The sequence below is a fragment of the Klebsiella sp. K-3 genome (assembly GCF_051207495.1).
GTDB lineage: Bacteria > Pseudomonadota > Gammaproteobacteria > Enterobacterales > Enterobacteriaceae > Klebsiella > Klebsiella aerogenes.
Genome location: NZ_JBPNXF010000004.1, coordinates 171,109 through 286,451, shown reverse-complemented (window position 1 = coordinate 286,451; position 115,343 = coordinate 171,109). Strand labels below are relative to the sequence as shown.

At 56.4% G+C, this 115,343-nt stretch carries 103 protein-coding genes, 1 tRNA gene and 2 pseudogenes (2 of these 106 only partly in view); 36 read left to right on the top strand and 70 right to left on the bottom strand.

The window, feature by feature from the left end:
- The 5 genes from ACSEMK_RS08270 to ACSEMK_RS08250 form a co-directional block, all read right to left on the bottom strand.
- On the bottom strand, positions 1–999 hold the 5' portion of the coding sequence (locus tag ACSEMK_RS08270; protein ID WP_087860134.1) for a multidrug ABC transporter permease/ATP-binding protein. It extends 645 nt beyond the left edge of the window; 999 of the gene's 1,644 nt are visible here — the first part of the coding sequence; the start codon lies at positions 997–999; its stop codon lies off the left edge, out of view.
- A gap of 68 nt (positions 1,000–1,067) precedes the next feature.
- The gene (alkB, locus tag ACSEMK_RS08265) at positions 1,068–1,727 is read right to left on the bottom strand and encodes a DNA oxidative demethylase AlkB (RefSeq protein WP_087860133.1); all 660 of its coding nucleotides are present in this window, start codon (positions 1,725–1,727) and stop codon (positions 1,068–1,070) included.
- Positions 1,727–2,797, bottom strand: a complete 1,071-nt coding sequence (ada, locus tag ACSEMK_RS08260; RefSeq protein WP_430914761.1) for a bifunctional DNA-binding transcriptional regulator/O6-methylguanine-DNA methyltransferase Ada — start codon at positions 2,795–2,797, stop codon at positions 1,727–1,729. The genes alkB and ada overlap by 1 nt, the downstream gene beginning before the upstream one ends.
- A gap of 72 nt (positions 2,798–2,869) precedes the next feature.
- A complete protein-coding gene (gene apbE / locus ACSEMK_RS08255; RefSeq protein ID WP_213316954.1) occupies positions 2,870–3,922 on the bottom strand; it encodes an FAD:protein FMN transferase ApbE in 1,053 nt (350 codons plus the stop codon).
- Between the two features lie 103 nt (positions 3,923–4,025).
- Positions 4,026–5,117 carry a porin OmpC gene (locus ACSEMK_RS08250; protein ID WP_337071962.1) on the bottom strand — a complete coding sequence of 364 codons (1,092 nt, stop codon included), beginning with the start codon at positions 5,115–5,117 and terminating at the stop codon, positions 4,026–4,028.
- Between the two features lie 771 nt (positions 5,118–5,888).
- Here ACSEMK_RS08250 and rcsD point away from each other — a divergent pair.
- Both rcsD and rcsB read left to right on the top strand, forming a co-directional pair.
- Positions 5,889–8,549, top strand: a complete 2,661-nt coding sequence (gene rcsD, locus ACSEMK_RS08245) for a phosphotransferase RcsD (protein ID WP_430914760.1) — start codon at positions 5,889–5,891, stop codon at positions 8,547–8,549.
- Between the two features lie 16 nt (positions 8,550–8,565).
- Positions 8,566–9,216, top strand: a complete 651-nt coding sequence (gene rcsB / locus ACSEMK_RS08240) for a response regulator transcription factor RcsB (RefSeq protein WP_015365624.1) — start codon at positions 8,566–8,568, stop codon at positions 9,214–9,216.
- Positions 9,217–9,330: 114 nt separating this feature from the next.
- On the opposite strand, the gene rcsC is transcribed toward rcsB, so the two are convergent.
- Positions 9,331–12,183, bottom strand: a complete 2,853-nt coding sequence (gene rcsC / locus ACSEMK_RS08235; protein ID WP_430914759.1) for a two-component system sensor histidine kinase RcsC — start codon at positions 12,181–12,183, stop codon at positions 9,331–9,333.
- Positions 12,184–12,314: 131 nt separating this feature from the next.
- Positions 12,315–14,948 carry a DNA topoisomerase (ATP-hydrolyzing) subunit A gene (gyrA, locus tag ACSEMK_RS08230; RefSeq protein WP_045391405.1) on the bottom strand — a complete coding sequence of 878 codons (2,634 nt, stop codon included), beginning with the start codon at positions 14,946–14,948 and terminating at the stop codon, positions 12,315–12,317.
- Between the two features lie 146 nt (positions 14,949–15,094).
- Here gyrA and ubiG point away from each other — a divergent pair, with 146 nt between their 5' ends.
- From ubiG to yfaE, 4 genes are all read left to right on the top strand, one after another.
- Positions 15,095–15,823, top strand: a complete 729-nt coding sequence (gene ubiG / locus ACSEMK_RS08225; protein ID WP_045391407.1) for a bifunctional 2-polyprenyl-6-hydroxyphenol methylase/3-demethylubiquinol 3-O-methyltransferase UbiG — start codon at positions 15,095–15,097, stop codon at positions 15,821–15,823.
- Between the two features lie 346 nt (positions 15,824–16,169).
- Complete coding sequence (gene nrdA / locus ACSEMK_RS08220) at positions 16,170–18,455, top strand: class 1a ribonucleoside-diphosphate reductase subunit alpha (protein ID WP_015365619.1); 2,286 nt, start codon at positions 16,170–16,172, stop codon at positions 18,453–18,455.
- 100 nt (positions 18,456–18,555) lie between these two features.
- Positions 18,556–19,686, top strand: a complete 1,131-nt coding sequence (gene nrdB / locus ACSEMK_RS08215) for a class Ia ribonucleoside-diphosphate reductase subunit beta (protein WP_015365618.1) — start codon at positions 18,556–18,558, stop codon at positions 19,684–19,686.
- Positions 19,686–19,940: a class I ribonucleotide reductase maintenance protein YfaE gene (gene yfaE / locus ACSEMK_RS08210; RefSeq protein ID WP_015365617.1), complete on the top strand. Its 255-nt coding sequence runs from the start codon at positions 19,686–19,688 to the stop codon at positions 19,938–19,940. Before nrdB ends, yfaE begins: the two co-directional genes overlap by 1 nt.
- Positions 19,941–20,035: 95 nt before the next feature.
- Here the strand turns inward: yfaE and glpQ are convergent, their stop codons facing one another.
- Both glpQ and glpT read right to left on the bottom strand, forming a co-directional pair.
- On the bottom strand, positions 20,036–21,103 hold the full coding sequence (glpQ, locus tag ACSEMK_RS08205; RefSeq protein WP_430914758.1) for a glycerophosphodiester phosphodiesterase: 1,068 nt from the start codon (positions 21,101–21,103) through the stop codon (positions 20,036–20,038).
- 9 nt (positions 21,104–21,112) lie between these two features.
- On the bottom strand, positions 21,113–22,459 hold the full coding sequence (gene glpT, locus ACSEMK_RS08200) for a glycerol-3-phosphate transporter (protein ID WP_047066187.1): 1,347 nt from the start codon (positions 22,457–22,459) through the stop codon (positions 21,113–21,115).
- A gap of 270 nt (positions 22,460–22,729) precedes the next feature.
- Between glpT and glpA the strand changes: the two genes are divergently transcribed.
- The 3 genes from glpA to glpC are packed head-to-tail and all read left to right on the top strand — an operon-like array spanning position 22,730 to position 26,785.
- Entirely contained in the window at positions 22,730–24,352 is a 1,623-nt protein-coding gene (gene glpA, locus ACSEMK_RS08195) for an anaerobic glycerol-3-phosphate dehydrogenase subunit A (RefSeq protein ID WP_308958263.1), read from the top strand.
- Positions 24,342–25,601, top strand: a complete 1,260-nt coding sequence (glpB, locus tag ACSEMK_RS08190) for a glycerol-3-phosphate dehydrogenase subunit GlpB (protein ID WP_316424271.1) — start codon at positions 24,342–24,344, stop codon at positions 25,599–25,601. Before glpA ends, glpB begins: the two co-directional genes overlap by 11 nt.
- Positions 25,598–26,785: an anaerobic glycerol-3-phosphate dehydrogenase subunit GlpC gene (gene glpC / locus ACSEMK_RS08185; RefSeq protein ID WP_316424272.1), complete on the top strand. Its 1,188-nt coding sequence runs from the start codon at positions 25,598–25,600 to the stop codon at positions 26,783–26,785. The genes glpB and glpC overlap by 4 nt, the downstream gene beginning before the upstream one ends.
- A 1-nt stretch (position 26,786) precedes the next feature.
- Here glpC and ACSEMK_RS08180 read toward each other — a convergent pair whose 3' ends face one another.
- The 3 genes and pseudogenes from ACSEMK_RS08180 to ACSEMK_RS08170 form a co-directional block, all read right to left on the bottom strand.
- Positions 26,787–27,986, bottom strand: a complete 1,200-nt coding sequence (locus tag ACSEMK_RS08180) for a nicotinamide mononucleotide deamidase-related protein YfaY (RefSeq protein WP_316424273.1) — start codon at positions 27,984–27,986, stop codon at positions 26,787–26,789.
- A 94-nt stretch (positions 27,987–28,080) separates the two neighbouring features.
- Positions 28,081–28,623 carry a YfaZ family outer membrane protein gene (locus tag ACSEMK_RS08175; protein WP_087860120.1) on the bottom strand — a complete coding sequence of 181 codons (543 nt, stop codon included), beginning with the start codon at positions 28,621–28,623 and terminating at the stop codon, positions 28,081–28,083.
- 283 nt (positions 28,624–28,906) lie between these two features.
- A pseudogene (locus tag ACSEMK_RS08170) lies at positions 28,907–29,329 on the bottom strand (ISNCY family transposase); the annotation flags it as partial.
- 116 nt (positions 29,330–29,445) lie between these two features.
- On the opposite strand from ACSEMK_RS08170, the gene nudI reads away from it, so the two are divergent.
- Positions 29,446–29,871 carry a nucleoside triphosphatase NudI gene (gene nudI / locus ACSEMK_RS08165; protein WP_087860119.1) on the top strand — a complete coding sequence of 142 codons (426 nt, stop codon included), beginning with the start codon at positions 29,446–29,448 and terminating at the stop codon, positions 29,869–29,871.
- Here nudI and ACSEMK_RS08160 read toward each other — a convergent pair.
- Together ACSEMK_RS08160 and tctD are read right to left on the bottom strand one after the other, a co-directional pair.
- Entirely contained in the window at positions 29,868–31,277 is a 1,410-nt protein-coding gene (locus ACSEMK_RS08160; RefSeq protein WP_271031724.1) for a sensor histidine kinase, read from the bottom strand. The genes nudI and ACSEMK_RS08160 overlap by 4 nt on opposite strands.
- Positions 31,264–31,941: a transcriptional regulator TctD gene (tctD, locus tag ACSEMK_RS08155; RefSeq protein ID WP_430914757.1), complete on the bottom strand. Its 678-nt coding sequence runs from the start codon at positions 31,939–31,941 to the stop codon at positions 31,264–31,266. The genes ACSEMK_RS08160 and tctD overlap by 14 nt, the downstream gene beginning before the upstream one ends.
- A gap of 133 nt (positions 31,942–32,074) precedes the next feature.
- Here tctD and ACSEMK_RS08150 point away from each other — a divergent pair, with 133 nt between their 5' ends.
- The 3 genes from ACSEMK_RS08150 to ACSEMK_RS08140 are packed head-to-tail and all read left to right on the top strand — an operon-like array spanning position 32,075 to position 35,031.
- The gene (locus ACSEMK_RS08150; protein ID WP_087860116.1) at positions 32,075–33,055 is read left to right on the top strand and encodes a Bug family tripartite tricarboxylate transporter substrate binding protein; all 981 of its coding nucleotides are present in this window, start codon (positions 32,075–32,077) and stop codon (positions 33,053–33,055) included.
- A 15-nt stretch (positions 33,056–33,070) separates the two neighbouring features.
- A complete protein-coding gene (locus ACSEMK_RS08145) occupies positions 33,071–33,502 on the top strand; it encodes a tripartite tricarboxylate transporter TctB family protein (RefSeq protein WP_430914756.1) in 432 nt (143 codons plus the stop codon).
- Positions 33,503–33,513: 11 nt separating this feature from the next.
- Complete coding sequence (locus ACSEMK_RS08140; RefSeq protein WP_015365603.1) at positions 33,514–35,031, top strand: tripartite tricarboxylate transporter permease; 1,518 nt, start codon at positions 33,514–33,516, stop codon at positions 35,029–35,031.
- Here the strand turns inward: ACSEMK_RS08140 and menE are convergent.
- From menE to ACSEMK_RS08105, 7 genes are all read right to left on the bottom strand, one after another.
- On the bottom strand, positions 35,028–36,389 hold the full coding sequence (gene menE / locus ACSEMK_RS08135) for an o-succinylbenzoate--CoA ligase (RefSeq protein WP_430914755.1): 1,362 nt from the start codon (positions 36,387–36,389) through the stop codon (positions 35,028–35,030). The genes ACSEMK_RS08140 and menE overlap by 4 nt on opposite strands.
- Complete coding sequence (menC, locus tag ACSEMK_RS08130; RefSeq protein WP_411325961.1) at positions 36,386–37,351, bottom strand: o-succinylbenzoate synthase; 966 nt, start codon at positions 37,349–37,351, stop codon at positions 36,386–36,388. The genes menE and menC overlap by 4 nt, the downstream gene beginning before the upstream one ends.
- Positions 37,351–38,208 (bottom strand): 1,4-dihydroxy-2-naphthoyl-CoA synthase, encoded by an 858-nt coding sequence (gene menB, locus ACSEMK_RS08125; RefSeq protein ID WP_015365600.1) that lies wholly within the window; start codon positions 38,206–38,208, stop codon positions 37,351–37,353. The genes menC and menB overlap by 1 nt, the downstream gene beginning before the upstream one ends.
- Before the next feature lie 14 nt (positions 38,209–38,222).
- Positions 38,223–38,981, bottom strand: coding sequence for a 2-succinyl-6-hydroxy-2,4-cyclohexadiene-1-carboxylate synthase (gene menH, locus ACSEMK_RS08120; protein ID WP_430914754.1), 759 nt, complete (start codon positions 38,979–38,981; stop codon positions 38,223–38,225).
- Complete coding sequence (gene menD, locus ACSEMK_RS08115; protein WP_430914753.1) at positions 38,978–40,648, bottom strand: 2-succinyl-5-enolpyruvyl-6-hydroxy-3-cyclohexene-1-carboxylic-acid synthase; 1,671 nt, start codon at positions 40,646–40,648, stop codon at positions 38,978–38,980. Before menD ends, menH begins: the two co-directional genes overlap by 4 nt.
- A gap of 76 nt (positions 40,649–40,724) precedes the next feature.
- A complete protein-coding gene (menF, locus tag ACSEMK_RS08110) occupies positions 40,725–42,020 on the bottom strand; it encodes an isochorismate synthase MenF (RefSeq protein ID WP_430914752.1) in 1,296 nt (431 codons plus the stop codon).
- A gap of 173 nt (positions 42,021–42,193) precedes the next feature.
- On the bottom strand, positions 42,194–42,655 hold the full coding sequence (locus tag ACSEMK_RS08105; protein ID WP_015365596.1) for a GNAT family N-acetyltransferase: 462 nt from the start codon (positions 42,653–42,655) through the stop codon (positions 42,194–42,196).
- 56 nt (positions 42,656–42,711) lie between these two features.
- Here ACSEMK_RS08105 and rnz point away from each other — a divergent pair, with 56 nt between their 5' ends.
- A complete protein-coding gene (gene rnz, locus ACSEMK_RS08100) occupies positions 42,712–43,632 on the top strand; it encodes a ribonuclease Z (protein ID WP_430914751.1) in 921 nt (306 codons plus the stop codon).
- 57 nt (positions 43,633–43,689) lie between these two features.
- Here rnz and nuoN read toward each other — a convergent pair whose 3' ends face one another.
- The 14 genes from nuoN to ACSEMK_RS08030 form a co-directional block, all read right to left on the bottom strand.
- A complete protein-coding gene (gene nuoN / locus ACSEMK_RS08095) occupies positions 43,690–45,147 on the bottom strand; it encodes an NADH-quinone oxidoreductase subunit NuoN (RefSeq protein WP_015365594.1) in 1,458 nt (485 codons plus the stop codon).
- 6 nt (positions 45,148–45,153) lie between these two features.
- The gene (nuoM, locus tag ACSEMK_RS08090; protein ID WP_015365593.1) at positions 45,154–46,683 is read right to left on the bottom strand and encodes an NADH-quinone oxidoreductase subunit M; all 1,530 of its coding nucleotides are present in this window, start codon (positions 46,681–46,683) and stop codon (positions 45,154–45,156) included.
- A gap of 169 nt (positions 46,684–46,852) precedes the next feature.
- Complete coding sequence (gene nuoL / locus ACSEMK_RS08085; protein ID WP_015706160.1) at positions 46,853–48,694, bottom strand: NADH-quinone oxidoreductase subunit L; 1,842 nt, start codon at positions 48,692–48,694, stop codon at positions 46,853–46,855.
- On the bottom strand, positions 48,691–48,993 hold the full coding sequence (gene nuoK / locus ACSEMK_RS08080; protein WP_004865088.1) for an NADH-quinone oxidoreductase subunit NuoK: 303 nt from the start codon (positions 48,991–48,993) through the stop codon (positions 48,691–48,693). The genes nuoL and nuoK overlap by 4 nt, the downstream gene beginning before the upstream one ends.
- On the bottom strand, positions 48,990–49,544 hold the full coding sequence (nuoJ, locus tag ACSEMK_RS08075; RefSeq protein WP_015365591.1) for an NADH-quinone oxidoreductase subunit J: 555 nt from the start codon (positions 49,542–49,544) through the stop codon (positions 48,990–48,992). Before nuoJ ends, nuoK begins: the two co-directional genes overlap by 4 nt.
- A gap of 11 nt (positions 49,545–49,555) precedes the next feature.
- Positions 49,556–50,098 carry an NADH-quinone oxidoreductase subunit NuoI gene (gene nuoI / locus ACSEMK_RS08070; protein ID WP_015365590.1) on the bottom strand — a complete coding sequence of 181 codons (543 nt, stop codon included), beginning with the start codon at positions 50,096–50,098 and terminating at the stop codon, positions 49,556–49,558.
- Positions 50,099–50,112: 14 nt separating this feature from the next.
- Positions 50,113–51,090, bottom strand: a complete 978-nt coding sequence (nuoH, locus tag ACSEMK_RS08065) for an NADH-quinone oxidoreductase subunit NuoH (RefSeq protein WP_015365589.1) — start codon at positions 51,088–51,090, stop codon at positions 50,113–50,115.
- On the bottom strand, positions 51,087–53,813 hold the full coding sequence (nuoG, locus tag ACSEMK_RS08060) for an NADH-quinone oxidoreductase subunit NuoG (RefSeq protein ID WP_430914750.1): 2,727 nt from the start codon (positions 53,811–53,813) through the stop codon (positions 51,087–51,089). The genes nuoH and nuoG overlap by 4 nt, the downstream gene beginning before the upstream one ends.
- Before the next feature lie 32 nt (positions 53,814–53,845).
- Positions 53,846–55,183 (bottom strand): NADH-quinone oxidoreductase subunit NuoF, encoded by a 1,338-nt coding sequence (gene nuoF / locus ACSEMK_RS08055; protein ID WP_308958774.1) that lies wholly within the window; start codon positions 55,181–55,183, stop codon positions 53,846–53,848.
- On the bottom strand, positions 55,180–55,680 hold the full coding sequence (gene nuoE / locus ACSEMK_RS08050) for an NADH-quinone oxidoreductase subunit NuoE (RefSeq protein WP_015365586.1): 501 nt from the start codon (positions 55,678–55,680) through the stop codon (positions 55,180–55,182). The genes nuoF and nuoE overlap by 4 nt, the downstream gene beginning before the upstream one ends.
- A 2-nt stretch (positions 55,681–55,682) precedes the next feature.
- Positions 55,683–57,491 (bottom strand): NADH-quinone oxidoreductase subunit C/D, encoded by a 1,809-nt coding sequence (nuoC, locus tag ACSEMK_RS08045; protein ID WP_015365585.1) that lies wholly within the window; start codon positions 57,489–57,491, stop codon positions 55,683–55,685.
- A gap of 88 nt (positions 57,492–57,579) precedes the next feature.
- Entirely contained in the window at positions 57,580–58,254 is a 675-nt protein-coding gene (gene nuoB, locus ACSEMK_RS08040; RefSeq protein ID WP_002913178.1) for an NADH-quinone oxidoreductase subunit NuoB, read from the bottom strand.
- Positions 58,255–58,269: 15 nt separating this feature from the next.
- Entirely contained in the window at positions 58,270–58,716 is a 447-nt protein-coding gene (gene nuoA / locus ACSEMK_RS08035; protein WP_002913181.1) for an NADH-quinone oxidoreductase subunit NuoA, read from the bottom strand.
- Between the two features lie 652 nt (positions 58,717–59,368).
- Positions 59,369–60,316, bottom strand: a complete 948-nt coding sequence (locus ACSEMK_RS08030; protein ID WP_435336340.1) for a LysR family transcriptional regulator — start codon at positions 60,314–60,316, stop codon at positions 59,369–59,371.
- Positions 60,317–61,201: 885 nt separating this feature from the next.
- Here ACSEMK_RS08030 and alaA point away from each other — a divergent pair.
- Both alaA and yfbR read left to right on the top strand, forming a co-directional pair.
- The gene (gene alaA / locus ACSEMK_RS08025; protein WP_015365583.1) at positions 61,202–62,419 is read left to right on the top strand and encodes an alanine transaminase AlaA; all 1,218 of its coding nucleotides are present in this window, start codon (positions 61,202–61,204) and stop codon (positions 62,417–62,419) included.
- Between the two features lie 81 nt (positions 62,420–62,500).
- Positions 62,501–63,100: a 5'-deoxynucleotidase gene (yfbR, locus tag ACSEMK_RS08020; RefSeq protein WP_032712094.1), complete on the top strand. Its 600-nt coding sequence runs from the start codon at positions 62,501–62,503 to the stop codon at positions 63,098–63,100.
- A gap of 37 nt (positions 63,101–63,137) precedes the next feature.
- Here yfbR and ACSEMK_RS08015 read toward each other — a convergent pair whose 3' ends face one another.
- From ACSEMK_RS08015 to yfbV, 4 genes are all read right to left on the bottom strand, one after another.
- Positions 63,138–64,970 carry an SLC13 family permease gene (locus tag ACSEMK_RS08015; protein WP_308958772.1) on the bottom strand — a complete coding sequence of 611 codons (1,833 nt, stop codon included), beginning with the start codon at positions 64,968–64,970 and terminating at the stop codon, positions 63,138–63,140.
- Between the two features lie 76 nt (positions 64,971–65,046).
- Complete coding sequence (locus ACSEMK_RS08010) at positions 65,047–65,706, bottom strand: sugar phosphatase (protein ID WP_087860199.1); 660 nt, start codon at positions 65,704–65,706, stop codon at positions 65,047–65,049.
- 11 nt (positions 65,707–65,717) lie between these two features.
- Complete coding sequence (locus tag ACSEMK_RS08005; RefSeq protein WP_015365579.1) at positions 65,718–66,212, bottom strand: YfbU family protein; 495 nt, start codon at positions 66,210–66,212, stop codon at positions 65,718–65,720.
- Between the two features lie 85 nt (positions 66,213–66,297).
- The gene (yfbV, locus tag ACSEMK_RS08000; RefSeq protein WP_015365578.1) at positions 66,298–66,753 is read right to left on the bottom strand and encodes a terminus macrodomain insulation protein YfbV; all 456 of its coding nucleotides are present in this window, start codon (positions 66,751–66,753) and stop codon (positions 66,298–66,300) included.
- Positions 66,754–67,091: 338 nt separating this feature from the next.
- On the opposite strand from yfbV, the gene ackA reads away from it, so the two are divergent.
- Complete coding sequence (gene ackA / locus ACSEMK_RS07995; RefSeq protein ID WP_015365576.1) at positions 67,092–68,294, top strand: acetate kinase; 1,203 nt, start codon at positions 67,092–67,094, stop codon at positions 68,292–68,294.
- 118 nt (positions 68,295–68,412) lie between these two features.
- Positions 68,413–70,560: a phosphate acetyltransferase gene (gene pta / locus ACSEMK_RS07990; RefSeq protein ID WP_015706164.1), complete on the top strand. Its 2,148-nt coding sequence runs from the start codon at positions 68,413–68,415 to the stop codon at positions 70,558–70,560.
- Positions 70,561–70,627: 67 nt separating this feature from the next.
- Here the strand turns inward: pta and yfcD are convergent, their stop codons facing one another.
- From yfcD to yfcF, 3 genes are read right to left on the bottom strand one after another with little or no spacing between them, the layout of a single operon-like run.
- Positions 70,628–71,185: an NUDIX hydrolase YfcD gene (gene yfcD, locus ACSEMK_RS07985; RefSeq protein WP_430914748.1), complete on the bottom strand. Its 558-nt coding sequence runs from the start codon at positions 71,183–71,185 to the stop codon at positions 70,628–70,630.
- A gap of 56 nt (positions 71,186–71,241) precedes the next feature.
- Positions 71,242–71,793, bottom strand: a complete 552-nt coding sequence (gene yfcE, locus ACSEMK_RS07980; protein ID WP_430914747.1) for a phosphodiesterase — start codon at positions 71,791–71,793, stop codon at positions 71,242–71,244.
- Between the two features lie 57 nt (positions 71,794–71,850).
- Positions 71,851–72,495 (bottom strand): glutathione transferase, encoded by a 645-nt coding sequence (yfcF, locus tag ACSEMK_RS07975; RefSeq protein WP_015365572.1) that lies wholly within the window; start codon positions 72,493–72,495, stop codon positions 71,851–71,853.
- 161 nt (positions 72,496–72,656) lie between these two features.
- Between yfcF and yfcG the strand changes: the two genes are divergently transcribed.
- The 6 genes and pseudogenes from yfcG (at position 72,657) to ACSEMK_RS07945 (ending at position 76,277) form a co-directional block, all read left to right on the top strand.
- Positions 72,657–73,286, top strand: a complete 630-nt coding sequence (gene yfcG / locus ACSEMK_RS07970; RefSeq protein WP_430914746.1) for a GSH-dependent disulfide bond oxidoreductase — start codon at positions 72,657–72,659, stop codon at positions 73,284–73,286.
- A gap of 65 nt (positions 73,287–73,351) precedes the next feature.
- Positions 73,352–73,714 carry a dihydroneopterin triphosphate 2'-epimerase gene (gene folX, locus ACSEMK_RS07965; RefSeq protein ID WP_015365570.1) on the top strand — a complete coding sequence of 121 codons (363 nt, stop codon included), beginning with the start codon at positions 73,352–73,354 and terminating at the stop codon, positions 73,712–73,714.
- A gap of 21 nt (positions 73,715–73,735) precedes the next feature.
- Positions 73,736–74,629: a TIGR01777 family oxidoreductase gene (locus ACSEMK_RS07960; RefSeq protein ID WP_213316933.1), complete on the top strand. Its 894-nt coding sequence runs from the start codon at positions 73,736–73,738 to the stop codon at positions 74,627–74,629.
- A 213-nt stretch (positions 74,630–74,842) separates the two neighbouring features.
- Positions 74,843–75,097, top strand: a complete 255-nt coding sequence (locus tag ACSEMK_RS07955) for a hypothetical protein (protein ID WP_430914745.1) — start codon at positions 74,843–74,845, stop codon at positions 75,095–75,097.
- A 3-nt stretch (positions 75,098–75,100) separates the two neighbouring features.
- Positions 75,101–75,655 (top strand): DNA-binding protein, encoded by a 555-nt coding sequence (locus tag ACSEMK_RS07950; RefSeq protein WP_430914744.1) that lies wholly within the window; start codon positions 75,101–75,103, stop codon positions 75,653–75,655.
- Positions 75,656–75,730: 75 nt separating this feature from the next.
- A pseudogene (locus ACSEMK_RS07945) lies at positions 75,731–76,277 on the top strand (GNAT family N-acetyltransferase).
- On the opposite strand, the gene hisP reads toward ACSEMK_RS07945, so the two are convergent.
- The 5 genes from hisP to argT all read right to left on the bottom strand — a co-directional run bounded on the left by hisP (position 76,266) and on the right by argT (position 80,345).
- Entirely contained in the window at positions 76,266–77,039 is a 774-nt protein-coding gene (hisP, locus tag ACSEMK_RS07940; RefSeq protein WP_015365566.1) for a histidine ABC transporter ATP-binding protein HisP, read from the bottom strand. The pseudogene ACSEMK_RS07945 and the gene hisP overlap by 12 nt on opposite strands.
- Positions 77,040–77,046: 7 nt before the next feature.
- Positions 77,047–77,763, bottom strand: a complete 717-nt coding sequence (locus ACSEMK_RS07935; protein WP_015365565.1) for an ABC transporter permease — start codon at positions 77,761–77,763, stop codon at positions 77,047–77,049.
- Complete coding sequence (locus tag ACSEMK_RS07930; RefSeq protein WP_015365564.1) at positions 77,760–78,446, bottom strand: histidine ABC transporter permease HisQ; 687 nt, start codon at positions 78,444–78,446, stop codon at positions 77,760–77,762. The genes ACSEMK_RS07935 and ACSEMK_RS07930 overlap by 4 nt, the downstream gene beginning before the upstream one ends.
- Before the next feature lie 66 nt (positions 78,447–78,512).
- On the bottom strand, positions 78,513–79,295 hold the full coding sequence (gene hisJ, locus ACSEMK_RS07925) for a histidine ABC transporter substrate-binding protein HisJ (RefSeq protein ID WP_015365563.1): 783 nt from the start codon (positions 79,293–79,295) through the stop codon (positions 78,513–78,515).
- A gap of 267 nt (positions 79,296–79,562) precedes the next feature.
- Complete coding sequence (gene argT / locus ACSEMK_RS07920) at positions 79,563–80,345, bottom strand: lysine/arginine/ornithine ABC transporter substrate-binding protein ArgT (protein ID WP_015365561.1); 783 nt, start codon at positions 80,343–80,345, stop codon at positions 79,563–79,565.
- A gap of 49 nt (positions 80,346–80,394) precedes the next feature.
- Here argT and ACSEMK_RS07915 point away from each other — a divergent pair, with 49 nt between their 5' ends.
- Positions 80,395–80,523, top strand: coding sequence for a hypothetical protein (locus ACSEMK_RS07915; RefSeq protein WP_271031737.1), 129 nt, complete (start codon positions 80,395–80,397; stop codon positions 80,521–80,523).
- 110 nt (positions 80,524–80,633) lie between these two features.
- Here ACSEMK_RS07915 and ACSEMK_RS07910 read toward each other — a convergent pair whose 3' ends face one another.
- The 10 genes from ACSEMK_RS07910 to pdxB all read right to left on the bottom strand — a co-directional run bounded on the left by ACSEMK_RS07910 (position 80,634) and on the right by pdxB (position 90,461).
- Positions 80,634–81,206 (bottom strand): UbiX family flavin prenyltransferase, encoded by a 573-nt coding sequence (locus ACSEMK_RS07910; RefSeq protein ID WP_430914743.1) that lies wholly within the window; start codon positions 81,204–81,206, stop codon positions 80,634–80,636.
- Positions 81,207–81,331: 125 nt separating this feature from the next.
- Positions 81,332–82,849: an amidophosphoribosyltransferase gene (purF, locus tag ACSEMK_RS07905; protein ID WP_047043320.1), complete on the bottom strand. Its 1,518-nt coding sequence runs from the start codon at positions 82,847–82,849 to the stop codon at positions 81,332–81,334.
- A gap of 33 nt (positions 82,850–82,882) precedes the next feature.
- The gene (cvpA, locus tag ACSEMK_RS07900) at positions 82,883–83,371 is read right to left on the bottom strand and encodes a colicin V production protein (RefSeq protein ID WP_015706172.1); all 489 of its coding nucleotides are present in this window, start codon (positions 83,369–83,371) and stop codon (positions 82,883–82,885) included.
- 220 nt (positions 83,372–83,591) lie between these two features.
- On the bottom strand, positions 83,592–84,290 hold the full coding sequence (gene dedD, locus ACSEMK_RS07895) for a cell division protein DedD (protein ID WP_271031739.1): 699 nt from the start codon (positions 84,288–84,290) through the stop codon (positions 83,592–83,594).
- Positions 84,280–85,548 (bottom strand): bifunctional tetrahydrofolate synthase/dihydrofolate synthase, encoded by a 1,269-nt coding sequence (folC, locus tag ACSEMK_RS07890; protein WP_213316928.1) that lies wholly within the window; start codon positions 85,546–85,548, stop codon positions 84,280–84,282. The genes dedD and folC overlap by 11 nt, the downstream gene beginning before the upstream one ends.
- A 63-nt stretch (positions 85,549–85,611) precedes the next feature.
- On the bottom strand, positions 85,612–86,526 hold the full coding sequence (accD, locus tag ACSEMK_RS07885; protein ID WP_015365554.1) for an acetyl-CoA carboxylase, carboxyltransferase subunit beta: 915 nt from the start codon (positions 86,524–86,526) through the stop codon (positions 85,612–85,614).
- 199 nt (positions 86,527–86,725) lie between these two features.
- Positions 86,726–87,385 carry a DedA family protein gene (locus tag ACSEMK_RS07880; protein ID WP_087860098.1) on the bottom strand — a complete coding sequence of 220 codons (660 nt, stop codon included), beginning with the start codon at positions 87,383–87,385 and terminating at the stop codon, positions 86,726–86,728.
- A gap of 51 nt (positions 87,386–87,436) precedes the next feature.
- Positions 87,437–88,249 (bottom strand): tRNA pseudouridine(38-40) synthase TruA, encoded by an 813-nt coding sequence (gene truA / locus ACSEMK_RS07875; protein WP_015365552.1) that lies wholly within the window; start codon positions 88,247–88,249, stop codon positions 87,437–87,439.
- Positions 88,249–89,262 (bottom strand): aspartate-semialdehyde dehydrogenase, encoded by a 1,014-nt coding sequence (locus ACSEMK_RS07870; protein WP_045364476.1) that lies wholly within the window; start codon positions 89,260–89,262, stop codon positions 88,249–88,251. The genes truA and ACSEMK_RS07870 overlap by 1 nt, the downstream gene beginning before the upstream one ends.
- A 62-nt stretch (positions 89,263–89,324) precedes the next feature.
- Complete coding sequence (gene pdxB / locus ACSEMK_RS07865; protein ID WP_430914741.1) at positions 89,325–90,461, bottom strand: 4-phosphoerythronate dehydrogenase PdxB; 1,137 nt, start codon at positions 90,459–90,461, stop codon at positions 89,325–89,327.
- Between the two features lie 109 nt (positions 90,462–90,570).
- Between pdxB and flk the strand changes: the two genes are divergently transcribed.
- Positions 90,571–91,554, top strand: coding sequence for a flagella biosynthesis regulator Flk (flk, locus tag ACSEMK_RS07860; RefSeq protein WP_183269105.1), 984 nt, complete (start codon positions 90,571–90,573; stop codon positions 91,552–91,554).
- Between the two features lie 42 nt (positions 91,555–91,596).
- Here the strand turns inward: flk and ACSEMK_RS07855 are convergent, their stop codons facing one another.
- Both ACSEMK_RS07855 and fabB read right to left on the bottom strand, forming a co-directional pair.
- A complete protein-coding gene (locus ACSEMK_RS07855) occupies positions 91,597–92,772 on the bottom strand; it encodes an MFS transporter (RefSeq protein WP_430914740.1) in 1,176 nt (391 codons plus the stop codon).
- Positions 92,773–92,910: 138 nt separating this feature from the next.
- A complete protein-coding gene (gene fabB, locus ACSEMK_RS07850; RefSeq protein WP_015706178.1) occupies positions 92,911–94,131 on the bottom strand; it encodes a beta-ketoacyl-ACP synthase I in 1,221 nt (406 codons plus the stop codon).
- A gap of 158 nt (positions 94,132–94,289) precedes the next feature.
- Here fabB and mnmC point away from each other — a divergent pair, with 158 nt between their 5' ends.
- The gene (gene mnmC, locus ACSEMK_RS07845) at positions 94,290–96,278 is read left to right on the top strand and encodes a bifunctional tRNA (5-methylaminomethyl-2-thiouridine)(34)-methyltransferase MnmD/FAD-dependent 5-carboxymethylaminomethyl-2-thiouridine(34) oxidoreductase MnmC (RefSeq protein ID WP_430914739.1); all 1,989 of its coding nucleotides are present in this window, start codon (positions 94,290–94,292) and stop codon (positions 96,276–96,278) included.
- Positions 96,279–96,662: 384 nt separating this feature from the next.
- Here mnmC and ACSEMK_RS07840 read toward each other — a convergent pair whose 3' ends face one another.
- The 6 genes from ACSEMK_RS07840 to prmB are packed head-to-tail and all read right to left on the bottom strand — an operon-like array spanning position 96,663 to position 101,220.
- Entirely contained in the window at positions 96,663–96,944 is a 282-nt protein-coding gene (locus tag ACSEMK_RS07840) for a YfcL family protein (protein ID WP_045391507.1), read from the bottom strand.
- Between the two features lie 32 nt (positions 96,945–96,976).
- A complete protein-coding gene (locus ACSEMK_RS07835) occupies positions 96,977–97,525 on the bottom strand; it encodes an elongation factor P hydroxylase (protein WP_430914738.1) in 549 nt (182 codons plus the stop codon).
- Positions 97,525–98,334: a sulfite exporter TauE/SafE family protein gene (locus ACSEMK_RS07830; RefSeq protein WP_430914737.1), complete on the bottom strand. Its 810-nt coding sequence runs from the start codon at positions 98,332–98,334 to the stop codon at positions 97,525–97,527. Before ACSEMK_RS07830 ends, ACSEMK_RS07835 begins: the two co-directional genes overlap by 1 nt.
- Positions 98,334–99,158 carry a penicillin-insensitive murein endopeptidase gene (gene mepA / locus ACSEMK_RS07825; RefSeq protein WP_430914736.1) on the bottom strand — a complete coding sequence of 275 codons (825 nt, stop codon included), beginning with the start codon at positions 99,156–99,158 and terminating at the stop codon, positions 98,334–98,336. The genes ACSEMK_RS07830 and mepA overlap by 1 nt, the downstream gene beginning before the upstream one ends.
- A 3-nt stretch (positions 99,159–99,161) precedes the next feature.
- Complete coding sequence (gene aroC / locus ACSEMK_RS07820; protein WP_430914735.1) at positions 99,162–100,247, bottom strand: chorismate synthase; 1,086 nt, start codon at positions 100,245–100,247, stop codon at positions 99,162–99,164.
- 40 nt (positions 100,248–100,287) lie between these two features.
- Positions 100,288–101,220 carry a 50S ribosomal protein L3 N(5)-glutamine methyltransferase gene (prmB, locus tag ACSEMK_RS07815; protein WP_026612250.1) on the bottom strand — a complete coding sequence of 311 codons (933 nt, stop codon included), beginning with the start codon at positions 101,218–101,220 and terminating at the stop codon, positions 100,288–100,290.
- 166 nt (positions 101,221–101,386) lie between these two features.
- On the opposite strand from prmB, the gene smrB reads away from it, so the two are divergent.
- Positions 101,387–101,938, top strand: a complete 552-nt coding sequence (smrB, locus tag ACSEMK_RS07810) for an endonuclease SmrB (protein ID WP_101705203.1) — start codon at positions 101,387–101,389, stop codon at positions 101,936–101,938.
- Between the two features lie 25 nt (positions 101,939–101,963).
- Here smrB and sixA read toward each other — a convergent pair whose 3' ends face one another.
- The 4 genes from sixA to ACSEMK_RS07790 form a co-directional block, all read right to left on the bottom strand.
- Positions 101,964–102,449, bottom strand: coding sequence for a phosphohistidine phosphatase SixA (gene sixA, locus ACSEMK_RS07805; RefSeq protein ID WP_045391518.1), 486 nt, complete (start codon positions 102,447–102,449; stop codon positions 101,964–101,966).
- Positions 102,450–102,659: 210 nt separating this feature from the next.
- Positions 102,660–104,804 (bottom strand): fatty acid oxidation complex subunit alpha FadJ, encoded by a 2,145-nt coding sequence (gene fadJ, locus ACSEMK_RS07800; protein ID WP_430914734.1) that lies wholly within the window; start codon positions 104,802–104,804, stop codon positions 102,660–102,662.
- Positions 104,804–106,114 (bottom strand): acetyl-CoA C-acyltransferase FadI, encoded by a 1,311-nt coding sequence (fadI, locus tag ACSEMK_RS07795; protein ID WP_213316924.1) that lies wholly within the window; start codon positions 106,112–106,114, stop codon positions 104,804–104,806. Before fadI ends, fadJ begins: the two co-directional genes overlap by 1 nt.
- Positions 106,115–106,273: 159 nt before the next feature.
- Positions 106,274–106,558, bottom strand: coding sequence for a YfcZ/YiiS family protein (locus ACSEMK_RS07790; RefSeq protein ID WP_015706185.1), 285 nt, complete (start codon positions 106,556–106,558; stop codon positions 106,274–106,276).
- A gap of 371 nt (positions 106,559–106,929) precedes the next feature.
- Here ACSEMK_RS07790 and fadL point away from each other — a divergent pair, with 371 nt between their 5' ends.
- The gene (gene fadL, locus ACSEMK_RS07785; RefSeq protein ID WP_045376989.1) at positions 106,930–108,252 is read left to right on the top strand and encodes a long-chain fatty acid transporter FadL; all 1,323 of its coding nucleotides are present in this window, start codon (positions 106,930–106,932) and stop codon (positions 108,250–108,252) included.
- 66 nt (positions 108,253–108,318) lie between these two features.
- Here fadL and mlaA read toward each other — a convergent pair whose 3' ends face one another.
- On the bottom strand, positions 108,319–109,080 hold the full coding sequence (gene mlaA, locus ACSEMK_RS07780) for a phospholipid-binding lipoprotein MlaA (protein ID WP_045376992.1): 762 nt from the start codon (positions 109,078–109,080) through the stop codon (positions 108,319–108,321).
- A gap of 247 nt (positions 109,081–109,327) precedes the next feature.
- Between mlaA and ACSEMK_RS07775 the strand changes: the two genes are divergently transcribed.
- The 7 genes from ACSEMK_RS07775 to ACSEMK_RS07745 form a co-directional block, all read left to right on the top strand.
- The gene (locus ACSEMK_RS07775) at positions 109,328–110,239 is read left to right on the top strand and encodes a formate/nitrite transporter family protein (protein ID WP_411325975.1); all 912 of its coding nucleotides are present in this window, start codon (positions 109,328–109,330) and stop codon (positions 110,237–110,239) included.
- A 74-nt stretch (positions 110,240–110,313) separates the two neighbouring features.
- Positions 110,314–110,385, top strand: a tRNA-Arg gene (locus ACSEMK_RS07770).
- Positions 110,386–110,884: 499 nt separating this feature from the next.
- On the top strand, positions 110,885–111,376 hold the full coding sequence (locus tag ACSEMK_RS07765; RefSeq protein WP_087860085.1) for a WbuC family cupin fold metalloprotein: 492 nt from the start codon (positions 110,885–110,887) through the stop codon (positions 111,374–111,376).
- Between the two features lie 376 nt (positions 111,377–111,752).
- Positions 111,753–112,586: a hypothetical protein gene (locus tag ACSEMK_RS07760; protein WP_087860084.1), complete on the top strand. Its 834-nt coding sequence runs from the start codon at positions 111,753–111,755 to the stop codon at positions 112,584–112,586.
- 206 nt (positions 112,587–112,792) lie between these two features.
- Positions 112,793–113,596 carry a MipA/OmpV family protein gene (locus ACSEMK_RS07755; protein ID WP_430914732.1) on the top strand — a complete coding sequence of 268 codons (804 nt, stop codon included), beginning with the start codon at positions 112,793–112,795 and terminating at the stop codon, positions 113,594–113,596.
- Positions 113,597–113,753: 157 nt separating this feature from the next.
- On the top strand, positions 113,754–114,209 hold the full coding sequence (locus ACSEMK_RS07750) for a nucleoside deaminase (RefSeq protein ID WP_430914731.1): 456 nt from the start codon (positions 113,754–113,756) through the stop codon (positions 114,207–114,209).
- On the top strand, positions 114,209–115,343 hold the 5' portion of the coding sequence (locus ACSEMK_RS07745; RefSeq protein ID WP_430914730.1) for a cyanate transporter. It continues 59 nt past the right edge of the window; the window shows 1,135 of its 1,194 coding nt (coding positions 1–1,135); its start codon is at positions 114,209–114,211; its stop codon lies beyond the right edge, outside the window. The genes ACSEMK_RS07750 and ACSEMK_RS07745 overlap by 1 nt, the downstream gene beginning before the upstream one ends.

Below are 115,343 nucleotides of genomic sequence, written 5' to 3'. Positions count from 1 at the left end.
AGGATAATGGAACGACACATCGCGCAGCTCCAGGGTCTGCCAGTGCGGATGCGCCTGCGGCTCGGGGAAACCGGCGCGATAAGGCGCCAGCGCGAACTGATGCAGTTTATTGAATGCCACCTGGGCGCTGAGCAAGGTCGGCAGCGCCCCCACCGCCGACAGCAGCGGCGTACGCAGAAATAGCAGCGTCAGAGAATAGGTCGCCGCCACCGCGGTATTGGCCCACCCGAGGCCATTAGCCATCCAGAACACCAGACCGATGGCGCCAAGCATCATAATATTCGACCAGTTCACCGCGCTCAGGTGGAAGGTATCGGCGCGAATGATGTGGTGGCGATAGTCGCGGGCATCCGGCAGATACAGCTGATTAAAAACATATTCGGCGCGTTCGCGGTTCAGCGTCAGCTCTTTGCGCCCTTCCAGCACCGTCTGGTAATCATGATACAGCTTATCTTCGGTCTCGCGCAGGGTCGCCATATGCTTATAGACGCGCGCCACCAGCACAAAGCCGCCCCAGATAGTGACCGCCATCCAGACCGCGGTCACCAGCATCATTTTTCCAGACAGAAACGCCAGGTAGGCGGCGGACCCGAAGGTCAGGATAATCCCCTGCACCAGCTCAGGCAGGCGCACAAAGGCGATGGTGATGTTACGCACGTCACTGGTTAAGCCCGCCAACAGCGAAGCGCTGCCGATTTTTTCGATCTTTTCGATTTGGGTGTCGAGAATGCGTTTAATAAATTCGCCGCGCAGGCGATAGACGAAGTGGTGGCCAAGCGTGGTTAACGCCAGCTGCGAGCCGAGCGTGACCGCCATCAACAGCAGCAGCAGGCCGAGAAACTCCGGCAGCACGGTGAGCGAGGTATCAACAAGGGAAATCAGACGTAGGTTAATAAAGGCGATAAGCCCGATACCCAGCGCCGCGCTGAGCAAACTCAGCGCCATGACGGCAATGAACGGCCAGCGGTACTGGCGCCAAACAAGAACAAGTAATTCCATAAGCTACGATCCGGACAAGCAAACAGCCAGCAGTTTAAACGGCTTACCGACGACAGCAAGAATAATTCTTATTTTTGTTTTTGCCGGTGACCCGCGAGACGAAACGTGAGGTTGTAACGACAGGCGCCGGTCAGCGGATGCTCCCCCGGTTTAAGCGGCTGGATGCCGTGATAGAAGAGCCGTGATTCGCCGCCCCACACCACCACATCGCCATGCTCCAGCAGCAGCCGGCGCAGCGGATCGTTACGTTTAAGCCCGCCAAATTGAAACACCGCCGGCAGACCCAGCGACACTGAAACGATAGGCGCGCGCAAATCATGCTCATCTTTATCCTGATGCAGCGACAGCTTCGCGCCCGGTTGGTAGCGGTTAATCAGACAGGCATCCGGGGAAAAATGCGCATAACCCGCCTCCTGCGCCGCCTCCGCCGCCAGTTGCTGAAAAACCAATGGCATCGGCGGCCAATGCTCGCCGGTCAACGGATCGCCCGGCGCATAGAGATAGCCGTGCATATCGGTCGTCCAGCCGAGTTGGCCACAGTTGGTCATAGCCACCGACATGGTATAACCACCGGGGGTCACCATCTGGCGGAACGGAGAAGCGCTGGCCACTCCGGCGATGGCCTGCAGCAGCGCCGGCGCGCGCTGCACGGCGAAACGGCGTAATATCATCGCCCCGGGGGCCAGCGGCTCCTGCCAGGGCGGTGTATCGGCAAACAGATCGAGCATTATTTCTCCCGTATTTTTGCTTCGCGCGCCAGCAGCAGCGCTTTGCGTTCGCTTCCCCAACGATAGCCGGAAAGCGCCCCGCCCTCGCGCACCACCCGATGGCAAGGAATAACTATCGCCAGCTTATTGGCAGCGCAGGCCCCGGCAACCGCTCTGACCGCGCGCGGTTGACCAATGCTGTGAGCCACCTCGCGGTAGCTGCGGGTTTCGCCTGCCGGGATCTGGCGCAAGGCTTGCCACACCCGTTGCTGGAAAGCGGTACCGCGAATATCCAGCGGCAAATTCACCGCCTGCTGCGGATTATCCAGATGGGCAACCACCTGCGCCACGCGTTCGGTAAACGTATCATCACCCACCTGTAATTGGGCGCCGGGAAACAAGCTCGCCAGCTGCGCATATAACGCCTTATCGTCATCGCCCAGCAACACGGCGCATACGCCACGTTCGCTGAACGCCACCAGGCACCGGCCAGAGGCGCTATCGCTGCAAACCCAGCTAATCGCCACATCTTCGCCGCCGCGTTTAAACTGGCGGGCGGTCATGCCCAGCGTCTCGTTTGCCTGGCGATAATAGCTGGCCGAATCAGGGAAGCCGGCGGCTAATGCCGCGCTGGTGACATTCTCGCCGTGGCTTAATGCTTCGCGTAGGCGCCGCGCGCGCCAGGCCTGCTGCCAGGCCTTGGGCGTGAGCCCGGTGACGGATTTAAAAATACGATGGAAGTGAAACGGGCTGACCGCCAGCTGCTGCGCCAGCGCCTCAAGGGTGATTGGCGCCTCTTGTTCCAGCAGACGACAGGCGGCGGCCACCTTCTCGACCCGCTGTTGGTCGGGGTCGAGATTATCCGGCCGACACCGTTTACAGGGGCGATATCCGGCGGCCTTTGCGGCTTCGACATCAGCATAAAAGCGGACATTCTCCCGTAGCGCCCGCCGTGAACGGCACGAGGGACGGCAGCAAACGCCGGTGGTCAACACGGCGAAGACAAACTGCCCGTCGGCGCTGGCGTCACGTTCGCAGACCGCCTGCCAGCGGCGGTCATCGTTAGTCATATCGGCAATCATCGGTTTCATAGCGGGCTCCTACTGTAAGTGTATCCCTACTTTGCGCCTTGCTCCGCTCTAAAAAACTGCGCTTCTTGCTTTTTAATTCTGCTCGCCGACCAGGAAGGTGCGGAACTGCGGCGACATCCAGGTCTTAAAGCCGTCGCCCTCTTTCACAATCATATAGACCGCCAGCCCCTGCTCGTGTGCCACCTGTTGCGCTTTTTCCGGCCCTAATACCATCAGCCCGGTATCCCAGCCGTCGGCTTCCAGCGCGGTCGGCGCAATCACCGTCACCGAAACCAGCTTATGGTTGATGGGGTGCCCGGTTTGCGGATCGATAACGTGAGAAATACGTTTGCCGTCCAGCTCGTAGTAGTTGCGATAGCTGCCGGAGGTGCTGATGCCGTGGCCGTTGATATCGACTATCGCCTGGACGGCGTTTTCGCGGTCGGTCGGTTTTTGAATCGCCACTCGCCAGGGTTTATCGTCGCCGTTCATCCCACGGCTGACCAATGCGCCGCCAACCGACACCAGATAACGGGCAATTCCTTCCTGCTCCATCAGCCGCGCCAGATGATCGGCCGCGTAGCCCTCGCCGACGGTGGAAAGATCGACAAATAAATCCGCAATATCTTTTTGCAGATACTGTTGATCGGCGCGGTTAATCACCGTCAGATGCTGCAGCCCGGTACGCGCTTTTGCCGCCGCGATTTGCTGCTCCGTCGGCGTTTTTACCGGCTGCTTATCCGGGCCAAATCCCCATAGATTGACCAGCGGCCCGACGGTAACATCCATCGCTCCGGCGGTTTTTGCGCCAATACGCAGCGACAGAGTGACGATATCCGCCATCGCTTCGTTCACCGGCCACGGTTCGGTCGTGGCGGCATGATTGAAGCGCATCAGCGCGGAGTCGTTTTTCCAGGTCGAAAGCAGCAGATCGTCGCCATCGAGCTGCGTCTGAACTTTATGACGTAAATCTTCGGCTTTCGCCGGATCCAGCCCAACGACGCTAACGCGCCAATAGGTCCCCATCGTTTTGCCATCGAGCACGGTGGCGGCGGATTTTGGCGTGGCCGGGGATGTCGCGGAATCACAGCCGGTAAGCAGAACGCAAAGGCCGAAAAAGGCGGCGCGGAAAAAGGTGGTATCCATGAAAACGGGCTCCTGTTACAAAGGCAGCCAGAGTATACCAGCGAGGTTAAACCGGGCATAAAAAAAGGCGCCCGCAGGCGCCTTTTTCAACACTTCAGCTTGCTTAGAACTGGTAAACCAGGCCCAGAGCCACAACGTTGTCAGTAGAGATGCTTGCATCTTTAGTGAACTGGTTGTCGTCCAGCAGGTTGATTTTGTAATCAACGTAGGTGGACATGTTTTTGTTGAAGTAGTAGGTCGCACCCAGGTCAACATATTTCAGGATGTCCTGGTCGCCGTAACGGCCCATGTCTTTACCTTTAGACTGCAGGTAAGCCACGGACGGACGCAGGCCGAAATCAAACTGGTACTGAGCAACCACTTCGAAGTTCTGCGCTTTGTTAGCAAAACCGATGTCGCCAGTGCGAGTTGCGTTGTAGGTCTGGGTGTACTGAGTCGCCAGGTAGATGTTGTTAGCGTCGTATTTCAGACCACCGGTGTAGGTTTCAGCGTTGTCGCCGCGACCCAGTGCCAGAGTGTTCTGATCATCAGTACGTTTAGAGTGGGAGTACGCGAAACCAGCGCTGATGCCGTCCCAGATATCATAAGTCACGGAGGTGCCGAAGCCATCGCCGTTCTGTTTCTGAGCGCCACGACCGTTGTTGGTCATGTCTTCGCCGCTCACGCTGCCGTTTTTACCCTGGTACTGCAGAGCAAAGTTCAGGCCGTCAACCAGACCGAAGAAGTCAGAGTTACGGTAGGTAGCAACGCCGTTAGCACGGGACTGCAGGAAGTTGTCGGAACCGTAGGTGTCGCCGCCGAATTCCGGCAGAACGTCAGTCCAGGAAGTTACGTCGTAAACAACGCCGTAGTTACGACCGTAGTCGAAAGAACCCGCGTCGCCGAATTTCAGACCAGCGAATGCCAGACGAGTCCAGGACTGCTTGTCAGAACCTTCGGTGTTGTTCGCCTGAACGTTGTATTCCCACTGGCCGTAACCGGTCAGCTGGTCGTTGATCTGGGTTTCGCCTTTCACGCCGATACGCATGTAGGTCTGGTCGCCGTCTACGCTCTTGTCGTCAGAGAAGTAGTGCAGACCATCAATTTTACCGTACAGGTCTAATTTGTTGCCGTCTTTGTTATAAATTTCAGCCGCATTTGCTGCGCCCGCTACCAGCAGTGCTGGTACCAGGAGGGACAGTACTTTAACTTTCATGTTATTAACCCTCTGTTTGTTATATGCCTTTTATTATTGCCACTGCTTACTGATTACCCTTCTAATCAGTCGGCTGTATTCATTGTGCTGCAAAATGCAGAATAATCCAACAAGAATATGATACGAAAACTTCTAAGGTGTTTCAAAATGCGCACAAGATGTTTCAATTTGTAAATTCAAAGGAACTTTTCAGGCACGATAATGGTCGTCAAAATAAGCACCAAAAATCAAAAAAATAATATTTATCTTTAAAATCAAATCATTGAAAGCTGGTAAATGTATAGCACTGAATGGTAAAACAAAATCTTCTCCGAGGACTAAAATAATCCTCGCTATCATCATTAACTTTATTTATTACCGTCATTCAGTTCTGAATGTCTGTTTACCCCTATTTCAACCGGATGCCTCGCATCCGGTTTTTTTTACCCTTCTTTACGTATCTTTAATTAGGCTGTGCTAACGCAGAAAAAAATAACGACTATTAATCAATCAATTCCGAATGAAAGTCAGCCTATTTCGCCAATTTCTTGTTTTTTCGTGCTATTTATCTGCAACAAATGCCGGTTAATTGTACAAGATCAATTCCACTGTACATATTCGTCGTCGCTATGGTTTTGAGACAAATCTCAGCATTAAAAGATCCCTCAGCGTCAATCTGTTGTATGGATTTCCCGTTTTAGCCTTTATACTTCCAGCCAGTATTCGTTGTGCTGCCCGTCACCATGGCGCAACATCTTGTTTACAAACACTACTGAGCAGCTCTGCTACGCGATGACCCAAAAAAAATTCTCCCTGATCCCAGGCAACATCACCCGCTTCTTCATTTTGATGGTTATCGTCTTGCTCGCGACGATGGGCGTGATGATCCAAAGCTCGGTCAATACGTGGCTAAAAGACAGAAGTTACCAGGTGGTTGATATCAGCCACGCATTGCATAAACGCATCGATACCTGGCGTTACGCCACCTGGCAGATTTACGACAATATCGCCGCCACCAGCTCCAGTACCTCAAGCGATGGGCTACAGGAAACCCGACTGAAGCAGGACGTCTACTATCTGGAAAAGCCTCGACGCAAAACCGAAGCGCTGATTTTCGGATCTCATGACAGTTCGACGCTTGAGATGACGCAGAAGATTTCTAACTATCTCGATATTCTATGGGGCGCAGAAACCATCCCCTGGTCGATGTACTACCTCAACGGGCTGGATAACAGCCTGATTCTGGTCTCTACCCTGCCGCTGAAAGATCTGTCTTCGAGTTTTAAAGAATCGACGATAAGCAGCGTCGTGGAATCCCGCCGCGCCGAAATGCTGCTGCAGGCAAATACGCTGGATGAGCGTGAAACCTTTTCTTCGCTGCGCCATTTGACCTGGCAAAATGGCCACTACTTCACTCTGCGTACCACCTTTAACCAACCGGGGCACCTGGCAACGGTGGTGGCTTTCGATTTACCGATTAACGACCTCATCCCGCCAAGCATGTCGCTGGACAGCTTCCGTCTGGAGGCAGATCCGGCGCAGAATGCCGCCAACAGCCCTGATAAAGAAGCCGTTGATAACGTTAGCGTCAGCTTCAATGGCCTACGAATTGAGATAACCACCGCCATTAATACCACCGGCATGCGGCTGGTGTGGGTCGTGCCGTTCAGCACTTTGCTGATGGAATCGCTGCAGAATATTTTACTGCCGCTGCTGCTCACCATTGGTCTGCTGGCATTAACCCTGTTTGGCTTTACTACTTTCCGCAACTATAGCGGTCGCCGTAGCCCCGGCAGCGTTAGCGCGGCACCCACCGCCGCCAACAGCGAACTTCGCGCTCAGCGCGCAATTAATGAAGAGATTGTCTCTTTGCTGCCGCTGGGCCTGTTGGTGCACGATCAGGAAGCCAATCGCACTATTATCAGCAACCCGATCGCCGATCATCTGTTGCCTCATCTGAACCTGCAGAACATCACCAACATGGCCGATCAGCATCAAGGGGTCATTCAGGCGACGATCAATAATGAACTTTATGAAATCCGCCAGTACCGAAGCCAGGTAGCTCCTCGTACGCAGATCCTGATTATTCGCGATCAGGATAGAGAAGTACTGGTGAATAAAAAGCTTAAGCAAGCCCAGCGGCTGTATGAAAAAAATCAGCAGGGGCGCATCGCTTTTATGCAAAATATTGGCGCCGCACTCAAAGACCCCGCGCAGACTCTGGCGCAGGAAGCGGCGGCAATTGGCATTCATGAAAGCCGAAAACTGACGCAGCATGCCGATGAACTGGTTCATCTTATCGATGAGATTCAGTTGGCGAACTTACTGGAAAGCGACGCCTGGAAAACCACTCCCGGTTTGTTCTCTATCCAGGGCTTAATAGATGAAGTGGTTCCTGAAGTTCTGCCGATGATCAAACGCAAAGGACTTCAGCTGTTAATCAATAACGCGCTGCCTGCTAACGAACAGCGCTATGGCGACCGCGATGCGCTGCGTCGTACGCTGTTACTGCTGATCCAATACGCTATTACCACGACGCAAATAGGAAAAGTTACGCTTGAGGTGAGCAAAGATGAATCGGCCGACGATCGTCTGACCTTCCGTATCCTTGATACCGGCAACGGCGTGAGCGCTAATGAAATCGATAATATGCACTTCCCGTTCCTTAACGAGACGCAAGCCGACCAGTACGGCAAGGCTAATGCCCTCACCTTCTGGTTATGCGACCGTTTAACCCGCAAGCTTGGCGGGCAGCTTAATATTAAGGCGCGGGAATCGCTCGGCACCCGCTACTCGCTACACCTTAAAATGGCGGCAAGCGAGGAAGAGAGCGACTCCGGCGAACACCTGCTGGACGATGTGGTCGTGATGATTGACATTACCGCCAATGAAGTACGCCGCATCGTGACGCGCCAGTTAGAGAGCTGGGGCGCAAGTTGCATCACCCCGGACGAAAGACTCGCAAGTCAAGAGTACGATCTCTTTTTCACTGATAATCCGTCTAATCTTACTGCTTCAGGCTTGCTTTTAAGCGATGATGAGGTTGGGATACGCAAAATTGGCCCAGGTCAGTTGAGCGTCAATTTTAATATCAGCACTGCCATGCAGGAAGCTATCCTGCAGCTGATTGAGCAACAGCTGGCGCAAGAAGAGATTCAGCCCTCCTCAACTGGAAATGAAGGAAATGCTGAACTCCATGCCAGCGGTTATTACGCGCTGTTTGCCGACACTGTTCCGGATGATGTTCAGAGATTGTATACTGAATTCACCATCAGCGATTTCGCTGCGCTGGCGCAGACCGCTCACCGCCTCAAAGGGGCGTTTGCGATGCTTAATCTGATACCCGGCAAGCAGTTATGTGAAGCGCTTGAGCATCTGATTCATGAAAGAGATGCCCAAGGTATAGAAAAATACATCAGCGACATTGACGGTTACGTCAAGAGCTTGCTGTAGCAAGGTAGCCTAATACATGAACAATATGAACGTAATTATTGCCGATGACCATCCGATCGTACTGTTCGGCATTCGCAAGTCACTTGAGCAGATCGAGTGGGTGAATGTTGTTGGCGAATTTGAAGATTCCACAGCTCTGATTAACAATCTTCCTAAGCTTGACGCGCACGTCCTGATTACCGACTTGTCGATGCCTGGCGACAAATATGGCGATGGGATCACTCTGATCAAATACATCAAACGCCATTTCCCTGAGCTGTCAATTATCGTTCTGACCATGAACAACAACCCGGCTATTCTCAGCGCAGTGCTGGATCTCGACATTGAAGGGATCGTGCTGAAACAGGGTGCCCCGACCGACCTGCCGAAAGCGCTGGCCGCGCTGCAGAAAGGCAAAAAGTTTACTCCGGAAAGCGTCTCCCGCCTGCTGGAAAAAATCAGCGCCGGCGGTTATGGCGACAAACGCCTGTCGCCAAAAGAGAGTGAAGTTTTGCGTTTGTTCGCTGAAGGCTTCCTGGTCACCGAGATCGCCAAAAAACTGAACCGCAGCATCAAGACCATCAGTAGCCAGAAGAAATCGGCAATGATGAAGCTGGGCGTCGAAAATGATATCGCGCTGCTGAACTATCTCTCTTCCGTCTCTCTCACCTCAACGGATAAAGAGTAATTCACTTTTCCCGGATGGCGGCAAGCCGCCGTTTCCGGGCCATTCTGAAGCTTTATGTCCCCACCCCGGAAAGCATCGCGCTCCGGGGAGATCTCAACGCCATGGAGTGCGACTTCAGCTTGTTGTTCTGGCCTTACGTACCTGTGCGGCATAGGTGGCCAGCGTGTGCTTGAGGATATCCAGCGTCACCGGTTTTGACAGACAACTATCCATTCCCGACTCCAGGCAGCGCTGCTTTTCTTCCGCCAGTGCGTTAGCCGTCACGCCAATCACCGGCAGAGTCATCTCCAGTTGCCGGATCCGCTGCGTCAAACGGTAGCCATCCATATTCGGCATGTTCACATCGCTGAGAACAATATCAATATGTTGTTTACTGAGGACGTTAAGCGCATCGACGCCATCATTGGCCGTCACGCATTGATAACCCAGTGAGCCAAGCTGGTCAGCCAACAGGCGGCGGTTAATCGGATGATCGTCGACCACCAGAATCATCATGTCGTCATTGCTGACCGTTGGCGCGTCGTGGGCCGATAGCGCCGGACCATTCTCTTCCGCCGCCAGCGCCAGATGCAGCAGGCGTCCCAGCAACGGCAGGAGCTCATGCGGCGTGGTTACGCTATGCAACCACTCCCCAGGCGCGCGCTCAACGGGGATGCCGATATGGCGACGGCAGAAGATCACCGCTGCACTTCCCGACCAACGCTCGCTAAGTTCATCATCGGTTAATAAAATATCGTCAGCGGCCGGTGTCTGGCCAGCAAATTGCCGTACCGTCAGGCCATGATATTGCAGCAGCGATTCGATAAACAGCGCCAGTGACGTGTTATGAATCGCCAGCCAGCAGGTGCTGTTGCTGTGCCGATCGGCCAACAGCGCCGGCATCTGCTGCATGCCATATAGCGGAATGCGGATGGTGAAACGGCTGCCCATGCCGGGTTCAGTTTCCACGGCAATGTCGCCATCCATCATGCTGATGAGTTTTTCACAGATAGCCAGCCCCAAGCCGGTGCCCTGGAAATTACGCTGCACCCCGGTACCGACCTGGAAGAACGGGTCGAACAGGCGCACAACTTCTTTCGCCGGGATCCCCTCTCCGGTGTCACGTACGCTAATTTGCAGATAGTCGCCGGTGCGCTGGACGTGCAACACGATACAGCCGGTATCGGTAAATTTAATGGCGTTACTCAGCAGGTTGGAGATGACCTGCTGCAGGCGCATCGGGTCGCCTATCATCGTTTGCGGAACATCCGGCTCGATGAAGCAGTACAGCCCAAGCTGCTTGCGCACCACCAGCGGTAGATAGTTCGCCGAAATATGATTCATAACCTCGCGCGGCGAAAACTCTCGTGGCTCGATTTTGAGCTGCTCAGACTCAATCTTCGAGAAGTCGAGAATATCGCTGATAATCTTCAATAGCAGGCTGGAGGAGTTATTCATCGCCGTCACCAGCCGATCGACCCCTTTCGGCAACGCTTTTGTCTGCAGCAGATCGAGGTTGCCAATAATACCGTACAGCGGCGTACGCAGCTCGTGGCTGACGGTGGCGAGGAACATCGATTTCGACTGGCTGGCCTGCTCCGCCGCCTGGGCCATCTCCTGCAGCGACTCTTCCATTTTCACTCGGGCGGAAACATCCACCAGCACACATATCGCTACGTTTTCATTACGATAGCGCGAGTGCACAAAGCTAATCTGCAGGTTGGTGTTGTTGCTGGTTAACACGTCGACGAAATTGACCTGCTGGCCGCAGATAATCTGCGTGAGCCGCTGGCGGTCTTCGTGAGTCAGCATATTCAGATAGTTATGCGCCAGTTCGTTACTCAGTATGTTAGTGCCGTCCTGAGTACGCAGAATACAGATCCCAACCGGCGCGGAGGCGACGATTTTACGGTTGAACTGCTCATGCTCTTCCAGACGCTGGGCGTCGTTTTCCGCCGGAATAAATATCCGCCGTTCATACATGCGCGCCAGCGCGAACAGGATCGCGCCGGTCAGGATATTCAATACGATAGCGTTGAGGATCAGCATCCTGATACGCTCCAGCACCTGATCGACGGAAACCGAATAGACAATACTCAGCGATGACGGCAGCAGGCTCTTTTTCAGCACCAGTTCGCGGAAACCAGAGCTATAGCCAAACCACATCCGCTCCTGCATCCAGCGGGTTTCCGGTTTAATGCTGTTATCCGGCCCGGCAAGAGAAATGAGCTGCTGGCCGTTATCATCGAGAATCGTCACGCTCATCGGCAGGCTGCCTGGCGTAAAGAAGCTCTCCATGCGGATAGTCTGCTCAACGCCGAGCATCGCCTGCAAGCGGTTGGCCATATAAATAGGCGTCAGCGCATAGAAATAGCCGACGCCCGGACGCACGCCCTGGCTAATCCAGAACAGGTTATTGCCGCGCTCGTTTTGCGGCGCATCGCGATATTGTTCGATACGCTGATGCAGCACCTTCAGCGCCTGATCGCGCTCCAGCGGCATATCGCGCAGGCCAAAATTAGCCATGCAGAGGTTGTCGCTGCCAATTAAAAAAATACGGTTCAGGTCGTAGGCGGCGGAGAAATTATCGCGCCAGTAGCGCATGAACCACGCCAGCGATTGCAGCGAATTACGCCAGGCGCCGCTCATTGCGCTGCAGTCGGAATCCGGATACAGCGGTTCAAAATTTGGGATAGTGATATTACCGCTGTTGGCAAGCGCCGCGCTGCCCTCGCTCCCGGTCGCCGCGCGGTTGCCTGCGACGTACTTCAGCTCTTTAATGACATCCGCAGTCCGCTGGATATAGCGCTGCGCCTGGTCGGCGTTAAGATTCAGCTCCTGACGAATTTCCGATTCCCGTTCATGCAGCGCGTTAACGATATAAAACACGGAGACAAAAGCAATCAGCATCCATAGCAGAACCGCCAGCGCTCTGAACAGATAACGAGAAACCTTTAAGGTCGTATGAAACGAGGCAAGATATTTCAATGGGGTAATGCTCGGTCGTCAGGGGCTCAACAGAATGGGGTTAAAGTAGCGGTAAATGGGCTTTGCCGCAATGTTAATGCAAAAAGGGCCGGGATAATACCCGGCCCTTTCAGAACATTTACCTGCGACGATTACTCTTCGTCTTCGGCGATGTCGTCGTCAGCATCGTTTTCCGGCGCGATATCATCATCGCCCTCCGCTACGCTGCCGTCGATGGCATCCAGTTCTTCGTCGTCAACCGGTTCAGCCACGCGCTGCAGGCCAACAACGTTTTCATCTTCCGCGGTACGGATCAGAATCACGCCCTGAGTATTACGACCCACGATGCTCACTTCAGAAACGCGAGTACGCACCAGGGTGCCCGCATCGGTGATCATCATGATCTGGTCGCAATCATCGACCTGCACGGCGCCGACCACTGAACCGTTACGTTCGGTGACCTTAATAGAGATAACGCCCTGCGTCGCACGTGACTTGGTCGGATACTCTGCTGCCGCAGTACGCTTGCCGTAACCGTTTTGCGTCACGGTCAGGATAGCGCCTTCGCCGCGAGGAATAATCAGCGAGACCACGCTATCTTCGCCCGCCAGCTTGATGCCGCGTACGCCGGTTGCGGTACGACCCATCGCGCGAACGGCGTCTTCTTTAAAGCGCACCACTTTACCGGCGGCGGAGAACAGCATCACTTCGTCCTGACCAGAAGTCAGATCGACGCCGATCAGTTCGTCCCCTTCGTTCAGATTGACGGCGATGATACCGGCAGAACGCGGACGGCTGAACTCGGTCAATGCCGTTTTCTTCACGGTACCGCTGGCGGTCGCCATAAAGACGTTAACGCCCTCTTCGTACTCGCGAACCGGCAGGATAGCGGTGATACGCTCGTCAGCTTCCAACGGCAGCAGGTTGACGATCGGCCGACCACGCGCGCCGCGGCTGGCTTCCGGCAGTTGATAAACCTTCATCCAGTACAAACGACCACGGCTGGAGAAGCAGAGGATCGTGTCATGGGTGTTGGCCACCAGCAGGCGGTCGATAAAGTCTTCTTCTTTAATACGCGCTGCCGATTTGCCTTTACCGCCACGACGCTGCGCTTCGTAGTCGGTTAACGGCTGATACTTCACATAACCCTGGTGCGACAGGGTCACGACAACATCTTCCTGGTTAATCAGGTCTTCGATATTGATATCGGCGCTGTTGGCGGTGATTTCGGTACGACGCGCATCGCCAAACTGTTCTTTAACCAGCTCCAGCTCTTCGCGAATAACTTCCATCAGACGATCGGCGCTACCCAGAATGTGCAGCAGCTCGGCAATCTGATCCAGCAGCTCTTTGTACTCGTCGAGCAGTTTTTCATGCTCCAGACCGGTCAGTTTCTGCAGACGCAGATCCAGAATCGCCTGGGCCTGCTGTTCGGTCAGATAGTACTGGCCGTCACGCACGCCGAACTCTGGCTCCAGCCACTCCGGACGCGCGGCGTTATCGCCGGCGCGCTCCAGCATCGCGGAGACATTGCCCAGATCCCATGAACGCGCGATTAAACCCGCTTTTGCTTCCGCCGGCGTCGGCGCGCGGCGAATCAGTTCAATGATCGGATCGATGTTAGCGAGCGCAATCGCCAGCGCTTCAAGGATATGCGCACGGTCGCGCGCTTTACGCAGTTCGAAAATAGTACGACGAGTGACAACCTCGCGGCGGTGACGAACAAACGCCGCAATGATGTCTTTCAGGTTCATGATCTTCGGCTGACCGTGGTGCAGCGCAACCATGTTGATACCGAAAGAAACCTGCAGTTGGGTCTGGGAGTAGAGGTTGTTAAGAACCACTTCACCCACCGCGTCGCGTTTCACTTCGATAACGATACGCATACCGTCTTTGTCAGATTCGTCGCGCAGCGCGCTGATGCCTTCAACGCGTTTTTCTTTCACCAGCTCGGCGATTTTCTCAATCAGGCGCGCTTTGTTCACCTGATACGGAATTTCATGCACGATAATGGTTTCACGACCGGTTTTCGCGTCAGCTTCGACTTCCGCGCGCGCGCGAATGTAAACTTTACCGCGACCGGTACGATAGGCCTCTTCAATACCGCGACGGCCGTTAATGATAGCGGCGGTCGGGAAGTCCGGGCCCGGAATGTGTTCCATCAGCCCTTCAATGCTGATGTCTTCGTTATCAACGTACGCCAGGCAGCCGTTGATCACTTCCGTCAGGTTATGCGGCGGAATGTTGGTCGCCATACCTACGGCGATACCGGAAGAACCGTTCACCAGCAGGTTAGGGATTTTTGTCGGCATGACGTCAGGGATTTTCTCCGTGCCGTCATAGTTGTCGACGAAATCAACCGTCTCTTTTTCGAGATCGGCCATCAGCTCATGAGCGATCTTCGACATACGGATTTCCGTATAACGCATCGCTGCGGCGGAGTCGCCATCGACAGAACCAAAGTTACCCTGGCCATCGACCAGCATATAACGCAAGGAGAACGGCTGCGCCATACGTACGATGGTGTCATAAACGGCGGTATCACCATGCGGGTGGTATTTACCGATTACGTCGCCAACGACACGGGCTGATTTTTTATAGGCTTTGTTCCAGTCATTGCCCAATACGTTCATGGCGTATAGTACGCGACGGTGTACCGGCTTCAGGCCATCTCGGACATCCGGCAGCGCACGGCCAACAATGACCGACATCGCATAATCCAGATACGAGCTTTTCAGCTCTTCCTCAATGTTGACCGGTGTAATTTCTCTCGCAAGGTCGCTCATCTAACCGCTATCCCTCTACTGTGTCCCGGATTCAAAGGTCGCAAATTATAACACAGCCGTCGTAATAGAGGTAAAGCAATACGGTTTATTCGTGGCAGTCTGCTGATATACTCGCAGGTCAGAACAGAAAAGGAGTAAAAGCGCCCATGAATGCCGAAAAACCGTCGGTGGCCCCCAACGTTGATCACAATGAAATCGCCAAATTTGAAGCCGTCGCCTCGCGCTGGTGGGATTTAGAAGGCGAGTTCAAACCGCTGCATCGCATCAACCCGTTGCGCCTTGGCTATATTGCCGAACGCTCCGGCGGCCTGTTCGGCAAAAAAGTGCTTGATGTCGGCTGCGGCGGCGGCATCCTCGCCGAAAGCATGGCGCGCGAAGGTGCCACGGTCACCGGTCTGGATATGGGCTTCGAGCCGCTGCAGGTCGCAAAACTGCACGCCCTGGAGAGCGGCGTTCAGGTGGAGTATGTGCAGGAGACCGTCGAAGAGCACGCGGCGAAGCACGCCCAACAGTACGACGTCGTCACCTGTATGGAGATGCTCGAGCACGTCCCTGATCCACAGTCGGTCGTGCATGCCTGCGCGCGACTGGTGAAGCCCGGCGGCCAGGTCTTCTTCTCGACCATTAACCGCAACGGCAAAGCCTGGCTGATGGCCGTGGTCGGCGCGGAATACGTGATGAAAATGGTGCCAAAAGGTACGCATGACGTGAAGAAGTTTATCAAGCCGGCGGAGCTCATCGGCTGGATCGATCAGACTTCTCTGAAAGAGCAGCACATCACCGGCCTGCATTACAATCCGCTCACCAATACCTTCAAGCTGGCGCCGGGCGTTGATGTTAACTATATGTTGCATACAACGGCGAAAAAAGCATAACGTCATACGTTTTTATGATGATGATTGCGCGGCATCAAGCTGCGCAATTTTCCCTTCCGACGAAGAAATCAGCACTCGATCAAATTTTGATTTTTTTTTCTGTTTTATTGACTTCTTCTCCAGGCCTTATACGGCGTGGACTTAGCGATTATTACGCCTGCGCAACCTCAAATTAACGTCAAAATCAACCCTTGTACTCAAAAGAATCCTTACTAAAATAACTCACCATATAGCGTTCTTTTTATCGACAACCCCCTACATATAGTATTTATCCACAGAGTTAGTCACAACGACTTGCTGTGGATAAATGGGGGGATATTTTTTCTCACGGACAGGTAAAAACCACATGAATCAGAGTCTGCTGGTGACAAAGCGCGACGGTAGCACCGAGCGTATCAATCTCGACAAAATCCATCGCGTACTAGATTGGGCGGCAGAAGGACTGAATAACGTTTCGATTTCTCAGGTAGAACTGCGTTCACATATTCAGTTCTATGACGGCATCAAAACCGCCGACATCCACGAGACTATTATTAAGGCCGCAGCGGACCTGATCTCCCGCGATGCGCCGGACTACCAGTACCTCGCCGCGCGATTGGCGATTTTCCACCTGCGCAAGAAAGCGTTTGGCCAGTTTGAACCACCAGCGCTGTACACCCATGTGGTAAACATGGTCGAAAAAGGTAAATACGATCATCATCTGCTGGAAGACTACACGGAAGAAGAGTTCCAGCAGATGGACGGTTTTATCGACCACTGGCGCGATATGAACTTCTCCTATGCCGCCGTTAAGCAGCTGGAAGGTAAATACCTGGTGCAGAACCGCGTCAGCGGCGAAATCTATGAAAGCGCCCAGTTCCTCTATATTCTGGTCGCGGCTTGCCTGTTCTCTAACTATCCGCGTGAGACCCGTCTGGACTACATCAAGCGTTTCTATGACGCGGTGTCCACCTTTAAAATTTCGCTGCCGACGCCGATCATGTCCGGCGTGCGTACCCCAACTCGTCAGTTCAGCTCCTGCGTGCTGATTGAGTGCGGCGATAGCCTGGATTCGATCAACGCCACCTCCAGCGCGATTGTGAAATACGTTTCCCAACGCGCCGGTATCGGTATCAACGCCGGCCGCATTCGTGCGCTGGGTAGCCCGATCCGCGGCGGCGAAGCCTTCCACACCGGCTGCATCCCGTTCTATAAGCACTTCCAGACCGCGGTGAAATCCTGCTCGCAGGGCGGCGTTCGCGGCGGCGCGGCCACCCTCTTCTATCCGATGTGGCATCTGGAAGTCGAAAGCCTGCTAGTGTTGAAAAACAACCGCGGCACCGACGCCAACCGCGTTCGCCACATGGACTACGGCGTGCAGATCAACAAGCTGATGTACACCCGCCTGCTGAAAGGCGAGGACATCACCCTGTTCAGCCCATCCGACGTTCCTGGCCTGTACGATGCGTTCTTCGCCGATCAGGATGAGTTCGAACGTCTGTACACGAAATACGAAAAAGACGACAGCATCCGCAAACAGCGTATTAAAGCCGTTGAGCTGTTCTCGCTGATGATGCAGGAACGCGCGTCTACCGGCCGTATCTATATCCAGAACGTTGACCACTGCAACACCCACAGCCCGTTCGACCCGGTTGTCGCGCCGGTGCGCCAGTCTAACCTGTGCCTGGAAATCGCCCTCCCGACCAAACCGCTGGACGATGTGAACGACGAAAATGGCGAAATCGCGCTGTGCACGCTGTCGGCGTTCAACCTTGGCGCCATCGATAGCCTCGACGAGCTGGAAGACCTGGCGGTACTGGCGGTGCGCGCGCTGGATGCCCTGCTGGATTATCAGGATTACCCAATCCCGGCGGCCAAACGCGGCGCGATGGGTCGTCGTACGCTGGGCATCGGCGTTATCAACTTCGCTTACTATCTGGCGAAACATGGCAAGCGCTACTCCGACGGCAGCGCCAACAATCTGACGCACAAAACGTTCGAAGCCATTCAGTACTATCTGCTGAAGGCCTCCAACGAACTGGCTATCGAACAAGGCGCCTGCCCGTGGTTCAATGAAACTACCTACGCGCAGGGTATTCTGCCGATCGATACCTACAAGAAAGACCTGGATGCGATCGTGAGCGAATCTCTGCATTTCGACTGGGAGCAGCTGCGTGAATCCATCAAAACCCACGGTCTGCGTAACTCCACGCTCTCCGCGTTGATGCCGTCTGAGACCTCTTCGCAGATCTCCAACGCCACCAACGGCATCGAACCGCCGCGCGGCCACGTGAGCATCAAAGCGTCGAAAGACGGGATCCTGCGCCAGGTCGTTCCGGATTACGAAAATCTGCAGAACGCCTACGAACTGCTGTGGGAAATGCCGAATAACGACGGTTATCTGCAGCTGGTCGGCATCATGCAGAAGTTCATCGATCAGTCGATTTCCGCCAACACCAACTACGACCCGACGCGTTTCCCTTCCGGAAAAGTGCCGATGCAACAGTTGCTGAAAGACCTGCTTAACGCCTATAAATTCGGCGTGAAAACGCTGTACTATCACAACACCCGTGATGGCGCGGAAGACGCCCAGGATGACCTGGCGCCGTCAATTCAGGACGACGGCTGCGAAAGCGGCGCATGTAAGATCTAAGGTATTTTTGCCGGGTGGCGCGATGCTTACCCGGCCTACGGTTTTGTAGGCCCGGCAAACGCAGTGTTGCCGGGCGATACAATCTCAACAGGACCCACTCATGGCATACACCACTTTTTCACAGACGAAAAACAATCAACTGCTTGAGCCGATGTTTTTTGGCCAGCCGGTTAACGTGGCCCGCTACGATCAGCAAAAATATGACATCTTTGAAAAACTGATTGAAAAGCAGCTCTCCTTCTTCTGGCGCCCGGAAGAAGTCGACGTTTCGCGCGATCGCATCGACTATCAGGCGCTGCCGGAACATGAAAAGCATATTTTTATCAGCAACCTGAAATATCAGACGCTGCTCGACTCCATCCAGGGCCGTAGCCCGAACGTCGCGCTGCTGCCGCTGATTTCCATCCCGGAACTGGAAACCTGGGTGGAAACCTGGGCCTTTTCAGAGACGATCCACTCGCGTTCCTACACCCACATTATCCGCAACATCGTCAACGACCCGGCGACGGTGTTCGACGATATCGTGACCAATGAGCAGATCCAGAAACGCGCGGAAGGCATCTCTCACTATTACGATTCTTTGATCGAAATGACCAGCTACTGGCATCTGCTGGGCGAAGGCACTCACACCGTCAACGGCAAAACTGTGACCGTGAATCTGCGCGAGCTGAAAAAGAAACTGTATCTATGCCTGATGAGCGTCAACGCGCTGGAAGCGATCCGCTTCTACGTCAGTTTCGCCTGCTCCTTCGCCTTTGCCGAACGCAAGCTAATGGAAGGTAACGCCAAAATTATTCGCCTGATCGCCCGCGATGAAGCGCTGCACCTGACCGGCACTCAGCATATGCTGAACCTGCTGCGCTCCGGCAGCGACGATCCGGAAATGGCGGAAATCGCCGAAGAGTGCAAACAAGAGTGCTATGACCTGTTTGTACTGGCGGCGCAGCAGGAAAAAGAGTGGGCGGACTATCTTTTCCGCGACGGCTCGATGATCGGCCTGAACAAAGATATTCTCTGCCAGTACGTCGAGTACATCACCAATATCCGCATGCAGGCGGTGGGCCTCGATCTACCGTTCCAGACCCGCTCCAACCCGATCCCATGGATCAACACCTGGCTGGTTTCCGACAACGTTCAGGTCGCGCCGCAGGAAGTGGAAGTCAGCTCTTATCTCGTCGGCCAGATCGATTCTGAAGTCGATGCCGACGATCTGAGCAACTTCCAGCTGTAATGAAGCGGATTTTCTTGAGGATTTCTGACACTCGCCTTGAGTGTCAGGATGAACATCCTTCCCTGTTGGCCGCTCTTGAATCGCATAACATCGACGTGGAGTATCAGTGCCGCGAAGGCTATTGCGGTTCCTGCCGCACGCGTCTGGTGTCAGGCCAGGTTGACTGGTTGACAGAACCGCTGGCGTTTATCCAGCCGGGAGAAATTTTGCCCTGCTGCTGCCGGGCGAAAGGCGATATTGAGATCGAGATGTAAGTGTTGTCGATGTGTGCGGCCTGATGCCCTCACCTCGGCCCTCTCCCACAGGGAGAGGGTGAAAACATAAAAAAGGGCCTTACGGCCCTTTTGTTTTATTTCGCGTCCAGGAACTGCACTGCTTTATCCGGGAAATCGGTAAACAAGCCGTCGACGCCCGCCTGGTTATACAGCACGTCATAGAGCTGGTTAACGTTAGTGGCGTACTCCGGCAACTGATCCGCGCGCACGGTGTACGGATGCACCTGCAGATGGCTGGCGTGCGCCTCTTTTACCATCGCCGTCAGCTTCACCGTGCCCGGCTTCGAGCCTTCCGCTACCAGCATATGGTAATCCGGGCCGATACCGTCGGCGTACTGCGCAATCTGCGTCATCGCCCCCGGCTTGAACATCCAGTCATAGCTGTAGTTCACCCATTTACCATCGGCCTGTTTCTGCTGCGTTTCATTCCAGTCGGTATAGGCGATGAGCTGCACCAGATTGAGATCCATACCCATCTTCGGCTCCAGCTCATTCTTAATGCGTTTGAGCTCGTTGGCGTCAAAACACTGCAGATAAACCTTATCCTGCTTGCTAGTGTAGCCATATTCCTTCAGCACCTTCAGCGTGCTGGCGGCAATATCTTTGCCTTCCTGATGGTGGAACCACGGCGCTTTGATTTCCGGGTAGATACCGATATTTTTCCCCGTCGAATGATTCAGCCCCTGCACAAACTCAATCTCTTCTTCAAAGGTATGAATGCGGAAATCGGATTTACCCATCGGGAAACGCCCGGGATAGGTCTGCACGTTCTTACCATCTTTCGGCTCAAAACCTTCGGTGAACTTCAGCGACTTAATCTCGGCCAGGGTAAAGTCGATAGCGTAAAAACGGCCATCTTTACGCGCCCGCTGCGGGAAACGCTGCGCAACATCAGTCACCCGATCGAGATAGTGGTCATGCAACACCACCAGCCGATCGTCTTTGGTCATGACCAGGTCTTGCTCAAGGTAATCCGCCCCCTGAGCGTAAGCCATCGCTTTCGCCGGCAGGGTATGTTCCGGCAGATACCCGCTGGCGCCGCGGTGGGCGATGACAATTTTATCAGCGGCTGTCGCGCTGAAGCACAGCGCTGAACTGGCCAAAATCATTCCGCTCATTAGCGCGGTAAGTTTCATTTTCATCGCCGCTCCTTAGGCTTGTTTCAGTTGTTGATGATGACGACGCTCGCCAAGCATGACGATAATGAGCAGCAGAACCGCCAGTACGCTACCGCCAATCATCACCATGAAGCCGCCATCCCAGCCGAAGAAATCAACGGTATAGCCAACAATGGCGCTCGCGGCTACGGAACCGCCGAGATAACCGAACAGACCGGTGAAGCCCGCGGCGGTGCCGGCAGCTTTTTTCGGCGCCAGTTCCAGCGCATGCAGACCGATCAGCATCACCGGGCCGTAAATCAGGAAGCCAATGACGATCATACAGGCCATATCGACGCCCGGATTACCCGGCGGGTTCAGCCAGTAAACGACGGTGGCAATCGTCACCAGGGTCATAAAGAACACGCCGGTTGCGCCGCGGTTGCCTTTAAATACTTTGTCCGACATCCAGCCGCACAACAGGGTGCCCGGAATGCCCGCGTACTCATACAGGAAGTAGGCCCAGGAGGATTTATCCAGCGCGAAGTGTTTGACCTCTTTCAGGTAGGTCGGCGACCAGTCCAGAATGCCGTAGCGCAGCAGGTAAACGAAGACGTTAGCGATAGCGATGTACCACAGCAGTTTGTTCGGCAGAATGTACTGCATAAAGATCTGCTTCGCCGTCAGCTCTTCTTCGTGCTTTTCGCTATAGTCATCCGGATAGTCGTTTTTATACTCTTCAATCGGCGGTAGACCGCAGGACTGCGGGGTATCGCGCATCATCGCGAAGGCAAAAATTGCCAGTAGGATCGCGCCGAAAGCCGGCATATACAGCGCCGCGTGCCAGTCGTTAAACCACGCCATCCCCAGCAGGAACAGCAGCGGCGGAATACCGCCGCCGACGTTATGCGCGCAGTTCCACACTGAGACAATCCCGCCGCGCTCTTTCTGCGACCACCAGTGCACCATGGTACGACCACACGGCGGCCAGCCCATCCCCTGGAACCATCCGCAAAGGAACAGCAATACGAACATGATCATGATGCTGGAAGTCGCCCACGGCACGAAGCCCATCACCAGCATCACCAGCGCCGCCAGAATTAACCCTGCGGGCAGGAAAATGCGCGGATTCGAGCGGTCGGAGACCGATCCCATGATGAATTTCGAAAATCCGTAGGCGATGGAGATACCCGAAAGCGCGAAACCGAGGTCGCCACGAGAGAACCCCTGCTCAATCAGATAAGGCATCGCCAGCGCAAAGTTCTTACGAACCAGATAGTAAGCGGCATAACCGAAGAAGATGCCAATAAAGATCTGCCAACGTAATCGACGATATAAAGGGTCGATTTCCGCCGCCGGCAAACGCGCTTTATGCGCTGCGGGTTTAAAAATACTTAACATATCAGCCTCCGTGGCCATTGCTGTTTCACTGACATCGACGCAAAAAATCTAATTTATTCACGCACTTCTAATTAGGTCGCGATGGTAGGCAAAGCGTAGAACTAATACTGTGAAATATCGCACATTTTGTTACAGATATATGACAAAATTTTCCAATGTGAGCACAAAATCACAGAAAACGCTCGAATTGCGCGCAAATATGCTCGAAATCAAACATTCCACACTATTGGTATGGCTAAATGGTGTAAAACGAAAGTAGAGGACCGGAAGATGGCCGAGACGCAAGAATTTGATGCGCTGATTATTGGCGGCGGCGCCACCGGCGCGGGAATCGCCCGCGACTGCGCCCTGCGCGGGTTACGTGTGGCGTTGATTGAGCGGCACGATATCGCCACCGGCGCCACCGGCCGCAACCATGGTCTGTTGCACAGCGGCGCGCGCTATGCCGTTACCGATAGCGAATCCGCACGCGAATGTATCAGCGAGAATCGCATTTTACGTCGCATCGCCCGCCACTGCATTGAACCCACCAACGGGCTGTTTATCACCCTGCCTGAAGATGACATGGCCTGGCAGCAAACCTTCATCAACGCCTGTCAGCAGGCCGGTATCGATGCTAAACCGCTTACTCCCGCTGAAGCATTACGTCTGGAGCCTGCGGTGAACCCTACGTTGCTTGGCGCCGTACAGGTACCGGATGGCACCGTCGACCCGTTCCGTCTGACGGCCGCCAATATGCTCGACGCCCGCGAACACGGCGCGCAGATCCTCACCGGCTGCGAGGTTACCGGCCTGCTACGTCAGGGCGATCGTGTGTACGGCGTACAGATCTACGATCATCAACGTCGCGAAGCGCGCAGCATGCGCGCACAGGTGGTGGTCAACGCCGCCGGGATTTGGGGCCAACGCATCGCGGAATACGCCGATCTGCGCATCTCCATGTTCCCGGCAAAAGGCTCGCTGCTGATCCTCGACCATCGTATTAATAATCAGGTGATTAACCGCTGCCGCAAGCCGGCGGATGCCGATATTCTGGTGCCCGGCGATACCATCTCGCTGATTGGCACCACCTCGACGCATATTCCTTATGACGAAATTGACGATAACCGGGTGACGACGGAAGAGGTCGATACGCTGCTGCGCGAAGGGGAAAAACTGGCGCCGATCATGGGGCGCACCCGGGTGCTACGCGCTTACTCCGGCGTCCGTCCGCTGGTCGCCAGCGATGACGACCCCAGTGGGCGCAGCGTCAGCCGCGGTATTGTGCTGCTCGACCACGCCGCGCGCGACGGTATGGAAGGCTTTATCACCATCACCGGCGGTAAGTTGATGACCTACCGTCTGATGGCGGAATGGGCCAGCGACGCCGTCTGCCGCAAACTCGGCAATACTGAGCCGTGCCGCACCGCGGAGCGTCCGCTGCCGGGCTCGCAGGAAGCCACAGAAACCACGCTGAAAAAGATTATCTCGCTACCGACGCCGCTGCGCGGGTCGGCGGTCTATCGCCACGGCGACCGCACCCCGGCATGGCTCGGCGACAGCCGCCAGCACCGCAGCCTGGTCTGTGAATGTGAAGCGGTCACCGCCGGGGAAGTGCAGTACGCGGTAGAGAATCTGGCGGTGAAGAATCTGCTCGACCTGCGCCGTCGTACCCGAGTCGGTATGGGCACCTGCCAGGGGGAACTGTGCGCCTGCCGCGCCGCCGGGCTGCTACAGCGCTTCAACGTCGCCACACCGGCGCAGTCGTTAACTCAGCTGTCGGAATTTCTCAATGAACGCTGGAAAGGCGTTCAGCCCATCGCCTGGGGTGACGCGCTGCGCGAAAGTGAATTTACCCGCTGGGTCTACCTCGGCTTATGCGGACTGCAAAAGGAACATCAGGATGAAATTTGATTGCGCCATCGTCGGCGGCGGGCTGGCCGGGCTACTGTGCGGACTGGCGCTGAATCAGTACGGCCTACGCTGCGTGATAATCAGCCGCGGGCAAAGCGCGCTGCACTTTTCCTCTGCTTCATTAGACCTGCTCTCGGCGCTGCCGAACGGCGATACCGTCACTGATATCGCACAAGGTCTTCAGCAACTGGCCGTTCAGCTTCCTGAACACCCCTACTCCCGTCTCGGTGCCGACGCGGTGTTCGAATACGCCAGGCAGGCCGAAGCGCTGCTGGCCGCCTGCGGCGCGAACATGCAAGGCGAAGCGCGCCGACCGCATCTGCGGGTGACGCCGCTGGGAACGTTGCGCCCGGCGTGGCTGTCGCCCGAAGAGGTTCCGCTGGCGCCCATCGCGCAGCAGCGCGTATGCATGGTGGGGATTAGCGGTTTTGCCGATTTTCAACCGCACCTGGCCGCCGCCGCCCTCGGACAGAGCGGAGTGGACGCCTCCGCCGCGGAGATTGATTTACCGCTGCTTGATGTGCTGCGCGATAACCCTACGGAGTTCCGTGCCGCCAACATCGCCCGCGTGCTTGATGATGAAAACCTGTGGCCTGCCCTGCAGTCCGCGCTGCTGCCGCTAGCGCAAGAGTACGAACTGCTGATAATGCCCGCCTGTTTTGGGCTCGCGGATAATCGCCTCTGGCATTGGCTACAGGAACATCTGCCCTGCTCGCTGCGCCTGCTGCCGACGCTGCCGCCTTCGGTGCCGGGGATGCGCCTGCATAGCCAGCTTCAGCGTCAGTTCATCCGCACCGGTGGTACCTGGCTTGCCGGTGACGAAGTGGTGAAAATCAGCCATCAGCAGGGCGCCGTCGAGGCCGTCTGGACGCGAAATCACGGCGATATCGCGCTGCGCCCGCGCTTTACCGTGCTGGCGAGCGGAAGCTTTTTCAGTAACGGACTCGTCGCCACGCGTGATAGCGTGCGCGAACCGATCCTCGGCCTCGATCTGCAGCAAACGCTGGCGCGCGATAGCTGGTATCAGCGTGATTTCTTCGCGTCACAACCGTGGCAGCGCTTTGGTTTGAAGACGGACCCCATGCTACGCCCACACCTGCTCGGCCAGCCGCTGAGTAATCTTTTCGCTATCGGCTCGCTGCTCGGCGGTTTCGATGCCATTCAACTCGGCTGCGGCGGCGGCGTTTGCGCCGTCACCGCGCTGCATGCCGCCAGACAGATCCACACCCTTGCAGGAGGCCGGTCATGAACGATACCCGCTTTGAAAGCTGCATAAAATGCACGGTCTGTACCACCGCCTGCCCGGTGAGCCGGGTAAATCCGCGCTATCCCGGCCCGAAACAGGCGGGGCCGGACGGCGAACGTCTGCGTCTGAAAGATGGCGCGCTGTACGACGATGCGCTGAAATATTGTATTAATTGCAAACGCTGCGAGGTGGCCTGTCCGTCTGATGTGAAAATCGGCGATATTATTCAACGCGCGCGTGCGCAGTACAGCCAACAAAAACCGACTCTGCGCGATGCCATCCTCAGCCATACCGATCTGATGGGCACCCTTTCCACGCCTTTCGCGCCGCTGGTCAACGCCACTACGGGGTTAAAACCGGTGCGCCGCCTGCTCGACACCGCGCTGAAAATCGACCATCGCCGCACGCTGCCGAAATATGGCTTCGGCACCTTCCGCCGCGCTTATCGCCAGCTCGCCGCCAAACAGGCGCAGTACAGCGAGCAGGTGGCTTTCTTCCATGGCTGCTACGTCAACTATAACCACCCGCAATTGGGTAAGGATCTGATTCGCGTCGTCAACGCGCTGGGTACCGGCGTGCAGCTCTTATCGAAAGAAAAATGCTGCGGCGTCCCGCTTATCGCCAACGGCTTTTTTGACAAAGCGCGCAAGCAAGCGCACAGCAACGTCGCCGCCATGCGCGAAAACGCGTTGCCGATCATCGCCACCTCTTCAACCTGTACTTTTACCCTGCGCGATGAATATCCCCATCTCCTGGATATCGATAACAGCGATCTGCGGGATCGGGTGGAGTTAGCGACCCGCTGGATTTGGAAACAGCTCAATGCCGGCAAAACCCTTCCATTGCGCCCGCTGCCGCTGAAGGTGGTCTATCACACCCCATGTCATATGGAAAAAATGGGCTGGTCGCTATACACCCTTGAGCTTTTGCGCCAAATCCCGGGCCTACAGCTGGAAGTACTGGATTCGCAGTGCTGCGGTATCGCCGGCACCTTCGGCTTTAAGTCGGAAAACTATTTGTCGGCGCAGGCCATTGGCGCGCCATTATTTCGCCAGATTGAAGAGAGCGGCGCGGACGTAGTGATTACCGATTGCGAAACCTGCAAATGGCAGATAGAGATGTCCACCAGCAAGCGCTGCGAACATCCCATTACTCTGCTGGCGCAGGCGCTGGGGGCGCCTGCCTGAGTCAGTCGATAAACAGCGTCTCGACGACGTTAATCCAGCCATGCTCGCCGCTGACCGGCTTACCGTTGAGCCAGCGGCGCAGCATATTCAGCGCCATCATGGCGCACACTTCTTGTCGCACCGCCAGCCCATGACGATTCACGCTGAACTTAACCCGCAGCGCGTGCGTACCTTCCGGCGTCGCCAGCACAAAGTTCAGGTAATCGGCCTCCTGACCGCTGACCGACAACGCCAGTCCGGCAAAATGGTTTACGCGCCGCTCGGCGGCCCAGCGCGCCGATTGCGCTAACGTCTCCTCCTGCGCCGGCACCACTTCGCTGGCGAGAAGCGGCGCGTTCGCCCGCCTCAGCTGCAGCGCCAGCAGGCCGCTGGTGAACTGTTCGCTCAAGGTCAGGCTAAGCTGACGCTCCTGCAGGCAGCGCGCGATCTGTGCCGGTAACCCTTCCGTGCCCTCGAAGATAAGGCTCTCTCCGGCTACCTTACGCACTTCTGGCCACAGCGCCAGCATGGCATCGCGCTGCTCGGCAGGACCGGTAAGTTTTAGCTCGATAATCGGCATTGACGAGCGGTAGCCCATCACCACACCAGGGGGGAGCTGCAGGTGATTGAGGCTTTGCGCCAACTCGCTTTCCGAACGTCCGAAGGTGGTTAAACGCAGACAGACAGGCGGCGACGGAAGCGTGAAGCGCGCACGTAAGCGCGGTACGATCTCCTGCTCGACCATAACTTTGAATTCAGACGGTACGCCGGGGGTGAAAAACATCAGGCAGCGGTTGAGCTGTACGGCAAACCCGCAGGCGGTGCCCACCGGATTATTGATCATTTCGGCGCTGGCGGGGATTTCCGCCTGCTTGCGATTGCTTTCCGCCATTGGCCGACCGCGTTCGGCAAAGAATCGCGTCATCGTCTCCAGCCATTCAGCGTTGAGGACCAACCCTTCGCCTTTCGCCGTCGCGGCCGCCAGCGCGCTAAGATCGTCGCTGGTCGGCCCCAGACCGCCATTCACGATCAGCACATCCGCCTGTTCGCTGCGTTCGCGCAGAATAGCCACCAGCGCGTCGAGGTCATCGCCGACGGTATTGCGGCGCGTTAACGGTAAACCCTGATTAAAAAAGTAATCCGCCAGCCAGGCGGCATTGGTATCGACAATCTGCCCATGCAGCACTTCATCGCCGGTGGACAGCATTTCCACTTGTAGCATTATGAACTCCAGCCTGATAAGTCGAATTACTATAGCGCAAAGGCGCGGGCTGGCGACGAAGAAATTTGGCGCGGCGGATGGCCGCGCCGGAGGATTAGAAGCTGGCGCTGGCGCCGATGTACGGACCGTCGGCGATGGTGTTATCACGGTTGCCGTCTTTGCCCGCCAGGTTCAGGTAGCGATAACCTGCCTGGATGCTAAGCGGACGCATGATGGTCCAGCTGGCGCCGACGTTCGCTTCTTCATAGCTCTCGATGCCGCTGGAGAGGGAATCAGGCGAGTAGTAATAGTCGCCGTACAGACGGAAGCTATCGCCAATTTTCCACTGCAGGCCGCCGCCGACCGCGGCCGCGTAACCTTCATCGCCCTGCTTCGGATTGGTGTAGATGCCTTTGCCGCCCACGGTCGCCAGGAATGGTCCCAGCGGAATATTCAGACCCAGACCTAAACCCGCGGCGTCGCCGTCGTTATCGCTATGCAACCAGTTGCCGGAAATAGCAAGGCCGGTGGATTCGGTACCGAAGCCAACGCCGAGGTTGGTATAGTGCTCGCCGGCTTCGCCAGTAACGCTAATAGCATGGGCCGCCGAGGAAACCATCATTACCCCGGCCAGGGCCATAAAAATGCTCTTTTTCATTATTTACTCTATCCAGAAAAGAAGAATCAAAGAAGTCCCGAAAAAACCAGAAAATTCTACTGCGCACCCGTCAGGAATCAATGACCTGGCGAAATGATTTTTCACAAGAGTGTAACCAGTTGCGTCTTTTTACATCAATACCGACGCGCAGTTGCGAAAGAATGCAAATTCTGCCGAATTTAAATTCATCAGAATTATATTGAATTGAGTTGTATTGATTAAATAAATCTATATTAACCTGCGCGATCGCCGTCGCGCAGGCCGTTTGAAGGAAGCAGAAAAATTAATGGGCGAGCAGGGCCAGACGCTCCGGCGCAAGCCCCGTCAGCTTCGCCACCAGCGCCAGGTCAAGCCCGTTTTCCAGCATCGCTTGGGCAATACGTTGCGCAGCCAATTGTTCTCCCTGTTCAAGACCTTGTTGCAGGCCCTGCTCAAGGCCTTGCTGATGGCCTTGCTGATGGCCGCGTTGTTCCAGAAACTGGGCAATGTTCATTAGCGTCTCCTTATGCGGCCGTCTGGGGACATTTTGCGCAAGATTACGTAAAAAGGCGACCGGATCGGCGGCATTTCCTGCCTGCAATAAATAGTGAAGCCGCGTCCTGAGCTGCCTGCGGCTAGTGTATCCCAGCGCCAACAGGCTGGCTAGTTGCTCCTGCAGTTCCATCATATCGCGTTGCCGGATATGCTTTTGCAGCAACTCAAGCATTTCGCTTAACTTAGCACTCTGTAGAGCCAGCGCCGTATTTCCCTTGCGGTTTGCCGAGGCCCCTCGCAAACTGTTTCCTCGATTCCCGGCCCGACTCACTGCGAAGGAGAAAAATCATGCGTCAAAGGACGATTGTTTGCCCGCTAATCCAAAATGATGGCCATTACCTGTTGTGCAAGATGGCTGCCGACCGCGGGGTTTTTCCCGGACAGTGGGCGCTGTCCGGCGGCGGCGTGGAGCCGGGGGAAAGTATTGAAGAGGCGCTGCGACGTGAAGTCCGCGAGGAGCTTGGCGAAAAACTGCAGTTGACCCGTATCACGCCATGGAGCTTCCGCGATGATACCCGTGTGAAAACCTATGCCGATGGTCGCCAGGAAGAGATCTACATGATCTATTTGATTTTCGATTGCATAAGCGCCAACCGCGAGGTCACGATCAACGAGGAATTCGACGATTACGCGTGGGTGAAGGGCGAAGACCTGCGACACTACGATCTTAATGCCGCGACCCGCCTCACCCTCAGCCAGAAAGGGCTGCTTTAAGCCACGGTCAGCAGACGCAGCGTCACCTTTAATCCTCCCAGGCTTTCGCTGCGCGACAGCTGCGGGCGGCTACGATGCAGACGTGCGATATCGTTTACCAGCGCCAGGCCCAGCCCGGCGCCGGGTATGCCGCCACCATTCTCCAGCCGTCGAAACGGCGTCAGCGCCTGGTTAATCAGGTTTTCATCGATACCCGGGCCGCTATCCTCCACGCTCAGCGTGACGGCTTCGCCATCGCGATGCAGACTCAGCGTCACCGTCCCACGTGCCGGAGTGTAGCGAATCGCATTGTCGAGCAGGTTGGCGCACAGTTCCCCCAACAAAACGCCATCACCCAAAACGTTCACCGGCGACTGCTCGCCCTCATAACCCAGATCGATGTTTTTACTGCGCGCCTGGGCAATGCGCGAAAAACAGCTATGGTGCACGACCTCCTGCAGATCGACCGCGGCAAACGCCTGCTCGCCCTGCTCCCGGCGTTTTACCGTCGCCAGTTGCAACAAACGTTCGGTGAGTAAAATCGTATCATCCAGCGTTGCGCGCATGGCCTGCAAACTCTCGCGCCACAGCCGCGGATCGTCGCTGGCCAGCGCCACCGAGGCCTGGGTTTTCAGGACCGCCAGCGGCGTTTTCAACTGATGTGAAGCGTCGGCGCTAAAGCGTTCTTGCCGGGAGATCATCACCCGCAGGCGGTCGATATAGCGGTTAAAAGCCACGATCAGCAGCCGAGTTTCCGACCACGGCAGCAATTCCGGTAGCGGCGTCAGCAGGCCGGGTTCGCGGCGCACCATCAGCGCCGAGAGCTGACGCATTGGCCGCAGAACGCGGCGCAGTAGCCACCCCGCCAGTACCAACGTCAATAGCACTAATAAGCCCTGTGACACCCAGGATGAGAACAGCAGTTGTCCGGCCAGCCAGCGCCGCGACTGCAGCGTTTCGGCAATATAAATCTCCGCCATACCAACGATACCGCCTTCATTGACCGGCTGCAGCAGGCGCGCCACGCGGATTGCCTGACCGCGGTATTCGGTATGATAAAACCATGCCAGCGCCGGATAAAGTTGAGTTCGTGAAGTGGCCGGCGGCATTGCCGGCAGATCGTCAAAGCCGGAAATCACTTTCCCCTGCGGGTCGACCACCTTGTAATACAGCCGGTCGTTCATGTTGAGTTCAAAGCTGTCCAGCACCACCCAGGGCACATTGACCTCCAGATGACCGCCGCGCACTACCAGCCGCTCCGCCACGGTACGCGCCGAGGAGAGCAGCGTACGATCGTAGGCCTGCGTCGCCGCCTGCAGCGCGCTCACGTAGCTATTGAATGCCGATAGCCCCCACAACAGCGCCAGCGGCAGGCCAAGAAACAGCAGCAGTTGGGCATACAGCGATTGCGGTTTACCCCAGCTCATGCGGCTCACACTCCAGCAGATAACCCAGCCCGCGTAGCGTAGTAATACGCACGTTGCTTTGCTGGAGCTTCTTGCGCAGGCGGTGAATATAAAGTTCGATGCTTTCCGGACTGACGTCGTCGCTGAGGCTAAACACCTGTTCAAATAGCTGCTGGCGGGAAACCGGACGGGTACGGCGAAACATCAGCACTTTCAACAGCGCCAGCTCGCGCGGCGTCAGGGACAACATCTCACCACGCAGCAGAAAATAGCCTTCATCGCGATATTCCAGCTCCCCAAGCTGCTGTACCTCATGCACCTGCCCTTCGCTGCGTCGCAGCAACGCCCGCAGACGGGCGTCGAGCTCCTCCAGCTCAAAAGGTTTAGGCAGGTAATCATCGGCACCGACGTTCAGCCCTTTCACCCGGTCCGCTACCGCGCTGCGCGCGGTCAACAGCAGCACCGGCAGCGTTTGCCCGCGCTTACGCAACCGCTGTACCACCTCGAGGCCATCCAGGCCCGGCATACCGATATCCAGCACCGCCAGCGCATATTTTTCGCTTTGCAGCAGGTGATCCGCCGCCCGGCCATCAAAAACGCAATCCACGGCAAAACCGCCCTGCACCAGAGCCTTTTCCAACCAGTGAGCCAGCTCACGATTATCCTCGGCTAATAAGAGACGCATATCACATCCTGTAAGGTTGCTGCCCCATTGAAAGGGAAATGAAAGGTAACTGTTTTAACAATCACGCAACCGAATCGCCACATGTCGGTTCACATAATCAGAAAAACATTCCCTGTCCCTACTGAGGAAGCCTATGAAAACGCCATTTTTCCGCCATCTTAGCGCCATCGCGCTGTGCCTCTGTACAACCACCGCTTTCGCGGCGCAAGCCCCGTCCCGCACCGAATGTATCGCGCCCGCCAAACCTGGCGGCGGCTTTGACCTTACCTGTAAGCTGATTCAGGTAAGCATGATGGAAACCGGCGCGATCGAGAAACCGATGCGCGTTACCTATATGCCCGGCGGCGTCGGCGCGGTGGCCTACAACGCCATCGTCGCCCAGCGTCCGGCGGAAGCCGGAACCGTGGTTGCCTTTTCCGGCGGCTCGCTGCTGAATTTGTCGCAGGGGAAATTCGGTCGCTACGGCGTTGATGACGTGCGATGGCTGGCGAGCGTCGGTACCGACTACGGCATGATTGCCGTGCGCGCCGATTCGCCATGGAAAGACCTGAAGTCATTCATGACCGCGATGGAGAAAAATCCCGCCACTATCGTCATTGGCGCCGGGGCCTCCATCGGCAGCCAGGACTGGATGAAAGCGGCGCTGCTGGCGCAAAAAGCCAACGTTGATCCGCACAAGATGCGCTATGTCGCCTTTGAGGGCGGCGGCGAGCCGGTAACCGCGCTGCTCGGCAACCATGTGCAGGCGGTCTCCGGCGATCTGAGTGAAATGGTGCCGTACCTGCAGGGAAATAAGATCCGCGTCCTGGCGGTCTTCTCCAACGAACGTCTGCCGGGCGCGCTGGCCGATGTCCCTACCGCTAAAGAGCAGGGCTATGACCTGGTGTGGCCGATTATTCGCGGCTTCTTTATGGGCCCGAAGGTAAGCGATGCCGACTATCAGTGGTGGGTTGATGAATTCACTAAACTGCAGCAAACCGATGAGTTCAAAAAGCAACGTGAACTGCGCGGCCTGTTTGAATTCAACATGAACGGTAAGGAGCTCGATACCTATGTAAAACAGCAGGTCAGCGATTATCGCGAACAGGCGAAAGCCTTTGGTCTGGCTAAATAATCCGCGGAGGCGCTAATGAGCGATCGTATCTTTGCCGGAGTCTGGCTGTTGCTATGCATCGGCGGCCTGTTTATCGCCTGGCAGATCCACAGCGAATACTCGTATGAACCCGTCGGCCCGCGCCCTTTCCCATTGGGCATTATCGGCCTGATGCTGCTGTGTTCGGCGCTGATGCTGCTGCGTCGCCCGGACGCCATCGAGTGGCCGGGACGACATGTACTGCAACGTCTGTTAACCATGGTTGTGGTGCTGGTGGTCTATGCCTGGGGATTTGAATGGCTGGGCTTTCCGCTAGCCACTGCGCTACTGACGGCGGTGATTGGCCTGCTGTTCGGCGCCACGCTATCGGCGGCAGGCATTGCCGGCGTGGTGATGGGCGTCTCGTTATGGTACGCCTTCGATACCTTACTTGATGTGACCCTGCCGCTTGGCGTCTGGTTAAATTAACGGAGAAGCTTATGGATACCTGGATCTATCTGTCGCAGGGTTTCGCCGTCGCCATGACGCCGGAAAATCTGCTTATTGCCCTCATCGGCTGCTTTGTCGGAACCATCGTCGGGCTGCTGCCCGGCCTCGGGCCGATTAACGGCGTCGCCATTCTGCTGCCGCTGGCCTTTGCTCTGCACCTGCCCGCGGAATCGGCGCTGATCCTGTTGGCGACGGTCTATATCGGTTGCGAATATGGCGGGCGTATTTCGTCTATCCTGCTGAACGTGCCCGGCGATGCCGCCGCCATCATGACGGCGCTTGATGGCTATCCCATGGCGCAGCAAGGGCGCGGCGGCGTCGCACTATCGATTTCCGCCGTTAGCTCTTTCTTCGGTTCGCTTATCGCGATCGGCGGCATTATTCTGTTCGCGCCGCTTCTCGCCCAGTGGTCACTGGCGTTCGGCCCGGCGGAATATTTCGCGCTGATGGTGTTTGCCATCGCCTGCCTCGGCAGCATGATGGCGCAAAACCCGCTGAAGTCGTTCCTCGCGGCGTTAATCGGTTTGGGCCTGGCGACGGTGGGCGTGGATGCCAACACCGGGGTTTACCGCTTTACCTTCGACAGCGTCCATCTCTCCGATGGCGTTCAGTTTATAGTGGTGGTTATCGGCCTGTTCTCCGTTTCCGAGATCCTGTTGATGCTGGAGAGCACCAGCGGCGGGCAAACGCTGGTGCGTAAAACCGGGCGCATGCTGTTTAACACCAAAGAGGCCGCGCAGTGCGTCGGCGCGACCCTGCGTTCTTCCGTGGTGGGTTTCTTCGTCGGTATTCTGCCCGGCGCCGGGGCGACCATCGCCAGCGCCATTACCTATATGACGGAGAAAAAAATCAGCGGCAACAGCGATAACTTCGGCAAGGGGGATATTCGCGGCGTGGCGGCGCCGGAAGCCGCTAATAACGCCTCCGCCTGCGGTTCATTTATCCCGATGTTGACGCTCGGCGTACCTGGCTCCGGCACCACCGCAGTCATGATGGGCGCATTGACGCTGTATAACATTACGCCCGGCCCGGCGATGTTCACCGAACAGCCGGATATCGTCTGGGGGCTCATCGCCGCGCTGCTTATCGCCAACGTGATGCTGCTTATTATGAACATTCCGCTGATTGGCCTGTTCACCCGCATGCTGACGATCCCGCTATGGTTCCTGGTACCCGCCATCGCCGCCGTTTCCGCTGTTGGCGTCTATGCGGTGCACAGCACCACCTTTGACCTGTTGCTGATGGTTGGTCTCGGCGTGCTCGGCTACATCATGCGTAAAATGCATTTCCCGATGTCGCCGCTGATCCTCGGTTTTGTGCTGGGCGAGATGCTGGAGCAGAACCTGCGCCGCGCGCTGTCAATTAGCAACGGTAATCTGGCTATCCTCTGGGAAAGCGGCGTAACCAAAACATTGCTAATGCTGGCTGTCGCCGTCCTGGTGGTGCCGCCGCTGCTGCGTCTGAGACGTAAACAGCGCCAGCGCCGCGCCGAGGCGAATATCGGCTAAACCGGCGAATTGACCCATTCGCGCAGCGCCCGGCGCGAAATCTTAATCCCGCCGTTCTTTAACGTTTCCGGCAGCCGTAGCCACTGTACCGGCTGCTGGAAACGCGCTAACCGTTCAGCGCTCCATGCCGCCAGCGTGGCCATTTCGCAGCCGTCCTCGCATTCAACCACCGCCACCGGACGTTGGCCGTATTCGACATCATCCTGCGGCACAATAAACACCTGCTGAACCTGCGGATGGGCGAGTATCACGCGCTCAACCTCCTCCGGCTGAATGCCTTCGCCGCCGCTAAAAAAGAGATTATCCAGTCGCCCTATAATCGACAGCCTGGCGTTGCGTAACTCCCCGCGATCGCGCGTCGCAAACCAGCCTTCATCGTTGGTTAATGACAACAGTTGACCATCCCGCCAGTAGCCCGCGGCCATGCTCGCCGCCCGCAGCCAGATCTCGCCGGCGACAATTTTTACCTCCCTTCCCGGCAGCGCTTCGCCCACATCCGCCTCGCCGTCGGCCTCTTTGGCGCAGACCGTGGAGGCGAATTCAGTGAGGCCATAGCCGCAGAAACTGCGTATCCCCTGCGCTCGCGCCCTTTCGGTCAGCTCGACCGGAATCGCCGCACCGCCAAGCAACACCGCCTTGAGTGAAACATCGGCATCGCCATTCAGCAGACGCCATAGCTGAGTCGGTACCAGTGAAGCATGGGTACAGCCCTGTAACGCTTGCTCCAGCGGTTGTTTGTCACGCACCGTCAGCCGCGCGCCCGCCAGCAGCCAGCGCCAGATGATCCCCTGCCCGGAGACATGGAACAACGGCAGCGACAGTAGCCAGTCGTCCTCCCCGGCAAACGGCATCAGCGCCAGCACGCCAGCGGCGCTAGCCAAATGGGCGCTGGCGCTATGGACTGCCGCCTTCGGCAGGCCGGTTGAGCCGGAGGTTAACGTCATCGACACCAACCGTTCGCCATGCCAGCAAACGGCATGGGCGCCTTCTGCCGCCTGCAGAGTTAACGCCGGTAAATTCCCCGGCAGCGTATCACCGTTAAGCACCAGTTGATGCTGTACGGTTAACGCAGGCAGCAGTTCCTGCAGCAATACCGTAGGCAGTTGCGGATTAAGCGGCAGCACCCGCGCCCCACACTGCAGCAACGCCAGCCAGGCGAGTAGCGTCTCCGGCTGGTTGTAGGCCCTAAGCGCCACGCCCTGACCTTCCATGACGCCCTGCGCGGCAAAACCAGACGCCAGCGCGTCAATCCGCGCGCATAGCTCACGCCAGGTCAACGCCTGGTCATTCAGGCGTAGCGCCTGCGACGCGCCGCGTAACTGACACCAGTGGCGCCACGGCCAATCGGAAAACATCACAGCAGTTGCTCCAGCTCATCAGCATGAAAAATTGGCAGCGTACTTTCCGGCCACGCCCGCACCAGCTGCGCGCCCATCAGCGCCAGCGTATCGAGTCCGGGGATAGTCTGCGGGGTCAGCCAGGCGGCGATCCGCGCCAGCTGCGTTAACCCCAGGCTGGACTCGATCGACGAGCTAATCACTGCACTCAGCCCCAGCGCATGCGCCGCGGCGACCTGTTGCTGAACCTTTTGTAAACTGCCGGTCAGCGTCGGTTTGATCACCACCGCGCGCACGCCGGGCTCGGCGACAAAACGGAAATCCGCCTCGCGCAGGCTTTCATCCCAGGCGATAGCGATACCGGTCTGCTGACTGAATTCGCGCGAATCGTCGCGGCTTTTGCACGGTTCTTCGAGAAAGGCAATGCGTTGGCGATACGCCGGATTAACATATTTGGCGAACTGCTGCGCTTTGACCGGCGTCCACGCCCGGTTGGCATCCAGCCGCAGCTGCAGGTCGGGGATCGCTTCCAGCAGCAGATTCACCACCATGCCGTCGCGTACCGCCTCCCACAGCCCTACTTTCACCTTAGCGACTTTCTCGCCGGGCATCGCCGCCAGTTTGGCGAACAGTTCATCCGGGTCGCCGGAACAGAGCGGCGCCGCGCGATAATCCGCCGCCTGTGGTAGCTCGCCGCCAAGCTCCGCCTGCGCGCAACTAATACCAAAAGCGACGGAGGGCTGCATAGGAAGCGGCGCCTCGGCGCCGTCGCGCCAGGCCCGCGCCCACGCCAGCAGCGCCATTTGCGCCTCTTCCAGCGTTTCGTCACTGAATCCCGGCAGGGGAGAAATTTCCCCCCAGCCTTCGCGTTCACCCTCCTGCAGGCGGATGAACAGCCCATCGCGGGTTTTTAACCGCCGTTCGCGCAGAACCACGCCCGCGTCCATCGGTATCTGCCAGCGGTAAACCTGCGAAACGCGCATTATGGATTCCGTTTAAATTTGCTGAAGTCCGGCTGACGTTTCTGGTTGAAGGCGTTACGTCCTTCCTGCCCTTCTTCCGTCATGTAGAACAGCATGGTGGCGTTACCCGCCAGCTCCTGCAGCCCGGCCTGGCCGTCGCAGTCGGCGTTCAGCGCCGCTTTCAGGCAACGCAGCGCCATCGGGCTGTTTTGCAGCATTTCACGACACCAGCGCACGGTCTCTTTTTCCAGATCCGCCAATGGGACCACGGTATTCACCAGCCCCATATCCAGCGCCTGCTGGGCGTCGTACTGACGGCACAGGAACCAGATTTCGCGCGCTTTTTTCTGCCCGACGATACGCGCCATATAGGAAGCGCCCCAGCCGCCATCAAAGGAGCCGACTTTTGGCCCGGTCTGGCCGAAGATGGCATTATCCGCCGCGATGGTCAGGTCGCACATCATGTGCAGTACGTGGCCGCCACCGATAGAGTAACCGGCGACCATCGCCACTACTGGTTTCGGGCAGGTGCGGATCTGGCGCTGGAAGTCGAGTACGTTGAGATGGTGAACCCCGGAGTCGTCCTGATAGCCGCCGTAGTCGCCGCGGACTTTCTGGTCGCCGCCGGCGCAGAAAGCTTTATCGCCTTCACCGGTCAGCACGATAACGCCGATATTGTCGTCGTAGCGGGCATCCGCCAGCGCCTGAATCATCTCTTTGACGGTCAGCGGACGGAAGGCGTTGCGCACCTGCGGACGATTGATGGTGATTTTAGCAATCCCGTCAGTCGATTTTTGATAACGAATATCGGTATAGCCTTCTGAGCAATCGTGCCATTCAACGGGGGCGTAGAGCATTGCTTCATCAAGAGAGATCATAGAATGTCCTTCAGTTAACTTGCCAGAATCTGCGCCAGACAGGCAATCACCGCAGCGGGGTTGTCCCGGTGCGCGTTGTGTCCGGCATGGTGAATGATATGGGTATCGGCGGCGAGCGCTTGCGCGATAGCGCGAAACTTCGCGTCGTGTTCGCCGCACAGGTAGTGAAAAGGAAAATCGCGAGCCTGCAGAGACGCGCGCAAATCGGCCTGCTCCGCAAGGGAGGTTGCCTCCAGCATCGCCGCCAGCGTAGCGCCATTATTGCGGCGACGTAGGGCGACCAATGACTCACGCTGCGCCGCATCCAGCGAAGCGAAGACCGGCTGCTGATACCAGTCGGCGAAGACCTGCGCTAACGGCTCGCGGCGAAAACGTTCCGCCCAGGCGCTATCATTGCCGCGCCGCGCCTGCCGCGACGCTTCGTCCTGCAGGCCCGGATGTCCGCCCTCGACGATCAGGCCGCGCAGGCCCGCGCGCGGCTGGCAGGCGAAGTTCATCGCCACCCGGCCGCCCAGGGAGTAGCCAACCAACCAGTAATCCAGGATGTTGTAACTATTTAGCGTAGCCTGCAGTAATTCGCTGACCCCGGTAAAGCCATCGACCGCGATATCCGCCGAGCCACCGTGCCCCGGCAGATCGAGATACAGCCGCGGCCAAGCCGGAAACGCTTCACCAACCGTACGCCACTCGTCGCGGTCTCCGGAAAAGCCGTGCAGGAATACCAGCCAGGGATAACCCGGCTGGCCGCTTTCAACCGTCGCGTTGAGCGTCACAGGCGGCTTACCTGCGCCAGCAGTTGCTGGAGAGTCTGCGTACCGTCGGTCTCGTTAACCGCCAGCTCAATTACCGTCGCCCCGGCGCGGCGCCACGCGCCTGCCAGCGCCTCATCCAGCGACTGCCAGTCATCAGGGCGGTGATAAGCCAGACCAAACATCGCCGCCGCGTGGCTGAAATCAACGTCCTGCGGCATTAAATAGAACTGGCGGCGCTCGTCCTGCGGCGTCGGCAGCATAGAGAAAATCTGCCCGCCGTTATTATTGACCACGATCAGCACCAGCGGCGCCGACGCCTGGCGCAGCAGGGCCAGCGAGTTGAGATCGTATAACGCCGAAAGATCGCCGACGATCGCAAGCGTAGGCCGGGCGCTCGCGCGCTGCACGCCGGCGGCGGTCGCCAGTAGGCCATCGATGCCGCTGGCGCCGCGATTACTATAGACCGGATAACCCGCCGGCAGTTGCCCCAGCGCGTCTATCAGGCGTACCACTAAACTGTTGCCAACAAACAGCTGTCCCTGATCCGGCAAATAGCGCCGAATGCGCTGCGCCAGCTGCGCTTCGCCAAAAGGCTCGTTGCTGGCGACCGCGGCCTGCCACGCCTGCCCGGCAAGCTGCGGGATCACCGTCGCCCACGGCTGGCGTTTCTCCGCCGGATGCAGTTCGAGCCAGCGCTCAACGCTTGAGAGCAGACGGCGACCGCGGTGCTGCGCCGGGTCGAGACGACCGCGCAGATTATCCACCAGCCAGTATTCATCCGGCTCGCAGGTCGCCTGCCACTGAAGCACGCGTTTGCCGGTCAGGCTGCTACCGAGTTGCACGACGATTTGCGCCTGCGCCAGTTCGCTGACCGCTTTACCGTTGCCAAGCCACAGGTCGGCGCACGGTAACGGCTGCCCGGTCTGCGACAGGACATCGCCAATCATCGGCCAGCCGAGGGTCTGCGCCCATTCAGCCACTTTTTTACCTTCCGCGGCGCTCATCCTGCCCGCGACCACTACGCCGCGTTTTTGCCGCCAGAAGAACCAGTCGCGCTGTTTCTCACTCTCCATCTGCAGCGCCTGACGTAGCCAGGGTTTATCGCTCTGCCACCAGTTGCCGAGCTGCTGTTGCCACTCCAGCCCGGTATCGTCCATATCGCCATATAGCGGCTCCGCGAACGGGCAGTTGATATGCACCCCACCGGCATGCAGCTCGCCCAGCGCCTGATCGATAGTCGAGACTAGCCAGCGGGCGGAAATATCCTGCGAAGGTCGCGGTAAAGAAACGGTCTGCGCAGGATGAGAAGCAAACATTCCCGGTTGGCGGATGGCCTGATTGGCGCCGCAGTCGATAAGCTCCGGCGGGCGGTCGGCGGTCAGCAGGATCAGTTTTTCACCCGTCAGGCCCGCTTCAATCAGCGCCGGATAGAGATTCGCGGTTGCGGTTCCGGAGGTCACAATCACCGCCACCGGCTGGCGGCTAGCCTTCGCCAGTCCCAGCGCCAGGTGGCCAAGGCCACGTTCGTCAAAATGAGTGTGATGAATAAAAGCGCGGTTTTCCGCCGCCGCCAGGGTTAAGGGCGTCGAGCGCGAGCCTGGGGCAATGCAAATGTGCTGCACGCCGTGGCGGGTTAAAGCTTCAAGGATCACCGCCGCCCAGCGTCGGTTAAATGCGCTTACTGACATGAAATTGTCCGGTATCAAATATTGATGCTAAGTATAGATAAGGCAGAGTTGCGCCGTTTTGATATACGTCGTCTCTCTACGTTTCTGAAAGTAATAACGTTCGTAATCCCGCCGCTTTATTTTCTATTTCTTGCCACTCCTGCTGCGGGTCAGATCCGCTGACAATACCGGCCCCGGCATACAGCCGCAGGGTGTCGTTCTCGACTTTTGCCGAGCGCAGCGCCACGCAAAACTCGCTTTGCGCCAGAGAAAGATAACCTGCGGAGCCGGCATACCATTCGCGGGCGAAAGGCTCATGACGGCGGATGAACGCCAGCGCCGCCTGGCGCGGCAGCCCCGCCACCGCGGCGGTAGGCTGCAACTGCAGCAAGCAGCGGCTGTCGTCGGGCTCAGCCAGTTCGCACCAGATACAGCGCCGCAGATGCTGCACCTTGCGCAGGCGTACGACCTGCGGCGGTAGAACGTCAAGCGTCGGCGACTCGCTCTGCAAACGCTGGCAGATATCCTCGACCACCAGCATATTTTCCCGCTGGTTTTTATCGTCTTTCATTAGCCAATCGCCCAACTGCTGCGCCCGGGCGTCATCAGGATGATTAGCGACGGTACCCGCCAGCGCTTCGGTGCGCAGCAGCGCGCCGCGTCGCCGCCATAGCCGTTCCGGCGTGGAGCCGAGAAACGCCTGCTTCGGGCTAAAGGCCATCAGGAAGTGAAAACAGTTAAGATTGCTGCGCCGACTGGCCGCCATAATGGCAAACGCCTGCAGCGGCGCGCTAAAGCGTAAATCCGTGACCCGCGCCAGCACAACCTTATCCATTTCGCCGGCGCCGATTGCCTGCGTCGCCTGCGTAATCAGCTCGCTCCACTGCGGGTATTCCGGCGCATGCTGCTCGCTTTGCAGCGGCGGCATCGATGCCGCCGTCGCCTGCTCGCTATTTAATGATTGGAGAAACGCCCGCGCGGCGGCCGCGTCGTCTTGCAGCGAGGTCGCACTGTGTACCACCAGCCGCAAAGTCGCTTTGCCGCCCAGGCGGCGCCACTCCAGCCGCGGCAGAAACAGATGGCCCTGCTGCGGGTCGAACGCGTTCAGCCCGCTGATGCGCAGATTTTCCCGCCCCTGCGCGCATAAAAAATCATGCGCCGCGGACAAAGAGGCAAAGGTGGTTACCGCCCCCAGCGCCGCCAGCTCTTCATCACCATTACGCTGCTGCCAGTAGAATTGCGGCCAGCACGGCTGGCGCGCGCACCACAGTAACGGGTCGAAGGCGTCGTTTAACGGGAATGGGATATCAAAAATTCGCGTGCCGGGCGACGGAGGGAAATCTTCAGCCAGACAACCCAACAGGCTTTCCAGCGCGGTGGAAACAGACAGCACGCGAACCTCCACGAAATTAAAAACCCCACATTATAAAGGGTAGCTGCGATAAATAGCAGTACCCATCATGAGGGAGCGAACCTTAACAGGCCCGGCGAACGCCAGACACTGGATTCGCTACAGGAGGAAAAGTATAGATAGTTGATAGCGATACGCTATTACTATTTAGCTTCTTAATGAGTTGTGATGTCACGCGCCATACCGATATGGGCAATACCATCTTCATCGTATACCTCTGTCACCGGCACAAAACCAAAGCTGGCATAAAATTTCTGCAGATGCGCCTGCGCCCCCAGATAAATCGCCTTCTGCGGCCAGTTCTGCCGGCAGCTGGCCAGCGCCTGCTCCATCAACTGGTAGCCCAGCTTCTCGCCGCGCACGGACGGGCTAACGATAACCCGGCCAATCACCACCGGTTCGAACTCCTCTTCGCTTTTGAGGATCCGCGCGTAGGCCACCAGCTCTCCGTCGCGCCAGCCGAGCAGATGACGGTTCTCACCGACTAAATCATCGCCGTCGATATCCTGATAGACGCAGCGTTGTTCGACGACAAACACCGCGCTGCGCAGCTTCAGCAAGGCGTACAGTTGAGCAACGGTGAGCTCGCTGTGATGTAAATCCTGCCAGGTCATCATTTGTGACTCCTTATTGATATACTGATGCTTTACCACTCGCCTGAGGACACTGGACGATGGAATTAACATTTTTGGGGACATCCGCCGGCGTGCCGACCCGTACGCGTAATATGACGTCGATAATACTGAATTTGCAACAACCCACCAGCGCTGAAATGTGGTTGTTTGACTGCGGCGAAGGCACCCAGCATCAGTTTCTCCATACCCCTTACCACCCAGGCAAACTGAATAAAATTTTCATCACTCACCTGCACGGCGATCATCTGTTCGGCCTGCCCGGCCTGTTGTGCAGCCGCTCGATGCAGGGAAACTCGCTGCCGCTGACGGTTTACGGGCCAAAAGGGATTAAAGAATTCATCGAAACCGCGCTGCGCCTGAGCGGCTCATGGACCGATTATCCGCTCACTATCATCGAAGTCAGCCCAGGTCTGGTCTTCGACGAAGACGGCTATCGGGTCAGCGCGTACCCGCTCAGCCATCCGGTGGAGTGCTACGGCTACCGCATCGAACAGCATGGCAAGCCCGGAACGCTCGATGCCGCCCAACTGATTGCCGATGGCGTGCGTCCGGGGCCGCTGTTCCATAAGCTCAAGCTCGGCCAGCGTGTTGAACTGGAAGATGGCCGGGTCATCGACGGCAGCCGCTATCTGGGACCAGCGACCCCGGGTAAAACGCTGGCCATCTTCGGCGATACCGCCCCCTGCCCGCAGGCGCTGGAGATGGCGCGCGGCGCGGATGTGATGGTCCACGAAACCACCCTTGAGCAGGCGATGGCGGAGAAAGCCAATAGCCGTGGCCACTCTTCCAGTCAGCAAACCGCGGCGCTTGCCAAAGAAGCGGGGGTCGGCACGCTAATCGCCACCCACTTTAGCTCGCGCTACGATGCCGAAGGCTGCCTGCGTATGCTGGCGGAATGCCGGGAGATTTTCGCCAATACGCTACTGGCGGAGGATTTTATGGTTTATCGACTGGCATAAATCGCAGGCAAAAAAAAACCGCCGACAAGTCGGCGGTTTTTTTATTTATAGCGCAGATTACATCAGCGGCGTCGCCAGCTGCACGATGCTAATCAGCGGCTGCGGCCATACGCCGAGCACCAGCACCAGCAGCGCGGAGATCAGCACCACGATACCGCCGGCGCTGTACTGCCAGTTTGACGGCGCATCGCGGTTCAGCTGCTCCGGGGCGCTCAGGTACAGGCTGACGGCAACGCGCAGGTAGTAGTAGAGACCAATCGCCGAACCAATCACTACCGCGGCAACCAGCCACCACAGGTGCGCATGCACACCGACGGCCAGCACGTAGAACTTACCGATAAAGCCGAGGGTCATCGGAATACCGGCCAGCGACAGCATCATCACCGTCATTACCGCCGACAGGATCGGACGGTGCCAGAACAGACCGCGGTAGGAGAACAGCGAGTCAGCATCCGGACCGCGGTACGGGCTGGACATCAGGCTGACCACGCCGAACGCGCCGAGGCTGCTGAACAGATAACCGGCCAGGTAGACGCCAACGGCTTCCATCGACATTTCGCCGCTCTGCAGGGCGATTAACGCCACCAGCAGATAGCCGAGGTGGGAAATGGAAGAGTAACCGAGCAGACGCTTAATGTTGGTCTGGCTCAGCGCCATCAGGTTACCGAAGATGATAGAGGCGAAGGCGATCAGGCCCAGCACCACTCGTACCGCTTCGCTGTCGCCCACCGGCATGTACAGGAACAGACGCATCACCACGCCGAAGATGGCAATCTTGCTGGCGGTAGCCAGGAAGGTGGATACCGGCGCAGGCGCGCCCTGGTAAACATCCGGCGTCCACAGGTGGAACGGCACCAGCGACAGTTTAAAGCCAAGACCGACGATCATCAGACCGAGGCCCGCCAGCAGCAGCGGCTCGTGCAGCGCGTTGTCAGCCAGGCTCTTGCCCAGCGCGAGGAAGGACAGGTTGCCGGAGTTCGCATACACCAGCGCCATACCGAACAGCAGGAAAGACGAGGCTGCCGCGGAGAGGATGGTGTATTTGATGCTCGCTTCCAGCGAACGTTTCTGGCGGAAGGCGTAGCCGACCAGGCCGAACAACGGCAGCGAAATTAATTCGATACCGAGGAACAGCGAGGCCAGGTGATTGGCGCCGGCCAGCAGAATGCCACCCAGCGCGGCGATCAGCACCAGCAGGTAGAACTCTTCTTTATTGTCCTTGTAACCCTCAAGCCATGGGTAGGCGAAAGTACAGGTCGCGAGGCTCGCCAACAGCACCAGCCCGGTATAGAGCATCGAGTAACCGTCAACGCGGATCAGCGGGGTGACGTCCATCGCCCCGTTCTGACCGACAAACCAGAGCGAGACCAGCGCGGCGTTTAGTCCGAGAACCGACAACGTGGCATTGAGAAAATGATTGCGTCGCCACGCAATGGAGAGCATCACAACCACCACCGTCAAGCCGACGATCAGCAGCGGTAGCAGTGCGATCAGTTGTTGTGGAGTTATTGTCATGGCGAATTACGGCCTTGTAGTAGAAACAGAATTAACAAACCACTGCTGAATGTTGCTCATCGCAGCATGCGAGGTGTCGAGAATCGGCTGCGGGAAGAAGCCCAACAGCACCAGCAGCACCACCAGCAGCAGGATGATAGACAGTTCACGCAGGGACATCCCCGGCAGCTCTTTCGTCGCGATTTCGCTCTTCGCCTTACCGAAGTAGGCGCGATGCAGCATCGACAGCGAGTAAACGGAAGCGAATACCAGACCAAAGGTCGAGATAACGGTAATCACCGGCACCACTTTATAGCTGCCGAACAGAATCATAAATTCGCCGACAAAGTTACCGGTGCCCGGCATCCCCAGGGTGGCGACAGCGAAGAACATCGACATCGCCGGCAGCCATTTAATTTTGCTCCACAAGCCGCCCATCTGGCGCATATCGCGGGTGTGCAGACGTTCGTACAGCTGACCACACAGAATGAACAGACCCGCCGCGGACAGACCGTGGGCAATCATCTGAATCACCGCCCCTTGATAAGCCAGCTGGCTACCGGTGTAGATAGCAATCAGCACGAAGCCCATGTGGGAAACGGAGGTGTATGCAATCAGACGTTTGATATCGGTCTGGGCGAAGGCCATCCACGCGCCGTAGAAGATACCGATCACGCCCAGCCACATGGCGATTGGCGCAAACTCGGCGGAGGCGTTCGGGAACAGCGGCAGCGCAAAGCGCAGCAGACCGTAGGCCGCGGTTTTCAACAAGATGCCCGCGAGGTCGACGGAACCGGCAGTCGGCGCCTGGGAGTGGGCGTCCGGTAGCCAGCCGTGCAGCGGCACCACCGGCATTTTCACCGCGAAGGCGATGAAGAAGCCGAGCATCAGCATGTATTCCACGCCGTGCGACATCGGGGTTTTCAGCAGCTCTTCATAGTTGAAGGTCCACACGCCGGTGGCGTTGAAATGGACGAATGCCAGCGCCAGAATGGCGATCAGCATCACCAGACCGCTCGCCTGGGTATAGATGAAGAACTTGGTGGCCGCCGTGATACGCGTTTTACCGTCAGAGGCTTTGTGACCCCACAGCGCGATCAGGAAGTACATCGGCACCAACATCATTTCCCAGAAGAAGAAGAACAGGAACATGTCGATGGCGAGGAATACGCCGATGACGCCGCCCAGGATCCACATCAGGTTGAGGTGGAAGAAGCCCTGGTACTTTTCGATTTCGCGCCAGGAACAGAGCACCGCCAACACGCCGAGCAGGCCAGTCAGCACCACCATGAGCAGCGACAGACCGTCAATCGCCAGATGGATGCTAATGCCGAAACGTGGGATCCACGGCAGCACGAATTCCGACTGCCACTGCGGAATCCCCGCGGATTGCGTCAGAGAATAGCCGCCCTGCATCCACAGCTGCAGGCCAAGCACCAGCGTCAGTCCCATGGTAATCAGCGCAATCCAGCGCGGCAGTTTCACGCCAAAGCGTTCAGTCTGCCAGCACAGGAAGCCGCCAATAAAGGGGATTAATATTAGCCAGGGTAATAACATGGCGATTTTTATTCCTTGTTAAAGTCCCGTTCAGGACCGATTTTCAACGAATTCGACTACATTCACGTTTGAGTGCGGTTTGTTGTGTCGGGTGGCGTTTCGCTTACCCGACCTACGGTTTCGTAGGCCCGGTAAGCGAAACGCCACCGGGCAAAACCGCGCGCTCAAATCAACGCAGTACCATCAGCAGAGCCAGCACTACCACCGCGCCAATGCTCATTGAAGCCACATACCACCGCAGATAGCCGTTCTCGCTCACCAGCAGGCCTTTACCTGCGAAGCGGGACAGAATCGCCGGGATATTCATCAACGAGTTCAGCGGATCGCTCTTCAGCAGCCAGGCGATACCGAGGAATGGTTTCACGAACACTTTGTCGTATAACCAGTCGAAGCCCCAGGCATGGAACCACCAGGTACCGAAGAAGCGGCCAGGCGCGCTGTTGGCGATGGAAGTCACCAGCGTACGTTTGCCCAGCCACAGCCATGCGGCGATCAGGATGCCGGCGATAGCGATAATCCCGGAGGTCATTTCCAGCGTCATCACGCTACCGTGAGCGAGCTCGGTGGTCTGCGGCAGTACGCCTTCCAGCGGCGGCACAATCAGCGCGCCAACGAAGGTGGACAGAATCAGCAGCACAATCAGCGGCAGATGGTGGGTAATCCCCTTCCCTGCGTGCGCGTGAATTTGCTCTTTACCGTGGAACACGATGAAAATCATACGGAAGGTATACAGCGAGGTCATAAAGGCGCCAACCAGGCCCGCTACCATCAGATTGATATGGCCGTTGGCCATCGCGCCAGCCAGAATCTCATCCTTACTGAAGAAGCCTGCGGTGATAAGCGGCAGAGCGGACAGCGCCGCGCCCCCCACCAGGAAGCAGACATAAACCAGCGGAATGGATTTGCGCAGGCCGCCCATCTTGAAGATGTTCTGTTCGTGATGGCAGGCGAGGATCACCGAACCGGACGACAGGAACAGCAGCGCTTTAAAGAACGCATGCGTCATCAGGTGGAAGATCGCCGCGTCCCATGCCTGCACGCCCAGCGCGAGGAACATGTAGCCAATCTGGCTCATAGTCGAGTAAGCCAGCACGCGTTTGATGTCGGTCTGCACCAGCGCGGCGAAGCCCGCCAACACCAGCGTGATTGCGCCAACGATACCGACCAGATGCAGCACTTCCGGCGTCATCAGGAACAGGCCGTGGGTACGGGCAATCAGGTACACGCCCGCGGTCACCATGGTAGCGGCGTGGATCAGCGCAGAGACCGGCGTCGGGCCCGCCATCGCATCGGCAAGCCACGTTTGCAGCGGCAGCTGAGCGGATTTACCGACCGCGCCGCCGAGCAGCATCAGCGTCGCCCACTGCAGCGTGGTGCTGCCGTTAGCGAAGTGCTGCGGCGCCAGCTCAACCATTTCACGGAAGTTCAGGGTGCCCAGTTCGTTATAAAGAATGAACAGCGCGAAGGCGAGGAACACGTCGCCGACGCGGGTGACCACGAACGCTTTCATCGCCGCGGCGTTGTTCTTCGGATCGGTGTAGTAGAAGCCGATCAGCAGGTAAGAACAGAGACCCACGCCTTCCCAACCCAGGTACATCAACAGCAGGTTATCGGCCAGCACCAAAACGACCATGCTGGCGATAAACAGGTTGGTGTAAGCGAAGAAGCGAGAGTAGCCCTCTTCGCCGCGCATGTACCAGGAGGCGAACATGTGGATCAGGAAGCCGACGCCGGTAACCACGGAGAGCATGGTCAGAGACAGGCCATCCAGTACCAGGTTGAAGCCGATGTTGAAATCACCGACCGACATCCAGTTCCACAGCGGTACGCTGACCGCCTGTTTGCCGTTAGCGAAAAAGTCGACGCCGACGTACGCCGTCACCAGCGCCGCCAGGCCTACCGAGCCCATCCCCACGGTAGCGGAAAGATTTTCCGACCAGCGTCCGCGGGAGAAGGCCAGCAGCACAAAGCCAATCAATGGCAGAAGAATGGTTAAGGCAAGCATGTTCATCCACGCAACTCACTTACTGAATCGATGTTCAGGTTCTGGCGGCGACGATGGAGCTGCAGCAGCAGCGCCAGACCGATACTCGCTTCCGCAGCCGCGAGGCTGATGGCGAGGATATACATAATCTGACCATCAGTCTGGCCCCAGTAGCTTCCCGCGACCACGAATGCCAGCGCGGCGGCGTTAATCATGATTTCCAGGCTAATCAGCATAAACAGCAGATTGCGGCGGATCACAAGACCAGTCAGGCCGAGCACAAACAGGATGGCGGCGAGGATCAGTCCATGTGTTAAGGGGATCATGCGTGTTCCTCCGTTTTTCTTTTATCGCTGTCGTTCACGCGGTTGCTCAGCACCTCACCGGCGCGCTCTTCGCGGCCAATGTGGAAGGCAACAACCAGGCCCGCCAGCAGCAGCATGGAGGCCAGCTCCACCGCCAGGACGTACGGCCCAAACAGCGCAATACCCACTTCTTTGGCGTTGATCGCCGCGCCGTCGATACCCTGGTCATTGATGCCCAGGATGGCGTAAACGATTACCACCAGCAGCACCGCGGAAAGGATGGCCGGGCCAATCCAGATCCCCGGCTGCAGCCATTTGCGTTCCTGTTCGATCTCGGTGCCGCCCAGGTTGAGCATCATCACCACGAACACGAACAGCACCATAATGGCCCCGGCGTAAACGATGATTTCCAGCGCACCGGCGAAATAAGCGCCCAGCGAGAAAAACACCCCGGCAATCGCTAACAGCGAAATGATCAGGTACAACAACGCGTGCACCGGATTGGTGTGGGTGACGACCCGCAAGGTTGCGAGGATGGCTATCAGGCCACAGATATAAAAAGCGAATTCCATTGCCCCTCTCCTTACGGTAACAGGCTCTTGACGTCGATTGGCTTAGCTTCGTTTTCCGCTTCGCCCTTATCTTTGCCGTCGATTGCCATACCCGCCATCCGGTAGAAGTTATATTCCGGGTATTTGCCCGGACCGGAAATCAGCAGATCCTCTTTTTCGTACACCAGATCCTGACGTTTGTATTCGCCCAGTTCGAAGTCCGGGGTCAACTGAATCGCCGTGGTCGGGCACGCTTCTTCGCACAGGCCGCAGAAAATGCAGCGTGAGAAGTTGATGCGGAAGAACTCCGGGTACCAGCGGCCGTCTTTGGTCTCTGCTTTCTGCAGAGAGATACAGCCAACCGGGCAGGCTACCGCACACAGGTTACAGGCAACGCAGCGCTCTTCACCGTCCGGATCGCGCGTCAGCACGATACGGCCACGATAGCGCGGCGGCAGATATACCGGCTCTTCCGGGTACATCTGAGTTTCACGTTTGGCGAAGGCGTGCATCCCGATCATGCAAATACTGCGGACCTGGGTGCCGAACCCTACCAATAATTCTTTTAAGGTCATGTTCAATTCACCCCTTATTGCGCCTGCCAGAGAATGACAGCCGCCGTTACCAACAAGTTGACCAGCGTTAACGGCAGGCATACCTTCCAGCCAAAGGACATTACCTGGTCATAACGCGGACGCGGTAATGATGCGCGGATCAAAATGAACATCATCATGAAGAACGCGGTTTTCAGCGCGAACCAGATGAAAGGCGGTAACCACGGGCCATTCCAGCCGCCGAAGAACAGCGTCACGATCAGCGCTGAGACGGTGACGATACCGATGTATTCACCGACGAAGAACAGACCGAATTTCATACCGGAATATTCAATGTGGTAACCATCGGCCAGTTCCTGCTCCGCTTCCGGCTGGTCAAACGGGTGACGGTGACACACCGCCACGCCGGCGATGGCGAAAGTCACGAAGCCGAAGAACTGCGGGATGACGTTCCACAGATGCGCCTGGTTGTTGACGATATCGGTCATGTTGAATGACCCCGCCTGCGCCACCACGCCCATCAGGGAGAGACCGAGGAACACTTCGTAGCTCAGCGTTTGCGCGGAAGCACGCATCGCCCCCAGCAGCGAGTATTTGTTGTTGCTCGACCAACCGGCGAACAGGACCGCGTAAACCGCCAGGCCTGCCATCATCAGGAAGAACAGAATACCGATGTTGAGGTCGGCGACCACCCACGACGGGCTAACCGGCACGATAGCAAAGGCCAGCAGCAGCGAAGTAAAGGCGATAACCGGCGCCAGAGTAAAGATCACGCGATCGGAGAAGCGCGGGATCCAGTCCTCTTTGAAGAACATCTTGATCATGTCGGCGACCAGCTGCAGCGAACCGCCCCAGCCCACGCGGTTAGGTCCGTAGCGGTTCTGGAACAGGCCGAGCAGACGACGCTCGCCGAAGCTCATGAACGCGCCGCAGGTGACGACCACCAGCAGAATGACCACGGCCTTCAGGATGCTTAACAGAATGTCGATAAGATCCGGCGTTAACCAACTCATGCTTGCGCCTCCTGCAGTGAATCAATACGCGCCCCGGCCAGTACCGGCGCGATGCCCGGCATGCCCATCGGTAAGCCAACCTGTCCCGCAGCCAGCCCTTCAGAAATAACCAGCGGCAAACTCAGCGTCTGGCCTTCAACGCTGAAGGAAACCATCGCCCCGGCATTGACGCCAAGCTTTGCGGCATCCGCCGGGTTCAGCTTGATGTACGGCTCAGGCATCCGGCTCTGGAACACCGGAGAACGCTGCGACAGCTCATCGCTGCCAAACAGGTGATAGTACGGCGCAATACGCCATTTGCCCTCTTCCGCGTGGAAGCTGGCCGGAACCGCCGTGAAGTACTCCAGCCCGCTGGCGGAAGCTTCAATCAGACGTACGCCCGGATCGCCGTGGCGCAGTTTACCGCCCACTTCATCCTGGAATTTGTTCCATGCCTGCGGGGAGTTCCAGCCCGGCGCCCAGGCGAACGGGATCTGCGAACGCGGCGCGGACGGCTGGTTGTTCCCTTCCATTGAGAAGGCGAACATGGTGTCTTTATCCTGCGGCTGACGCGGTTCGTGCACGCTGATGTTGGCGCGCATCGCCGTGCGGCCGCTGTAGCGGTGCGGTTCACGCGCCAGCTTCTGGCCGCGAATGCGGAAGGTCGCATCCGGCGCGGCATCTTTAATGCCCGCCAGCTGCGGCAACGCCGCAATCGCCGCATCAATGACGTGGTCCAGCTGCGTCCAGTCAACCTGACGGTTGTTGACGGTGCTGTGCAGCGAATGCAGCCAGCGCCAGCTTTCCAGCATCACGGTTTTCGCGTCGTAGTAAGCCGGGTCGTAAACCTGGAAGAAACGCTGGGCGCGGCCTTCGTTGTTAACAACGGTACCGTCGCTTTCCGCAAAGCTTGCCGCGGAGAGCACCAGGTGCGCTTTGTCCATAATCGCGGTGCGCTGATGGTCAACCACCATCACCAATGGCGCTTTCGCCAGCGCAGCGTCGACGCGCGCGGCGGAAGCATGACGGTGCAGGTCGTTTTCCAGCACGATAACCGCGTCTGCGGCGCCGCTTTCCAGTTCGCCCAGCGCCTCTTCAAGCGAGCCGCCGCCGATCATGCCCAGACCGACGCTATTCACCGCGCGGGCGACCATGGTCACGCCAACATCGGCGCCGCGGCCTTTCAACGCTTTCGCCACGTTGGCGGCAGCCTGAATGATTTCCATGCTACCGGCGTTAGTACCGGAGATAATCAGCGGTTTTTTCGCCCCTGCCAGCGCCTGAACGATAACATCGACTTTACCCTGCAGGTCATGGCTCAGGCCATCAACCGCCGGCGCGCTGTCATCCAGCGCATGGGCGATAGCGAAGCCCAGACGCGCCTGATCTTCCACCGGCGCGCGATAGGTCCACGCCGCGATGTCATCCAGGCGAGTGTCGTCGATATTAGTGACAAATAACGGATGCTTCGCGCGCTGTCCGATGTTGAGAATTGCCGCAATCTGCCAGTCGGCCACTTTCTGCGCCGCCGCCATTTCGCGAGCTTTCCCTTTCACCGCCTGGCGTACCGCCAGGGCAACGCGCGCGCCGGTCTGAGTAATATCTTCGCCCAGCACCAGTACCGCATCGTAGGATTCGATATCGCGCAGCGTCGGGGTATGGATCCCGCCTTCGCGCAGCACTTTGAGCATCATCTGCAGGCGCGCTTGTTCGCCTTTAGCGATGCCGGTATAGAAGTTTTCGCTACCGACCAGCTCACGCAGCGCGAAGTTGCTTTCAATGCTGGCGCGCGGAGAACCGATACCAATGACTTTCTTCGACTGGCGCAGAATATCCGCCGCCCCCTGCATCGCCTGTTCGGCGTTGAGCGCGATCAGATCGTCGCCGCGGCGCTGAACCGGCTGACGCGGACGATCTTTGAGGTTTACGTAGCCATAGCCGAAACGACCGCGGTCGCAGAGGAAGTAGCGGTTAACGGTACCGTTATAGCGGTTTTCGATACGACGCAGCTCGCCATAGCGTTCGCCAGGGCTGATGTTACAGCCAATGGAACACTGCTGGCAGATGCTCGGCGCAAACTGCATGTCCCACTTACGGTTGTAACGCTCAGAGTGCGTTTTATCGGTGAAGACGCCGGTCGGGCAAACTTCAACCAGGTTACCGGAGAACTCGCTTTCCAGCGTGCCATCTTCCGGGCGGCCAAAGTAGACGTTGTCATGAGCGCCATAAACGCCCAGATCGGTGCCATCGGCATAATCTTTATAGTAGCGAACGCAGCGGTAGCAGGCGATGCAGCGGTTCATTTCGTGAGAAATAAATGGCCCCAGATCCTGGTTGCGGTGGGTACGCTTGGTGAAACGATAGCGGCGGAAGCTATGACCGGTCATGACCGTCATATCCTGCAGGTGGCAGTTGCCGCCCTCTTCGCAGACCGGGCAGTCGTGCGGGTGGTTGGTCATCAGCCACTCCACCACGCTTTCGCGGAACTGCTTCGCTTCGCCGTCGTCAATAGAAATAAAGGTGCCGTCAGATGCCGGAGTCATACAGGACATCACCAGGCGACCACGCGTGTCTTCCGCGTTCTGATATTGCTTCACCGCGCACTGGCGGCAAGCACCGACGCTCCCTAGCGCCGGGTGCCAGCAAAAGTATGGAATATCAAGACCAAGAGAGAGACAAGCCTCTAGCAGGTTGTCCGCTCCGTTGACCTCGTATTCTTTGCCGTCTACATGAATCGTAGCCATTTGCGTGCTTCCAAAAATAAAAAACCTTTAGATTACCAGCGCGTCTTAAGCAGGTTCGGCTGAATACCGTTAATTGCATGGGTATTGCTGAACTGCTGCTTAATGCCAGCCTCGAATTCTTCGCGGAAATATTTGATAGCGCTCTGCAGCGGTTCAACCGCGCCCGGCGCGTGCGCGCAGAAGGTTTTACCCGGCCCGAGGAATCGACACAGTTGCTCAAGGGTTTCGATATCGCCAGGCTGGCCTTCGCCGCGCTCCAGGGCGCGCAGGATCTTCACGCTCCACGGCAGGCCGTCGCGACAAGGCGTACACCAGCCGCAGGATTCGCGGGCAAAAAATTCTTCGAGGTTGCGCACCAGCGGAACCATGCCGATCTCGTGGTCGACGGCCATCGCCAGCGCGGTGCCCAGACGACTACCGGCTTTACCAATGCTTTCAAACTCCATCGGCAAATCGAGGTGCGCTTCGGTCAGGAAGTCGGTACCGGCGCCGCCCGGCTGCCAGGCTTTAAACTTCAGGCCATCACGCATGCCGCCGGCGTAATCTTCGAGGATCTCGCGCGCGGTGGTGCCGAAAGGCAGTTCCCAGACGCCCGGATTCTTCACGCGCCCGGAGAAGCCCATCAGCTTGGTGCCGGCATCTTTGCTGGTTGAAATATTCTGATACCACTCCACGCCGTTGGCGAGAATGGCAGGCACGTTGCACAGGGTTTCAACGTTGTTGACGCAGGTCGGTTTGCCCCATACGCCCGAGCTCGCCGGGAACGGCGGCTTGGAGCGCGGGTTCGCGCGGCGGCCTTCCAGGGAGTTGATAAGCGCCGTCTCTTCACCGCAAATATAGCGCCCTGCCCCGGTATGCACGAACAGCTCGAAGTCAAAACCGGTGCCGAGGATATTTTTCCCCAACAGGCCTGCTTCAGTGGCTTCGGCGATCGCACGACGCAGATGCTGCGCCGCTTCGATATATTCGCCGCGCAGGAAGATGTAACCGCGCCAGGCCTTCAGCGCAAAGGCGGAGATCAGCATGCCTTCCACCAGCAGGTGCGGCAGCTGTTCCATCAGCAGACGGTCTTTATAGGTACCCGGTTCCATTTCATCGGCGTTACACAGCAGGTAACGGATGTTCATGGACTCGTCTTTCGGCATCAGGCTCCACTTCAGACCGGTGGAAAAGCCCGCGCCGCCGCGCCCTTTCAGGCCGGCGTCTTTTACCGCATTGACGATTTCATCCGGCGCCATACCGCTTAAGGCCTTGCGCGCCCCTTCATAACCGTTTTTACTGCGATACTCGTCCAGCCACACCGGCTGCTTGTCATCGCGCAGACGCCAGGTTAATGGATGCGTTTCGGCAGTACGAATAATGGTTTTCATTTATACCGCTCCAGGAGGTCAGGAATCGCTTCCGGCGTCAGATAACTGTGCGTGTCGTCATCAATCATCATGGTCGGCCCCTTGTCGCAGTTGCCAAGGCAACAGGTCGGCAGCAGCGTGAAGCGGCCATCAAAGGTGGTTTGACCCGGTTTGATGTCCAGCTTTTTCTCGATAGCGGACTGGATCCCCTGGAAGCCGGTGATATGGCACACCACGCTGTCGCAGTAGCGGATCACGTGACGGCCAACCGGCTGGCGGAAGATCTGGCTGTAGAATGTCGCCACGCCTTCGACGTCACTTGCCGGGATCCCCAGCACATCGGCGATCGCGTAGATCGCGCCATCCGGCACCCAGCCGCGCTGTTTTTGAACAATTTTCAGCGCTTCGATGGACGCCGCACGCGGGTCTTCGTAGTGGTGCTTTTCGTGCTCAATAGCCTCACGCTCTGCCGCACTCAGCTCAAAAGCCTCGGTTTGTGGTTGTTGATTCTCGTGCATAATTAGCGGTCCACGTCTGACATAACAAAATCGATACTACCCAGATAGACGATAAGGTCGGATACCAGGCTGCCACGGATCGCCGCCGGGATCTGCTGCAGGTGCGCATAGCTCGGGGTACGAATACGGGTACGGTAGCTCATGGTGCTGCCGTCGCTGGTCAGGTAGTAACTGTTAATCCCCTTCGTCGCTTCAACCATCTGGAAGGATTCGTTGGCCGGCATCACCGGGCCCCAGGAAACCTGCAGGAAGTGCGTAATCAGGGTCTCAATGTGCTGCAGCGTGCGCTCTTTCGGCGGCGGCGTGGTCAGCGGGTGATCCGCTTTGAACGGGCCTTCCGGCATATTATCGAGGCACTGCTGGAGAATGCGCAGGCTCTGGCGCAGCTCTTCCACTTTTAGCATCACGCGGGTGTAGCAGTCGGAAACGCCGCCGCCGGTCGGGATTTCAAAGTCGAAGTTTTCGTAGCCAGAATAAGGACGCCATTTACGCACGTCGAAGCCGATACCGGTCGCGCGCAGACCTGCGCCAGTGGTGCCCCACTCCAGCGCTTCTTTCGCGGTGTAGGCGGCAACGCCTTTGGAACGGCCAATCAGAATGGTGTTGCGCAGCGCGGCTTTCTCATAGGAATCCAGGCGCTTCGGCATCCACTCAAGGAATTCACGCAGCAGGCGATCCCAGCCGCGCGGCAGGTCGTGGGCGACGCCGCCGATGCGGAACCATGCCGGGTGCATACGGAAACCGGTGATCGCTTCGACCAGATCGTAGATTTTCTGACGGTCGGTAAAGGCGAAGAAGACCGGGGTCATCGCGCCGACGTCCTGAATAAAGGTCGAGATATACAGCAGGTGGCTGTTAATGCGGAACAGTTCGGACAGCATCACGCGGATCACGTTCACGCGATCCGGCACGGTGATCCCGGCCAGTTTTTCCACCGCCAGCACGTACGGCATCTCGTTGACGCAGCCGCCGAGGTATTCGATACGGTCGGTGTACGGGATGTAGCTGTGCCAGGACTGGCGTTCACCCATCTTCTCCGCGCCGCGGTGGTGGTAGCCGATGTCCGGCACGCAGTCGACAATCTCTTCGCCATCCAACTGCAGAATAATACGGAATGCGCCGTGAGCGGACGGGTGGTTCGGGCCGAGGTTGAGGAACATAAAGTCCTCGTTTTCGGTACCGCGCTTCATACCCCACTCTTCCGGCTTGAAGGTTAACGCTTCCATTTCCAGATCCTGCTTGGCCTTGGTCAGCTCAAACGGATCGAATTCGGTGGCGCGCGCCGGATAGTCTTTACGCAGCGGGTGGCCTTCCCAGGTCGGCGGCATCATGATGCGGCGCAGATTCGGGTGACCGTCGAAGGTCACGCCAAACATTTCCCAGGTTTCACGCTCATACCAGTTGGCGTTAGGGAACAGTTTGGTGAAGGTCGGTAGATGCAGATCGTTTTCAGACAACGCCACCTTGAGCATGATATCGCGGTTGCGGTCTACTGAGATCAGGTGGTAGAAAACGGAAAAATCCGCGGCTGGCAAGCCATCGCGGTGTGTACGTAAACGTTCGTCCATGCCGTGCAGGTCAAACAGCATCACGTAAGGTTTAGGCAATCTCTTCAGGAAATCACCCACCTCGAGCAGCTGTTCGCGCTTCACCCATACCACCGGAACGCCGGTACGGGTAGGCTGAACGGTAAAGGCATCCGGCCCAAAACGGTTGCGCAGTTCGCCGATCACCGGGTCATCAAGGTGATCGCGGGTTTGCCAGGCTGGTGCGGCGTCATGCGCGGTTAAATCAGTCATATTGTTCACCATTGCAAAAGGTCCGTGGTGACTGCCGGGCGAGGCTTCGCTGCTTTTGTAGATTGATTTGCGAAGTCTGGTTCCCGCCCGCAGGCGCAAGTTAAATCTCGTCCGGAGTCCGCAGATTGGTCACCGCAATTCGTTCGCCGCGTTTACGCTCGCGCTCGGATTGCATGTTGGCGCGATAGACGCCCTGATCGCCAACCACCCAAGAGAGAGGACGGCGCTCTTTACCAATGGATTCCTGCAGCAGCATCAGCGCCTGCATATAAGCTTCCGGACGCGGCGGACAGCCCGGGATGTAAACATCAACCGGAATAAACTTGTCCACGCCCTGGACGACGGAGTAGATATCGTACATCCCGCCGGAGTTAGCGCATGCGCCCATAGAGATAACCCACTTCGGCTCCAGCATCTGATCGTACAGGCGCTGAATAACCGGGGCCATTTTGGTGAAGCAGGTACCGGCGACCACCATCAGGTCGGCCTGACGCGGAGAGGCACGCAGTACTTCCGCGCCAAAACGCGCAACGTCATGCACCGCAGTGAATGACGTCACCATTTCTACATAGCAGCAAGACAGGCCGAAGTTGTACGGCCAAATCGAGTTCTTACGGCCCCAGTTCACCATGTCATGCAGCGCGTGTTCGAGTTTCCCCATATACACGCTTTTATTGACTTCTTGCTCCAGGGGGTCAGTTACGATCTCCTGTTTTTGCAGGGGGTAACGGTCGTTCTCACCGTTAGGATCTATGCGGGTGAGCGTATAATCCATCTTATTGCCTCGCTTTTACTGCATATGACGGTTAGTGGGACTGTCTGTTTCCGGGTTAACCAGCGTGCGACGGGAACGCGCAGGCGTCCAGTCCAGTGCGCCGATGCGAACGAGGTAAACCAGACCAGCCAGTAGCACTAAAATGAAAATTGCGGCTTCCACAAAGCCAACCCAGCCGCTTTCGCGAATGGATGTTGACCATGCGTAGAGATACAGGGCTTCCACGTCGAAGATAACGAAGAACATGGCGACCAGATAAAACTTCGCAGAAAGACGTAAGCGGGCCGAACCAACGGAGTCGATCCCCGATTCAAACGGCGTGTTTTTGCTACGCGCGCGCGCGCGACCGCCAAGGTACCAGCCGCCGACGAGCATCAGGCAGCACAGACCGATAGCGATGATGAGAAATATAGCGAATGCCCAATGATGAGCGATGACTTCAGTGGATGTTGACATACGCATTGCTTAACCAAAAAAGTGTAGCGCCAAAACCCTCTGCTCTTGATGGCAGATGAACGCCACAGCGTTTCACGGGAGGAATAAAAAAATGACCTTGCAAAAAAGCGTCCCTGGTTGATGAGGAAGCCCAAATGCCGTGGCTTTTTACCCCTTTCTTTAACCTTTTGTCAACTTTAACAAAAGTTTTAACTACATTAATTTACATTGGAATCTTTTCATTAACATTAAATGCCCTTTGTTGCGTAATAACCTTGCATATCATTCGGATTTAGTGTTGTTGAATCGTGTCCGTTTTAGACGTAAATCAGTTTCGCCAATCTATTTTGACAGGATTTGGCCGCGATTCCTCCCCCCAAGTAGGGGTATTTTCTTGATCTGTGACACGCTTTTGTTAATTACATCTGGAAAACGGCAACAATCCGTCCGGTTTTTTAACATTAGCAGGAAGTATTGAAACTGCAGCTAAAAACAGGGAAACAATGGTCGCTTTCAATCCAACTCATTGATTCATATATCAATAAATTATTAAACTGCTTAAAATCCTTGTAAAATATAAAAAAAAAGAGCCACTGACCTCATTTTGTCGATCGGCGGCTCTTTTTTACACTTACATTTTGTTACCGGATTATTGTGATCGATATATGATAATTTCGCTTTATGAAACCAGAGATCCGTCTCCCCCTTCCGGGGTATACAGCGTTTCCGTGTTCCACGGATTATGGTCCTGGCTCAGGGACTGAAAAATCGCCTGCGCCAGCTCGTTTTCCCGCTGTGGATTGCAGCTCAGCACATAGTGGGTATCCGGTAGGCCTGGCAAACCATCGCTTTTACCCGGCACGCGCAGTTCCGGACTCATCATTTCTACCGGACGCGCGGTGACGCCAAGCCCCGCTTTCACCGCCGCCTTCACCCCGGCCAGAGAACTGGCGGCATGCGCCAGAGAACTGGCGGCATGCGCCAGATGCCAGGGGACCTGCGCGGCATTCAGCGCCGAGATGATATCTTCGCGAAACGGCCCGGACTCTTCGAGCAGCACCAGCGGAACAGATTCACCGTGCGCCAGTACGTAATCCGCGGCGCAATACCACAGCGTCGGCGAGGTACGCAGCGTCAGGACATCAAATTCGCCGGTTTGATGAGTGGTTAACGCCAGGTCAATCTCGCCGTTGCCCAACTTCGCAACGATATCGGCGTAATTCAGGACCTTAATTTCCAGCGTCAGTTTGGGATAGAAGCTGCCGATTCGATTGAGCAGATAAGGCAGGATGGTATCCGCCGTTTCATCGGAGGCGCCGATAGTCAACGTCCCCTGCAAACTGCCAAACATCAGCGACATGCAGGCTTCATCATTAAAACGCAGTATTTTGCGCGCGTAGCTGAGCAGTTGGATCCCCTGCTCAGTCAGTAATTTATTACGCCCATGACGAGCGAAAAGCTCTTTGCCAACCAGTTGCTCCAGTCGCTGCATCTGCTGGCTGACGGCGGACTGGGTACGACATACCGCGGCAGCGGCTGCCGCAAAGGTACTCAGATCGGCGACGGCGACGAAGGTCCGCAGCAGATCGAGATCGAGATTTAGTATCGGACGATTTGCATTTATCATATTTCTTCACTTACAGGCGCTAATGCTGGCCTGCCTTGTTGATGCTGTATCCAGGTTTCCGGCTATTCCATGAGCCTCGTGCCGAGCGGACAATTGCCGCGGGTGACAACTGGAAGAACGTCATTGCATGTGAAAGCACTCGTTCGCGACAAATGTGCGAAAAATTTGAGTAATATTTTGTTCGTAGCTCTACGCATTTTTAATTACTGAGACTTACGTTATGTGATGAATCTCAAACAAAGTCTGCAATAACAAATGTCGTTACGACCGGAAGCCCGACACAGATAACAACGCTTGCTGGAACACAAACAAAAAAGCCTGCAATAACAATATATTAATAAAATCACGCCGTTAAACAGAGGTTTACACGTCGATATTAACCGTCATATCCTAACCGAAAACCACAATATTTATAAGCGCTAATCAGTATTATCTAAGGTAATTTTAAACATTTTTGCAGCACTATAATTAAATTAACAAAAGCCGAAATAATCCATGCAATCAAATATACCTGATTCATTAATTGGCATGTTTTATTAAAAAAAATTAACATAGTTGCTACAGTTGTCGTCGCCCTCTTTCTTATTAGCATAGTGTCTTTTAGCGGTTAAAATTCAGGCAAGCCGCTTTTTCCTTCAGCAACAAACCAGATAAACATCCATACAATTGCGCAATATGCGCAACATAAAACCATTCAAAAACCCATATCAGGCACATTATATAAAGAATAACGCCATTACACAGATAAATTCATTACTCTAAAAAAATACTATTCGCAAAATCTTCTCCTGTTAACCCTTCAAAACAGCGGGGATGCGGAGTACATTGTTCCGTGCTGACTTCCACGGCAGGGAGTGGCGATAACAGCTAAAAGGTCAAAGGTTCATGTCCCCTATCGAAAAATCCAGCAAGTTAGAGAATGTCTGTTACGACATCCGCGGTCCGGTTCTAAAAGAAGCAAAACGCCTTGAAGAAGAAGGCAACAAGGTACTCAAGCTGAATATCGGCAACCCGGCGCCGTTCGGCTTTGATGCGCCTGACGAAATCCTCGTCGACGTTATCCGCAATCTGCCGACCGCCCAGGGCTACAGCGACTCAAAAGGTCTCTATTCCGCCCGTAAAGCAATTATGCAGCACTACCAGGCGCGCGGAATGCGCGATGTTACCGTGGAAGATATCTATATCGGTAACGGCGTTTCAGAGCTGATCGTCCAGGCCATGCAGGCGCTGCTCAACAGCGGCGACGAAATGCTCGTTCCGGCCCCGGACTACCCGCTGTGGACCGCGGCTGTCTCGCTTTCCAGCGGCAAAGCGGTGCACTATCTGTGCGACGAATCTTCAGACTGGTTCCCGGATCTCGACGATATCCGCGCCAAAATTACGCCACGCACCCGCGGGATCGTCATCATTAACCCGAATAACCCAACGGGCGCCGTTTATTCCAAAGAGCTGCTGCAGGAGATAGTCGAGATCGCCCGTCAGCACAACCTGATTATTTTCGCCGACGAAATCTACGACAAGATCCTGTATGACGACGCCGAACACCACTCTATCGCCGCGCTGGCGCCGGATATGCTGACCGTCACCTTCAACGGACTGTCGAAGACCTATCGCGTCGCCGGTTTCCGCCAGGGCTGGATGGTGCTGAACGGGCCGAAAAAGCACGCCAAAGGCTATATCGAAGGGCTGGAAATGCTGGCCTCAATGCGTCTGTGCGCGAATGTCCCGGCGCAACACGCTATCCAAACCGCGCTGGGCGGCTACCAGAGCATTAGCGAATTTATCATTCCGGGCGGGCGTTTGTATGAGCAGCGCAACCGCGCCTGGGAGTTAATCAACGAGATCCCGGGCGTCTCCTGCGTCAAGCCGAAAGGCGCGCTGTATATGTTCCCGAAAATCGATGCTAAACGCTTTAATATCCACGATGACCAGAAAATGGTGCTCGATTTCCTGCTACAGGAGAAAGTGCTGCTGGTTCAGGGTACCGCCTTTAACTGGCCGTGGCCGGATCACGTGCGTATCGTCACCCTGCCGCGTGAAGATGACCTGGAAATGGCGATTTCCCGCTTTGGCCGCTTCCTCTCCGGCTATCATCAGCTTTAATCGCGCCGCCGCCGGTATTTGCATCCGGCGGCGATCCCTGCGCACAATGGAACCTGATGTTGTCACCGCTTAAGGGTTCCTATGAGTCAGAGTCATTTCTTTGCCCACCTCTCCCGCCTGAAACTAATTAACCGCTGGCCATTGATGCGCAACGTGCGTACCGAGAACGTCTCCGAGCACAGTTTGCAGGTGGCGATGGTCGCCCACGCGCTGGCGGCGATTAAGAACCGCAAGTTTGGCGGCCAGGTCAACGCCGAACGTATTGCCCTGCTGGCGATGTATCACGATGCCTCCGAGGTCCTCACCGGCGATCTGCCCACGCCGGTGAAATACTTCAATTCGCAGATTGCCCAGGAATATAAGGCGATTGAGAAAATCGCTCAGCAAAAACTGGTCGATATGGTTCCCGATGAGCTGCGCGATATCTTTGAGCCCCTGATTGATGAGCATCATTACAGTGAAGAAGAGCAGTCGATTGTGAAGCAGGCCGACGCCCTGTGCGCCTATCTGAAATGTCTTGAAGAGCTTTCCGCCGGCAATAACGAATTCCTGCTGGCTAAAGGTCGGCTGGAAAAAACGCTGGAGTCGCGCCGCAGCCCGGAGATGGATTACTTTATGCAGGTGTTTGTCCCGAGCTTCCAGCTGTCGCTTGATGAAATCAGCCAGGATTCACCGCTTTAATATACGGGCCGGGCATCCCCTGCCCGGCCTGAATGAATTAAAACGGAAAGAGTACCGGGATCAGCAGCACGCAGACCACCATCACCAGTACGGTGAAGGGCACACCGATTTTGACAAAATCACTGAACGAATATTTACCGGGTCCGAGCACCAGCGTGTTAACCGGTGAAGAGACCGGGGTCATGAAGGCCGCCGAAGCCGCCATCGCCACCACCATGGCGAAGGGATACGGCGATACCCCCATCGATTTCGCCGCCGCCAGAGCAATCGGCGCCATCAGCACCGCCGTCGCGGTGTTAGAGATAAACAGACCAATCGCCGCGCACATCACAAACAGACAACCCAGCATCAAGTAGGGGCCTTTGCTCCCGGCGACGTCCATTAACCCCTGCACCACCAAATCCACGCCGCCGGTCTTCTGCAATGCCAGGGCAAACGGCATCATCCCCACGATCAAAATGATACTCGGCCAGTGAATCGCCTTGTAGGCGCTCTCCGCATTGATGCAGCGAAACTTGCCCATCAACAGGCAGGCGATGATTGCGGCAATGGGGTTGGGAATTTCATCGGTAAGCATCAGCGCTACCATCAACACCAGGCAGAATATGGCGTGCGGCGCCTGGCTGTGAGCGGGCGACGCATCGTTGACCTCAACCGGCATATTCAGCACCACAAAATCACGGCCGCGTTTTGCCAGCATGGCTATCTGCCGCCAGTTGCCGACCACCAGCATAATGTCGCCTAATTGCAGCGGTTCATCGACGACCGCGCCGTCGAGCGCTGTGCCATCGCGCTTCAGGCCGACGATATTCAGACCGAAACGGGTACGGAAGGCCATCTCGCGCACCGTTTTACCAATAAGCTCTGAATCAGGGATTAATGAGACTTCCGCCATGCCGACGTCCAGCGCCTGGTCGGAAAAGTATTCGCCACGCAGCACCATCGGCTCAAGCATCTGTTCGCCGCAAAACTGCCGCAGATCGACATCGGAAGCCGACATATCGATAAGCAACACGTCGCGGGCGCGAAACTCCGATACCCCGTTAACGTTGACAATCACCCGGCGAAAACGCCGCCAGCGCTCAACGCCGATAACGTTGGCGCAGTAGCGTTCACGCAGCTTTAAATCATCAAGCCGCTGACCGATCATCGGCGAGCCCGGACGAATCGCCAGTCGGCGCGCCCTACCGGTGAGGCGGTACTCTTTGATTAAATCGCGAAAGGTGCTTTTCTTGCGGCCATCGCGAGCGGCGCTGTCATCTTCGCCCTTCAGCATAAAACGCATCACCAGCATATAGACGATACCTAACACCAGCACCACCAGACCAATCGGAGTCACGCTGAAGAAACTGAATCCATGCAACCCCTCGCGCAGCAGTTCACTGTTGACCACCAGGTTCGGCGGCGTCGCCACCAGGGTCATCATGCCGCTAATCAGCCCGGCGAAGCTCAGCGGCATCATCAGCCGCGATGGCGAGGTATTCATGCGCAACGAGACGCTGAGCACCACCGGAATAAATATCGCCACGACGCCGGTTGAGCTCATAAACGCGCCCAGCCCGGCAACGGTGAGCATCAGATAGACCAGCATTTTGGTTTCGCTATTGCCGGCAACCTTGACCAGCCAGGAGCCCATTTTAGTCGCCACGCCGGTGCGCACCAGGCCATCGCCAATGATAAATAGCGCAGCAATGAGAATAACGTTCGGATCGCTAAAGCCGGAGAAGGCCTCGCTGAGGGTTAACGTACCGCTAAGCACAAACGCAACAATGATCATCAGCGCGATGGCATCCATGCGCACCTTGCCGGTTGCAAACAAGACAACCGCGATGGCCAGTAGCGATAACACCCAAATCAATTCACCGTTCACAACTTATCCTTGTCTGAAGAGGGAGCCGGAATTGTGGCATAAAAAAGCCCCGGCGACGCGGGGCTAAATCATGAGATTATGCTTTAAGATTCACCTGAACATTGCCGTCCGCCTGCCGCTCAATGCGCAAGCTCTCGAGGGTTGTCAGCACCAGATCGGCTTCATCAAGACGCGGCGCATCCGCCGGAACGTTGACGGCGATGGTGCGGCATCCGGCAGCCAGCCCGGAAAGCAGCCCCGCCGGCGCATCTTCAACCACCGCGCACTGTTGCGCCGGTATCCCCAGCAGTTCAGCGCCGAGCAGATAGGCATCCGGCGCCGGTTTCCCCTTCTTCACCTGCTCGGCGGTGACAAACACTTTCGGCATCGGCAGACCTGCCGCGCGGTGGCGGGCGTGAGCGACCGGAATGGAACCCGAAGTCACGATAGCCCACGGGATCCCCGCTTCATTAAGCGTATTCAGCAAGCTTAACGCGCCCGGCAGTGCGACAATGCCTTCGATATCAGTGGCTTCAATCTGCTCAAGAAAGCGGAACTCGGCCTGAATATCCTCTTCGCTGCGCCCCGGCATAAAATGACGAATCGAAGTGATGGCCTGTTTACCGTGAATGAAACCGAGAATTTCATCATGCGGAATGCCGAAACGATCGCCCCATTTACACCATGAACGCTCGACAACCGGTAAAGAATCCACCAGCGTCCCGTCGAGATCGAACAGGAAACCTTTACACTGCACGGGCACCTCCATCAGGCATTAATAATTTGGTTAATTTCGTTACTACTCAAATGATACTGGCGCGGACAGGAGTGCCAGGCGGCCAGCATACGCTGGTATTTTTCCCACATCGGCGTCTGCGAGTTAAAGCCGTGAGTTCCTGCGTCGAAGTGGCTATAGCGCCCTTCTACATTGACCATAAAGCGCACATAGCCGAGATAACGGGCCTCAGTGGCGACATCAAAGCCAAGGAAGGTGACCCGGCGTTCATCAATACCGGACGCATCTTTGAGGTTGGTCCACGAGACGTGCAGCGCGTGGTACATCTCCATGATATCGATAATCGTCCGGCAGGTTTCTTCCGTCAGTTGGCCAAATTCGCGGTCCAGCTCGCGCATTTGCAGCCCATATCCACGCTCGATGATGGTCTGTAGACGGCGGTAACGTTCAGCGTTGTCCGGGTCGAGCATAGTCATCATCTTGTACTGATTGGACAAAATCAGACGCTGCGCATTGGTCATTTCCATTTTTGACTCCTGTAGCACTTACGGCGTGAAATAAAGAAGGCGCATAAATCATGCGCCTTCTTTTATATGCGTTTTCCGTATGGAATTACAAATCATCAAGGAAAGTTTTATCCAGTTGTTTGAAGGCGCGCTTAAGCGTGTCAGCCAGCGCCTGGTAATCCGGCTTGCCGTCAACCGGCGCTAACGCCTGACCGGCCTCTTGTAATTTGCCGCGCACTTCATAAAACCAGTTCAGTATTGATGGCGGTAATGGCGTGACGGAACGCTTGCCCAACCACCACAGCCCCTGCATCGGCAGGCTTAAGGCAAATAGCGCGGTGGCGACGGCCGGGCCGAGCTGGCCGCCGAGCGCTATCTGCCAGCACAGGGTGAAGACCGCAACCGGCGGCATGATGCGAATCGCGTAGCGGGTGGCGCGAATAATGCGGTTTTCGATAAACACCGGCGCCAGCCGCTTATCGAGGGGCCAGGTCTTCGCATAGTGCTGCCCGCGACGAAACAAGCTAAAAAAGCTAACGGGGCGATTCTCAGGGGTCGACATGGCTATACCTCAACTTTACATATAAAACTTAAAATTTTCGTGCAAAACACCAACTGTGCATGACAACGTTCAAAAGATTTTGGCAATGGGTGCGGCAATCAGGTATCCTGTGCCCACCTGAGAGGGCGGTTAGACCCTTTTACCAGGTTAGTCAAATTATCGCATATTCTGCTGCTGGCGGAAAATTATGCAAAATGACATAAAATCATATGTACTTCCCTCATCGTGCCAGAAAACAGAACAAGGCATGATGTTAATCATAAATGTCGATGTCATCCTGCGCTACGCTTTGTGACACACTGATGTTTTTTTAGCCACGTATCATAAAAGGTACTTCCATGTCGAGTAAGTTAGTACTGGTTCTGAACTGCGGTAGCTCTTCCCTGAAATTTGCTATCCTGGATGCCGTTAACGGTGACGAATATCTCTCCGGTTTAGCCGAATGTTTCCATCTTCCTGAAGCCCGTATCAAATGGAAAATGGACGGCGGCAAACACGAAGCTGAGTTAGGCGCAGGCGCCGCTCACAGTGAAGCGCTGAACTTTATCGTTAACACTATTCTGGCACAAAAACCAGAACTGTCAGCACAGCTGACCGCAATTGGCCATCGTATCGTTCACGGCGGTGAAAAATACACCAGTTCCGTTGTCATCGACGATTCCGTTATTCAGGGCATCAAAGACTCCGCTTCCTTCGCACCGCTGCACAACCCGGCGCATCTGATCGGTATCGCTGAAGCGCTGAAATCCTTCCCGCATCTGAAAGACAAGAACGTTGCCGTGTTCGACACCGCGTTCCATCAGACCATGCCGGAAGAGTCCTACCTGTACGCCCTGCCGTACAGCCTGTACAAAGAGCACGGCGTACGTCGTTACGGCGCGCACGGCACCAGCCACTACTATGTGACTCAGGAAGCCGCTAAGGTTCTGAACAAGCCGGTTGAAGAACTGAACATCATCACCTGCCACCTCGGCAACGGCGGTTCCGTTTCCGCTATCCGTAACGGTAAATGCGTTGATACCTCCATGGGTCTGACCCCGCTGGAAGGTCTGGTGATGGGTACTCGCTCTGGCGATATCGACCCGGCAATCATTTTCCACCTGCACGACGCGCTGGGTATGAGCGTAGATGCTATCAACAAAATGCTGACCAAAGAGTCCGGCCTGCTGGGTCTGACCGAAGTCACCAGCGACTGCCGCTACGTTGAAGACAACTACGCGGATAAAGCTGACGCTAAGCGCGCAATGGACGTTTACTGTCACCGCCTGGCGAAGTACATCGGTTCTTACACTGCGCTGATGGACGGTCGTCTGGACGCCGTTGTCTTCACCGGTGGTATCGGTGAAAACGCCGCGATGGTTCGTGAACTGTCCCTGGGTAAACTCGGCGTTCTGGGCTTCGAAGTTGATCACGAGCGTAACCTGGCTGCCCGTTTCGGCAAGTCTGGCTTCATCAACAAAGAAGGCACCCGCCCTGCCGTGGTTATCCCGACCAACGAAGAGCTGGTGATCGCTCAAGACGCACACCGTCTGACCGCTTAATTCCACACCGCCAGCGATAACCCTGACGTCTTCGAGTTGCCACTTGAAGCATGATGGTAAGCTGGCGGTGCTGTTTTGTATCCCGCCTAAAACTGGCGGTAACGAAAGAGGATATATCGTGTCCCGTACTATCATGCTGATCCCTACCGGAACCAGCGTAGGCCTGACCAGCGTCAGCCTCGGTGTTATCCGCGCTATGGAACGCAAAGGCGTTCGCCTGAGCGTCTTTAAACCTATCGCCCAGCCGCGTTCCGGTGGCGATACTCCAGACCAGACTACCACCATCGTTCGCGCCAGCTCTTCAACGACGACTGCCGCTGAGCCGATGAACATGAGCCACGTTGAGTCGCTGCTGTCCAGCAACCAGAAAGACGTGCTGATGGAAGAGATCATCGCCAACTACCATGCCAACACTCAGGATGCTGAAGTGGTGCTGGTTGAAGGCCTGGTCCCGACCCGTAAACACCAGTTCGCTCAGTCTCTGAACTACGAAATCGCAAAAACGCTTAACGCGGAAATCGTCTTCGTGATGTCTCAGGGCACCGATACCCCGGAACAGCTGAACGAGCGTATCGAACTGACTCGCAACAGCTTCGGCGGCGCGAAAAACACCAGCATCACTGGCGTTATCGTTAACAAACTGAATGCTCCGGTTGATGAACAAGGCCGTACCCGCCCTGACCTGTCCGAAATCTTCGACGACTCGTCTAAAGCGAAAGTCGTGAAGATCGACCCGGCGCAGCTGCAGAACGGCAGCCCGCTGCCGGTGCTGGGCGCGGTGCCATGGAGCTTCGATCTGATCGCCACGCGCGCTATCGACATGGCGCATCACCTGAATGCGACCGTGATCAACGAAGGCGACATCAATACTCGCCGCGTGAAGTCCGTAACCTTCTGCGCGCGCAGCATTCCGCACATGCTGGAGCACTTCCGTCCGGGGTCTCTGCTGGTGACTTCCGCAGACCGTCCAGACGTACTGGTCGCTGCCTGCCTGGCGGCGATGAATGGCGTAGAAATCGGCGCCATCCTGCTGACCGGCGGCTATGAAATGGACGCGCGCATCAGCAAACTGTGCGAACGTGCTTTCGCCACCGGCCTGCCGGTATTCATGGTTAACACCAACACCTGGCAGACCTCTCTGAGCCTGCAGAGCTTCAACCTGGAAGTACCGGTTGACGATCACGAGCGCATCGAGAAAGTTCAGGAATACGTTGCCAACTATATCAACGCCGACTGGATCGAATCGCTGACCGCGACCTCCGAGCGCAGCCGTCGTCTGTCTCCGCCAGCCTTCCGCTACCAGCTGACCGAGCTGGCGCGTAAAGCGGGCAAACGCGTCGTTCTGCCGGAAGGCGACGAACCGCGTACCGTTAAAGCGGCGGCCATCTGTGCCGAGCGCGGTATTGCCACCTGCGTGCTGCTGGGCAACCCGGATGAGATCAACCGCGTTGCGGCCTCTCAGGGCGTAGAGCTGGGCGCAGGCATTGAAATCGTCGATCCGGAAGTGGTACGCGAAAGCTACGTGGCGCGTCTGGTCGAACTGCGTAAGAACAAAGGCATGACCGAAGCGGTTGCGCGCGAGCAGCTGGAAGATAACGTGGTTCTTGGCACCCTGATGCTGGAACAAGACGAAGTCGACGGCCTGGTATCCGGCGCGGTTCACACCACCGCCAATACCATCCGTCCGCCGCTGCAGCTTATCAAAACGGCGCCGGGTAGCTCGCTGGTCTCTTCCGTATTCTTCATGCTGCTGCCGGAACAGGTTTACGTTTACGGCGACTGCGCGATCAACCCGGATCCGACGGCAGAACAGCTGGCGGAAATCGCAATTCAGTCCGCTGATTCTGCGATTGCCTTTGGTATCGAACCGCGCGTGGCGATGCTCTCCTACTCCACCGGCACCTCCGGCGCAGGTAGCGATGTAGAAAAAGTACGCGAAGCGACTCGTCTGGCGCAGGAAAAACGTCCTGACCTGATGATCGACGGTCCGCTGCAGTATGATGCCGCAGTAATGGCCGACGTAGCGAAGTCCAAAGCGCCGAACTCTCCGGTAGCTGGCCGCGCAACCGTGTTCATCTTCCCGGATCTGAACACCGGTAACACCACTTACAAAGCCGTACAGCGTTCCGCTGACCTGATCTCCATCGGGCCGATGCTGCAGGGTATGCGTAAGCCGGTAAACGACCTGTCCCGCGGCGCGCTGGTAGACGATATCGTCTACACCATCGCACTGACGGCGATTCAGTCTTCTCAGCAGCAGAACTAATCTTCCGCTGAGACAAAAAAGGCAGCCAAATGGCTGCCTTTTTTTTGACGCTAACCCGTAAAGGAAATTACGCTTCGTCTTCTTCCGACTCGTCGCGATCGTGGCCGGTATTGCCCGCATTACGGGTCATCCACAGCGCCAGCGCTTTCAGCGAATCGGCGGTGAACTCATCGCAGCGCGCGGTGATCTCTTCCGGCGTCAGCCAGCATACTTCGCTAACCTCTTCTTCCTGCAGGGCGAACGGGCCATGAGAAACACAGCTAAACAGGCTGCCCCAGACGCGGCAGTGTTTATCTTCGTAATAGAATTGGCCATGATCGGCAAAAGGCACGCCCGCAATCCCCAGCTCTTCTTCCGCTTCGCGGCGCGCCGAGTCCAGCAGCTGTTCATCCGCCTGCACCACGCCGCCGGCGGTCGCATCCAGCATACCCGGCATGAAATCCTTGCTCTCGGTACGGCGCTGCACCAGAATTTTGCCCATCCCATCATGAACCACAATATAGGTCGCGCGGTGACGCAGACACTGCGCGCGCATTTGCTCGCGGCTGGACTGTGCTATCACCTCATTGTTTTCATTAACAATATCGACCCATTCTGTGCTTGCCAAATGCTTCTGTTCCGCCATCAGGAAACCTTACTTTTAAGCGCTCTCGCGGCGCGTCTTTACGATTGAGGGGTAAATTACGGGTAAATCGCGGCCTCTGCAATAACCTGATTATCTTTGAGTGCGAAAACCTGCAGCCGATCATCTTCCAGCATGCCGTAGCTGGCGGCAAAGCCGCCTTTCGGGATGCTCACAGAGCCAGGATTGAAGAGGAAAATTTCGCCGCGTTTCTCGGCAACCGGAATATGAGTATGACCATAAGCCAGTACATCGCCAGCGGCGAGCGGCGGCAAATTATCCGGACTATAGAGATGACCGTGGGTCAGAAACAGGCGGTAGCGTTCGCTAAGCACCTGCTGCCAGGGGGCGGTAATGGGGAAATGCAGCAGCATTTGATCGACTTCGCTATCACAGTTACCGCGGACGGCGATAATCCGCTGCGCGACGCTGTTCAGCCGCTCGGCGACCTGCGCCGGCGCATACCCTTCCGGCAGCGCGTTGCGCGGCCCGTGATTAAGCACATCGCCGAGGATAACCAGCCACTGCGCCCCGCTCTGCGCGAAGCGTTCCAGAACGCGTTCGGTCGCAGGCAGCGAACCGTGAATATCGGATGCGAACATCAGTTTCATATCAACCCCTTACCAGACAATACGGTCTGTCTATGATAACGGAACTGCCTGCGCTTATCAGCCGCTACGTTTAGCCGACAGTGCGGCATAACGCTGAACAGACGCCCGCTGCCACTGGAAGGTCGCGTAGTCCGCCAGCGCTTCCGGCACCTCGTCGCCGTTCAGCACCAGACGGTTTAGCATCAGCGCAAGATCGGCATCGGCAATACACCATTCGCCAAACAGATTCTGCCCGCCATGCGCCAAAAGCGCGCCGGCGGTCGCAAAGAGTTTAGCCGCGCTGGTTTGCCCCGCGGCGCTAAGCGCGGGCTTCTTCGCGCCGCCAAACACCACGTCGGTAGAACGTTCTTCGCGTATGGGCATCAGATCGCTTCGCAGCCAGGCCTGCACCTGCCGCGCCCGCGCGCGTTTTTGCAGGTCGTGCGGATACAAGCGCTCCCACTCCGGCGGCGCAAAGCGTTCGTCAAGGTATTCGGTAATGGCCGAGGATTCGCTTAGCGAAAAATTATCCACTTCCAGCAGCGGCACGCGCCGTGTCGCGGAGTAGCCCTTCCAGCCCGGCTGCAGATGCTCGCCGCTGTCGAGATTGACGGTTTTAAGGGTGAACGGCAGGCTTTTTTCCTGCAGCGCCACATACACGGACATCACATAGGGGGAGAAAAAATCGGCATCGGACCACAGGGTAATAACAGGCTGATTCATGACATCCTCAATGAAGCCAGGGGGAGATAAATCAACATAGCTGGTCTGCTATAAGATGTCACTGGCAGCCGCATGAGGATTTCGCAATATAATCTTTGCCCCGCGATGGCGCAGGTCGCCTATACTCGAAACGTTTGCGACCTTCGATGGCGGGAGACCTCATGATCGATCTTTACTATGCACCCACCCCCAACGGCCACAAAATCATCCTTTTTCTGGAAGAGGCGCAGCTGGCCTATCGCCTGATACGCGTCGATATCGGCAAAGGTGAACAGTTTCGCCCGCAGTTTCTGGCTATCTCGCCAAATAATAAGATCCCGGCGATCGTTGACCACGTTCCGGTCGACGGCGGCGCGCCGTTAAGCCTGTTTGAGTCCGGAGAGATCCTGCTCTATCTGGCGGAAAAATCGGGAAAATTATTGAGCGGCGAGCTGCGCGAGCGGCATACCACCCTGCAATGGCTATTCTGGCAGGTCGGCGGTCTGGGGCCGATGCTTGGGCAAAACCACCACTTTAACCATCACGCGCCTCAGGCTGTCCCTTACGCCATTGAACGCTATCAGGTCGAAAGCCAGCGCCTCTATGGCGTAATGAACCGGCGTCTTGAAGCCAGTCCATGGTTGGGCGGCGAGCACTACAGTATCGCCGATATCGCCTGCTGGCCATGGATTAATGCCCACCAGCGCCAACGCATCGATCTTAGCCAGTTCCCGGCGGTGCATAACTGGTTTGAACGCATCCGCCAGCGCCCGGCAACGCAACAAGCGCTACTCAAAACGCAACATTATTAATCCCCTGCTCGCAGGGCGTGCTTTCATGTATGATTGCGGAAATTACTACACGGAGGAAGCCTGCAATGTCTCAGCCAGACGCCATTATTCGTATTAAGAACCTGCGCCTGCGTACTTTTATTGGAATCAAAGAGGAAGAGATCGCCAACCGACAGGACGTATTGGTGAATGTGGTGATTCACTATCCGGCCGATAAGGCTCGCGACAGCGAAGACATCAACGATGCTCTGAACTATCGCACCATTACTAAACGCATCATCAGCCATATTGAGAATAACCGCTTCTCGCTGCTGGAAAAATTAACCCAGGATGTGCTCAATATCGCATGCGAACATCACTGGGTCACTTATGCTGAAGTAGAGATCGATAAACTTCACGCGCTGCGCTATGCCGACTCAGTATCGATGACCATGAGCTGGCGGCGCTAAAACGTTTGTTAGGGAGGCGGTATGAAAATCCTGCTCACTGGCGGTACCGGGCTCATTGGTCGGCATCTTATTCCCAGGCTGCTGGAACTTGGGCACCAGCTCACGGTTTCCACCCGCAACCCTGAACGCGCGAAAGCCCGTCTCGATCCCCGCGTCGCGCTGTGGCGCGGTTTCGAGGGGCAAAACAACCTCGATGGCTTTGACGCCGTCATTAACCTTGCCGGTGAACCGATCGCCGATAAGCGCTGGACGGCGGAGCAAAAAGAGCGCCTGTGTCACAGCCGCTGGGACATCACCCGGCAACTGGTCGCGTTATTTAAAGCCAGCGAAACACCACCTTCCGTGCTGATTAGCGGTTCCGCTACCGGCTATTACGGCGATCTCGGTGAAGTCGTGGTGACCGAGGAAGAGCCACCGCACAACGAATTTACCCATAAACTTTGCGCCCGCTGGGAGCAAATCGCCTGTGAGGCGCAAAGCGATCGCACGCGCGTGTGCCTGTTGCGCACCGGCGTCGTCTTAGCGCCGCGCGGCGGGATCCTGGCCAAAATGACGCCCGCGTTTAAGCTTGGCCTGGGCGGACCTATCGGCGACGGTCGCCAGTATCTGGCGTGGATCCATATCGATGATATGGTGAACGGTATTCTGTGGCTGCTGGATAACGATCTGCGCGGCCCGTTCAATATGGTCTCGCCCTATCCCGTGCGTAACGAACAGTTTGCCCACGCTCTCGGCCACGCGCTCAATCGCCCGGCGATTTTCCGCGTTCCCGCCGCCGCCATTCGCCTGCTGATGGGGGAATCCTCGGTACTGGTGCTCGGCGGCCAGCGCGCGCTGCCAAAACGCCTGGAAGCCGCTGGCTTTAGCTTCCGCTGGTACGATCTGGAAGAGGCGCTGAACGATGTATTGGGCTAAGTAGATAAACGGGGAGCGACGGCTCCCCGTTCTCTTCCCTTGGGCGGAAGCCGCCTCGCAAATCGTTAGTTCCTCGTCCTCCTTGCTACGCTTCTTGTGAAGCGCATTCCAACCGCAAAAATATTCTCCTGCCATAACGTCCTGACGAGGAATATACCCTCAAAACACGTTGACAACCGTCAACACTCTTTTTATTGTGAGCAGGATTTAACGATGAAGGAACATCCGGACAAACATATCAGGATGGCGATCGCCACGGAGCTGGCGCGGGGGTGGATATTGCTGCCTGCAGGTAAAAGCGCTCATTGCTTTGGCCGCCTCGTCTGCGGCGTGGCTGAACACCGTGAATATATGATGAGCATTTGGTCGACGCCCGCCGTCCCTGAAAACCACGCCCGGCAAATAATCAGAATGGTCGAACGGTGTCCCATCCCGGCTACCGCGCGCATCACGCATAAGGAACGCTAAACGATGCCGATATTTAATTTTACGCTGACGCTGTCCGGCGTCACCAGTCAAACGCCAGGACTGGAAGATGCGCTCTTTGCCGCAGGCTGTAGCGATGCGCTGGTCTGCTTTTACGGTACCGCGGTCTACCTTGAGTTCGATCGCGAGGGCCAATCGCTGGAGCAGGCGGCGCTGTCCGCCATCCGCGATGTAGAAACCGCCGCGCTGCCAGATATCCGCGTGGAGTCCATCGATTCGACACTGGTCGGGCTGAGCGATATCGCCGAACTTATCGGCGTCTCCCGCCAGGCGATCGCTCTATTAAAAGAGGGCGCTCGCGGCAGCGGGCGCTTTCCCGGCCCCGTACAACGTGTGAAAGGCAATTCCCCTCTCTGGCGCTGGAAATCCGTCGTTGAATGGTTAGTCGCGGAAAAGCGCATCGCCGCCGATTCGCCGATGGTGGCTAACGCCCAACTGCTGGATAGCCTCAACCTGGCGCTCCAGCTTCGCCGTTCACCGGAAAATCACCGCATGCAGCGCTACCTGCAAAGTCTGAGCGCCACGCCACCCGCAGGCTGATTCGCGAGGGCGAGCATGTTACCCGGCGCAGTATGGTGGTAAAGTAGGCTTTCGTTTTAGCTGATTAACCGCTTTATGACTACGATAACCACGCCCCGCCTGTTGCTTTCCCGCTTCACTCCGGCCGATTGGCCCTTTTTTCTGCGTCTGCGTCAGGATCCTGACGTCATGCGTTACATGGGTGAGGTGTTAAGCGAAACGGCGCTACGCAGCGTGTTTGAATGCCGCTGCGAAGATGCCGGCGTCTTTGTATTGCGCGATTCTGCCGGCACACCGCTGGGGGATATTGGTCTGCGCATCAGCGCGAAAAACCCGCACGAGGCAGACGTCGGCTACGCGCTACTGCCGCAAGCGCAGGGTCAGGGCTACGCCAGCGAAGCGCTGCGCGCGATTTGTGATTACGGCTTTACCACCCTTGGCATCCACGCCATTAATGCCTGGGTGCTTGGCAATAATTTGGGATCGTCCCGGCTGCTGGAAAAGCACGGTTTTGTACGCATTCAGGTGCTGGAAAATGCTTACCACCTCAACGGCGTGGATTACGATGATTGGATCTACCGGCTGGAGCGTTAAGTCATTCCCGGCGAGCAAACCCGCCGGGAAGAGGCGATTACTTCAGTGAACCTTTAAGGAACTGCTGCAGGCGCTGGCTTTTCGGGTTGCCGAACAGCTCGTCGGGATGCCCCTCTTCTTCGATTCTTCCCTGATGGAGGAAAATCACGTGTGAAGAGACGTGGCGGGCAAAGCCCATTTCGTGGGTGACGACCACCATGGTTTTCCCCTCTTCCGCCAGTTTTTGCATAATACGCAATACTTCGCCCACCAGTTCCGGATCCAGTGCCGATGTCGGTTCATCAAACAGCAGTACGTCCGGCTCCATCGCCAGCGCCCGCGCGATGGACACGCGCTGCTGCTGACCGCCGGAAAGATGTACCGGATATTTGATCTGCTGGCGTTCATCGATGCCGACTTTCGCCAGATACTTCACCGCCCGCTCGCGCGCTTCCTGTTTGTTAAGGCCGAGCACCTGAATCGGCGCCTCCATGACGTTTTCCAGTACCGTCATGTGGCTCCACAGGTTGAAGTGCTGGAACACCATCGTCAGTCGCGTGCGCAGCAGACGCAGCTGGTTTTTATCCGCTACCTTCAACTGGCCGTCTTTATCGCGCACCAGGCCAATATTCTGCCCGTTGACGATAATCGTTCCTTCGCTTGGCTTCTCCAGAAAGTTAATGCAGCGCAGGAAGGTACTTTTACCAGAACCCGATGAGCCGATAATACTAATCACGTCTCCGGCCTTCGCTTTCAGCGAGACGCCTTTCAGCACCTCGTGCTCGCCGTAACGTTTATGCAGATCGATAACGCTTAATTTATTGTCGGTCATGGCTTTCTCAGTGCGTCGAAGAAGGTTTGATATGCTGCAACCAGCGCTTTTCCGCCTTGCGGAACAAGCTAATCAGCACATACGAAATAATTAAGTACAGTACCGCGGCGATACCGAAAGCGGTAAACGGCTGATAGGTCGCCGAGTTAATATCGCGCGCGATTTTCAGCAAATCCGGCACCGTGGCGGTAAACGCCAGCGCCGTCGAGTGCAGCATCAGAATGACTTCGTTGCTGTACGCGGGTAACGCAATACGTAGCGCAGAGGGCAAAATAATGCAGCGATACAGCTTAACAGACGAAAAGCCGTAAGCCCGCGCAGCTTCAATCTCGCCCGGCGCGACCGAACGAATCGCCCCGGCAAAAATCTCGGTGGTGTAGGCGCAGGTATTTAAGGTCAATGCCAACACCGTACAGTTCAGGCCGCTGCGGAAAAACGCATTCAATAGATCGCTGCCTTTGACGATTTCCAGCGTATACATCCCGGAGTAAAACACCAGCAGCTGCACGTACAGCGGCGTACCGCGGAAAATATAGGTAAACAGCCAGATCGGAAACTGAATGTATTTATTGCTCGATACGCGCCCGATGGCGAGAAACACCGCGAGGATGCCGCCCATCACCACTGAAGCAATCAACAGCCACAGGGTGATCGCCACGCCGGTAAAACGGTAACCGTCGGTCCACAGCAGGGATTTCCAGTACTCCTGAATAATTTCAATCACAGGTCAGCCCTCTTCACACCCACGGAGTAGCGGCGTTCAAGCAGCAGCAGCACACCATTGGAAATCGTGGTAAACACCAGATAGATCGCCCCGCAGACGATAGCGAAATAGAACGGCTGCCAGGTACTTTTGCCCGCCAGCTGCGTTGCCTTCACCACGTCTTCCAGACCGAGCAGCGACACCAGCGCAGTGGCTTTGAGAATGACCTGCCAGTTGTTGCCGATACCGGGCAGCGCATAGCGCATCATCGCCGGAAACAGGATGCGGCGGAACGTCTGCCAGCCGCTGAAGCCAAATGCCGTCGCCGCTTCAATATGGCCTTTCGGCACCGCCAGAAACGCGCCGCGGAAGGTTTCGGTGAAGTACGCGCCATAGATAAAGCCGAGGGTGATAATACCGGCAATCATCGGATCAATATCAAATTGCGCCATGCCTAATGCATCGGTGATGCTGTTAAGGGCGATCTGCAGCCCATAGAAAATCAGCAGCATCAGCACCAGATCCGGCACCCCGCGGATCAACGTGGTATAGCCTTCAAACACCAGCGCCATAGGCCGGTTGGCGGATAGTTTCGCCCCCGCGCCCACCAGCCCGATAAGGACCGCCAGCACCACCGAGCTAAGCGCCAGCTCAAGGGTGACCAGCGCGCCCTGAAAAATAACCTGTGAGAACCCGTACAGCATGCTGTCTGCCCTGTCTGTCATCGATCGCCGCACGTGAAAACGCGTGCGGCGAGGTACTAACGATGATTAGTCGCCGTACACGTTAAAGTCGAAATATTTCTTCGCCAGCTTGTCGTAAGTGCCGTCTTTACGCATCTCGGCGAAAGCTTTATTTAGCGCCTCACGCAGCTCGGTGTCGTCTTTACGCAGGCCCATGCCGGTACCGACGCCAAATAACTTCTCATCCTTAATGGACGGGCCGCCAAACTGATAATCTTTGCCAATCGGCTGTTTGAGGAAACCTTCGCTGGCGGCGACCTCATCCTGGAACGCAGCGTCAATACGGCCCGCAGTCAGGTCGGAATAGATATTGTCCTGGCCCTGATAGGAGACAATTTCAATGCCTTTCGGCGCCCAATGCTCGTTGCCGTAGGTTTCCTGAGTGGTGCCCTGCAGCACGCCAATGCGCTTGCCTTTCAGCTTGCTCAGGTCTGGCGTAATATCGCTGCCCTTTTTCACCACCAGACGGGAGTCAGCAGCATAAAGTTTGTCGGTGAAGGCAATTTCCTGCTGGCGCTTTTCGGTAATCGACAGCGAGGACATAATCGCATCGATTTTCTTCGCTTTTAACGAGGGGATCAGCGCATCCAGCGGGTTTTCAACGAAGGTACATTGGGTATTAATACGCTTACACAGCTCTTTCGCCAGATCGATGTCAAAACCGATCAATTGCCCCTGCGCATTCTTCGATTCGAACGGCGCATAAGTAGGATCGGTACCAATACGGATTTTCTGTGGAATGGCTGCGAATACCGTGGAAACGCTGGAAAGGGCCAGCGCCAAGGAAAGAGACAACGCCAGTTTTTTCATAATTATCCTCAACAGACTGTCATTCTAACGGGTTTATTAGAAGCACTTACGTCAGTTATCGTGCCATTATTCGCCCTGCCAAGGCAAAGCAAAATGCGCAGGAAAGCAGTTTTTTTTGCATCAGAAACGCTTAACTATGCACTTTCTGAACAAAGAAAAACCGCTGCCGCCCCATTCTGGTGCAAGCCGTCAACCGCTTGCACCTATCAAGGGCAACAATAACCGCGTCGCAATGGAGCGGCCTGGCATAACCAGACCGCTACAGTCTTAATCGCCGTAGACGTTAAAGTTGAAGTATTTCTTCGCCATTTTGTCGTAGGTGCCGTCTTTACGCATTTCACCCAGCGCTTTGTCGAAAGCGGCTTTCAGCTCGCCATCTTCTTTGCGCAGGCCGATGCCGGTACCATCGCCGAAGTATTTTTTGTCTTTAACGGAAGGGCCGGCAAAGGCGTAATCTTTACCGGCAGGTTGTTTGAGGAAACCTTCGCTGGCCGCGACTTCATCCTGCAGCGCCGCATCGAGGCGCCCGGCGGCGAGGTCGGAATAGATCAGATCCTGGTTGGCATAGGCGACAACATCCACGCCCTGGCTGCGCCAGCGTTCGTTGGCATAGGCCTCCTGAGTAGAGCCCTGCAGTACGCCAACATGCTTGCCTTTCAGCGACTCCAGCGTCGGCTGAATCGGCGAGCCTTTTGCCGCGATCAGACGAGAGTCTGCCGCGTACAGCTTGTCAGAGAAAGCAATCTCCTGCTGGCGTTTTTCGGTAATCGACAGCGACGAGATAATCGCGTCGATTTTCTTCGCTTTCAGCGAGGGGATCAGCGCGTCAAAATCGCTGCCCACCCAGGTGCACTTCACCTTGATACGCGAGCACAGTTCATTGCCCAGATCGATGTCAAAGCCAATAAAGTTGCCCTTCGAATCCTTCGACGAGAAAGGCGCATAGGTGGTATCGGTGCCGATGCGGATACTTTGCGGCAGCGCCGCAGATACGCTGGCGGCGCTACTGATTCCCATGATTAACGAGAGAGCCAGGATCGTCTTCTTCATAGAAAGCCCTTAAGTGTCGTGATGTTGTTATGTTGTGCGCTGTCTGGTTATGTGTGTTGCCGACGGTTCTTGCAGGTTTTATGCCATTTTCCCGGTGCGTGCCGGTAACAGCGTTAAATTTGTTAATATAAAGTTGCAAGATTGTCTTAAGAGGGAAGATACCAGCATTGGCGGATAAACCGCAGCGGCAAAACGCAAAAAAACAAATTAAATGTCGAGGATTTGATCAGGACAACAAAAATGCACCAGCGGAAGGCAAAGGTAAATAAAATGCACCAAACAGGTGCATCAGGCCCCGCCCTGCCAGCGGGTAAACAGGTCCTGTGACAGCTCAATATCAAACTGATCGACAACCCGATTAACCGTCTGATTAATCACATCGTCCAGCGTCTGCGGACGATGATAGAAGGCCGGCACCGGCGGCATAATCACCGCGCCCATTTCCGCCGCCTGCACCATTAAACGCAGATGCCCCAGGTGGAACGGCGTCTCGCGTACGCAAAGCACCAGCGGGCGGCGCTCTTTTAACACCACGTCCGCCGCGCGGGTCAGCAGACCGTCGGTATAGCTATTGACGATGCCAGAGAGCGTTTTCATCGAGCACGGTAGAATAACCATCCCACTGGTTTTAAACGAGCCGGAGGAGATGCTGGCGGCGATATCGCGCGCGTCGTGTACCACATCGGCCAGCGCCTGCACTTCCCGCAGCGAGTAGTCGGTTTCCAGCGACAGCGTCTGACGTGCAGCCTGGCTCATTATCAGATGGGTCTCGACCCCGCCGACATCACGCAGAACCTGTAGCAAGCGTACGCCGTAAATCGCGCCGCTGGCGCCGGAAATGCCGATAATGAGTCGTTTCACGATGTATTCCTCTTGCGCGTAATGCCGCAGACTTTGCCGGATTATAGTCCCCGACGCAACCTGGCGGGTAAAAATAAAAAGGCCCGCGGTCTTCGAAAGACGGCGGGCCAGCGACAAGGGACCAATTAGCCTTCGTTATGCATCTCTAAGTTTTCAACTTCGGTTTGCAGTTGGACCGCTTTGGCATCGTCGTTACGCAGAGAATCAAGATAATCGAGATACTGTTGGTCAACGTCTTTGGTGACGTACACGCCGTTAAAGACCGAACACTCGAACTGTTGAATGTCCGGGTTCTCAGCGCGTACCGCTTCGATCAGATCGTCCAGATCCTGGAAAATCAGGCCATCAGCGCCGATGATCTGACGGATCTCGTCAACTTCGCGACCGTGGGCGATAAGCTCGTTGGCGGTCGGCATATCGATACCGTAAACGTTCGGGAAGCGAATTTCCGGCGCCGCGGAGGCCAGATACACTTTCTTCGCGCCGGCTTCGCGCGCCATTTCGATAATCTGTTCAGAAGTGGTGCCGCGAACGATAGAGTCATCCACCAGCAGCACGTTCTTATCACGGAATTCGGCGCGGTTGGCGTTCAGCTTACGGCGCACGGATTTACGGCGCAGCTGCTGGCCCGGCATGATAAAGGTACGGCCAACATAGCGGTTTTTGACGAAGCCCTGACGATAGGGTTTATCGAGGATACGAGCAATCTCCAGGGCGATATCGCAGGAGGTTTCCGGGATCGGAATAACGACATCGATATCCAGATCTTCCCACTCACGGGCAATTTTCTCGCCAAGCTTCGTGCCCATGTTCACACGGGCGCTATAGACGGAAATCTTGTCGATAAAGGAGTCCGGACGCGCGAAATAGACGTATTCGAACAGGCATGGGTTGCTGACCGGGTTTTCCGCGCACTGGCGGGTAAACAGCTGGCCTTTCTCGGTGATGTAGACCGCTTCTCCCGGCGCGACGTCACGCAGAAATTCAAAGCCCAGTGTATCCAGCGCCACGCTTTCGGAGGCGACCATGTACTCGGTGCGGCCATCGCCGATATCGCGCTTGCCGAGCACCAGCGGACGGATACCGTTCGGGTCGCGGAAGGCGACCATACCGTGGCCGATAATCATCGCCACGCAGGCGTACGCGCCGCGAATCTGGCGGTTCGTCGCGGCAATAGCGGCGAAAATGTTATCGGCTTCCAGCGGGTAATGACGGAAATTATCCAGCTCGCTGGCGAAGATATTGAGCAGAATTTCGGAATCGGAGGTGGTGTTGATGTGGCGGCGTTTTTCTTCAAACAGCTTTTGACGCAGCTCGTGGGCATTGGTCAGGTTGCCATTATGGGCCAACGTAATGCCATAGGGCGAGTTAACGTAAAAAGGCTGCGCTTCAGAAGCGCTGGAACTGCCTGCCGTTGGGTAACGGACGTGGCCAATCCCCATATTTCCCTGCATACGCTGCATGTGGCGCGCTTCGAACACATCGCTCACCAGTCCGTTAGCTTTACGCAAACGGAAGCAGTTATTTGCATCAATGGTGATGATGCCCGCGGCATCCTGCCCACGATGCTGAAGCACCGTTAACGCGTCATAAATCGACTGGTTTACCGGCATAACACCGGCGATACCGACAATACCGCACATACGTCTTTTCCTCGTTAAGCTACATCCCAACGCTTATGCTTTGGGCAAGAAACTTGACGAGCTCTGCAGATAGTCAAAGAACCATCTGATAACGAAACTGAACTGCGGGATAAGCTCAGACTTTTGCCAGTCTTCACTTTTTGCCATACCGGTGAAGCTATCGAGAAAGAACAGAATAGCGGAGACGATAAGCACGCCGCGCAGGGCGCCAAAACAGATCCCCAACACCCTGTCTGTTCCTGACAGACCGGTTTTCTCTACCAGAGCGCCTATCACATAGTTAACGATAGCGCCGACGATAAGCGTTGCGATAAACAATATCGCGATAGCAATCCCATTTCGGACCAGTTCGTCTTCAAAGCCCGTGAACCAGACAGCCAGGTAAGTGTAGTAATGACTGGCGACAAAGAAGGCACATCCCCATGTCACCAGCGATAACGCTTCACGAACAAAGCCGCGGATAAGGCTAACCAAACAGGAAAAACCAATTACCGCAATAATGGCGTAATCAATCCAGACCATATACATCCCACGATTTTACGCCCTGTCGTCCAGTTCGGGGCGCATTCTAACAGAAAAAGAAAACGTTTGCGTAGGGATTTCCGTGCCCTACAGAAATAAAAATGGCGCTGAAAAAACATTCAACGCCATACTGCCTGACGCCTCTTCAGGGCGTATCCGGCAAGGGTTTCAGCAGGTTAACCCGCCTGCCAGCTCGCCCAATCAGAGCGGATGTCATTTTTTAATTCGGGCTATACCCCATGACCACGCCGCTCAGGCCAGAAATCTGCTGCAGCTCGCCGAGTTGCCCCTTCAGCTTGTCTTTCGACGCATCCGGCCCCACCAGAATACGGGTAATTTTACCCTGAACCGGCGTGGATGGCGATGTCCAGGCTTTAAAGCCCGAGGAACGCAGCTTACCTACGATTTCGTTAACCTTATCGGCATTCTTCAACGCCCCTAACTGCACCACATAGGCTTTTCCGGTCGGCGCCGGAATAGCGGCCTGCTGCTGTTGCGGCTGTGGTTGCGGCTGCGGTTTCGCCGGCGGCGGGGTCTTCGCGACCTGCTGCGGCTGCGGTTTCTCAACCGGCTTCGGCTGTGGTTTCGGCTGCGGCTTGGCGGCCACCACCGGCTCCTGGACTTCATCGAAGCTATTGTTGTTCACCGGGATGCGCGACGGATCCAGCGATGGCGCCGCGGCGTCTCCCGCTCTCACCTCTTCCGCGGCGCCTTCCGGCGGCTGCGAAGGCAGCGCCTGGGTAGCCGCCGGCAGCATATCCGGCTCATCGCGATCGCCCGGCTTCGGCACCAACGGGATCGCCGCAAACTCATCCTGATAATGTTTTTTCTGACCGTCGAGCAGACCCGGGAGAATAATTACCCCCAGCGCTACCAGTACAATCGTCCCGACTAAACGGTTCTGAAACTTACTCGCCACCGATTCTCCCCGCGTCTATCTCTTCCATTACATGCGCTACCGTGTGGAAGGAACCACACACCAGCACCGTATCTTCGGCTTTGGCATCCGCCATAGCGGCATGCCACGCCTGCGCTACGCTGTCATAACGTTGGCCCGCACGCAGATGCGTAATCAGCTGGTCCGCCGTGGCGCCGCGCGGCCCTTCCAGCGGCGCGCAGTACCACGCATCTACTTCAGGCGCCAGATTCGCCAGGGTTCCGGCGATATCTTTATCATGCAGCATACCAATAACCGCCAGTACGCGCCCCGTTTTCGCTAAGGTTTTGAGACGCCCGGCGAGATAAGCCGCCGCATGCGGGTTATGCGCGACATCGAGGATCACCCGCGGCGCGTCGCTGATAATCTGAAAGCGGCCCGGGAGCATGGCGTGATGAATGCCGTCGCGCAGCGCCTGTTCAGCGACGTTAAGCCCGCTGGCGCGCAGCGCCGCCAGCGCCGTCGCGGCGTTGGGCAATGGAACCTGCGGCAACGGTAGCCCTGCCAACTCGCCCTGACCATCGGAAAAGTTCCATGACTGGTCCGTCACGCTATAGCGCCAGTCATGGTCGCGGCGCAGCAGCGTCGCGCCCTTTTCATTCGCCACGTCGGCAATCGTCTGCGGCATATCGGGTTCGCCCACCACCGCCGGTTTACCGGCGCGGAAGATACCCGCTTTTTCACGGCCAATGCTTTCACGATCCGGCCCCAGCCAGTCGGTATGATCCAGCGCGATGCTGGTGACCACCGCCACGTCGGCATCGACGATATTCGTGGCGTCCAGGCGCCCACCGAGGCCCACCTCCAGGATAACCACATCCAGCTGCGCCTGCTTAAACAGCCATAGCGCGGACAGCGTGCCAAATTCAAAATAGCTCAGCGAGATATCGCCGCGCGCCGCTTCGATTTCGGCAAATGAGGCGGTATGCGCCGCTTCCGGCAGCTCGGCGCCCTGGATACGCACGCGTTCGGTATAGCGCACCAGATGCGGCGAACTATACACGCCAACTTTATAGCCCGCCGCCATCAGCACGGATTCCAGCGTCCGGCAGGTGGTGCCTTTGCCGTTGGTACCCGCCACGGTAAAGACAAACGGCGCCGGTTTTAGTATCGCCATCCGTCCGGCGACTTCGCTCACCCGCGAAAGCCCCAGGTCGATGGCTTTACTGTGCAGATGCTCCAGATAAGAAAGCCACGTAGCCAGGGGCGACGTGGCCTGAGGAATAGGATCTTTTTCCATGATGTCCGCGAGAGTTAACGGTAAAAAAAAGGGCAGCGCCTGTCGGCCCTGCCCTCTGCATTATCAGGCCTCTGGTTCCTGATCCGGTACCGGTGGTACCACCTCGCCTTCGTGAGGCGCATCGGCCTGCGGCGAAGGAAGATTCATCAGTTTCGCCAGGATGCTGGCTAATTTCAGACGCATTTCAGGACGACGGATAATCATGTCGATCGCCCCTTTTTCAATCAGGAACTCACTGCGCTGGAACCCCGGCGGCAGCTTCTCACGCACGGTCTGCTCGATAACGCGAGGACCGGCGAAGCCGATCAGCGCTTTCGGCTCGGCGATATTAAGATCGCCCAACATCGCGAAGCTCGCGGAGACGCCGCCCATGGTCGGGTCGGTCAGTACGGAGATGTACGGTAAACCGCGCTCCTGCATTTTCGCCAGCGCCGCGGAGGTCTTCGCCATCTGCATCAGCGACATCAGCGCTTCCTGCATACGGGCGCCGCCAGAGGCGGAGAAGCAGATCAGCGGGCAGTTGTCTTCCAGCGCCTGCTCAACCGCGCGGACGAAACGCGCGCCGACAACGGAACCCATCGAACCGCCCATAAAGGCGAATTCAAACGCCGCCGCCACGACAGGCATGCCGTGCAGGGTGCCTTTCATCACCACCAGCGCGTCTTTCTCGCCGGTCTCTTTCTGTGCAGAGGCCAGACGGTCTTTATACTTTTTCGAATCGCGGAACTTCAGCACATCCTTTGGCTCGAGCTCGCTACCCAGCTCCACGAGAGAACCTTCGTCCAGCAGGCTATGCAGGCGGTTGCGCGCCGACATACGCATGTGGTGATCGCACTTAGGGCAAACCTCCAGGTTGCGCTCCAGCTCTGCGCGGTACAGTACCTGACCGCAGCTGTCGCACTTGGTCCATACACCTTCAGGAATACTTGCCTTACGGGTGGGGGTTATATTGCTTTTAATTCGTTCAATCCAGCTCATTGATAACCTTTCTACCTGAACCTGGTCGATGCCAGTTTTGTCGCAAGGGGCGCATAATGCCACTTTTGCCCCTCACAGACCATGAATGTTGCACATTAAATCATAACATCCCGTAACATGGGATAAAAAAGTGGTCGAACCGCTCACACTTTGCGCGCCGGACGTCATAGCAACGCCCGGCGAAAATGCCGCTAAGGGCCTATTTAGCCTGCTTTGCCGCCGCCCGGCGATGGCGAATCACTTCGATAACGCCAGGCAGTACCGACAGGACGATAATGGCCACGATCAGCAGCTTCAGATTTTCCTGCACGATCGGCAAATCACCGAACAGGTAGCCAGCGTAGGTGAACAGTAGTACCCACAGCAGCGCGCCTACCACGTTGTACGCCGCAAAATGACGATAGGACATGTGGCCCATTCCCGCCACAAACGGCGCAAAGGTTCTGACGATCGGCACAAAACGCGCGAGGATGATGGTTTTGCCGCCGTGGCGTTCATAGAAGGTATGGGTTTTATCGAGATAGCTGCGACGGAAAATCTTTGAGTTCGGATTGCTGAACAGCTTTTCGCCGAACAATCTACCGATGGTGTAGTTCAGGGCATCGCCAATAACGGCGGCAATGACCATCAGCGCAACCATCAGGTGTACGTTGAGATCGTTCGTTGGCAGCGCGGAGAGCGCGCCGGCGACGAACAGCAGAGAATCTCCGGGCAGGAACGGCGTCACCACCAGGCCGGTTTCGCAGAACAGAATCAAGAACAGGATGGCGTAAACCCAGACGCCATACTGCGCGACCAGCTCCGCAAGGTGCACATCAATATGCAGGATGAAATCAATCAAAAAATGAATCAGGTCCATATTTGTCTTAGCCTTTAGTGACAACCGCCCCCTGTTACAGGGGCGCTGATATTAGTCCGCCAAAAACAGCGGGCCCATCGGCATCACCGGCAGATCGAAATGGGCCGGATAATCCACCGACACCAGATACAATCCTTCCGCTTTCGCCGTCGCGGCAGCCAGAGTCCGGTCCTTCGCCGCCAGCAGTTCTGCAATCCAGCTCTCTGGCTGGTTTCCGGCGCCTACTTCCATCAGGCTGCCGACGATGTTCCTTACCATATGATGAACAAAAGCGTTCGCTTTGATATCTACCACCACATAAGCGCCATGACGGGTCACGTTGATATGCATCACGTTACGCCACGGCGTGCGCGACTGACATTGCACCGCGCGAAACGAGGTGAAGTCATTCTCGCCAATCAAACACTGCGCGGCGCGATGCATCCGCCCGGCATCCAGAGGGTGGTAATAATGCGTCACCCCCTGGCTCAACACCGCCGGACGCAGGCGGTGATTATAGATGACGTAGCGGTAACGACGGGCCGTCGCGCTGAAGCGGGCGTGAAAATCGTCCGCAACATGCTTCACCCAACGCACGGCGATGTCACCAGGTAAATTCGCATTTACGCCCAGCGTCCAGGCGGCGTCTTTACGCTGGGCGCGGGTTTCAAAGTGCACTACCTGGCCGGTACCGTGAACGCCGGCGTCGGTACGCCCGGCGCAGAATACGTGTACCGGTTCGGCCGCTACCTGCGACAGCGCCTTTTCCAGCTTTTCCTGCACGCTGCGCACTTCGTTTTGCCGCTGCCAGCCGTAGTATTTGCTGCCGTCGTACTCGATGCCCAGCGCGATTTTATATACCGGCTGCTGCTGTGGTTCAGACATCAGTACAAATACTCCTGAACCAGTTTCTCGGCGATTTTCACCGCCATCAGCGCGCCGCCAAAGCGGACGTTATCGGCCACCGACCAGAACTGAATCTGCTCGGGCATGCCATAATCGTTATGCACGCAGCCGATGGACAGACGCGCGTTTCCGGAAGCATCGCCGACCTGCGTCGGGAATTCGCCCTCTTCGGAAAGCTCAATATCCTCGCCGCGGGTAAAGGCGTCGCGCGCCTCCTCGGCCGCCAGCGGACGCAGCGCTTCAAAATTCACCATCTGCGCATGGCCATAGAAGACCGGCGATTGCACGACGCTTGCGGAAATCATCAGGCCGTCATCCTGCAGAATTTTGCGCGCTTCATCGACGATACGTCGTTCTTCGCGCACGCTACCTTCGCGATCCGGCAGAATCGGCAGCATGTTGAAAGCCAGCTGGCGACCAAAGAAATCGTCTTCATCAATCGGAATACCGTTCAGCAGTTTCGCGCTCTGCCCCGCCAGCGCATCGACCGCTTTTTTCCCCTGCGCCGAGGCAGACAGCAGGTTGGTAACGGTAATACGCGACAGGCCGCCATCATCGATCAGCGGCTTCAGCGCCGTCAGCAGCTGGCTGGTCAGGCTGTTTGGTACCGCAATCACGTTACGGTTGCGGTAGTCGCCGAGCACGAACGGGTTGACGTCCGGCACCACCAGCGGCACGTCCGGCTCCAGCGCAAACAGGCCGCTAAGATCGATAACCAGACAACCGGCGTTGGTGGCTTCTTCGACATACGCCGCGCTGGCTTCGACGCCCGCGGCGAAGAAGGCCAACTGGGCCTGGGTCCAGTCAAATTCGGCGGCGTCCTGCACGATGACCGATTTGCCACCATAACGCAGATGTTCGCCCGCGCTTTCATTGCGCGCCAGCGCATAAATTTCGCCTACCGGAAACTGGCGTTCAGCAAGGGTTTCAAGCAGGGCTTCGCCTACGGCGCCGGTTGCGCCCAGTACGGCAATATTCCAGCCTTCAGACATGGTGGTGTACTCCAGAAAATAGCGACCCTGCCGGATTATCCAACAGGGGCATTAAGAAGATATTAACGAACAGGATGATGTACGGCATTAAAACCGAGCTGACGCAGCAGCGTCGCTGCTTTTTCATCGCTGCACTGTACGTACAGGGACGACCATTCGCGGCGTTCCTGATAATTTTTGCGCAGCTTGTCGAATTCGCCGGCAATGCCTGCCACTTTACGCAACGGCGCATCATCGCGGCGCACATCATACACCAAATGAACCAGCCTTTTCAGCGTCGCCTGATCGAGCGGGCCGTGCAGAGTGATGCGGCCAAATTCCGGCGCCGGCAGTAGCGTATCCAGCGCCACCTGCTGCGGATGGCCAATGAACGCGCTATAGGCTTCAAACACCTGAGTGGTGCCGCGCGCTTTGCCTTCAAGGGTATAACCGGCGATATGCGAGGTACCGATATCGACACGCGCCAGCAACTCGGTATTCAGATCCGGTTCGGGTTCCCAGACGTCGAGCACCACGCTCAGCTGCTGCCCGGCCTGCAAGCGCTTGAGCAGCGCCGCATTATCCACCACCGGACCACGGCAGGCGTTAATCAGGATAGTCCCCGGCTGCAGGCGGCTAATCAGCGCTTCATCGGCCAGATGCTGCGTTTTATACTGCCCGTCTTTAAACAACGGCGTGTGGAAAGTCAGGATATCCGCCTGTTGCGCTAGCTCGTCCAGGGTGCGGAAGTCGCCTTCATCGCCACGATCGGCGCGCGGCGGATCGCAGAGTAATGTTTTAATTCCCAGCGCTTCCAGACGTTTTTGCAAACGCCCGCCAACGTTGCCGACGCCGACGATACCGACGGTACGGTCAGCCAGCGCGAATCCGTCGCGCTCGGCGAGCATCAGCAGCGCCGAGAAAACATACTCCACCACCGCGATCGCATTGCAGCCCGGCGCGGCGGAAAAGCCAATCCCCGCCTGCTGTAACCACGCTTGATCGACATGATCGGTGCCTGCGGTGGCGGTGCCGACAAACTTAATTGCCTTACCGGAGAGCAGCGCTTCATTCACCTTAGTGACGGAACGCACCATCAGCGCGTCGGCGTCGGTTAACGCTTCCTGCGGAATGGGACGACCGGGAACGGCCTGCACGTCTCCCAAACGGCTAAAAAGCTCACGCGCATAGGGCATATTTTCATCAACGAGGATTTTCACGGTTCAGTACCTGTCTGAGAACGAGAGTAAACCGGGGAAGTGTGCCATAATCTGGCCGCCAGGAACATCATCACCCGGCTTAAGTACAGTACTACGGTAAGGATTCATCATGACACCACCCGTTTCAGGTATGTCCGATCGCCCTCCGGGGACTGGCCCATCCGGCGCATCCGCCGTGGGCCCAAACGCGCTCACCATGCAGCAACGCACCGTTCTGGAGCGGTTGATAACGCGTCTGGTGACGCTGACATCGCAGCAAAACGCCGAAGTGTGGGCCTGCGTGAAGCACGATCTGGGTCTGAAAGGCGATACGCCGCTGCTGGCGAGCCATTTCAGCGCGGCTGAGAGCAACCTGAATCAGCGCTTAAGTATCGCTCAGCAAAACCACCACCACCGGCAAATTCTCGCTCAGCTTAGCGAACTGCTGACCCAGGGGAATAACCGTCAGGCGGTGAGCGATTATATCCGCCAGAATTACGGCCAAACCGTGCTACACGCGCTGACGCAGGCGCAACTGGAGAACGTGCTGCATCTGCTGCAAAACGGCCAGTTGGCGATCCCGCAACCGCAGCAGCGAACGCCAACGCTGCGTCCTTTGCTGCCGGCGGAACATAACACCCTGAATCAGTTAGTGACCAAACTGGCCGCCGCAACCGGCGAATCGAGCAAGCTTATCTGGCAATCAATGCTTGAGCTGTGCGGCGTGAAATCCGGCGAGCTGATCCCCGCCACCCACTTCACCCCGCTCTCATACTGGCTGCAGGCGCGACAAACGCTGAGCGCGCAAACCGCGCCGACGATGAATTCACTGCAGGCAGCGCTTAAGCAACCGCTGGAGGCGCAGGAGTGGCAGAAAATCGCCGATTTCGCGCAAAGCAACTGGCAGGTGACGCCCACGACGACCTTAACCAGCCCGCAGGTGTTAACGCTATTAAATAAAGTCTTTGCGCTACGCGTAGCTCGCGCCCAGGCGACAATGGCAATTACCCCGGTCGAGCCGCTGCCTTCGCCCCATGCGGTGTATAGCAAAAAAGCGTGGACGGTGGCGATTGCGCTGCTGGTAGTGATTATTCTGCTGTGGCTGGTACTGTAAGCCTAAAGCAATAACGGCGGCCTGATAGCCGCCGTTATGTATTTATTTACGTAGCGTCAACAGAGTGACCACAATCCCCAATACCGCGCAAATCGCCCCGGCCAGGAACACGGAAGCATAGCCCAGCGAGGTCGCGAGCAGGCCAGCCAGAGGGCCGGTGACGCCGTAAGAGATATCCTGAAACGCGGCATAGCCGCCCAGCGCGGTGCCACGAACCTGAGCCGGAACCCGTTTGACTACCTCAACGCCCAATGCCGGGAAGATGAGCGAGCAACCGCAACCGGTCAAAGCCGCGCCCGCCAGCGCCACCCAGGCGCCCGGCGCTTGCCACAGTAGCGTCAGGCCGATAGCTTCAATCAGCAGTGAAACTATCGCCACCTTAATGCCGCCGAAGCGATCCGGCATCCAGCCGAACAGAATACGCATCAGGACAAAAGCGCCGCCAAACGCGGTCAACGTGAAGCCGGCCATCGCCCAGCCGTGGCTGGCGAAATAGAGCGAAACAAAGGTGCCGATCACCGCAAATCCGACGCCCTGCAGACCGAGGCCAACCCCCGGACGCCAGATCATACCGATGACGCTCCATAGCGAAGGACGTTCGCCGCCGTGGGCGGGAACTTTACGGACCGTGCCGTTAATCGCCCACGCCAGCAGCGGCAGCGCCATCGTAACGCAGGCCAGCGTCGCCACGCCGAAGCGACTGTAAATCAGCAGCCCCAGCGGGGCGCCCACCGCCAGCGCCCCGTACATCGCCATGCCGTTCCACGACATCACTTTACCGGAACGCCGCGGGCCAACCAGCCCTAGTCCCCAGCTTAAGTTGCCGGTCAGCAGCTGGCTTTCACCAAAACCGAGAATCAAACGTCCCAGCACCAGCAGGCCAAATTTGGCCATCACCGGCACCGGCAGCAGCGCCGCCGCCAGCCAGGCACAGCCGGCCAGAGCACAGGCCAACATTCCTTGCAGCACCGAGCGTCTCGCGCCGTACTGATCGGCCAGTCTCCCGGCATAACCGCGGGTTAAGACCGTGGCGAGAAACTGGATGCCGACGGCCACGCCGACGAGTGTGTTGCCAAAGCCGAGATCGTGGTGCACAAATAGCGGGATAACCGGTAACGGCAACCCCACGGTCATATAGGTCAGAAAAACCGCAAAGGTAATGCGAAATAGCGAGAGATTCTCTGAAGCGTTGTTTATCGTTTTTGTCGCTGCGGACATGCGTTACCCCAGTTTTGCAGAGCAAGGCGAGAAGATGGAATGAGAATGATGGCGAGCAATTTGCCTGCTCTTGCCGGGCGCTGTCAAGACGTCAAAAAAAGGGGAGCCTCGGGCTCCCCTTTTGCTGACTCTTACCAATTAGGCGTTGTATTTACGCATAACCAGGGTAGCGTTGGTGCCGCCGAAGCCGAAGCTGTTGGACATCACGGTGGTCAGCTGAGCATCGGTCGGTTTGGTGACGATATTAAGGCCGGCAGCCTGCTCGTCCATCTCTTCGATGTTGATGCTTGGCGCGATAAAACCGTGCTCCAGCATCAGCAGAGAGTAGATGGCTTCCTGTACGCCTGCGGCGCCCAGAGAGTGGCCGGTCATCGCTTTGGTGGCGGAGATTGCCGGGCTGTTGTCACCGAAGACTTCGCGGATAGCGCCCAGCTCTTTCACGTCGCCTACCGGAGTAGAAGTGCCGTGGGAGTTCAGGTAGTCGATCGGAGTATCAACGCCGTGCATCGCCATCTGCATGCAGCGCACTGCGCCTTCGCCAGATGGAGCAACCATGTCCGCGCCATCGGAAGTCGCGCCGTAACCGACGATTTCCGCATAAATATGCGCCCCGCGCGCCAGCGCGTGTTCCAGCTCTTCAACCACGACCATGCCGCCGCCGCCCGCGATAACGAAACCGTCGCGGTTCGCATCATAGGTACGGGACGCTTTGTCCGGAGAATCGTTGTATTTAGTGGACAGCGCGCCCATGGCGTCGAATTCGCAAGCCATTTCCCAGCACAGCTCTTCGCCGCCGCCGGCAAAGACGATGTCCTGTTTGCCCAGCTGAATCTGTTCTACCGCGTTACCGATGCAGTGTGCGGAAGTGGCGCAAGCGGAGCTGATAGAGTAGTTGACGCCGTGGATTTTAAACGGCGTGGCGAGGCAGGCGGATACGCCGGAAGCCATCGCTTTAGTCACAACGTATGGGCCCACGGCTTTCAGACCACGCGGGCTACGCATGGCATCGGCGCCGAAGACCTGGAATTTCGGGGAACCGCCGCCGGAACCTGCAATCAGGCCGACACGCGGGTTGTTCTGGTATGCTTCCGGCGCCAGACCGGCGTCGGCTACCGCCTGCTCCATGGACAGATAAGCATAAATGGATGCGTCGCTCATAAAGCGCACTACTTTGCGGTCAATGAGGCCCGTGGTATCCAGTTTGACGTTGCCCCATACGTGGCTACGCATTCCTGAATCCTTCAGCTCCTGAGAGAAAGTGATCCCTGAACGTCCTTCACGCAGAGATGCCAGGACTTCCTGCTGGTTATTACCGATGCTGGAAACGATGCCCAAGCCAGTAATCACTGCACGTTTCATTCAATACCTCTGTAAGTCGCACTATTTTAAGTTTCGAGTCGCACAATAGCGTACACTTGTACGCCGAACAAGTCCGATCAGCCATTTTGTGTATAAATTTGCGCCTTCTGGCACACATCGTTAAGATCGCGCTACGCCTTGTGATTCGAGTAACTTACGTGAAACAAAACGCCATACAACCCGCCAACCTGGAATTCAACGCTGAGGGTACACCTGTTTCCCGAGATTTTGACGACGTTTATTTTTCTAATGACAACGGTCTGGAAGAGACGCGCTACGTTTTTCTCAACGGCAACCAGCTTGATAGCCGTTTCCCAACCCACCCGCGTCCGCTGTTTATCGTCGCGGAGAGCGGCTTCGGCACCGGGCTCAATTTCCTGACGCTTTGGCAGGCGTTTGCTGTTTTTCGTCGCGATAATCCGCAGGCTACGCTGCAAAGATTACATTTCATCAGTTTTGAAAAATTTCCGCTGAAGGCCGACGACCTGCGCCTGGCGCACCAGCACTGGCCGGAACTGGCGCCATGGGCTGAACAGCTACAGGCGCAGTGGCCGCTGCCAATCGCTGGCTGCCACCGCCTGCTGCTCGACGATGGCCGCGTCACGCTGGATTTATGGTTTGGCGATATCAACACGCTTACCGACCAGCTTGATGATTCGCTCAACCGCCAGGTCGACGCCTGGTTCCTCGACGGCTTCGCGCCGGCGAAAAACCCGGATATGTGGACGCCGGGGCTGTTTTCCGCCATGGCGCGCCTGGCCCGCCCCGGCGGCACGCTGGCGACCTTTACCTCCGCAGGCTTCGTGCGCCGCGGGCTGCAGGAGGCCGGCTTTAGCATGCAAAAGCGCAAAGGCTTTGGCCGCAAGCGCGAAATGTTAATCGGCGAATTGACCGCTGACGTTCCGACGCTGGCGCGGACGCCATGGTTTGCCCGCAGCGGTAGTCAATCGCGCGAAGCGGCGGTAATCGGCGGAGGTGTCGCCAGCGCCCTGCTCTCGCTAGCGCTGCTGCGCCGCGGCTGGCAGGTGACGTTGTACTGCGCTGACGATGCGCCCGCCAGCGGCGCATCCGGCAATCGCCAGGGCGCGCTGTATCCGCTATTAAGCCAGCACGACCCTTCGCTGGCGCGCTTTTTCCCGGCGGCGTTCACTTTCGCGCGCCGCGTTTACGACGCGTTGCCAGTGGAATTCGATCATCAATGGTGCGGCGTAACCCAACTCGCCTGGGATGAAAAAAGCACGCAGAAAATCACCCAAATGCTGGCGTCAGATTTACCAGAAGAGGTCGCCCGCGCGGTAACGGCGGAGCAAGTTGCTGAACTTACCGGCGTTGATACCGGCTGCGGCGGCATCACCTATCCGGCCGGCGGCTGGCTGTGCCCGCAGCAGTTGACGGCAGAATTGCTGTCGCTGGCGGCGACGCAGGGACTACGCAGCCACTACGGTTATCCCGTCGAAACGCTCAGCGCGGAGGGCGACGGCTGGTTGCTCAATCAGCAGCATCGTCATCAGGCGGTAGTACTGGCGAACGGACATCGCCTGACTGATTTTGCCCAGACCGGGCAGTTGCCGGCTTATCCGGTCGGCGGCCAGGTTAGCCATATCCCCACCACGCCGGGGCTTTCCGCCCTGCGCCAGGTGTTATGCTATGACGGCTATCTGACGCCGCAGAATCCCGCGAATCAGCAACATTGTATTGGCGCCAGCTATCATCGCGGCAAGACGGATACCGATTTCAGCGCCGAAGATCAGTGGCAAAATCGCCAGCGCCTGATTGATTGTTTCCCGCAGGCGGCATGGGCAAAAGAGGTGGATGTTAGCGGCAACGACGCCCGCTGCGGCGTACGCTGCGCCACCCGCGATCACCTGCCGATGGTGGGCAACGTTCCGGATTATGAGAAAACGTTGACGCAGTACGCCACGCTTCACGAACAGCAGGAAAATGTCGACAGCGCGCCGGTCTACCACAATCTGTTTATGCTCGCGGCATTGGGATCACGTGGGCTGTGCACCGCGCCATTGAGCGCCGAACTGCTGGCCGCGCAGATGAGTGAAGAACCGCTGCCGCTGGATAGCGAAACGCTGGCGGCGCTAAATCCGAATCGGCTATGGGTGAGAAAACTGCTGAAGGGAAAAGCGGTAAAATAACGCCGGCTTGCGCTTTATCCGGCCTACGGTCCGTGCGGTCTGCCGTTAATTTATTCACTACGCTGGCTAAAACTGCCGGCGCTGGTGGCCTAAAAACCCCCGGTGGCGCTGCCGCTTACCGGGGCTACAGCGCTGTGCGATTTGGTAGCCCGGAGAAGGCGCAACGCGCCGCCTCCTGTGCGCTCTCTGCGCCACGGAAAACATATTGCAGAAGAATTAACCGGGAGCGCAAGATACTCTGGAGCGAAACGAGATAAATGCGTTCTCAAGATAAAAGTTGCAAACCGATAACAATATATACAGCCTGGTAGCCCCGGTAAGCGCAGCGCCACCGGGGAGAGTTTCCGGATGTCGGCTAACGCCTCATCCGGATGACATCATTTATCAGGCCTGATTTTTCGCCTGCTGGTACAGGTTATTCCACATCCCTTGCACCAGAATCTGATCCGGCGGCGACAGTTCGCCTGCGCTGATGGCCTTTTCCAGGCTGCTGGCGACTTTGTCGTTAATCGCCTGTGCCGAGTGCTCCCCTTCCCCTTCCAGCTCAGCCACCGCCAGCGTCAGGTGGCCGCGCAGATAACCGCCAGCAAACAGTTCGTCATCACTGGCGTGGTCTACCATATCGTCAATTAACGCCAGAATGCGTGATTCAAACTCCGCGATCATCGTCTTTCCTCTTTCATTTGTAGAACGTGGCTTTAGTGCAGGTCTTCCGGCCACGGAAATTGTTCTGCCGTCAGCGGCGGCGTTTGATAATACTGTTGCAGCGCGCGAATAAAGCGTGCCGGACGCTCAGGGATCCCCTCTTGCAGATAGGTCATCACCTGAGCATGCACTCGCCGTTGAAAGGCGATGCGGTCAGGCTCAAAGTCGCCTTCGAGGTTGTCGCAGCTGACGTTAAACGGAAATCCCGCCGCCGTGCAGAACAACCAGTCAAAAGCCTGTGGCTTGACCTCGACGTCTTCGAACTTGCTTTGCGTCATCGCATCGCGGCCGTCCGGGCAGTACCAGTAACCAAAATCCACCTGCTCGCGCCGCGCCTTGCCGGCGATACACCAGTGGGATATTTCGTGCAGCGCGCTGGCGTAAAAGCCGTGAGCAAACACGATCCGGTTGTATGGCACTTCGCTATCTGCAGGAAGATAGATCGGTTCGTCGTCGCCTTTAATCAGACGGATATTAAAATCATCGGCGAAGCAGCCGTCGAAGATCTCGACCAACTGCTGATAATGGTGTTGCTGTTGCATTAGAGAATTCCCAACCACTGCAAAATCTCAGCCCCGTGGCTGTCGTAAAGAAGTTTAGCGCTCATCACCGCGGAGACGATGACGATCATCGGCCGAATCAGCGACTGTCCTTTACTCAGCACCAGCCGCGAACCGGCGCGAGCGCCGATAAACTGTCCGGCCATCATCACAAAACCGGTGGCCCAAATCACTTTGCCGCCAATAATAAACAGCAGCAGGCCGCCAACATTAGAGGTGGCGTTTAGCAGTTTGGCGTGAGCGGTTGATTTCGCGAGATTAAACCCGGCGAGCGTCACAAAGGCCAGCGCATAAAACGAACCGGCGCCGGGGCCAAAAAAACCGTCGTAGAAACCCACGCTGCCGCCAGCGACCAGCGCGAACGGCAAGCCATACAGGCGACGCTGACGATCGGACTCCCCGAGCTTAGGCATCAGCAAAAAGTACAGCCCGATGCCAATCACCAGCAGCGGCAGGATTTGCTTCAAAATATCGGACTGCACGTGCTGCACCAGCAGCGCACCCGCCGTCGAGCCGATAAAAGTCATCAGAATATTGAGTTTCTGATCGGCGAGATTCACTACCTTGCGACGGATAAAATAGAGCGTCGCGGAAATGGAACCGCCGCAGGCCTGTAACTTGTTGGTCGCCAACGCCTGAGCGGGCGGCATACCCGCCGCCATCAGCGCCGGGACGGTTAACAACCCGCCGCCGCCGGCTAAGGAATCAATAAATCCGGCAAGAATCGCGACAAAAAAGAGCGCCACCAGCACCATTGGCGACACCATAAACAGCTCGGCAAAACTATCCATTAGAGAAGATGCTCATCCAGTAGCGCCTGGCAGGAAGGCGGCAGCGGAGGCGGCGTCTTCTTCACAGGTGGGGTTGACCCAGGTTTAGGCGGTTCAAACCAGCTTTGCAGCTCGGCTCCGCAGCCATCGCCAGCCGGCGGCGGCGCTTGATCTTCGCACTCGAGGCTGCCCACCGGGCAGCGCAGGCGCACGTGCATGTGGGCGCGATGCTGGAACCACGGGCGAACTTTGCGTAGCCATTGGCGATCGTTACCGGCATCGAAGCACAATTGCTGTTTGATAGCCGGATTGACGAAAATACGCGTCACATCGTTATCTTCCGCAGCCATTTTAATCAGGTTGCTGATTTGCGGGCTCCACAGTGAGGGTACCACCCGCTTGCCATCGCGGGCGACTAAGTCCAGCGCCTGTGGTTTCAGCAGTTGCGCGGAGGTCCAGCGGGTCTGCGGCAGTTGCAGGAAAATATCAACATCCAGGCCCGACTGATGGCTGGCGTGGCCGCCGTTAAAGCGCCCGCCGGCAGGCATGCCCATATCGCCAATCAGCACCGTCCCCATACCTTTATTGTGCGCCTGCAAACTCAGTCGCTGAATAAACTGCACGAGATCCGGGTGGCCGAAGTAGCGACGCTGATCGGTACGCATCACCTGGTAATCAGGGGAGTTCAGCGGTAGCGGCTGGGCGCCGACGATGCAGCCATTGGCAAACGCGCCAATAGACTGGGCGCTGCCGCTAATCGGCTGGGATATTTTCTGCCACGGCGTCGCCGCCAGGCTGGCGGTGCTGGCCAAAAGCGCCAGCAGTGCGATAACGGTATTTTTCATCGGTTACCAGCGTGGAATTGATGTCGTCACGTCGCCATTCTGCGCGCGTTGACGCATAAAGTGATCCATTAACACGATAGCCAGCATGGCCTCGGCGATAGGAACCGCGCGAATGCCGACGCACGGATCGTGACGCCCTTTGGTGATCATCTCGACTTCTTCGCCGAAGCGGTTAATCGTATGACCGGGAACGGTAATACTGGAGGTCGGCTTCAGCGCGATGTTAGCAACGATTTGCTGGCCGCTGCTGATACCGCCAAGAATGCCGCCGGCGTGGTTACTCTGGAAGCCGGCTTTGGTGATTTCGTCGCGGTTTTCGCTGCCGCGCAGTTTAACCACCTCAAAACCATCGCCGATTTCTACCCCTTTCACCGCGTTGATGCTCATCAGCGCGTGGGCGATATCGGCATCCAGGCGGTCGAATACCGGCTCGCCGAGACCCGGCGGTACGCCGTCAGCCACGACCGTCACCTTCGCGCCGATAGAGTCGCCCTCTTTTTTCAGGCCGCGCATCAGTTCATCCAGCGCGTCGATTTTATCCGGATCCGGGCAGAAGAATGGGTTCTGCTCAACCTGATCCCAGTCTTTGATAGCCAGCGGAATATCGCCCATCTGCGTCAGGCAGCCGCGGATTACAATACCGAATTTGGTCGCGAGGAATTTTTTGGCAATCGCCCCGGCCGCCACGCGCATCGCGGTTTCACGCGCAGACGAACGCCCGCCGCCGCGATAGTCGCGCAGGCCATATTTCTGCTCGTAGGTGTAATCCGCATGTCCCGGACGGAACACATCTTTGATAGCGCCGTAGTCCTGGGAACGCTGATCGGTGTTCTCAATCAGCAGGCCAATGCTGGTGCCGGTGGTCACGCCTTCGAAGACGCCGGAGAGGATTTTCACCTGGTCCGGTTCGCGGCGCTGGGTGGTGTAGCGCGATGTCCCAGGGCGACGGCGATCCAGGTCGTGCTGCAGGTCGGCTTCGGTCAGCGGAATGCCTGGCGGCACCCCGTCGACGATGCAGCCCAGCGCCAGGCCGTGCGATTCGCCGAAGGTGGTGACGCGAAAGAGTTGTCCAATTGTATTTCCTGCCATCACGGCTCCGTTCTTTTCGTTATGTTTGCGTGTTGTTTTTTTAGTCTTTATAAATGCCGAAATGCGCGCGCGCGTCAATGAGCTGCTGTTTAGTCAGCATAAAGACGCCATCACCACCGTTATCAAACTCAAGCCAGGTGAACGGCACGTCCGGGTACTGCTCCATCAGATGTACCATGCTGTTACCGACTTCACAAATCAGAATACCGTCATCGTTGAGGTAATCCGGCGCGCAGCCAAGAATACGGCGCGTCAGCTTCAGGCCATCGCTACCGGAAGCCAGACCCAGAACCGGCTCGTGCTCATATTCATCGGGCAGATCGGCCATATCTTCTTCATCAACGTACGGCGGGTTGGTCACGATCAGATCGTACTGCAGCTTTGGCAGATCGCGGAACAGATCGGAGCGGATCGGCGTAACCTGGTTAATCAGGCCATGTTCTTCAACGTTATGTTCCGCAACGGCCAGCGCGTCCGGGGAGATATCGACAGCGTCGACTTCGGCTTCCGGGAAGGCATAGGCGCAGGCGATGGCAATGCAGGCGCTCCCGGTACACATATCGAGAATATGCTGCGGTTTATGGTTTATCAGCCCGGCGAACTGGTTATTGATCAGTTCGCCAATCGGCGAGCGCGGTACCAGCACGCGCTCATCGACATAGAATTCATGTCCGCAGAACCACGCTTTGTTGGTCAGGTAAGCGACGGGAATACGTTCGTTGACGCGGCGAATCACGCGCTCGACGATACGATGTTTTTCGCTGGAAGTCAGGCGCGCGGTGCGCATATCTTCCGGTATATCTAACGGCAGGTACAGCGAGGGTAATACCAGCTGTACGGCCTCATCCCACGGGTTATCGGTACCATGACCGTACCAGATGTTGGCGGCGCTAAAACGACTTACCGCCCAACGCAGCATGTCCTGAATGGTCTGCAACTCATTGACCGCTTCATCAACAAAAATTTTATCCACGCAATCCTCCAGGGCACGCTCTGCTATAAATTCGGCGGCTAGTTTGCCACGACGGCGGCGATAAATCAGCATTCTTGCGCAGCCGGAGTGGGGAAAAATAGGTTTTCCTTGCCTGAAGCGCGGGCGAGTCGGGTAAACTAGCGAAAAGAAATAGTGAGATTGGGCAATGAAAAAGAAAACACCGCTAAGCGCGGAGGATCAGGCGCTGTTCCGCCAGCTAATGACCGGCACCCGGCAAATTAAACAGGACACTATCGTACACCGCCCGCAGCGCAAGAAGCTCAGCGAGGTTCCGCCTAAGCGATTGCTGCAGGAACAGGTGGATAACAGCCACTATTTTTCCGACGAATTTCAGCCGTTGCTCAATACGGAAGGCGCGATGAAGTACGTGCGCGCGGATGTCAGCCATTTTGAGCTGAAAAAGCTGCGCCGCGGCGACTATTCGCCGGAGCTGTTTCTCGATCTGCACGGTTTAACCCAGCAGCAGGCGAAACAAGAATTAGGCGCGCTGATTGCCGCCTGCCGCCGCGAACATATCTTCTGCGCCTGCGTGATGCACGGACACGGCAAACATATCCTCAAGCAGCAAACGCCGCTGTGGCTGGCGCAACATCCGCATATTATGGCGTTCCATCAGGCACCAAAAGAGTACGGCGGCGATGCCGCGCTATTAGTACTGATTGAAGTTGAAGAGTGGTTGCCGCCGGAGCTTCCGTAAGCGGAAGCTCCGAGGGGGGAAAGCCTTAGATGGCTTTCGCCATTCTCAAATTGCAGGGGCTCATCTGCCAGGTGAATTCGCCCTTGCCGTCGGCGTCGAGGGTGACGCAGGCAATCGCTGAAGTAGTAAACATCGGGGGCGTTTCCCCCGGGCACAGCTCTGAGACGAGGTACCCCACCAACGGCAGGTGTGAAACGACCAGCGCCGTTTTCACGCCTTCATTCGCCAGCGCCTGAAGGTAAGCGCTAACCATCCCAACATCGCCGCATGGCGTGAGTTCCGGCATCACGTCGACATCTTTCGGCAGGTTCATGCACTCCCCTACTATGTCCAGAGTTTGCTCTGCACGCAGGTAAGGGCTGACAAGCACCCGCTCAATATCCACTTTTTGACCTTTCAGCCAGGTTGCCATCTGACGAGATTCGTCACAACCGCAAACGGTTAAGGGACGAACGGAGTCACTGGCTGCATCGAGGGCAGCGTCGCCGTGACGCATGATAAAAACTTGCATATTGCACCGCTTTTGTTAACCAGAATCACCGCAACTCGCTCTGCGTAAACAATACGCAGGCGACCCGGTGGCCGGGCATTGTGCCTGATCCATCCAACGAATGAAACGCTGTTTTTTACCTCAATGGCGTAAGTATAGTCAATATTTGTTTACAAAACCGCCAATCAACAGCGCCAGCCAACGTTGGATTTACCTTCTTTTGACCATAACTTAGGTCGTCCGTTCACCAGTGGGCCAAAAGGTCGCCCCCTGCTCGGCCATGCGCAATAAGGTGTCGCACGGAGAAAAACGAGGGCCGTACTGTGCGGCCAGACGCTGCAAGATTGCGGCGACTTCACCCGCGCCGAGGCTATCCATATAGCGGAACGGGCCGCCGAGAAACGGCGGAAAACCTATACCAAAGACGGCGCCAATATCGCCATCACGCGCGCTACGTACGATCTGTTCATCAAAACAGCGCGCCGCCTCGTTGAGCATCATCATCACGCAGCGTTCAGCGACCTGCTGAGCAGACAAACGCGCCTGCGGACTTGCTACTGCCAATAATGGGTAAATAGCCGGGTCAGCCCGTTTTTTGCTTTTACGCCTTTTTGTCTCATAAAGATAGAAACCGCGATTATTTTTTCTCCCTTTGCGATCGTCCTTCAAAATCGCGTCAATGATGTTTGCAGGCGGGCTAAAACGTTCACCAAAAGCGCTCTCCAGTACCGGGATAATCTTAGTGCCGGTATCAATGCCGACTTCATCCAGCAACTGAATAGGTCCAACCGGGAAACCAAATTTTACCAATGCATTATCAATATGTTCGACCGGCTCACCTTCCAGCAGCAGGCGCATGGCTTCATTGATATAGGGCGCCAGAATACGGTTAACATAAAAACCGGCACGGTCGGCAACCACGATCGGCGTTTTCCCCTGCAACTTCGCCAGCTTCACCACCGTGGCGATGGTTTGCTCATCGGTCGTTGCGTGCGGGATAACCTCAACTAGCGGCATTTTTTCGACCGGGCTGAAAAAGTGCAGACCAATTACCTTCTCTGGCCGGGCGGCCTGAGCCGCGATCTCGCCGATCGGTAGCGATGAGGTATTGGAGGCAAAGATCGTCTGCGGCCCGCAGCATTGTTCGATCTCGCCCACCATCCGCTGCTTGAGCGCCAGATCCTCAAACACCGCTTCGATGACCACATCGCGATGGGCAAAGCCATGATAATCCGTAGCGCCGGAAATCAGCGCCAGCTGACGATCGCGTTCACTGGCGCGCAGATAGCGGCGACGCACCTGCTTATCCAGCAGATCCCAGCTGTACTTAAGCGCATGATTGATGCCTTTCGCCTGAATGTCTTTTATGCGTACCGGCAGCCCGCCTTTACAGGCGGTGACGTAAGCAATACCGCCCCCCATTAAACCGCCGCCTAGCACACCGATGCTATTCAGCGCAGCGGGGTCAGCCTCGGCGCCACGATCCTTTTTCAGATCGGTACTGGCAAAGAAAATAGAACGTAACGCTTGCGATTGCGGCGTCATCGCCAGTTCGCCAAACGCTCGCGCCTCTTCGGCGTAACCGCTGCTGCAGCCGTGCGCCAGCCCGTTTTCTATCACCTGTAAAATACGTTCTGCCGCCGGGTAATTACCCTGCGTTTTTTGCCGGGTCTTTTTCGCCACCATGCGGAACAGCAGCTGACGCCCCAGAGGCCCGGCAAGTACCCGTTCGCGCACCGATACAGTTCGGCTCGCCGGCCGGCCCTGTAGCGCCAGCTCAACCGCGGTCCGCAGCAATATCGATTGCGGGACAACATCGTCCACCAGCCCGGCTTTCAACGCCTGACGCGGACGCAATTGTTTACCGGTGAGGATCATTTCGAGTGCCGTACTGACGCCAATCAGCCGCGGCAGGCGTTGAGTGCCGCCGGAGCCCGGTAGCAACCCCAGTTGTACTTCCGGCAATCCCAAGCGCGTTTTATCATCATCGCTACAGACTCGCCCATGACAGGCCAGCGCCAGCTCCAGGCCGCCGCCAAGGCAGGCGCCGTGAATGGCGGCAATCACCGGGATAGAAAGCGCGTTGATCTCGGCCATGATCTGCTGGCCCTGGCGCGCCAGCGCTTCGGCTTCTGAGGCGCTGGTACAACGAGCAATCATGTTGATATCCGCGCCGGCGATAAAGTTGTCGGGTTTAGCGGAGATAAATACGGCGCCGCGCAGCGCTTTGTTCTCACGGAGCTGACGGATAATCGTCCGCACTTCGCCGCCGAACTCGGCTTTCAGGGTATTCATCTTTTCGCCGGGCGCGTCGATGGTGATAACGGCGATATTATCCGGGCGAATTTCAAGCGTAAAAGCTGTTGCCGCTTCCATTATTCGGCCTCCAGAACCATAGCGGAACCTAAACCACCCGCCGCGCAGGCGGTAACCAGACCAAATCCGCCGCCGCGGCGCCGGAGTTCATGCAGCGTCTGGGTGATCATGCGCGCACCGGTCGCCGCGAAGGGGTGTCCGTAGGCGATGGAACCACCCAGCACGTTGAACTTGCTGGCATCGACTTCCCCGGTCGCCTGCGGGCGCCCCAGAACCTCCCGGGCAAAACGATTGCTGGCTAAACATTGTAGATTCGCCAGCGTCTGCGCGGCGAAAGCTTCATGCATATCAATTAGCGTAAGGTCTGCAAGGGTAATTCCCGCCCTATCCAACGCCAGCGGAGTCGCCCACGCAGGGCCCAGCAGCATATCCTGCCAGACATCAATAGCGGTGAAAGCATAGCTACGCAGATAGCCCAGCGGCGTTAACCCCAGCTCTTTGGCCCGGGATTCGGTCATCATGATCACCGCGGCGGCGCCGTCGGTAAGCGGCGTACTGTTTGCCGCCGTGACGCTACCGTGTTTACGATCGAACGCCGGACGTAACTTTTGGTAATCCGCCAGGGTTGAATTTTTACGAATATTGTTGTCCTGCTCCAGCGGCTCGCGATAAGGCGGTACATAGGCCGTCATCACTTCACTGGCCAGTTTGCCCTCTTCCCAGGCGCGGGCGGCAAGCTGGTGTGAACGCAGCGCCAGCGCGTCCTGATCTTCACGGCTAATGCCCCAGGTTTTCGCCATCTGCTCAGCGGTGTCGCCCATCCGCAGGCCGGTTGAGTATTCCGCAACCGCAGGCGGCACCGGTAAAAGATCGCGCAGGCGCAGGCGGGAAAAGAGTTTTAGCCGTTGGCCAAGGGTGCGCGCTTTATTGGCATCCACCAGGGTACGGGCCAGTTTTTTACTCACGCCGATGGGGAGAACGGAGGAGGAATCAGCGCCGCCGGCAATGCCCGCGCGGATAGTGCCGGCCATCAGGCTTTCGGCAATATTGGCTACCGCCTGGAAACTGGTGGCGCAAGCGCGGCTGACGCTATAGGCGTCGGTATGCACATTCATTCCGGTGCCAAGGACAATTTCTCGAGCAATATTCGGCGCTTCCGGCATCTGCACGACCTGGCCAAAAACCAGCTGTTCAATCACTTCCGGGGGAACTTCACTGCGCGCCAGCATTTCGCCGACGACCATTTTTCCCAGATCAACGGCCGGAACGCCGTGATACGCCGTCGCTTGACGGGCAAATGGGGTACGTAAACCGCTGACAATGGCAATGCGATCGCCCTGACGGGTGATAAGCGGTAATGCCTGACTCATAACTCTCCCCTGTTAACCGATAAAACCAAGTGGTCTGACCTGATAACTAGTCTTAACTAATTTTTTACATTAAGCCAATCGGGGAAGAGAAAAAGTGGGAGCCAAAACACATTGAATAGAAAAGATAACGCCTCTGGAAAGAGGCGTTACGAGAGAGGATTAACGTAAACCCAGCTGGAAGATCAGCGATTCCGCTTCGCAGCTAAAAACAAAATCGATATTCAGCTGCACGCCGCCGTCAACGTCGGTGAACGTCGAGTTAATTTTGCACGGTTCAGACTCCACATTGCGGGCTTTTTCGCTCAGCGCGGCGAGCGTCGCTTCCGCTTCAGCGCGGTTAGCAAACACGCGGCTGTAGGAGGCGGTGCAGTCGGTGTTGTCCACAATGGTGCCAACATCCATACAGCAGCAAACCGGGGTTTCATCAGCGCTACATTTACTCATCGTAGATTTCCTCTGTATATGCACCTTCGGTGCCAGACAAATAATGCGCGTATTTTACGCCCGCCCTCGTTCGCCCTCCAGTTGTTAATGGCAGGAAAACGTTTAAGTGACAGAAATCACACTTAAAAATGATCCAAAACAAAAATGCCCCAAATTGGATATGACGCACCGGGGCAATTTTGCCAGCTGGATCGCGTTTCTGTTATCACAATTGAAAAATCTTATAAACAAACTTGCAACAACTCATCTGGTCAGACCTATACTCAGGCCACTGGTCTGATTTCTCTGTCGTAAAGCAGACCCTACACTTCGCGCTTCTGTTACGACATGTAACATAGTTTAAATAAAAATAACTCAATGAGGTTATGGGCATGAGCCAGAAAACCCGCTTTACCCAATCTGCCCTTGCAGTGGCTGTAGCACTTGTTTCAACCCAAGCCTGGTCCGCAGGATTCCAGTTAAATGAATTCTCTGCATCCGGCCTTGGTCGTGCCTATTCCGGTGAAGGGGCAATCGCTGACGATGCGGGCAACGCCAGCCGTAACCCCGCGTTAATCATGATGTTTGACCGCCCGATGATGTCGGCAGGCGCCGTCTTCGTCGACCCGGACGTTAATGTATCTGGTACCTCGCCGACCGGTAAAAGTCTGAATGCAGACAATATTGCCCCAACGGCATGGGTACCAAACTTCCACTTTGTTTCGCCAATTAACGATCAGTTTGGTTGGGGCGCATCTATTACCTCTAACTATGGTCTCGCGACTGAATTCGCTGATGACTATGCTGCCGGCAGTATGGGTGGTAAAACCGATCTCACCACCGTTAACCTCAATTTAAGCGGCGCCTATCGCCTGAACAGCAACTGGAGCTTTGGTTTAGGGTTTGATGCGGTGTATGCGAAAGCGAAAATCGAACGCTACGCCGGTGATTTAGGACAGATCGTTGCCGGTTCCGGCAAGCTGCCGCCAGCGCTGGCGGGCCGGGTCTCGCAGATCCCTGCCGACACTCAGATTGCGCATTTGAACGGCAACGAATGGGGCTTCGGCTGGAACGCCGGTATCCTGTATGAGCTGGACAAAAACAACCGCTACGGTTTCACCTACCGCTCTGAAGTTAAAATCGACTTTGACGGCAACTATAAGAGCGATCTGCCGTCCGCGTATAACCAGATCCTCGGCAACTTCGGTCTACCGGCCGGTACCGATGGCCGTACCACTAACGGCGCGCTGACCCTCAATCTGCCGGAGATGTGGGAGCTGTCGGGTTATAACCGCGTCGCGCCGCAGTGGGCGGTTCACTATAGCCTGACCTACACCAGCTGGAGCCAGTTCCAGGAGCTGAAGGCCACCGGCAGCAATGGCCAGACGCTGTTCTATAAAGATGAAGGCTTTAAAGATGCTTATCGCATCGCGCTGGGTACCACCTATTATTATGACGATAACTGGACCTTCCGTACCGGTATCGCCTTCGATGATAGCCCGATCCCGGCTGGCACCCGCTCCATCTCTATCCCGGATCAGGATCGCCTGTGGCTGAGCGCCGGTACCACCTACGCGTTCAATAAAGATGCTTCAGTGGATGTTGGTGTCTCTTACATGCACGGTCAGCACGTAGAAATTAAAGAAGGTCCTTACACCTTCCGTTCTGAAGGTACCGCCTGGCTGTACGGCGCGAACTTCAACTACCGCTTCTGATAAGCAAACGATATAAAAAAAGGGTGAACATCATGTTCACCCTTTTTCTTTTCTGACCCGCGTGGATTACTGCGAATCGATATCTTTCAGCTCATCCTGAATCGCCTGCGCGTTCGGGTTATCTGCCGGTGTCAGCTTACCGCCGTTGGCGATAAAGTCGTGCCGCTGGAAATAGGCTTCACGCATCAGGATGTACGGATCGGAAGACTGGCGCAGCAGGCCGTCGGAATCCAGCAGCTGAGCGCGGGTTTCAATCCCTTCTACCGCCCATTTACCGATGGACATCGGCCAGGTCAGCCAGGAGAGTACCGGATACAGACCATCGGCCATATCGCCGCCCTCATCACGTAGGGTAAAACTGCCGTAGAACGGTAACTGTACGTACGGGCCGTAGCCCACGCCGTAGTGGCCCAGCGTGCTACCGAAACGATGCGGTTCAACGCGCTGCAGCTGCGGGTTCGCCATACCGGCCACGTCGATCAAGCCGCCCATCCCAAGAATGGTGTTAAGGAAGAAGCGAGTGAAATGCACCATGCCTTTATAGGGATCGCCCTGCAGGAAGGAGTTGACCATTACCGCCGGTTCTTCAAGGTTGCTGGTGAAGTTGCTTAAACCATTACGCGCCGGTTGCGGCACATAATCACGCCAGGCGACGGCAACGGGGCGCAGTACATAAGGATCAACGACATTAAAGTTGAAGTTGAACATGGTACGGTTAAACCCTTCAAGCGGATCTGAACGCCCCTGCGACCGATCGTCAGTGCTGGAACTGGCGCATCCCACCAGCAATGTGGCGCCAAGCGCAAGCGCCGACAGGCGATAATTCATAGGTTTCTCCCTGTTAATTCTGGCTATCGCTGGAGGCATCCGGGACGGCGCCCCCATTAGCATTTTATCGTTGGGTAGCTGCTTTCAGCATAGCCTTCTTTGGCATCAATGTAGCTTCCCGATTCTATACATATTTTGCAATATTCGTATTGCTATTCTTGCCATTGCGCTGAATTTAGGAGCATATCCTGTGCCGCCGCGCTGATTTCTCTCTACGCTTAGTAACAAATACAAAGGGAGAGCAGCCATGACCCGACAAAATACCGCCACCGGCACACATGATAGCGATGAACGAGAAGTTGAAAGCGAAGAGAAGCAACATGGCGAGAAAATAGAAGTGGATGAAGAGCGTCTGCCTTCGCAGGCAATGGCTACACATGAGGTGATTCGCCAGGAGGGTGAAAAGGAGCTCGAGCGCGATGCTATGGCGCTACTGTGGTCAGCGATTGCCGCCGGCTTATCGATAAGCGCCTCGCTGGTCGCCAAAGGAATTTTTCACGTTCACCTCAGCGCCCTGCCCGGTGGTTATCTGCTGGAGAATTTGGGATACACCTTTGGCTTTATTATCGTCATTCTCGCCCGCCAGCAGCTGTTTACGGAGAATACCGTCACCGCCGTACTGCCGATTATGCATAAACCCAGCGCCGGTAATATTGCGCTATTGCTGCGCCTGTGGGGCGTGGTGTTATTAGGTAATTTACTGGGTGGGGCTATCGCCGCCTGGGCGTTTAATATCATGCCGATTTTCGATGACGCCACTCGTGAGGCGTTTAACAGCATCAGCCAGAAAGTAATGGAAAACACGCCAACCGAAATGTTTGCCAACGCGATTATTTCCGGCTGGCTGGTGGCGACAATGGTCTGGATGTTCCCGGCAGCCGGCTCGGCGAAAGTCATCGTCATCATCCTGATGACCTGGCTGATTGCGCTGGCGGATACCACGCATATCGTCGTCGGCAGTGTGGAAATTTTCTATCTGATTTTCAGCGGCGCCCTGCCCTGGCAGGAGTTCTTCTGGCCGTTCGCGCTGCCGACGCTCGCCGGCAACATTTGCGGCGGCACCTTTATCTTCGCCCTGCTAAGCCACGCCCAGATTCGCAACGACATGACCCAGGAACAGAAAGCCAAAGCGAAGGCCGAAGCAGATAAAAAGGGCTAAACGGCTGCAAATTAAGCAATTAATCGCAATGCGCTTAACGGGCGGCGGAAAAAACGCTATAATCCCGCCGCCTTGTCCCCTTAGTTAAATGGATATAACGAGCCCCTCCTAAGGGCTAGTTGCAGGTTCGATTCCTGCAGGGGACAATCCTAACGATTACCCCTCTGCCAGTTCCCCCCTCAAAACCCACGTCACATAAGACTTAACGCCAAATTCCACGCATACGCATTTCTACGGAACAGCATCTTAAACACACATAAAAGTGTCCCTGATTGTTACCCTTTACCTGTTAAAACTTCAGGAGGGACACTTATGCCCTTAACCATCTTAGAGATAAAAAACCGCGTTACCACGGAAGAAGGAATACATCATTTATTCCCCGTTTTTTATGCCACACACCTTCGCCAACAAGAAAAGAATAATGATTGAGATGAGATAAAATTAAGCAACACCACTGCAAAAATAAGAAATCACTTAAATATATTCATCAATATGAAATTGATGAATCACCCTATGCTAATGGCGCTGAATGTGCATAATCAGGCAACCGGGAGAGGAATCTGCGCTGTTTCGCGCAAAACTCCCGATACCTGAGTCGTGCCAACGGGCGTAAGCCTTTGTTATCAGTTTTAGCAGGCGGTATACATGAAACAAATCACCATCAGTGATATGCAGCAGCAGAGCGCAGCAGCAGCCGCGGCTCCCCGTCTACGGGCGCATCGGAATTTTCATCCAGAATTAAGCGATCCGGTACAGCGTCTGGCCATTGCCATGGAGCCGGGAACCTACATTCGCCCACACCGTCATCCTCATACTTTTGAGCTGCTACTGCCGTTAAGCGGCCGTTTTGTGGTGCTGAACTTCGATGAACAAGGCACCGTGACCCAGCGTGTAGTACTAGGCGAAGAGTGCACGGCGCTGGAAATGGCGGCCGGCACCTGGCATGCGGTATTGTCGCTCGATCGCGGCGGTATCATCTTTGAAGTCAAGCACGGAGGCTATCAGCCGGTAGCCGAACAGGATTCCGCGCCATGGGCGCCAGCCGAAGGCGCGCCGGGTACCGAGGAATTAATGGCGTGGTATGCCACGGCGCAGGTAGGGGATGGCGGTTTTACTCTCCAGAAGAGCGCCCGCTAATTTGTGCCAGCGATGATTATTATAAAAAGGCGCTGCGGCGTCTTTTTTTATCGATACAATCATTAACATCTAACGCATTCAGTTTTAGAGTAATTTATTATAGTTTACATTGTCTTTATCGTTAATTAAGCATTACTCTATTTGTTATTTATAAAATAGTGATTATAATCATCCGCAGAGGGTATTTTAACCACCACCCTCCATCGTATAAATGTTCCAAATCGTGAACATACATTCCCCTGATGAATAGTTTCTGATAAAAAGGGTTGTGTAGCAAAATAACAACGCTCGCGTTATGTTAATCAGAAACGCAGACCATTAAAAACATTTATATTAAATTAATGCCATGAATAAGATAGAAAGAAACATTTGGAAGTTGAACAATCTCCCACCGCTGGAGTATTGCTCTATCGCTCGTGCGCAAAAACTCCTGCAGTGCGAACTGGAAGATTTACTTCACTGGCACGATATCGGCGCTATCAGCCTGTGCCTGAAACTGAAAAAGAATCGCGGCACGCTCAATAGCGCCCTGACCCGGAATCAGGGGGTTGGCGACTCGTCATATGGCTACGGCGGTTTTGATGATATTACCAAAGCCAATAAGCCCTGGTCTCAGCACTCTAAAATAAACAATATCATCACCCTGAATGAAAATGTGTCGGTCATTGATGCCGATCACGACAGCGCCATTGCCAAAATTAAGCTCAACGTTTCCGTTTCTGGTTTATGGCACACTCACTCAAGAAATTTAATGGATGTGCTGGAGAATCCGGATAACATTCAGCAAGAAGAAACGCTTAGCATTATCTCCCCGGCTAAAAACGTCATCTACTGCAATTTCATTCCTGATAATGATGATAAGCCAACGATTGAGCTCAGCAAGCTGTACATTACCAGCAAAGAAATTGAAAAAATTTACGAGCACACCATCAGCAGTCGTCCGCTTGAGTATTCTGAAGCTGCGATGAATTCATATAATGAAAAAACCATTAACGAGCCATCAACGCCGCCACAGAATAAACTGCTGCTCGAATTCATTAATTATATCATTCAATCGAATCCCGCCTTTAACCGCGACCTGCTTAACGCGACAGAAAGCAGTAAACAGCTCGCTTTTAAATCCATTATGGAAAAATTAAAAAAAGAAGGCATCGTCACCAACGAAAATCATTCGATGGCTTCACTCTCTGAACTGATTCTTAATTCATAACATTCATTTTTTGTGCGGATTATTCACGCGAATAATCCGCCATTATGGATAGTGTCGATACTGGCTCACTCTGCTTTCCCCCCAAAAGCAAAACAGAAAAAGTACGATAAAAAACAAAAAATCTCCCCCTACCGCATTCGCTATCGTCTATTGTTTATCATGCTCGATTCACATCGACTTCATCATCCCGTGCCAACTATGAGCCCATGCTGAAACTATCCCGATATCCCATAGCCATTCTCGGTTCGCTTGCTTTGTATTGTGGTGCCACCCGCGCTGAGGTCGACCTCGGCTCGATCGACATTTTTTCCGCCGATAACCCGAATAGCCCGGTACCCAAAGGTTGGGTTCTCGGCGGCGCCGCGATTAGCGGTACCGCGCGCTACCAAAAGCAGGACAATGAAACCCACTTTATTCCCGGAGGATTGTATTTTGGCGACCAGTTAATGTATCTGGGCGATCGCGCCCGCTACTATTTTCATCTTGATGACAATATCGCGCTTTATGGCTACGGGCGCTGGCGTTTCGGTAATTTAGATCCCAGCGACGATGCGGCATTCAAGGGAATGGACGAGCGTAAAGGCGAGCTGGAGGGCGGTATTGGCGCTACCTGGATCACGCCATACGCGCTGATAAGCGCGCGCATCAGTTCCGATATCAGCGGCCGCAGCAACGGCCAGGAGCTGCTGTTATGGGCCGATTTCCCGATCGTTAAAGACAATCTGCTGGTGATGCCCGGTATGGGGCTGATGGTGCGTAGTCATAACATGGCGAACTACTATTTTGGCGGCGTCTCTGCGGGCGAGGCAACGCCCGAGCGCCCGCAGTGGGATACCGGCACGACGGTATCGCCAATGGTCGCCATCATAACCAGCTACCGCTTTAGCCCGCATTGGGTCGGTATGGTGGCGGCAAACTACGAACGCTATGATGACGATATCGTCGATAGTCCCATTGTCCAGCACAGCGGCGAGCTGTATGGCATCCTCGGCGTCGGATATACTTGGTAGAACACCCGGGTATTTCTCAATCCATAAGTTAATCTGATTAACTCAATTATAAATAAGTCTTTTAGCTTATGGCATCAGCTCGCTACCCTGTAGCAGAATTCAATCTCCAGCCTGCCGCCGATTGAGTTCTTCTACCCGACCTCTACAGGAGCCGCTCATGTCTACTCATGCTAACCATCTTCAGCGCGCCATTACGCTTGCTGCCAAAAATGTTGAAAACGGTGGCCGCCCATTCGGCGCCGTCGTTGTGCGCCACGGTGAAGTCATTGCCGAAGCGGTGAATACCTTGCACCAGAGCGGCGATCCTACCGCGCACGCTGAACTCAATGCCATCCGCGACGTTTCCTTACGTCTGGGCAATCAGGTATTGCGCGAATGCGTGGTTTACGCCAGCGGACAACCCTGCCCGATGTGTCTGAGCGCGATGTATTTAACCAGCGTGCGCGAAGTCTATTTTGCCAACAGCAATGAGGATGGCGAGCGCTTCAATCTCTCTACCGCCGCTATCTATCAGCAATTGCAGCAGCCGTTAGACAACCAATCACTCCCCATACACCATTGCCCGCAACCCGAAGGGTTGGCCCTGTATCAGTGCTGGGCGAGTAAAGCGTAATGAGCCAGACGCAACGCAATATGCTGACGTTATATGTGCTGGTGCTGATCGGCATTAATATGCGCCCGCTACTGACCTCGATAGGTCCATTACTGCCACAACTGCAGCGAGCAACCGGCATGAGCTTTACCCTGGTTTCACTGTTGACCGCGCTTCCGGTCGTCGCGATGGGCGTGCTGGCGCTCGCTGGTGGATGGATTAATCGCCACGTTAGTGAAAACCGCAGTATCGCGTTAAGTCTGCTGGCGATTGGTATTGGCGCAATCCTGCGCGAGCTGACGCCGCAAAGCGGCCTGCTGCTTAGCAGCGCGCTGCTCGGCGGGATTGGCATCGGCGTGATTCAGGCGATTATACCCAGCGTCATTAAACGTCTTTTTCATCGCCGCACGCCGCAGGTGATGGGATTGTGGTCGGCGGCGCTGATGGGCGGGGGCGGGCTTGGCGCCGCGATCACTCCCTGGCTTGCGCAGCATAGCGCGCTCTGGCACCACGCGCTGGCGTGGTGGGCGCTACCGGCTCTGGCCGCGGTCATTGGCTGGTTGCCGCTCTGCAAAATGCTGCCCGCCGCGCCGGTTGCCACATCGGCGCAAACCGCGCCGTCGGTCTTTCGTCACCACCGGGCCTGGACGCTTGGCCTTTATTTCGGGCTGATCAATGGCGGCTACGCCAGCCTGATTGCCTGGTTACCACCCTATTATATGCAGCTTGGCCACAGCGCTCAGTTTAGCGGCACGCTTCTGGCGTTGATGACCGTCGGCCAGACCGCCGGCGCGCTGGTACTACCGATGCTCGCTCGCCATGAAGATCGCCGTAAGCTGCTGATGCTGGCGCTTGCGCTACAACTGTTCGGGTTCTGCGGTTTCATCTGGTGGCCACAACAATTGCCGCTGTTGTGGGCCGTGAGCTGCGGCGTAGGACTGGGCGGCGCCTTCCCGCTATGTCTGGTGCTGGCGCTGGACCATTCGCCGCAGCCTGCCGTCGCCGGTAGACTGGTGGCGTTTATGCAGGGCATCGGTTTTATTATCGCCGGGTTATCGCCGTGGCTTTCAGGCCTGCTACGAAGCCTGAGCGGAAACTACCAGCTAGACTGGGAATTCCATGCCATCTGCGTTTTCCTCTTAATGGCGCTTACCT

Bases quoted from the DNA above. Each gene is read 5' to 3' on its own strand.
- nrdB (WP_015365618.1), top strand. From the start codon at position 18,556: ATGGCATACACCACTTTTTCACAGACGAAAAACAATCAACTGCTTGAG.
- nudI (WP_087860119.1), top strand. From the start codon at position 29,446: ATGCGTCAAAGGACGATTGTTTGCCCGCTAATCCAAAATGATGGCCAT.
- ACSEMK_RS07950 (WP_430914744.1), top strand. From the start codon at position 75,101: ATGCCGATATTTAATTTTACGCTGACGCTGTCCGGCGTCACCAGTCAA.
- yfbV (WP_015365578.1), bottom strand. From the start codon at position 66,753: ATGTCGACCCCTGAGAATCGCCCCGTTAGCTTTTTTAGCTTGTTTCGT.
- ackA (WP_015365576.1), top strand. From the start codon at position 67,092: ATGTCGAGTAAGTTAGTACTGGTTCTGAACTGCGGTAGCTCTTCCCTG.
- aroC (WP_430914735.1), bottom strand. From the start codon at position 100,247: ATGGCAGGAAATACAATTGGACAACTCTTTCGCGTCACCACCTTCGGC.
- yfcD (WP_430914748.1), bottom strand. From the start codon at position 71,185: ATGGCGGAACAGAAGCATTTGGCAAGCACAGAATGGGTCGATATTGTT.
- ACSEMK_RS08145 (WP_430914756.1), top strand. From the start codon at position 33,071: ATGAGCGATCGTATCTTTGCCGGAGTCTGGCTGTTGCTATGCATCGGC.
- ada (WP_430914761.1), bottom strand. From the start codon at position 2,797: ATGAAACCGATGATTGCCGATATGACTAACGATGACCGCCGCTGGCAG.
- nuoF (WP_308958774.1), bottom strand. From the start codon at position 55,183: ATGAAAACCATTATTCGTACTGCCGAAACGCATCCATTAACCTGGCGT.
- fadL (WP_045376989.1), top strand. From the start codon at position 106,930: ATGAGCCAGAAAACCCGCTTTACCCAATCTGCCCTTGCAGTGGCTGTA.
- ACSEMK_RS07750 (WP_430914731.1), top strand. From the start codon at position 113,754: ATGTCTACTCATGCTAACCATCTTCAGCGCGCCATTACGCTTGCTGCC.
- yfbR (WP_032712094.1), top strand. From the start codon at position 62,501: ATGAGTCAGAGTCATTTCTTTGCCCACCTCTCCCGCCTGAAACTAATT.
- ACSEMK_RS07755 (WP_430914732.1), top strand. From the start codon at position 112,793: ATGCTGAAACTATCCCGATATCCCATAGCCATTCTCGGTTCGCTTGCT.
- mlaA (WP_045376992.1), bottom strand. From the start codon at position 109,080: ATGAATTATCGCCTGTCGGCGCTTGCGCTTGGCGCCACATTGCTGGTG.
- accD (WP_015365554.1), bottom strand. From the start codon at position 86,526: ATGAGCTGGATTGAACGAATTAAAAGCAATATAACCCCCACCCGTAAG.
- purF (WP_047043320.1), bottom strand. From the start codon at position 82,849: ATGTGCGGTATTGTCGGTATCGCCGGTGTTATGCCGGTAAACCAGTCG.
- nuoN (WP_015365594.1), bottom strand. From the start codon at position 45,147: ATGACAATAACTCCACAACAACTGATCGCACTGCTACCGCTGCTGATC.
- nuoK (WP_004865088.1), bottom strand. From the start codon at position 48,993: ATGATCCCCTTAACACATGGACTGATCCTCGCCGCCATCCTGTTTGTG.
- ACSEMK_RS07835 (WP_430914738.1), bottom strand. From the start codon at position 97,525: ATGCAACAGCAACACCATTATCAGCAGTTGGTCGAGATCTTCGACGGC.
- ACSEMK_RS08105 (WP_015365596.1), bottom strand. From the start codon at position 42,655: ATGATGACCTGGCAGGATTTACATCACAGCGAGCTCACCGTTGCTCAA.
- nuoB (WP_002913178.1), bottom strand. From the start codon at position 58,254: ATGGATTATACGCTCACCCGCATAGATCCTAACGGTGAGAACGACCGT.
- glpC (WP_316424272.1), top strand. From the start codon at position 25,598: ATGAACGATACCCGCTTTGAAAGCTGCATAAAATGCACGGTCTGTACC.
- nuoC (WP_015365585.1), bottom strand. From the start codon at position 57,491: ATGGTGAACAATATGACTGATTTAACCGCGCATGACGCCGCACCAGCC.
- hisP (WP_015365566.1), bottom strand. From the start codon at position 77,039: ATGACCGACAATAAATTAAGCGTTATCGATCTGCATAAACGTTACGGC.
- yfcF (WP_015365572.1), bottom strand. From the start codon at position 72,495: ATGAATCAGCCTGTTATTACCCTGTGGTCCGATGCCGATTTTTTCTCC.
- ubiG (WP_045391407.1), top strand. From the start codon at position 15,095: ATGAATGCCGAAAAACCGTCGGTGGCCCCCAACGTTGATCACAATGAA.
- nuoH (WP_015365589.1), bottom strand. From the start codon at position 51,090: ATGAGTTGGTTAACGCCGGATCTTATCGACATTCTGTTAAGCATCCTG.
- menB (WP_015365600.1), bottom strand. From the start codon at position 38,208: ATGATCTCTCTTGATGAAGCAATGCTCTACGCCCCCGTTGAATGGCAC.
- nuoG (WP_430914750.1), bottom strand. From the start codon at position 53,813: ATGGCTACGATTCATGTAGACGGCAAAGAATACGAGGTCAACGGAGCG.
- ACSEMK_RS08160 (WP_271031724.1), bottom strand. From the start codon at position 31,277: ATGAGCTGGGGTAAACCGCAATCGCTGTATGCCCAACTGCTGCTGTTT.
- ACSEMK_RS08005 (WP_015365579.1), bottom strand. From the start codon at position 66,212: ATGGAAATGACCAATGCGCAGCGTCTGATTTTGTCCAATCAGTACAAG.
- nuoM (WP_015365593.1), bottom strand. From the start codon at position 46,683: ATGTTATTACCCTGGCTAATATTAATCCCCTTTATTGGCGGCTTCCTG.
- ACSEMK_RS07960 (WP_213316933.1), top strand. From the start codon at position 73,736: ATGAAAATCCTGCTCACTGGCGGTACCGGGCTCATTGGTCGGCATCTT.
- menD (WP_430914753.1), bottom strand. From the start codon at position 40,648: ATGTCAGTAAGCGCATTTAACCGACGCTGGGCGGCGGTGATCCTTGAA.
- tctD (WP_430914757.1), bottom strand. From the start codon at position 31,941: ATGCGTCTCTTATTAGCCGAGGATAATCGTGAGCTGGCTCACTGGTTG.
- rcsD (WP_430914760.1), top strand. From the start codon at position 5,889: ATGACCCAAAAAAAATTCTCCCTGATCCCAGGCAACATCACCCGCTTC.
- ACSEMK_RS07930 (WP_015365564.1), bottom strand. From the start codon at position 78,446: ATGCTGTACGGGTTCTCACAGGTTATTTTTCAGGGCGCGCTGGTCACC.
- nuoL (WP_015706160.1), bottom strand. From the start codon at position 48,694: ATGAACATGCTTGCCTTAACCATTCTTCTGCCATTGATTGGCTTTGTG.
- nuoI (WP_015365590.1), bottom strand. From the start codon at position 50,098: ATGACCTTAAAAGAATTATTGGTAGGGTTCGGCACCCAGGTCCGCAGT.
- nuoJ (WP_015365591.1), bottom strand. From the start codon at position 49,544: ATGGAATTCGCTTTTTATATCTGTGGCCTGATAGCCATCCTCGCAACC.
- fabB (WP_015706178.1), bottom strand. From the start codon at position 94,131: ATGAAACGTGCAGTGATTACTGGCTTGGGCATCGTTTCCAGCATCGGT.
- glpB (WP_316424271.1), top strand. From the start codon at position 24,342: ATGAAATTTGATTGCGCCATCGTCGGCGGCGGGCTGGCCGGGCTACTG.
- glpT (WP_047066187.1), bottom strand. From the start codon at position 22,459: ATGTTAAGTATTTTTAAACCCGCAGCGCATAAAGCGCGTTTGCCGGCG.
- sixA (WP_045391518.1), bottom strand. From the start codon at position 102,449: ATGCAAGTTTTTATCATGCGTCACGGCGACGCTGCCCTCGATGCAGCC.
- folX (WP_015365570.1), top strand. From the start codon at position 73,352: ATGTCTCAGCCAGACGCCATTATTCGTATTAAGAACCTGCGCCTGCGT.
- ACSEMK_RS08140 (WP_015365603.1), top strand. From the start codon at position 33,514: ATGGATACCTGGATCTATCTGTCGCAGGGTTTCGCCGTCGCCATGACG.
- ACSEMK_RS07775 (WP_411325975.1), top strand. From the start codon at position 109,328: ATGACCCGACAAAATACCGCCACCGGCACACATGATAGCGATGAACGA.
- yfcE (WP_430914747.1), bottom strand. From the start codon at position 71,793: ATGAAACTGATGTTCGCATCCGATATTCACGGTTCGCTGCCTGCGACC.
- yfaE (WP_015365617.1), top strand. From the start codon at position 19,686: ATGAAGCGGATTTTCTTGAGGATTTCTGACACTCGCCTTGAGTGTCAG.
- folC (WP_213316928.1), bottom strand. From the start codon at position 85,548: ATGGAAAAAGATCCTATTCCTCAGGCCACGTCGCCCCTGGCTACGTGG.
- nuoA (WP_002913181.1), bottom strand. From the start codon at position 58,716: ATGCGTATGTCAACATCCACTGAAGTCATCGCTCATCATTGGGCATTC.
- fadI (WP_213316924.1), bottom strand. From the start codon at position 106,114: ATGAGTCAGGCATTACCGCTTATCACCCGTCAGGGCGATCGCATTGCC.
- ACSEMK_RS08250 (WP_337071962.1), bottom strand. From the start codon at position 5,117: ATGAAAGTTAAAGTACTGTCCCTCCTGGTACCAGCACTGCTGGTAGCG.
- alaA (WP_015365583.1), top strand. From the start codon at position 61,202: ATGTCCCCTATCGAAAAATCCAGCAAGTTAGAGAATGTCTGTTACGAC.
- ACSEMK_RS08180 (WP_316424273.1), bottom strand. From the start codon at position 27,986: ATGCTACAAGTGGAAATGCTGTCCACCGGCGATGAAGTGCTGCATGGG.
- mepA (WP_430914736.1), bottom strand. From the start codon at position 99,158: ATGAAAAATACCGTTATCGCACTGCTGGCGCTTTTGGCCAGCACCGCC.
- argT (WP_015365561.1), bottom strand. From the start codon at position 80,345: ATGAAGAAGACGATCCTGGCTCTCTCGTTAATCATGGGAATCAGTAGC.
- ACSEMK_RS07790 (WP_015706185.1), bottom strand. From the start codon at position 106,558: ATGAGTAAATGTAGCGCTGATGAAACCCCGGTTTGCTGCTGTATGGAT.
- rcsB (WP_015365624.1), top strand. From the start codon at position 8,566: ATGAACAATATGAACGTAATTATTGCCGATGACCATCCGATCGTACTG.
- ACSEMK_RS07830 (WP_430914737.1), bottom strand. From the start codon at position 98,334: ATGGATAGTTTTGCCGAGCTGTTTATGGTGTCGCCAATGGTGCTGGTG.
- smrB (WP_101705203.1), top strand. From the start codon at position 101,387: ATGAAAAAGAAAACACCGCTAAGCGCGGAGGATCAGGCGCTGTTCCGC.
- nrdA (WP_015365619.1), top strand. From the start codon at position 16,170: ATGAATCAGAGTCTGCTGGTGACAAAGCGCGACGGTAGCACCGAGCGT.
- gyrA (WP_045391405.1), bottom strand. From the start codon at position 14,948: ATGAGCGACCTTGCGAGAGAAATTACACCGGTCAACATTGAGGAAGAG.
- flk (WP_183269105.1), top strand. From the start codon at position 90,571: ATGACACCACCCGTTTCAGGTATGTCCGATCGCCCTCCGGGGACTGGC.
- ACSEMK_RS07880 (WP_087860098.1), bottom strand. From the start codon at position 87,385: ATGGACCTGATTCATTTTTTGATTGATTTCATCCTGCATATTGATGTG.
- alkB (WP_087860133.1), bottom strand. From the start codon at position 1,727: ATGCTCGATCTGTTTGCCGATACACCGCCCTGGCAGGAGCCGCTGGCC.
- truA (WP_015365552.1), bottom strand. From the start codon at position 88,249: ATGTCTGAACCACAGCAGCAGCCGGTATATAAAATCGCGCTGGGCATC.
- ACSEMK_RS07955 (WP_430914745.1), top strand. From the start codon at position 74,843: ATGAAGGAACATCCGGACAAACATATCAGGATGGCGATCGCCACGGAG.
- menC (WP_411325961.1), bottom strand. From the start codon at position 37,351: ATGCGCGTTTCGCAGGTTTACCGCTGGCAGATACCGATGGACGCGGGC.
- nuoE (WP_015365586.1), bottom strand. From the start codon at position 55,680: ATGCACGAGAATCAACAACCACAAACCGAGGCTTTTGAGCTGAGTGCG.
- ACSEMK_RS08150 (WP_087860116.1), top strand. From the start codon at position 32,075: ATGAAAACGCCATTTTTCCGCCATCTTAGCGCCATCGCGCTGTGCCTC.
- ACSEMK_RS07915 (WP_271031737.1), top strand. From the start codon at position 80,395: ATGTGTGTTGCCGACGGTTCTTGCAGGTTTTATGCCATTTTCCCGGTG.
- ACSEMK_RS07840 (WP_045391507.1), bottom strand. From the start codon at position 96,944: ATGATCGCGGAGTTTGAATCACGCATTCTGGCGTTAATTGACGATATG.
- ACSEMK_RS07765 (WP_087860085.1), top strand. From the start codon at position 110,885: ATGAAACAAATCACCATCAGTGATATGCAGCAGCAGAGCGCAGCAGCA.
- yfcG (WP_430914746.1), top strand. From the start codon at position 72,657: ATGATCGATCTTTACTATGCACCCACCCCCAACGGCCACAAAATCATC.
- ACSEMK_RS08030 (WP_435336340.1), bottom strand. From the start codon at position 60,316: ATGATAAATGCAAATCGTCCGATACTAAATCTCGATCTCGATCTGCTG.
- hisJ (WP_015365563.1), bottom strand. From the start codon at position 79,295: ATGAAAAAACTGGCGTTGTCTCTTTCCTTGGCGCTGGCCCTTTCCAGC.
- rnz (WP_430914751.1), top strand. From the start codon at position 42,712: ATGGAATTAACATTTTTGGGGACATCCGCCGGCGTGCCGACCCGTACG.
- cvpA (WP_015706172.1), bottom strand. From the start codon at position 83,371: ATGGTCTGGATTGATTACGCCATTATTGCGGTAATTGGTTTTTCCTGT.
- glpA (WP_308958263.1), top strand. From the start codon at position 22,730: ATGGCCGAGACGCAAGAATTTGATGCGCTGATTATTGGCGGCGGCGCC.
- glpQ (WP_430914758.1), bottom strand. From the start codon at position 21,103: ATGAAAATGAAACTTACCGCGCTAATGAGCGGAATGATTTTGGCCAGT.
- ACSEMK_RS08175 (WP_087860120.1), bottom strand. From the start codon at position 28,623: ATGAAAAAGAGCATTTTTATGGCCCTGGCCGGGGTAATGATGGTTTCC.
- ACSEMK_RS07870 (WP_045364476.1), bottom strand. From the start codon at position 89,262: ATGTCTGAAGGCTGGAATATTGCCGTACTGGGCGCAACCGGCGCCGTA.
- ACSEMK_RS07855 (WP_430914740.1), bottom strand. From the start codon at position 92,772: ATGTCCGCAGCGACAAAAACGATAAACAACGCTTCAGAGAATCTCTCG.
- apbE (WP_213316954.1), bottom strand. From the start codon at position 3,922: ATGGATACCACCTTTTTCCGCGCCGCCTTTTTCGGCCTTTGCGTTCTG.
- fadJ (WP_430914734.1), bottom strand. From the start codon at position 104,804: ATGGAAGCGGCAACAGCTTTTACGCTTGAAATTCGCCCGGATAATATC.